Genomic DNA, 95,827 nt, shown 5'->3' with positions numbered 1-95,827 from the left:
CGGCACGGCCGGTGGCGGCACGGCCGGTGGCGGCACGGCCGGTGGCGGCACGGCCGGTGGCGGCACGGCCGGTGGCGGCACGGCCGGTGGCGGCACGGCCGGTGGCGGCACGGCCGGTGGCGGCACGACGGCCGGGCGGCTCCGCGTGCGCGGCAGGCCCGGCGGGTGGCGGCGCGGCCGGCGGCGGGGCCGGTGGCGGCAGTCGGTGGCGCGGCGGGTGGGACGGTTGGCGGGGATGGGTCAGCGGAAGTCTCGCGAGCGGGTGGGGAGTTTCAGGTCCAGGCGCGTCAGGCGGTGGGCCCTGATGCTGATGACGCCCTCCGCCTTCTCCAGCACCCCGCGCACGAGCAGGGCCGGGCTCGATCTCGCGACCTTGCGGTAGCGGGTCCACAGGCCCGTGGTGCAGACGACGTTGACCATGCCCGTCTCGTCCTCGATGTTCAGGAACGTCACCCCGCCGGCCGTCGCGGGACGTTGGCGATGCGTCACAGCACCGCCGATGAGGACGACCGTTCGATCCGGAACCCCCGACAGCGCCGAAACCGTCAAAGCGCCGAGGGTGTCCAGGTGCTCGCGCACGAACTCGGTGGGAAAACTGGTCGGGGACAGGCTCATCGCCCACACGTCCGCCGACGCCAACTCGACGTCGTCCATGCCGGGCAACACAGGCGCCTCGGTGCCGACCGTGGTGTTCGGCAGGCGATCAGGGCGGATGCCGGCCACTGCCCCCGCCGCCCACAACGCTCGACGGCGGTCCAAGCCGAACGAGGTGAAAGTACCTGCGGTGGCGAGGGATTCCGCCTGAATCGCGGTCAGGCGGACCCTCGTGCCCAGGTCGGTCATGTCCCGGTACGTACCCGAAGCGCGTTGGGCCACAATGGTTTCGGCCAGGCGTTGGCCGATGTTGCGGATGCCCGCCAAACCCAACCGCACAGCGAGCTTGCCGTCGAAGCGTTCCACGGTGGCGTGCGGGAGGCTGGCGTTGACGTCCGGGCCCAGGACCTGGACGCCGTGGCGGCGGGCGTCGGCGACCAGGGACTGGGGTGAGTAGAAGCCCATCGGCTGCGCGCGCAGGAGTGCCGCGCAGAACGCCGCCGGGTGGTAGAGCTTGAACCACGCGCTCACGAACACCAGGTGCGCGAAGCTCAACGCGTGGCTCTCGGGGAAGCCGAAGTTCGAGAACGCCAGCAGCTTCGCGTAGATCTGCTCCGCCAACTCCTCCTCGACCCCGTTCGCCAAAGCGCCCTGGTAGAACCGGTCGCGCAAGCGTTCCATCCTCAACGTGGAACGCTTGGCGCCCATCGCCCGCCGCAGTTCGTCGGCCTCGGCGGGGGTGAAGTCGGCCACGTCCACGGCGATCTGCATCAACTGCTCCTGGAACAGCGGCACGCCAAGGGTTTTCTGCAGCGCACCGGCCAGCAGCGGGTGGTCGTGCTCCCACTTCTCCTGGCCGTTGCGCCGCCGGATGTACGGGTGCACCGACCCGCCCTGGATCGGGCCCGGCCGGATCAGGGCGACCTCGACGACCAGGTCGTAGAACTCGCGCGGCTTCAGCCGGGGCAGGGTCGCCATCTGGGCGCGGCTCTCCACCTGGAAAACCCCTACGGAATCGGCCTTTTGCAGCATCTCGTACACGCGTTCGTCGGCCAGGTCGATCCGCCCCATGTCGACCTCGACGCCCTCGTGCTCGCGGACGAGGTCGATCGCGTAGTGCAGGGCCGACAACATGCCCAGCCCAGGAGGTCGAACTTGACCAGGCCGATGGACGCACAGTCGTCCTTGTCCCACTGCAGCACGGTCCGGTTCGCCATCCGCCCGTTCTCCACCGGGCACACCTCGCTCACCGGCCGGTCGCAGATCACCATCCCGCCGGAGTGGATGCCCAGGTGGCGCGGGAAGTTCTCCAGTTGCGCGGCCAGTTCCAGGACCGGCCGCGGGATCTCCACGGCGTCCACAGTGGACCGCAGCGGTCCCCACCGGTCGATCTGCTTGCTCCACGCGTCCTGTTGGCCGACCGAGTGCCCCAAAGCCCTGGCCACGTCCCGGATCGCCGACCGCGCCCGGTAGCTGATGACGTTCGCCACCTGCGCCGCGTGCCGCCGCCCGTACTTGCGGTAGACGTACTGGATGGCCTCCTCGCGCCGGTCCGACTCGATGTCCAGGTCGATGTCCGGCGGCCCGTCCCGGACGGGCGCGAGGAAGCGCTCGAACAGCAGGTCGAACCGGACCGCGTCGACGTTGGTGATGCCCAGCGCGAAGCACACCGCGGAGTTCGCCGCCGACCCCCGCCCCTGGCACAGGATGTCGTTGCGGCGGCAGAAGTCCACGATGTCGTGCACCACCAGGAAGTAGCCCGGGAACCCGAGGTCCTCGATGATCCGCAGCTCGTGCTCGATCTGCCGGTACGCCTTGGGGTTCTCCTCGGGCGTGCCGTAACGCCGCCGCGCGCCCGCATAGGTCAGCGCGCGCAGGTGGCTGTCCTCGTCCTCGCCCTCGGGCACGTCGAACGGCGGCAGCTCGGGCGCGATGAGCTTCAGGTCGAACTGGCACTGCATCCCGAGCACGGCAGCGCGGTGCACGGCGCCGGGGAACCGGGCGAACCGCCGCGCCATCTCCTCCCCCGACCGCAGGCACGCGGTGCGCCCCGGCGGGAGCCACCCGGTCATCTCGTCCAGGCTGCGCCGCGCCCGCACGGCCGCCATCGCCGCCGCCAGCCGACCCCGTGACGGCACCGCGTAGTGCACGTTGTTCGTCGCCACGGTCGGCAGCCCCAGCTCCGCGGCCATGCCCCACAGCAGGTCGTTGCGCGGACCGTCCTCCGGGTAGCCGTGGTCGGTCAGCTCGACGTACACGCGGTCCTCGCCGTACAGCGCGACCAACTGCCGCAACGCCGCGAACGCCGCCTCCGGACCACCCGCCGCCAACGCCCGCCGCACCGCGCCCTTGCGGCACCCGGTGAGCACGACGCACTCGTCCCGCGTGTCCGCGACGACCTGCTCCAGCGAGTAGATCGGACGGCCCTTCTCGCTGCCCTCAGCGAGCTGGCCGGTGGTGATGGTGCGGCACAGCGCGTGGTAGCCGTTCGGGTTCGTGGCCAGCAGCAACAGGTGTTCGCCCTCCGGGTCGGAGGCGCCGTTCTGCGGTGTGGTGAGCCCCAGGCTCAGTTCCGTGCCGAACACCGTGCGCACGCCGAGTTCCTTCGCGGCCTCGGCGAACCGGACCACGCCGTACATGCCGTCGTGGTCGGTGATCGCGAGCCCGTCCAGCCCGAGCTGCTGCGCCGCCTCGACCAGCTCCTCCGGGTGGCTCGCCCCGTCGAGGAAGCTGAAGTTCGAGTGGCAGTGCAGTTCCACGTACGGGACGCGGGTCCGGGTCGCGCCCAGCTCGTCGACCTTGACCGCGAAGTCCGGCGGCGCCTCGTACCGGTCGCGGTGCCGGGTCCAGGCCGGGCTGTCGCCGCCGTCGGGCAGCGGCGGCTTGCCGGACAGCGCGCGTTCCAGCTCCGACCAGCGGACCGGCGGGTTGTTCCAGCCCACGTCAGAACAGCTCGTCCGGGGCCCGGCGGGGCAGGGGGACCAGCGGCGGCGCCCACCCGAAGCGCGCCGGGTAGGCCGGTTCGGGATCGTTGCCGTTGAAGGCCGCGCCCAGGCCGGTGCCCGGTTCGTAGCCGTCCAGCCAGTCGGACAGGCCCTCGGCCTCGAAGAAATCGGCAGACATCAGTCGTACACCCCTTCCACCGCCCACTTCCCACCCGCGCGGATCAGCAGGTAGGCCAGTTCTTCCCCGTCCGGCGCGGCGCCCAGGACCTGCAGGCGCGCCGCCCGCACCGCGCTCTCCTCGTCCCACCACCGCTCGTCCACCGGCCACGGCCCGGACCACGCCACCACCCGCCGCGACTGTCCACTGTGGACCAGCCGGGCGGGCCGGCCGACCAGTTCCGCGTACCCGGTGACGACGACGTCGCCGCCCGCCTCGTCCACCAGCACCACCGGTTCGGGGGACGCGAACACCGTCGCCGGCGACGGCGCGGGCAGCCGGCCCGGCCACGGCGGGTCCGGGTCGGTCGCCGGCGTGCGCTCGTCCCCCCACGGCACCAGCCGCACCCGCTCGACCGGTCCCCGACCGCCCTGCAACACCGGCGTGACCACCGCGTCCGGCCCGAGCAGGCCTTGGACGTGCACCATCGCGCGGGCGGCGCGCTCGGCGGCCTCCCCCTGGTCCTGGCCCGCGCCCGGCCACAGGCCGAGTTGGAGGGCGGCGGCGTCGACGACCTCCTCCGGGTCGAGCTGGAGCAGGTGCAGGCCGGAGGTGAGGCGTTCGCGGGTCAGCCAGCCGTCGAGCTGCCAGCGCACCCGGTCCGCGATGCCCTGCGGCGTCAGCGGATCGGCGCACCGCCACACCCGGCGCAGCTGCTCACCGTGCTCGGTGGTCGCCCGGATGCCCAGCCGCGTGCACGCCAGGCCGCGGTCGGCGAGCACCTGGTGCAGGCGCTCGGCCAGTGCCTTCGCGGCGAACGCGGCGGCGTCGACCCGGTTCACGGGCGGGTCGAGGGTCTGCGTGACGGACAGCTCGGGCGGCGGCCGGCGGCGGACCCGCGGCCGTTCCTCCAACCCGCCCGCGAGGCGGTGGGCCAGCACGGCGTCCCGGCCGAAGCGGCTGGCCACGTCCCGCTCCGGGACCTCGGCGAACGCGCCGAGGGTGCGCAAACCCAAGCGCCGCAACAGGTCCACCAGGTCGGCGCGGTCCGGGCGGTGCTCGGCGGGCGGGTTCAGCTCGTGCACGCCCAGCGGGGCGAGGAACTCCCGCGCCCCGCCGGCCGGGACGACCAGACCACGCTGCGCGGCGAGGGTCGCGGCGAACAACCCGTCCGCGAACCCCACCTGCGCCTCGACGCCGGCGTGCACGGCGACGTGGTCCACGATCCGCTCCGCCGCCCGTTCGGGTGATCCCCAGTACCCGACCGGGCCGCGCGCGGCGACCGCGACGAGCCCGGGGCGGACCACCTCGATGCCCGGAGCCAGTTCCTCGACGGCGGCGGCGACCGGTTCGAACAGGCGGGCGTCGCGGACCTCGTCGTGGTCGAAGACCACCAGTTCGGGGCACTGGCTCTGCGCGGTGCGCTTGCGCATGGCCCGCCGGACGCCTTCCGCGCGGGCGACGGCCGAGCAGGCGATGACCTCGTTGTTGCGGACGACGGCGGCGGGGACGTGCGGGAGGAGGGCGGCTTCGGCGGAGGCGGCGACGACCGGCCAGTCCGGGCACCAGACGGCGAGCGTGTAGCCGGTCATCGGGGCACACCTCCGAATCGCGTCCAGCCCCCGAGCCGCCAAGGCGCGACACCGGGCGCGGAGTCGAGCGCGGCGGACGCGAGCGCGGAGTCGAGCGCGGCGGGCGCGCGGTCAGGCATGGGCGCGGCGGACGCCGGGCGAAGTCGCGGAAGCGCGGCGAGGAAGCGGCACAGCACGATGATCACCCCGCCTCCGCCGGAACCGGGACCGGGTGCAGCACGCGCTCGCGGCTCCCGACGGGTCGCCAGGACCGTTCCCGCGCGAGGTCGGAGGCGGGCAGGGACGCCTCTCCCCGCGCGGGAACGCCTGGCAGGGACAGCACCGCGGTCCGTTCCCGCGCGGCGGCCCCCCGGCCGGTCGCGCGGACGGTCACGGTGCGGCCGGTGAGCAGGCCGTGGCCCTCGCCCAGGCCCGTCCACCGGCTGAAGGCGGCGCGCAGCTCCACGTCGGCACCGGGCCAGCCGATCCCGAACGGCAGCAGGACGGCTTTGCGGTGCCGTGCCCGCGCGGAGAGCTTGCGTGCGGTCGCGGGCGTCACCGGGGTGGCCACCGACACGAGGTCGAAGCCGTCCAGCAACGCCGCCACGGTGCGCTCGACCTCGTCCCGGTCCCGACCGGGACGGGGCACGAGCGCGAGGCGGTGGACGGCCACCCCCAACTCGGCCGCCGCGAGCGCCCCGCACCGCGGCAGACCGACCACCGCCGCCCAGCACCCTTCCGATGTCGCCTCGGCCACCAGCGTGAGCAGCAACGATGTCGACCCGCGCACCGACACCGTGCTGCCCCGCCGCAGGCCGCCCCACGGGAGGATCTCCGCCAGTTCCCCGCGAACCGGCAGAGCCCGAGCCGATGCCGTGGCCGACTCGCCGGCCGCGCCTACCCCGAGCGCGACCAACGTCGCCGTTGCCGACCTGGACGACACCAACCCTCCTCCCACGAATCCGCGCGCACCCCTGTGCGCGGATCGCCGTGGGAAGCCGGCGACCTGTCCGTCGAACACCTGTTCGAACGACGACACGATCTTATCCCCTCCGGACCACCCGGCGTCAAGAGCCACGGACGGGTGACTGGCAGACTGCGGCCCGACGCTTCCGCGACACACGGGGGGAACCGTGAACGCTCCTCAGAACTGGCCCCAGCAGCCACAACAGCCCCAGCCACCACCCCAGCCGGGTTACGGCCCACCGCAAGCCGGCCACCCTCAGCCCGGCCCGATGCCCGGCCGGCCCCAGGCCGCATTCCCCCAGGGCGCACCCGGCCCAGGCGGACCCGGCTACGGCGCACCAGGCCCCGGCGGCCCCGGCCCTGGCTACGGCGCACCGGGTCCCGGCTACGGCGGCCCCGGCGGCTACGGCCCCCAGCCGCCCAAGAAGAAGCGCACCGGCCTGGTCGTCGGCATCCTCGTCGGCGCGATCGTCCTCGTCGTCGGCGGCGTCTTCGGCGTGATGTACATGGAGTACACCGAGGAGGTCGGCGGCGGCCCCGGCGAGCAGCCCACCGAGGCGTGCGCCATCAGCGACAGCCTCAAGCAGCAGGCGAAGACCAGCAGCTTCCGCCTGGCCATCAAGCCCGACGACGGCAAGACCGGCCTCAAGCACAGCCTCTGCATGTGGGAGCAGGCCAAGGGCAAGGACGGCACGAACCCCCGGAAGCTGAGCATCCACGTCTACGACTACCGGGTGTTCAACAAGGACAAGGCCAAGAACGAGGACCAGGCGAAGAGCACGTTCGGCAGCCAGACCCAGCTGTCCGGCGACCAGTCCAAGCCCACCGAGGGCCTGGGCGACGAGGCGATGTTCATCAAACCCGGCGCGACCTCCGACAAGACCCACGTCGGCCTGGTCGTGCGCAAGGGCGAGATCGTTTACTCGATTGAATATTTTGGTCGGCAGAAGGGAATGTTTCAGGACACTGAATTCCCTGTCGCCGACGCCGAGGCCGTGGTGCGCAAGGCGGCCGAGGAGATGGTGGCCAAGTAACGCGAAAGCCGCGCGGCCCCAAGCGGAGACCGCGCGGCTTCACACCCGGATCAGTGCGCGAAGTGGCGGGTCCCGGTCAGGTAGACCGTCGCGCCCGCCGCCTCCGCCGCCGCGATGACCTCGGCGTCCCGGACCGAACCGCCCGGCTGGACCACCGCCCGAACACCGGCCTCCAGCAGCACCTCCAACCCGTCCGGGAACGGGAAGAACGCGTCGGACGCCGCGACCGAACCCCGCGACCGGTCGCCGGCGCGGGCCACCGCGAGCCGAGCCGCGTCGACGCGGTTGACCTGGCCCATGCCCGCGCCGACGGTCGCGCCACCCGAAGCCAGCAGGATGGCGTTCGACTTCACCGCGCGGCACGCGCGCCACGCGAAGGCCAGGTCTGCCAAGCCCGCGGCGTCCAGGGGCTCGCCGCACGCCAGGGTCCACTTGGCCGGGTCGTCGCCCTCGGCCTCGATGGTGTCCACGGTCTGCAGCAGCAGGCCGCCGGACACCGCGCGCATCTCGACGCCACCGCGGGAAGGCTCCGCGGCGACCAGGATGCGGACGTTCTTCTTGCGCGCCAACACGTCCACCGCGCCATCGGCGTACGACGGCGCGATGATCACCTCGGTGAAGATCTCCGCGACCTGCTCGGCCAGCTCGACCGTCACCTCGCGGTTGGCCGCGATGACGCCGCCGAACGCCGACACCGGGTCGCACGCGTGCGCCTTGCGGTGCGCGTCCGCGATCGCGCCGGGACCATCCACAGAGGACACCGCGATGCCGCAAGGGTTGGCGTGCTTGATGATCGCCACGCACGGCAGGGTGTGGTCCCACGCCGCGCGCCACGCCGCGTCCGCGTCGACGAAGTTGTTGTACGACATCTCCTTGCCGTGCAACTGCTGCGCGGTCGCCAGGCCGGTCCGGCCGTCGCCCTGCGTGTACAGGGCCGCCTTCTGGTGCGGGTTCTCGCCGTAGCGCAGCACCTGCTTGCGGTCCCAGGTCGCGCCGACCCAGCCCGGGAAGCCGGAGCCCTCGTCGTCGGGGCTGAGCACGCTGCCCATCCACGACGCCACGGCCACGTCGTAGGACGCGGTGTGCCGGAACGCCGCCGCCGCCAGGCCCTGCCGGTCGGCCAGGGTGAACCCGCCCTCGGCGACCTGCGACAGCACCCACGAGTACCGCGCCGGGTCAACGACCACGGCCACGCTGGCGTGGTTCTTCGCCGCCGCGCGCACCATCGCCGGGCCGCCGATGTCGATCTGCTCGACGCACTCCTCCGGCGACGCGCCGGACGCCACGGTCTGCGTGAACGGGTACAGGTTCACCACCAGCAGGTCGAACGGCGCGATGTCCAGCTCGCGCAGCTTCTCGACGTGCTCGGGCTTGCGGGTGTCGGCGAGCAGGCCGGCGTGCACGCGCGGGTGCAGCGTCTTCACCCGGCCGTCGAGCACCTCGGGGAACCCGGTCACGCTCTCCACCGGGGTGACCGGCACCCCCGCGTCGGCCAGGGTCTTGGCCGTGCCGCCGGTGGAGACGATCTCGACTCCGGCCGCGTGCAGGCCGGTGGCCAGTTCCAGCAGCCCCGACTTGTCGGACACCCCGATCAGGGCCCGACGAACCGGTCGCCTCTCGGCAGGAGTGGTCACGGGATGCTCACCTTTCGTCCGTTCACGGTGCAGCCCTCGCGGGCCAGGCGGGCGACGACGTCGACGAGCAGCCGCCGCTCCACCACCTTGATGCGCTCGTGCAGGCTGTCGACGTCGTCACCGTCACCGACGACGACGGCTTCCTGGGCCAGGATCGGCCCGGTGTCCACGCCGCCGTCCACCAGGTGCACGGTCGCGCCGGTGACCTTGACGCCGTAGTCCAGGGCGTCGCGGACGCCGTGCGCACCGGGGAAGGCGGGCAGCAGCGCGGGGTGGGTGTTGACCATCCGGCCGCCGAAGCGGGCCAGGAAGGCCGGTCCGAGGATCTTCATGAACCCGGCGGAGACCACGAGGTCGGGCTTGTGCGCGTCGACGGCGTCGGCGAGGGCGGTGTCCCACTCGTCGCGCGTCGGGTGGTCCTTGAGTCGCACGGTGAACGTGGGCACGCCGGCGCGTTCGGCGCGGGCGAGTCCTTCGATGCGGCCCCGGTCGGCGCCGACGGCCACCACCTCGACGGGGTAGCCCGGGTCGGCGGCGGCGTCCAGCAGCGCCTGCATCAGGGTGCCGGAGCCGGAGACGAGGACGACGACCCGCGCGGGGTTGGGAAGCCGGAGTGTGGTCTCGGCGCTCAGCGTGCTCTCCTTGCTGGGGACTGTCACAGCAGCTCAGGAGCAGCCTAAGCGGTGGCTAGTCGCGCTTGTCGGCCAGGTCCTCCGGCTCCGCCTCTTCCTCGCCGTCCTCGCCTTCGTCGTCATCGTCGTGGACGTCGTCGTCGACCTCGTCTTCGTCCTCGGCCTCGGCGACGGGCTCGTCCTCGTCTTCGTAGTCCTCTTCGTCTTCGGCCTCGTCTTCGAGTTCGTCAAGGTCGTCCTCGTACTCGAGTTCGTCCTCTTCGTCCTCGAAGTCGTCCTCGTCCTCGAAGTCCTCGTCGCCCTCGTAGTCGTCTTCGGGCTCGTCCTCGACCACGGGTTCTTCCTCGACCACGCGCGGCGGGCGGGGTCCGGCGAACCACGCGACCACCCCACCGGGCAAGACGATCCACCCGATCGTGAGCACCGCCAGCAACCCGGCCGGGATGGTCACCGGGTTGAACGCCCCACCGCCCAGGGCGCCGCCGGCGACCGCGGCCAGCACGAGCGTCCCGACGCCCGCCGTCACCGCCGCGACCAGCACGGCCCGCAGCCGGGCCTGGGGCGTCCCGGCCGCGGTGCGCAGCGCGTACCCGACCAGCACACCGGTCGCCCCCGGCAGGATCAGCACGAGCGCCGGCAGCGGCGACTGCTGCTCGGGCAGCGCCGCCAGCAGCGGCACCGCGGGCACCGGGCCGCCGGCGAACACCAGCGGGCTCACGGTGACCGCGCCGAGCGAGAACCCCGCGCCCACCACGTACGACAGCGCCCCGACTATGGCGTTGGGCAGGTACCCCAGGCACATCAGCCAGATCCCCAGGCCGGTGCCGACCGTGCCGCCCGCCTGGTCGAACAGCGAACTGGTCAGCGGCCACGAGACGACCAGCCCGAACGCGAGCAGCAGCGCCCCGCACGCGGTCAGCGCGAACAACGCCATGGCCCCGGCGCGCAGCCCGTGCCGGGCCACCGGGTCGATCCGCTCGAACACCACCTCGACCAGCCCGCACCGCTGCGCCACACCGGCCACCGCCGCGACCCCGGACACCGCCGCGCACCCGAAGAACGCCACGGCCGGCGTCGCCCGCACCACGCCGTCGTCGCCCATCAGGAACGCGATCATCCCGCCGGTCACGGCGTGCGCGGACGCGATGGAGAGCACCACGCCCCGCGCCTGCAACGGCTCGAACAGCCCCAGCCGGTCCGCCGCACCGGCCGCCGCGCGCGAGGCCAGCAGCATCAGCAGCACGGTCGGCAGCAGCGGCAGGACCCCGAGCTGCCCGCCGTCGAACCGCAGCGGCACGTGGTGCGCCACCAGCCAACCCGGCGCGGACGCCGCCAGCACCCCGGTGGTGGAGAACTTGGCGTGCGCGGCCGTGGACGACACGAGCGCGAGCAAGGCGGCGACCGCGGCATAACTGACCACCACCGAACCGGCGGCCGTCATGGCCAGCACCCGCGCCCGCTCACCCCGGGAGAACTCGGGCGGGCGCACGGACTCGGTCACGGCTGCGTGCGAAGGCGGCGTTTGCACCGGCATGTCCCCAGGCTCTCAGTCCGATTGATCCGTTCAGGTGAGGCACGCTGTATTGGATTGCCGCGACTTCGTCGCGGCGGCGGGGCCGCCTGGTAGTCGGCTCATCGCATTGCCCCGCACACGACAACAGGGGTGGCACCGCACCATGCGGCACCACCCCTGTTCGCGAAGATCAGGCCTGCGGCTGCTGGCCGAAACCGCCGGGCGGCGTGCCCGGCTGCTGACCGGGCTGGCCGGGCTGGCCGGGCTGGCCGAACTGCCCCGGCTGCGGCATGTACGAGGTCGGCTGCGGCGCGCCCGGCTGCTGCTGGGGCTGCACCGGCGACCCGAACTGGCCCGACGGCGGGTTGAACTGCCCCGGCTGCTGCTGGTGCGGCTGCTGACCCGGCTGCGGGAAGCCACCGGACTGCGGGTTCCAGCCACCGGGCTGGCCGTAGGGGTTGGCGGGCTTGGGCTCGAGCTTCAGCACGCCCGCGTCGAGCAGCAGGCTCGCCACGACCGCCGCCGTCTGGAGCAGGGCGACCAGCAGGAGCACGATCTGCATGCCCTTGGTGTCGGCCTCGCTCTTGATCATGCCCTGGAGGAACAGCAACGTCGGCACGGCGGTGAGCACCGCGGCGGCGGGCAGCAGGCGCGGCATCTTCGGCAGCACCGACAGGCCCGACAGGACACCGGCCGCGAGCAGCAGGTCGATGCTGGCGGTGGACACGTCGTCGGCGAACGCGAGCAGGTAGGCGATCAGGCCCAGACCCGCGCCGACCAGCGGGAGGATGAGGTTCAGGTTCACGCCCACCGGTTGCTGCGCCGGACCCGGCTGCTGCTGAGGGGCGCCGTACGGCACGGACATGGTGAGGTCTCCTCCTCCACCCGACGGACCAAACACAACGACAGAACGCTAGCCGATGCACACTCTCCGACGACGACCGGACCTCCCCGGTTCCCCCGAACGCGTGGATTGACCCACGCCACAACACGGTGAAGGCCACCTCCCCACGGGAGATGGCCTTCACGGACGGGTGAGCGATCAGCCGATCGACTGCATGATCTCCCGCATGAGGGCGGCGGTCTCGGACGGCGTCTTGCCGACCTTCACGCCCGCGGCCTCCAGGGCCTCCTTCTTCGCCTGCGCGGTGCCGGCGGAGCCGGACACGATCGCGCCGGCGTGGCCCATCGTCTTGCCCTCGGGAGCGGTGAAGCCCGCGACGTAGCCGACGACCGGCTTGGTGACGTTCTCCTTGATGTAGGCCGCGGCCCGCTCCTCGGCGTCGCCGCCGATCTCGCCGATCATCACGATCGCCGCGGTCTCCGGGTCGGCCTCGAAGGCCGCCAGCGCGTCGATGTGGGTGGTGCCGATGATCGGGTCGCCGCCGATGCCGATGGCGGTGGAGAAGCCGAAGTCGCGCAGCTCGTACATCATCTGGTAGGTCAGCGTGCCCGACTTGGACACCAGACCGATCTTGCCCGCGCCGGAGATGTTGGCCGGGATGATGCCCGCGTTGGACTGGCCGGGGCTGATCAGACCCGGGCAGTTCGGGCCGATGATCCGGGTCTTGTTGCCGGTGGCCACGGCGTGCGCCCAGAAGGCGGCGGTGTCGTGCACCGGGATGCCCTCGGTGATCACGACGGCCAGGCCGACGCCCGCGTCCACGGCCTCGATCACGGCGGCCTTGGCGAACGCCGGCGGCACGAAGATCACGGTCACGTCGGCGCCGGTGGCCTCCATGGCCTCGGCCACGGAACCGAACACCGGGAGCACGTTGCCGTCGAAGTCGACCTTCTCGCCCGCCTTGCGCGGGTTCACGCCACCGACGATGTTGGTGCCCGAGGCCAGCATCCGCTTGGTGTGCTTGGTGCCCTCGGCGCCGGTCATGCCCTGGACGATGACCTTGCTGTCATTGGTGATGAAGATAGCCATCGTCAGACCCCCGCAGCCGCGAGTTCGGCGGCCTTGTCGGCCGCGTTGTCCATGGTGTCGACAACGGTCACCAGCGGGTGGTTGGCCTCGGCGAGAATCCGGCGGCCCTCCTCCACGTTGTTGCCGTCCAGGCGGACCACCAGCGGCTTGGTGGCCTCGTCGCCCAGGATGCCCAGCGCCGCGACGATGCCGTTGGCCACCGCGTCGCAGGCGGTGATGCCGCCGAAGACGTTCACGAAGACGCTGCGCACGTCCGGGTCGTGCAGGATGATGTCCAGCCCGTTGGCCATCACCTCGGCGGACGCGCCGCCACCGATGTCCAGGAAGTTCGCGGGCTTCACGCCGTTGTGCTTCTCACCCGCGTAGGCGACGACGTCCAGCGTGGACATGACCAGACCGGCGCCGTTGCCGATGATGCCGACCTGGCCGTCGAGCTTGACGTAGTTCAGGCCCTTGGCCTTGGCCTTGGCCTCCAGCGGGTCCTCGGCCTGCTTGTCGACCAGCGCCTCGTGGGCCGGGTGCCGGAACGCCGCGTTCTCGTCCAGGGTGACCTTGCCGTCGAGGGCGACGATCTTGCCCTCGGGGTCGCGGACCAGCGGGTTGACCTCGACCAGCGTCGCGTCCTCGGCGACGAAGGTCTCCCACAGCTTCACGATCACGTCGGCGACCTGGTCGGCCACCTCGGCGGGGAACTTCGCGGCGGCGACGATCTCGTCGGCCTTGGCGCGGTCCACGCCCTTGATCGCGTCCACCGGCACCTTGGCCAGGGCCTCGGGCTTGGTGGCGGCCACCTCTTCGATGTCCATGCCGCCCTCGACGGAGGCCATCGCGAGGAAGGTCCGGTTCGCCCGGTCGAGCAGGAAGGAGAAGTAGTACTCCTCGGCGATGTCGGACGCGGGGGTCACCAGCACGCGGTGAACGACGTGCCCCTTGATGTCCAGGCCCAGGATGGCCTCGGCCTTGGCCTCGGTCTCCTCCGGGGTCTCGGCGAGCTTGACGCCGCCCGCCTTGCCCCGGCCACCCGTCTTGACCTGGGCCTTGACGACGACGGTCTGGCCGAAGCGCTCGGCGATCGCCTTGGCCTCGGCGGGGGTGCTCGCCACGTCGCCCGGCAGCACCGGGACATCGTGGGCGGCGAAGAGGTCCTTCGCCTGGTACTCGTACAGGTCCACTCGGGTCTCCTGCGACGTCGGTGTCGGACACCGCGTCCTTGGTGCGGTCCTCGTGGTCCGGCGCTCCAGGCTGGGGCCTGGTGCCCACACGTACCAGGCATCACCTGGAACGCCGGCATAGCCGTGGGGGGACCGGCTCGACGCGGCTGCGAGGAACACTATCGACCTGCGCGGACCACCTCGCACCCCACACCCGTGAGGTCCGTCTCAAACGCGGTGAGGTCGATCACTGGATCGAAACCCGGACACGAGCCAGGCTCAGGAACGGGCTGTTCGGACCGCCGCGGCGATCACCAGGGCCACCGTCGCGGCCACCGCCAACCACAGCCCCGGCCCCGGCGCGGTGTCGGCCGCCCGCGAAGCCGTCAACGGGTACTCCAAGGCACGCGTGGCGGTCACACCGGCCGCACCAAGCAGCAGAGCCGCACCCTTGACCGGCCGTGATGCGAGAGCCAGGCCGATCGCGCCCAGTACGCCTGCCAGGGCGAGCAGCAAGCCCCACGACCCGACCCGCAGGCCCAGCGCCGTGATCGGGGTGAGGTCGGGTGCGCGGACCACCGGCATCGCGAACGCGCCGACGGCCACCAGGCCCGCGATCATCGCCACCGCGATCAGGGGCAGCGACGGCGAGGTCGTGGTGACGTCCTCCTCGTCGCGCTCCGCCGCACCGGCGACCACGGCCGTGATCACGGCGGCGATCGCCAGGATCACGCCCACCGTCGTGAACCACACGCCCGGTCCGGGCAGGACGGTCGCCACCTGGGTCGCCGCGAACACCGCGTCCAGCGACAGGCCCGCCGCGAGCGGGACGGCGGCGGTCGCCGCGATGAACGCCGGGCGGGCCTTCGGGGCCAGGGCGAGCAGGGTGAACGCGGCGGCCGGCCACAGCAGGCGGGCCGCGTAGTCGGTCGGCGCGGTCAGGCCCTCCGGCACGCTCAGGTGCGGGGTCAGGGCGCCGACCAGGAAGAACGCCCCGGCCGCGAGCCCGAGGACGGCCACGATCGTGTTCAGCCGGCGCAGACCCGGCAGCGTCCCCTCGTGCTCCTTGAGGACGCCGGCGGGCAGCAACGCGGCGAAGACCAGGCCCACGGCGCCGATCATCACCGCCACCGGACCCGCGGCGAGCAACACCTTGTCCACCGCGACCACGGCACCGAGGCCCGGCGCGACCAGCGCGGGCAGGGTGAGGCCGACGCCGAGCAGGCCGCCGGTCCGGACGTCGTCGTCGGCCGAACTCGCGGCCAGCAGGGTCGCCACCGGCACGACCACGAGCAGCAGCAGGCCGCCGACCAGCGCCGACCCCGGCGCGTCGAGCACGCTCCCGTTGCGCAGGAACGGGTCGAGCGACACGTACGGGGGAGACAGCAGACCGCCCACCGCGACCACGGCGGCGGCGGTGGCCAGCGCGAACCGGCCGCCCCGACCGCCCTCGGTCTCCAGCCCGGTCACCGCGACCGCGGCCGCGGCGGCGGTGAGGACGTGACCGGCGAGCAGCACCCACAGGCCCGCGGCGGGCTCGGGCGCGGCCAGCGTGGTGACCCGCAGCAGTTCCGGCCGGGACACGCCGACCGGGTCCAGCGCGATCTCCAGGTCGATCAGGAACCGGCACACCGCCAGCGCGCCCAGCGGCACCAGCACCGCCGCGCCGGTCGTCGCGCGCCCGCGCGCGTAGTAGTAGGAGGCCACCGCCACGGGCAGCACGGCGAGCAGGGCCAGCAGCGGCCACGCGGTGAAGGCGGGCGGCGCGGTGTCGTCCACGACGGACAGCACGGGGCCGATCGCGCCGCACGCGGCACCCGCTGCCGCGAGGCCGAGCGCCGCGCGGAGGCCGGCGGACGCGGGCGTGACCGGTTCAGCGGTGCGGATCATCGGCTCGAAACTAGCAGGGCCGTCCGGGGCGGACCGGAATGCCAAGAACGTGCGCCGGGTACTCCCGGTTTTGTGGAAATCTCACCTACCTTCAGCCCCATGGGTGATGTTCAGCGGTGGGCCAGGTCACTGGTCGACCGGGTGGGCACCGGGCTGAACGGCGCGGTGGGGACCGGCGCCGCCGCCGGCCGGGACCTGCTCGACGGTGCGCTGGGCGTGGCACGCGCGGCCCTTTCCCCTGGTGGCGTGCGCGGTGCCGTGGTCGAGGCGGCCTGGCTGGCGTCCCGCGCGGCCCTGTACCCGTGGGGTGTCGTCGAGGAGCAGCTGCGCCCCGAAGGACATCTGCGGCATTACCGAACCGATCAGTTGTCCCCCCGCACGCGAGGGCTGGTGGTTTCGGCGATGGACGCGGCGGGCACCCCGATCGTGCTGGTGCACGGGATCGGGGACAACCGCTCCGCCTTCGCGGTGCTGTCGGGGGCACTGCGGAGGCGGGGCTTCGGGGTGGTGCACGCGGTCAACTACAGCGTGCTGACGGCGTTGACGGGGGATGTCCGCCGGTCGGCGGCGTTGTTGGGCGAGCACCTCGAACGGATCTGCGAGCAGACGGGGTCGGAGCGGGTCCACGTGGTCGGGCACTCGCTCGGCGGGCTGATCGCCCGGTACTACGTGCAGCGCCTGCACGGCGACGCACGCGTCCGGACGCTGGTCACCCTCGGCACCCCGCACGGCGGGACGCTCTCGGCCTACCTCTTCCCCACCGCGTTGACCAGGCAACTCCGTCCCGGTTCGGACCTTTTGTCCGAGTTGGCCGAGCCCTGCCGACCCTGTCGGACGCGGTTCGTCGTGGTGTGGAGCGAGATGGACCAGGTCGTGATCCCGCAGCGGAACGCCCGGTTGGAGCACCCCTCGTTGCTCGTCGAAGAGCACCGGATACGTGATTCAGGTCACCTCTCCCTGCCCGTTGACAGGCGCGCTTTGCAGGCAGTGGTGACCGCCATCACTCGATCGGATGATGGCGTGTCGCACGGCATCGTGCCTGCACGTGAAGGGTTTGGCGGTAGTGGGGTGACCTAGCGTCACAGCGCACACTTCCGGCGTTCACGTTAACCGCTATTCGGTAGACATCGTGAGCGGGGATTGCCTCCGGGGCTCTCGCCCCGTTACTGTCCCCCGGTCCGTTGTCACGGTCTGGTCACAGAAGGACACCGAGCCGGTACCCCGACCGGCTCACCGGGATCCCCCGCCCGGCGTCCCGACCGGACTCCCCGAAGACGGAAGGCCTGGTTTTGTCACGTCACCGCTCCCCCGGCGGCCATAGCAGTTCCGCAGTGCTCGAAGAGGCGACCGAACGCCTCGCCGTGCGCGCGGTCGCATCACACCGGCTCCCGCCGCCCCCGTCGGCGCTGCGCGGCCGGATCGTGGTCGCCGCCGTCGCGGTCGGCGCGTTCGCCGCCGCGGGCGCCGGGCAGACGCTGCACGCCCTGGGTTCCTCGGACGCGCCGTCCGACGAGGTCGCGCCGCTCGCGAGCGCCTCCGACGGCGCCGCCGCGTTCGGTGTCGGTGGCCAGGGCCACGCCGGTGCGCCGCACATCCTCCCGGTCGCGAAGACGACCGACCCGGCCGCCGAGGCGCAGAAGCTCGCCAAGAGCGCGCAGATCGCGGCCGACCGGGAAGCCGCCGAGGCCGAGGCCCGGCGCCCCAAGTTCGCCCGTCCCGCCAACGGTGACTTCACGTCCGGCTTCGGCGGGCGCTGGGGCGGCATGCACTACGGCATCGACATCGCGGGCCCGATCGGCACCCCGATCCTGGCCGCCGCCGACGGCGTCGTCATCGAGGCGGGCCCGGCCAGCGGCTTCGGCCTGTGGGTCAAGGTCGAGCACGCCGACGGCACGGTCACCGTCTACGGCCACGTCGACACCTACTCGGTCCGCAAGGGCCAGCGCGTCCAGGCCGGCGAGCAGATCGCCCGCATGGGCAACCGGGGCTTCTCCACCGGTCCGCACCTGCACTTCGAGGTGTGGAACCCGGACGGCATGAAGATCAACCCGCTGAGCTGGTTGAACTCCAAGGGCATCAGCGTCTGATCGCCGGGCCTGATCGACTCGCGGTCCGCTGCGAGCGGATCCCGACCGCGCCCTTGGCCCGGTGATCGCCTGCACGCGCGCCTTGGCGGCCTTCGCCGCGCGCGGTGGATCTTGGCACGTGGAACGCGCCCCGCGCAGCGCATTTTCGCCGCTTGGCGCGCGTGGCTCGGCGTGCGCGCGGGTGGCTCGGCGTGCCGGGCATGGCGATCGACGGCGTAAGTGCCCAAGTGATCGACGGCGTGCCCGCTCAAGTGAAAGGCCTCAAGTGAAAGGCCGGGCCGCTGTGCGACCCGGCCGATCCCCCTGAACCGCCCCCGCGGTTATCCCCTCGGTCGCGACTCCCGCCCCCGACGCGGTCGTCGCCCCCTTGTCGTCAAGCGGCTCCCTCTGCCCGGTTCACCCCGAATGCCCCGGGCCGTCCCGCTTGTGACAACCCTTAAGACGCCCGACCTGTTCCCGGGTTGCGCACGAATCCAGAAGATTCTCGATCGAGTGGCATCCCGCCTTGCATGCACCTGCATGCGCCGCCGCCGCGCACAAAAGACCACACGGAAGGGTGATCCTGTGCACTCGATGGTGTGAAGCGCTCAGCGGAGTGCTGAGCGGCCGGCAGCTACAGCTTCACGAGCGGGACGCCGCCGATGAGCATCAGCCGGACCTTGCCGGCGCTGCCGAAGTCGATCGTGGCGGTCGCGCGCGGGCCCGAGCCGTCGACCGCGATCACGCTGCCGAGCCCGTACTTGTCGTGGCTCACCCGGTCGCCCACGTCCAGCTTCAGCGCCGGGGTGTCCTTCCACGCCGTGTTGGTCGGCGCGGGCCGCGACGGGCCGTCCGACCGCCTGCCCCACGTGGTCGCCGTGGACGGCGCCGAGCGCTTCGGCTCCACCCGCTTCCACTCGACGAGGTCCGCCGGGATCTCGTCCAGGAACCGCGACGCCGGGTTCGCCGACGGCTGCCCCCACGCCGAGCGCACCAGCGCCCGCGACAGGTACAGCCGCTGCCGCGCCCGCGTGATGCCGACGTACGCCAGCCGGCGCTCCTCGGCCAGCTCGACCGGGTCGGCCAGCGCCCGCATGTGCGGGAACACGCCGTCCTCCCAGCCGGTGCAGAACACGACCGGGTACTCCAGGCCCTTGGCGGTGTGCAGGGTCATCAGCGTGACCACGCCGTCGGACTCCGCGTCCGGCACCGAGTCCGCGTCCGCCACCAGCGACACCCGCTCCAGGAACGCGGCGAGCGACCCCTCCGCGGGCAGCCCCTCGTCCTCGGCGGGCACCTGGGTGGCCGACCCCAGCTCGGTGAACTCCCGGGCCACGGTCACCAACTCGTTCAGGTTCTCCACGCGGGTGTGGTCCTGCGGGTCGTCGCCGGCCTCCAGCTCGGCCCGGTAGGCGGTGCGGTCCAGCACTGCCTCCAGGACGTCGGCCACGTCGTCGCCGCGGTCGACCATCACGGCCAGCTCGTCCAGCAGCTCCACGAACCCGGCGATCGCGTTGCGCGACCGGGGGTTCAGCATCGGCACCCGGCCCTCGACGGCGGCCCGCAGCGCCTGCGCGAAGCTGATCCGCTCCTGCTCCGCGTACAGGGCCACGCACGCCTCGGCCCGGTCGCCGATGCCCCGCTTGGGCACGTTCAAGATCCGCCGCAACGACACCGTGTCGTCCGGGTTGGCCAGCGTCCGCAGGTACGCCAACGCGTCCCGCACCTCGCGCCGCTCGTAGAACCGCACCCCGCCGACCACCCGGTAGGGCAGGCCCAGCCGGATGAAGATCTCCTCGAACACGCGGGACTGGTTGTTGGTCCGGTAGAACACGGCGATCTCGCCGTTGTTCGCCTCGCCGGAGTCCACCAGCCGGTCGATCTCGCGGGCCACGAACGCGGCCTCGTCGTGCTCGTTGTCGGCGACGTAGCCGACGATCTTCTCGCCCTCGCCCAGGTCGCTCCACAGCCGCTTGTCGCGGCGGTTCGGGTTGCGCGAGATGACCGCGTTGGCGGCGGTCAGGATGTTCTGCGTGGACCGGTAGTTCTGCTCCAGCAGGATCGTGGTGGCCTGCGGGTAGTCGCGCTCGAACTCCACGATGTTGCGGATCGTCGCGCCCCGGAAGGCGTAGATCGACTGGTCGGCGTCGCCCACCACGCACAGCTCGCCGGGCTCGATGCCGTCCTCGCCGGTGCCGACCAGCTCGCGGACCAGGGTGTACTGGGCGTGGTTGGTGTCCTGGTACTCGTCGACCAGCACGTGCCGGAAGCGGCGGCGGTAGTGCTCGGCCACGTCCGGGTGGTTCTGCAGCAGCTCGACCGTGCGCATGATCAAGTCGTCGAAGTCCAGCGAGTTCGACGTGGACAGCCGCCGCTGGTAGCTCTCGTAGACCTCGGCGACCCGGCGCTCCAGGTCGTTGGACGCCTGCTCCTTGGCCTCGGCGACGCCGATCAGCTCGTTCTTCAGGTTCGAGATGTGGACGGCCAGCGTGCGGGCCGGGTAGCGCTTGGGGTCCAGGTCGAGGTCGCGGGCCACCAGGGTGATGAGGCGGCGGGTGTCGTCGGCGTCGTAGATCGAGAAGTTCGACGACAGGCCCAGCGTCTTGGCGTCGCGGCGCATCACCCGCACGCACATCGAGTGGAACGTGGACACCCACATCGACCGGGCGCGGACGCCGACCAGGTCGGCGACGCGCTCCTTCATCTCCGCGGCGGCCTTGTTGGTGAACGTGATGGCCATGACCTGGCCGGGGTGCACGTTCCGCTCGGCCAGCAGGTAGGCGATCCGGCGGGTGAGCACGCGGGTCTTGCCCGACCCCGCACCCGCGACGACCAGCAGCGGCGACCCGGCGTGCTCGACCGCGCGGCGCTGCGCCGGGTTGAGGTCGTCCAGCAGGCGGGAGGGCCGGGATGCGGGGGGACTTGGGGGCAAGTCGAACAAGGCGCTCATCGTGGCTTCACGTTACCGGGTACCCCCGACAGAGCGGCTCCTGTGGCATGATGTCGGCGTGCGCATGGCCCACTTCGAGTTTTTTTACGGGATCCGGACTCCGGCTCCCGTGGACCGCTAGCGCGCGAAAGCCACCACGAAGCCCCGGAGTCCTCGGACCCCGGGGCTTCGCTGCTTCCGAGGTTCGGGACCCCACCAGCGAGAGGCCACCCCGATGAACACCACGGACACCGCTCCCACCGAGACCCAGGACATCGACGCCCTCCGCCAGGAGATCGACCACCTGGACGCGGAACTCCTGCGCCTGGTCAAGCGCCGGGTGGAGGTCTCGCGGACGATCGGCGCCGCCCGCATGGCCGCCGGCGGCACCCGGATCGTGCACAACCGCGAGATCGACGTCCTGAACCGCTACAAGGAACTGGGACCCGAGGGCCGCGACCTGGCCATGATCCTGCTCAAGCTGGGCCGGGGCCCGCTGGGCCGGTAGCGCGCTTTCCCACGGCCTCGGTCGCCCGGGTCTCGATCGGGCGGGCGTCGACCGCGCGGGTCAGGTCGCGGTCGACCAGCTGGGTGTCGTCGGGCAGGTAGGCCAGGGGGTCGTCGAGCAGCGGGCCGACCCCCACCAGGCCCTCGACCAGGGCGTGCAGGCACAGGGCGGCGTACCCGCGCAGGTAGCCGCCCTCCTGCGTGACCACGGTCGGCAGGTCCAGCCCCGCCGCGCGGCGGCCGATGTCCCGGTACCCGGCCGCGGTGAGGTTGTGCCGGCCGTTCGGGTCGAAGGCCGAGCCGTCGAAGCCGGACGCGCAGACCAGGAAGTCCGCGCCGAAGTCCGCGATCGCGGGCAGGGCCACCTCGTCCAGCGCCCGGCGGTAGGCCGTGTCGCCCGCGCCCAGGGACAGCTCCACGTTGAGGTTGGCCGGTCCGCTCTCCTCCGGCCCACCGGTCTGGACGTGGTTCGCACCCCACGGGCCGTGGCGCATGTGGATGGAGACGGTCAGGACGTCCGCCGCGTCCTTGAAGACGTCCTGGGTGCCGTTGCCGTGGTGGACGTCCCAGTCCAGCACGGCGACCCGGCGGCCGGCGCGGCGGGCGGTCTCGGCGACCAGGGCGGCGTTGTTGACCATGCAGTAGCCGTCGGCCAGCGACCGCTGCGCGTGGTGGCCGGGCGGGCGGACGAGGGCGTAGGCGAGGCGGGTCCGGCCCGACGCGACCGACTCGTAGGCGGCCAGCGCGGTGCCGGCGGCGGCGCGGATGGCGTCCCACGAACCGGGGCCGACGACGGTGTTGGTCTCCAGCAGCACCCGTTCGCGGGTGCCGCACGCCTTGTACAGGGAGGCGATGTACTCGGACGTGTGAACCCGGGTCAGTTCCTCCTCGGTGGCGAACCGACCTTCGTGCCAGGTGAGGTGCGGCGCGACCGGGCCGTGGGCGAGGGCGTGCCGGAACGTGCGCAGCCGGGCGGCGTTCTCCGGGTGCGGTTCGGGCGCGTCGAGCCAGGACCAGTCGCCGGGCAGTTCCCACAGACCGGTGCCGGGGTCGTGCTCCAGGCAGGCGTCGTGCCAGTACAACTCCACACCAGGGGGATATCAGGGCGATCACCGATGTTCCAACCGGAAAAACCGAGGGCACACTGGGGTCATGGGCACGGTCATCGGTCTCATCACGGGTCTCATCGCAATCCTCGGTGTGCTGGCGACGCTGGCCCACGACGGCTACCTCGCCATGCTGGGTTCGGCCGCCAAGTCCAAGCGCGCGGCGGGCGCGCCGATCGCGCAGTACGTGCGCAGCCGCTGGACGGTCGCGGGCGTGACCACCGTCATCGCCCTGGTCGGCCTGCTGATCACGACGGGCGAGGGCGTGTCGGGCGACATCATCGGCGCGCTGATCGCCGGTGGTGCGGGTGTCGCCGCCACGAACGCGTTGCAGAGCAGTCGCAAACGGTTGAACAGCGGGGGCTGAAACTCACTCGTCCGGGTGTCACCCGGGTTCACAAGGCTGATCTGTCGAGCTACCCGCGGACCCTGCACCTACGCTGCTGCGTGGGCGCAGGGTCTCGTACGTCCCACCCCCGATCTCCCTGCCCCTGAACAGGTGAACAGCGGCCCGAAGGGCGTCAGGACCGGGGTTGGGAGGGGTCTGCACAGGCATGGACATCGGGGAACCGGAACGGTCGGGTCGGCATCGGCTGGAGGACGGCGCGGCACCGTGGCTGCCGCTGGGCGGCGAGTTGGACCACACCGCCGCCCCATCGGGCACCTCGACCCCGCACGCACGACCCACCGAACGCCCGCCCGGCACCACCGGCCCACTCGCCACCGCCCCCCAGCCCGGCCGCGCACAGCCCCGCACCGCGCCGCCACCCAGCACCACCTCGGCCGACCGCGCACAACCTCGCACCGCTCCGCCACCCAGCACCACCTCGGCCGGCACCGCTCGGAGCGGCGCCGCACCCGCGTCGGCCGCGCCGATCCCCGCCCAGCGCGCCCAGTTCGGCCCAAAGCCGCAGCCCGTCACGCTTCAGCCCGACCACGCCGCGGACCGCGACACCTTCGACCCGGAGCCCTCCGGGCTGGGGAACTTCAACATCGGCCTGGTGCCCGCCTCCGTCACCCCGCCCCGGACCTGGAAGCGCGCCGCCTGGTTCGCCGTGCTGTCCTCCGCCGGCGTGCTGGCCGGCCTGGTCGTCGCCGCGGTCAAGCTGGTCGGCGCCAGCACCCCCACCGACCGCCTCGGCATCCCCGGCTACCCCACCCCCGCGCCGATCGTGACCAAGTTCGGCACCAGCACGCCGTCACCCACCCCGCCCCCACCGGACCGCGGCGTGCGGCCCGAGGGGCTGGTGGCCCCCGAGCGGACCCCCGAGGCCCCGGCGACGGCCGTGAGCGGCACCTCCGCGACCCCGCCGTCGTCCGCGCCCGACACCACGCCGACGGTCACCACGGTGCCCAGCATCGGCACGCCGGTGGTCGACCCGATCGACGTCGCGACGCGCACCGAGCGGTTCTACGAGCAGGCCGTGGCCAACGCCGCGACCGCCCTCGAAATGGTCACCGACACGTTCGAGGCGGACGCGAAAGCGCTGCTCAAGGGGCACTTCGGCGAGGTGTCGCGGATCGAGGTGACGGAGATCAGCGTCGACCCGGCGCGCGGTGTCACGGTCAGCACGCTGCACGTCAAGAACAAGGACGGGTCCACGACGACCGAGAAGCGGCAGCTCGGTTTCACGACGAACGGCGACCCGCTGATCAACGCCGAGCGGCTGTTCGACGGCGTTTAGCGGTCGTTCGCGAACGTACAGCGTTAAGCGCGCACGACATCGATCGCCCGGTGAAGCGACTCGGCCGGACCGCTGGCCGCCACGAACGGGTGAACCCTCGTGTTGCGTCTGGATTCCGATGTTGTGCGCGCGGTACGTGTTCTGCCTGACGACACAGGGTTAGGGAGTCGCCAGTGCAGCGCCCTACGACGAGCGGTCGCAGGCACAACCGCACCGGCTCGGTCTCGGTGGCCGAGCTGATCAGGAAGCAGCGAACCCCGTTGCGCATCCACCCCCCGGAGCAGGCCGCCGAACTCGGCCCGGTCACGGAACTGCTGGGCGAACCGGTCCACCGGTCCGCGCCGCCGCCGACCCGGCGGGGCGCGCGGATCGCCGGGCTGGTCACCGGCGCGCTCGTGCTGATCACGTCCGTGGCAGCGGTGGCGATCCTCGCCGGGCACCGCGCTCCCGGGCCGGACCGCCCGCGGGTGGCCCCGCCGCGGGAGATCAGCGGGTCGTCGGCGTTGCGCCCGGACGTCCTGTCGGCCCAACTGGGCGGTGCGCCCGCCGAGGCGGAGGTGCCCCGGGCGGAGGTCGTGCCCGCGCCGATGGCCGCCGACGAGCCGCCGCAGGTCGAGGAGCCGGTCGCGCCGTCCGTGGTGCCGCCGCCGAGCGTGGCGACCGGGCCGCACCCGCAGGTGGACGTGGTGCGGCGGTTCTACGAGCTGCTGCCCGCCAAGCCCGCCGAGGCGGCGCGGCTGCTGACGGCCGAGCTGGTCGGCGGGAGCGGGCGGGACTTCGTGGCTTCGTGGGACCGGATCCAGTCGATCACGATCGAGTCGACGTCGGCGCGGCCGGACGGGTCGGTGCTCGCGGTGGTGTCGATGCAGGAGCGGACCGGTCGGTGGATGCGGGTCGAGCAGGTGTTCTGGCTCACAGAGACGAGCCAGCCGAGGATCGTCGGAACGCGCGTCCTTTCGGCCCAGCGCAGTTGACGGTATGTATTGATCTTGAACAACGACTTGACGCAAAGTGACCTTGCGCGGTTGTTGTCGAGGAAAGTTCGCCCGAAGGGGTTACGAACTCGGTCACGATTCGGTATCCATGTTCCCGGCCGGTAGCGCAACGCACTCTCCGGGAAAGGTGACCTTCGGTGTCGAACGACGACAAACGCCGGCGACGGGACGGGTCGACCACGACCCAGCTCTCCGTCGCCGAGCTGCTCGCCAGGCGCGAAGCCGAAACCCAGCCGATCCCGCGGATCACCGACGAGGAGACCGTCCGGTTCAAGCCGGCACCGAACCTGTCCGGGCGCGAGCTGCACATCACCGAGCTGCTCAAGCGCGAGGGACGTGCGGGCGAGGAGGAGCGCGGCGGCGGGTTCTCCGTGCCGAAGCTGGTGGCGATGGCGAGCGGCGGCGTGGTGCTGGCCGGCACCGTCGCGTTCACCGCGAGCAACCTCCTGTCGTCGCCCGACGAGCGCCCCCTGGCGGAGGTCCGCTACGACACCCGCCCGGCCGCGCGGGCCACCAACACGGTCGGCAAGGACCTGGCCCCGGCCGCCGCCGCCCAGCAGCAGGCGCCGCAGACGGCCGAGTCCACGACGGACACCACGACCCCGTCGCAGACCGCCACCAAGAAGCCGCGCGCCACCCAGCAGCCGGCCCCCACGACCACCACGACGACGGAACAGGCCCCGGCCACCGAACAGCCCGCGTCGACCACGACCACCACCCCGACGACCACGACGACGACCCCGAGCAGCGAAACCCCGCCGCCGACCAGCAGCAGCTCGTCGACCCCGTCGTCCCCGGACTCGTCCACCCCGCCGACCTCGACCAGCCCGTCCACCCCGGGCCTGGGCTTGGGCCTGGACCTCGGCGGCATCCTGAACCCGATCGGCGGCTTCGACTTCTTCGCCCCGGCCGAGTAGGCCCGGATCGGGCAAGCCCCGATCGGGTGTGGCAGGACCGGGCAGGCCGGGACCGGCGAGCCGCGACCGCGCAAGCCGGGACGCGGACCACTTCCGCCACCTGCCACGCCCGAGAGTGTCGTACCCCCGTGCGATGATCGGACCGGGGGCCGGAGGCCACGCCCGAAACGCGGAGGACCTGCCAAGGCGGGCGCACAGGGGCATGCCCGACCACCCGAGCCGGCGGCATGCTCACGAGACCGCCGAACCGCTCGCCCGCTGCCGCCCGCACTGCCTGCCGCACTGCCTGCCGCACGCCTGGCCGCCACGCCCGCACCTGCCCCGCCGCCCGCGCCCGCCACGCTCGCCACCTGCCACGCCCGCCCGCCCCGCCGCAGCTGCCGCACCCGCCACGCCCCGCCGCCACCTGCCCGCGCCCGCCCACCTGCCCGCCCGCCCACCTGCCCGCGCCCGCCCACCTGCCACGCCCGCCCACCTGCCACGCCCGCCCACCTGCCACGCCCGCCCACCTGCCACCGGTCGACCGCACACGACCGATCGCACAGGCCGCACCGAACCCCGTCGCCGCCGACCCCGTGTCCCGGCACAACCCCTCCACCCCGCCATGGTTGGATGTGGTCGGGGGCCCGGTCGGTCCGGCCCGCGCTGGGCCGTTCGGAGTCAAAAGACGCGATCTTCACCCGAACAGGTGGCCTCCCGGACTGGTTTCGGGTATCCCTTCCCGGTCCGGATAAAGCTCGCGTGACCTGCGCAACGGTCCGAAAGCCGTCGTCACGGCCGGGGTAGGCTGTCCGCGCACCGATCCGCACGACGAGGAGCACGAGCGTGAGACCTGCTGCCCTTGCCGCGGTCCCGCAGCGCCCCTGCGAGGTGGTCCGGTGAGCACCGCCGAAGGCCGGCTGATCGCCGAGCGCTACCGGTTCCTGGACAAGATCGGCAGCGGCGCCATGGGCGTCGTCTGGCGTGCCCAGGACGAGCGGCTCGGTCGGATCGTCGCGGTCAAGCAACTGCTCCTCGCCCCGGGGCTCGACGCGACCGAGCAGGACGAGGCCATCCAGCGCGCCATGCGCGAGGGCCGCATCGCCGCGAAGCTGCACCACCCGAACGCGATCGCCGTCTACGACGTGGTCGAGGAGAACGGCGCTCCGTGCCTGGTCATGGAGTACCTCCAGTCCTACAGCCTCGCCGACACGATGGCCGAGCACGGCCCCCTCGACGCCGAGGAGGTCGCCCGCATCGGCGCGCAGGCCGCGGCGGCGCTGGCGGCGGCGCACGCGGCGGGCATCGTGCACCGGGACGTCAAGCCGGGCAACGTGCTGCTGTCCGACAACGGCCTGGTCAAGATCACCGACTTCGGGATCTCCCGGGCCAGCGACGACGTCACGGTCACCAAGACCGGCCTGATCGCGGGCACCCCCGCCTACCTGGCCCCGGAGATCGCCCGCGGCCAGGACCCGACGCCCGCCTCGGACGTCTTCTCCCTGGGCTCGACGCTGTACGCGGCGGCCGAGGGCGAGCCGCCGTTCGGGTTGAGCGAGAACACGCTGGGCGTCCTGCACGCGGTGGCCGCCGGCCGGATCAACCCGCCGACGCTGGACCACCCGCTCACCGACGTCCTGCTCACCCTGCTCAACTACGACCCCGCGCAGCGCCCGACGATGGCCCAGGCCCGCGACCTGCTCAACGCGGTCGCCCAGGGCCGGGAGCCGAGCCTGTCCGGGCTGAACGCGGTGCCGCTCGCGGTCCCGGCCGGCGCGACGTCCGTGCTCGACCCCGAGCGCACCCGCGTGGTCCGCCCGAACCCGCGCACCACCGGCGCCACGGCCCCGGTCGCGCCGCCGCCGTCGTCCAGGAACAACACCCGCCCGCTGGTCATCGCGGCGGCGTTGCTGGGCGCGCTGCTGCTGATCGGTTTCATCCTGGTCGCGCTGAACGTGTTCGACCGCAAGGACCCCGTGGTCCCGCCGGTGAGCGAGACGACCAGCTCCAGCACGCCCGCGCCGACCACCTCGTCCTCCGCTGTGACCACCACCACAGTGCCGCCGCGCACGACGTTCGAAGAGCCGACGACGACCCAGCCGACCACGACGGAGCAGCCGACCACCACGACCACGACGACCACCACGAAGCCGTCCTCGGCGGCCCCGACGACCACCACCACGCCGCCGGCACCGACCTCGTCGACCACGGCGTCTCCGGTCCAAGGTCAACAATCGACCTCGTAAGGTGGAGCTGAACCCGATCGGGTGATGCAACGTCCTTTGTCCGAGTGGCGATGGCACCGGTGCACGCCACTGATGTGTAGGCCCGAGCAGCTTTGGAGCACCCGTGACCGACGATGGCCGCCTGGTGGCCGGCCGCTACCGACTGGGCCGGCGGATCGGCAGCGGCGCGATGGGCATCGTCTGGCAGGCCCACGACGAGCGCCTGCACCGCACCGTCGCGGTGAAGCAGCTGCTGCTCCAGCCGGGTCTCGCCGAGTCGGACACGGACGAGGCCAAGCGCCGGGCCATGCGGGAGGGTCGGATCGCGGCCCGCCTCCAGCACCCGCACGCGATCGCGGTGTACGACGTGGCCGAGGACGACGGCCAGCCGTGGCTGGTCATGGAGTACCTGGCGTCGCGCAGCCTGTCGACGGTGCTGGCCGAGCGCGGCACGCTGCCGCCCCGCGAGGTGGCCGCGATCGGTTCCCAGGTGGCGAGCGCGCTGGCCGCCGCGCACAACGCGGGCATCGTGCACCGGGACATCAAGCCGGGCAACGTGCTGCTCGGCGACGACGGCACGGTCAAGATCACCGACTTCGGCATCTCCCGCGCGACCGGCGACGTCACGGTCACCGCCACCGGCATGCTCGCGGGCACCCCCGCCTACCTGGCGCCCGAGGTCGCGAAGGGCTACGACCCGGGTCCGCCGTCGGACGTGTTCTCGCTGGGTTCGACGCTGTACGCGGCGGTCGAGGGCATGCCGCCGTTCGGCCTGAACGAGAACACCATCGCGCTGCTGCACCAGGTGGCCTCGGGCAAGGTCACCCCGCCGAAGCAGGCCGGTCCGCTGACCGCGCTGCTGATGCGCCTGCTGCGCGCCGAGCCGGAGGACCGGCCGACGATGGCCGAGGCGAAGGAGGCGCTGGCCGCCGTCGCCGCGGGCCGCGCCGCGCCGGAGTTCCCGGTGCCGCTGCCGCAGTCGCACCCGCCGTCGTGGCAGGGCGCGCCGGTCCAGGTCCCGGCCCCGGCCACCCGCGCGCTGACCCCCGCGCCGCCCCAGAACCCGGCACCCCAGCCACCTCAGGCCCCGCAGGCCACCCGCGTGGCGCCCCCGGTGCAGGCCCCGCACACCCCGCCGCGCCCGGTCAACGCGATGCCGCAGGCCGCACGCCCGGCCGCCGCACCGCCGCGGCCCCGCCCGGCGGGTCGTGGGCCGATCAAGAGCAAGCGGTCCACCGTGGTGACGGCGCTGGCGATCGTCGGTGCCGCCGTGGTGGGCATCCTGCTGGCCAGCATGCTGTCCGGCGGTGGCGGCACCGAGGGCCAGGCCGGCCAGACCACGTCGACCACGCCGGTCGCGAGCGGCGGCGAGCCGTCGACGTCCACGTCGAAGAAGCCGGTGGCCCCGCCGACCAAGTACACGACGGACCCGACCAGCCAGCAGATGGAACAGACGATCCGGGACTACTACGCGCTGCTGCCCGGCCACGTCGACGAGGGCTTCGGCCGGCTCACCCCGGAGATGCAGGGCGCCCAGGGCGGGCCCGGCGGGTACAAGAGCTACTGGAACAGCGTGAAGCAGGTCGAGCTGACCAACATCCGGGAGAACTCGGCGTACGCGTACGAGGTCGAGCTGACCATCACCAAGAAGGACAACTCGGTCACCCAGGAGCGGAAGCTGATCGTCCTCCAGTGGGTCAACGAGGGCCTCTACCTCTCCAAGGAACAGAGCCTCGCCTAGGCGACCGCAGCCTTCAGGGCGTCCACCAGGGTGCGCACGGCGGGTGAACTCAAAGAGTCCTCGCGGATGGCGGCGTGGATCATCCGCACGGGCTCCGGGTGGCGGAGTTTGCGGACCACTACGCCGGGGTGCACCACGCCCAGCCCGAGCTTCGGGATGATCGTCACGCCCAACCCGGCCGCGACAAACCCCTGCGCGGTCGGGTAATCGTCGGACTCCAGCACGAAGTTCGGCGCGAACCCCGCCCCCGCGCAAGCGTTCAGCACGATGTCCCGGCAGGGCCCCGGCGGGTTCACCGCGTCCACCCACGGAGAATCGGCCAGGTCCGCCAGGTCCAGCACCCGTTTGCGCGACAACTCGTGCCCGCGCGGCAGCACGGCCAGGTAAGGGTCGTCCAGCAGGTGCACGAACCGCACCCCGCGCGGCGCTTCGACCACCCGGGGGAACACCGTCAGGGCCACGTCCGCCCGCCCGGCCGCGATCTCCAGCATCGGGTCGTCCGGCTCGGTCAGCTTGAGGTCCAGCTGCACGTCGGCGTGCCGCTCCTTGAACGCCGCCACCGCGGGCGGCACGAGCGCGGCACCGGCGGTGGCGAAGTACCGGACCCGCAACCGACCGGTCCGGCCCTCACGCAAATCCGCCAGAGCGGCCTCGGCCTCGACCAACCGGTCGGTGATGTGGGCCGCGTGCTCGGTGAGCATCCGGCCGGCCGCCGTGGGGCGGACGCCCCGGCCGACGCGGTCCAGCAGCGGCAGGCCGGCCTGTTTCTCCAGGGCCGCGACCTGCTGGCTGATCGCGGAGGGGGTGTAGCCGAGGTTGACCGCGGCGGCCGTGATGGAGCCCGTGGTCACCACGGCGCGGAGCACCTGCATGCGTCGCACGTCCAGCATGGCTCCAGCGTATAGCCATGCTTAAAGGTCGTGCAGTTCTATTCACTTGTCCTGGAAGCTTCGCATGGCGCACGATGTGCCGGTGAACAAGCCCGGCACGCTGGTCAGGATGGGTGTCCTCGCTCTCTTCTGGGGTTCCAGCTTCCTCTGGATCAAGATCGCGCTCACCGGGCTGTCCCCGGTCCAGATCGCCCTCGGCCGCACCGTGCTGGGCGCCGCCATCGTGGCCGGGCTCCTGTTCGCCGGTGGGCAGCGACTGCCGCGCGGCCGGGCGGTGTGGGGGCACCTCGCCATCGCGGCCGTGTTCGGCAACGTGATCCCGTTCGTCCTGTTCGCGGTGGGCGAGGAGACCGTGGACTCGGGTGTGGCGGGCGTGCTCAACGCCACCACCCCGCTGTGGGCGCTGGCCATCGGCCTGGCGCTCGGCTTCGAGAAGCAGCGCAACGCGGCCCGCCTGATCGGGCTCGTGCTGGGCTTCGCGGGCACCCTGCTGATCTTCGCGCCGTGGCAGAAGGCGGGGCTGGCGAGCTGGGGCGCGCTGGCGTGCCTCGCCGCCGCGGCCTCCTACGCGGTCGCCTACACCTACGTGGGCCGCACGGTGTCCGGGCGCGGCCTGTCGTCCATGCAGATCTCCGCCACGCAACTGGTGCTGGCCAGCGGTCTGACCGTGTTCGTGCTGCCCGCCGGCGGCCTCCAGGAGCCGCACCTGTCGTGGCAGCCGCTGGTCGCGGTCGCGATCCTGGGCGTCTTCGGCACCGGCCTGGCGTTCATCATCAACTACCGGATCGTCGAGGACGAGGGCCCGACGAACGCCACGACGGTCGGCTACCTGCTGCCCGTGGTGTCGGTCCTGCTCGGGGCCGCGTTCCTGGGCGAGGACCTCAACCTCCGGGTCGTGCTGGGCATGGTCGTGGTCCTCGTGGGCGTCGGGCTTACCCGCAAGCAGCCCGCGACGGCGATCGTCCCGCCCCAGAAGGAGCCCGTGACTACGCTCAAGTGACCTGCGATAACACTGTGTTACTCGCCGGTACGGCCAGTTGAGACGGGCGGTGTGGGCAAACGGGTGGACCTGCGACGCAGGTCTCCCCCGATCGCGTGGTGTTCAGGCGAACCACGTCCCGATTCACCTTTCCGGACGTCTCCTCTCCTGAGAGGGTCGAACCGAGAAGGGAATCCCACAGCCATGAGCGCCGAGAGCATCACCACCACGACGACGTTCCACCTCCTGGTCCCCGGCGTCCCGCCGGCCCCGGTGGAAGCCGAGCTGCACTACGAACCGGAGGACCCGTACGCGGTCGCCGTCCTGTTCCACACCGGGCAGGGCAAGGTCGAGTGGATCTTCGCCCGCGACCTGCTGGCCGACGGCCTGCTGACCGCGTCCGGAGAGGGCGACATCCTGGTCCGCCCGGCCGCCGACGACCCGGAGCGGGTCCTGCTGGAGCTGAACGCGCCGACCGGGTTCGCGATCCTGTCCGCCCAGGCCGAGGACATCGCCGAGTTCCTGGACCTCACCTACGACGTGGTCCAGCCCGGCGAGGAGGACCTGTGGATCGACTTCGACCGCGAGTTGGCCAAGCTCGTCTCGACCAACTGAGCCCGGTCGCTACCCTCCTCCCGTGCACGAGTCGGGGGCTGCGGTCGGCGGTCGGTACGCGCTGGTCGAGCGGGTCGGCAGCGGCGCCATGGGCGTCGTCTGGCGGGCGCTCGACGCGCTGCTGGACCGCGAGGTGGCCGTCAAGCAGCTCCGCTGGCCCGACCTGACGCCCGACGAGGCCCGGGTGGCCGGGGCCCGGGCGCTGCGCGAGGCGCGCAACGCGGCCCGGCTGCACCACCCGAACGCCGTCGCGGTGTTCGACGTGGTGGTCGAGGACGACCGGCCCTGGTTGGTCATGGAGTACGTGCCCGCACGCAGCCTGGCCGAGCTGCTGGTGGAGCGCGGCGCGCTGGACCACGCGGAGGCGGCCCGCATCGGCGGCCACGTGGCGGCGGCGCTGGCCGCGGCGCACGCGGCGGGCATCGTCCACCGCGACGTGAAGCCGTCCAACGTCCTCATCGGCCACGACGGCGCGGTGAAGCTGACCGATTTCGGCATCTCCCGCTCGGTGAACGACGGCACCCTCACCGACACCGGCATGATCACCGGCACCCCCGCGTACCTGGCTCCCGAGGTGGCGCGCGGCGAACAGCCGGGGACCGCCGCCGACGTCTTCTCGCTGGGCGCGACCCTGTACGCGGCCACCGAGGGCCGACCGCCCTACGGGGCGACCGAGAACAGCCTGGCGCTGCTGTACAAGGCGGCCAAAGGCGACATCGACCCGCCCGCACCGGGTCCGCTGTCCGGTGTGATCTCCCGGCTGCTGGCCGGCGACCCCGCCGAACGCCCGTCCGCCGCCGACGCCGCGGACCTGCTGGCGAACCCCCCGGTCGACCGCCCCCGGCCGGGCTGGATGGCGCCCGCCATCGCCACGGCGATCCTGGTGGTGGCCGCCGGCGCGATCGCCGCCGCCTCCCTGACCGCCGAACCTTCGGTGACCGGCCCGCCGCCGGCGCAGAGCGACGTCCAGGTCGCCCCGCCGCTGTTCGACGACCAGGCGGTGGTCGACTTCATCCGCGCCCACTACGCGCAGGTGACCAACGACCCGTCGCTGGCCTGGGAGAACCTCTCCCCCGACTTCCGGCCGGACCTGCCCGACTACACCCGGTTCTGGGTGGCCTACGACAACGTCCACGTGACGAGCGTCGGTGTCCTGCGCGAGGACGACGTGTTCACCGCGGACGTGGAGTTGGCCTTCGTGCAGGGGTCCGCGCAGTCCGTGGAGACCTACCGGCTGCGGGTGCGGCCGGTGGACGACCACCTCCAGATCATCTCTTCGGAACGGGTCGCTTGATCAGAGGGTGATGCCGGTCAGGACCATGGTGCGTTCCTCGGTGAAGTCCTCCATCGCCGAACGCACCCCCTCCCGCCCGGTCCCCGACCCCTTCACGCCGCCGTAAGGCATCTGGTCCGCCCGGTACGACGGCACGTCGCCGATGATCACGCCGCCGACTTCCAGCTCGGCCGCCGCCTCGAACGCCACCGTCACGTCACGGGTGAACACACCCGCCTGCAAGCCGTACTCGGTGGCGTTGGCCTGCGCGAACGCCTCCCCGACCGACTCCACCACGGACACCGCCAGCACCGGCCCGAAGACCTCCTGGTGCCACAACCGGGCCTCCGCCGGCACGTCCTGCAGCACGGCGGGCTCGATCGAGGTGCCCTTCCGGCCGCCGCCGACGTGCAGGACCGCGCCACCGGACACGGCTTCGGAGATCCACTCCTCGACCCGGCGGGCGTTGTCCTCGTCGATGAGCGGGCCGACCTCGACCTCCGGGTCGTGCGGGTCGCCGGTCTTCAACGCCCGCACCGCCGCCACCAGCTTCGGCACGAACTCGTCCGCCACCTCCCGATGCACCAGCACCCGCTGGACCGCGATGCACGACTGGCCGGCCTGGTAGTTGCCGAAGGTCGCGATCCGGGACGCCGCCCACCCCAGGTCGGGCCAGTCCGGGCACACGATGGCGGCGCTGTTGGACCCCAGCTCCATCAGCACGTGCTTGCGCGGCGCGCTGTCGGTCAGCGACCAGCCCACCGAGGTCGAGCCGGTGAACGAGATGACCGGCAGCCGCTCGTCGGTGACCAGCGACTTCATGTCCGAGCCGCGCACCGGCAGCACCGAGAAGGCGCCCTCGGGCAGGTCGGCCTCGGCCAGCACCTCGCCGAGCAGCAACGCCGACAGCGGGGTCGCCGAGGCGGGTTTCACGATGACCGGGGCGCCCACGGCCAGCGCCGGGGCCACCTTGTGCGCCACCAGGTTGAGCGGGAAGTTGAACGGGGCGACCGCGAGCACCGGGCCGCGCGGGACCCGGCGGACCACCGCCATGCGGCCCTCGCCGTTGGCGTCGGTGTCCAGGCGCTGGAGGTCGCCGGTGAACCGGCGGGCCTCCTCGGCGGCGAACCGGAACGTGTTCACCGCGCGCTGGACCTCGATGTTCGCCCACTTGAGCGGCTTGCCGTTCTCGGCGGTGATGGTCTCGGCGATCTCCTCGGCGCGTTCGGCGAGGGTCTGGGACACGTGCAGGAGGGCCTTCGCGCGGACGTGCGCGGGGGTGCGGCGGAATGCCTTGGCCACCGCCGCCGCGCCGGCGACGGCCCGTTCCACCTGGTCGGGGCCGGGTACGGCGACCGACGCCACCTCCGTGCCGTCGTAGGGGTGGGTGACGGTGATGGCCCCCGTGCCCTGCTCCGGACGTCCGGCGATCCAGCAGGGCCGTGGCTGCGGGGTGAACGCGTCCATGGGGCACAACCTAGGCCGTTCTGAGCACCCGGTGCAGGTCTGAGACGATGTCAGCCGTGTCTGAGAGCAGCAGCCGCCCCGTTCTGGTCGTCGACTTCGGTGCGCAGTACGCGCAGCTGATCGCCCGTCGCGTGCGCGAAGCGCAGGTGTACTCCGAGGTCGTGCCGCACACCGCGAGCGTGGCCGAGCTGCTGGAGAAGGACCCGGCGGCCATCGTGCTCTCCGGCGGTCCGTCCAGCGTCTACGAGCCGGGCGCCCCGCAGGTGGACCCGAAGCTGTTCGAGGTGGGCGTGCCGGTGTTCGGCATCTGCTACGGCTTCCAGGCCATGGCGGGCGCCCTCGGCGGCACCGTCGAGCACACCGGCACCCGCGAGTACGGCCGCACCGAGGTGAACGTGCGGGCCGACGGCGGTCTGCTGCACGAGGAGCTGCCCGGCAGCCACCCGGTGTGGATGAGCCACGGCGACTGCGTCACCGCGGCCCCGCAGGGCTTCACCGTGACCGCGTCCAGCGACGGCGCGCCGGTGGCCGCGTTCGAGGACCGGGAGCGCCGGTTCGCGGGCGTGCAGTACCACCCGGAGGTCGGCCACTCGCCGCACGGCCAGGAGGTGCTGCGGCGGTTCCTGCACGAGATCGCGGGCATCCGGCCGCAGTGGACGACGTCGTCGATCGTGGACGAGCAGGTCGCGCGCATCCGCGAGCAGATCGGGGACGGCAAGGCGATCTGCGGCCTGTCCGGCGGCGTGGACTCCGCGGTCGCGGCGGCGCTGGTGCAGCGCGCCATCGGCGACCGGCTGACCTGCGTGTTCGTCGACCACGGGCTGCTGCGGGCGGGTGAGCGGGCGCAGGTCGAGCGCGACTACGTGGCCGCGACCGGCGTGAACCTGGTCACCGTGGACGCGCGCGAGCGGTTCCTGGGGGCGTTGAAGGGCGTCACGGACCCGGAGGAGAAGCGCAAGATCATCGGCCGCGAGTTCATCCGCGTGTTCGAGCAGGCCGAGCGGGACCTGAAGGCCGAGGGCGACTACCGGTTCCTCGTGCAGGGGACGCTGTACCCGGACGTGGTCGAGTCCGGCGGCGGCGCGGGCACCGCGAACATCAAGAGCCACCACAACGTCGGCGGGCTGCCCGAGGACCTCCAGTTCACCCTGGTCGAGCCGCTGCGGGCGCTGTTCAAGGACGAGGTGCGCCGGGTCGGCACGGAGCTGGGCCTGCCGGAGACGATCGTGCAGCGGCAGCCGTTCCCGGGGCCGGGGCTGGGCATCCGGATCATCGGCGAGGTGACCGCGGAGCGGCTGGACGTGCTGCGCAAGGCCGACGCGATCGCCCGCGAGGAGCTGACCTCGGCCGGCCTGGACCGCACGATCTGGCAGTGCCCGGTGGTCCTGCTGGCGGACGTGCGCAGCGTGGGCGTGCAGGGCGACGGGCGGACCTACGGTCACCCGGTCGTGCTGCGGCCGGTGTCCTCGGAGGACGCGATGACCGCCGACTGGACCCGCCTGCCGTACGACGTGCTGGAGCGCATCTCGACCCGGATCACCAACGAGGTGGCGGAGGTCAACCGGGTGGTGCTGGACGTGACGAGCAAGCCGCCGGGCACCATCGAGTGGGAGTGATCCCGCCGCGCCCGCCGAGCACGACGCGGTCGTGAAGAAGGGCCGCTCCTCGTGGTGAGGAGCGGCCCTTCGGATTGTGAGCGTTGTCGGGCGTGAGCGTTGTCGGGCCTCAGTGGCGGCGGGTGTCAGCGGCGGCGGGCGGAGCCGGCCAGGAGGCCCAGGCCGATCACCATCGCGCCGCCCGCGAGGACCCAGCGCAGGTCCAGGAAGTCCGGCCACGCCGCGCCGTCGGACAGCATGTAGGCGGCGGCGACCAGGGCCGCGACCCCGAACACCAGTCCCACCACGTCGACGCCACGCTTCTCTTGCACTTCACGGTCAGCCACGGCTCACCACCACCTCTCCCATGCCGGCCTTCACGTCCAGCTCGATCTTCAGCCCGCCCTCGCCGTCGGCGCCGTTGTCGGTCACCCGCTCGGTGGGGCCCTTCCCGTCCGCCTGCTTGTCCAGGCACTTCACCACGCCGAGGTCGGCGTGGCAGACCGCGACCACGTCCGCGCCCTTCGGCACGATCACCCGGGCCTCGCCCAGGCCGATCTCGACCGCCGTCTTCACCGTGCCGGACGCGGGCAGACCGGTCAGGTCGACGTCCACGGTGCCGATGTTCGAGTCGTACTTGGGCAGCACGTCCACGACGGCCGTCGGCCGCGCGGACAGGTCGCCGTACCGGTCGGAGTCGTTCCACTCCGGGAAGTCCACCGTGGTCATCACGACCCCCGCCACGCTCAGCGGCACGACCAGGCCGATCAGGCCCTTGCCGCCGCCCCCGCGCAGCGCGCCGACCAGCATCCCCAGGCCGAGCGTCGCGACAACCAGGCCGATGACGTGCGGCGCGGTGAACCAGTCGCTGTACTCGGCGGCCACCATCGAGCCGGCCAGCACGACCAGCGCCAGGCCGAACGTCATCCCGCCCACGCGGGACTTGCGGCGCCGCGGGCGGGCCGGGGCGACCGGCACCGGCGGGGTGGTCGGGGTCGGCTCGGGCAGGTCCCACGCGAACGGCGCGGCGCCCAGCGGGTCCCAGGCGGGCGGCGTGACGCGGGTCGTCGGGGCGTCTGCGGGGTCCACGGGGCTCACCTCGGGGCTCGGGGCGGGTCGGTTCAACTGCCCGCGGCCGCGGTGCAGCGCGTAGATGGCGCCGACGGACAGCAGGAGCCCGCCGACCATGGTGAAGCCGCCGTCCACGAACAGCCCCGACGCCGGCAGCACCGCCAGCCCCAGCAGCACGGTCAGCGGCGCGGGCGTGGAACTGCGGCCGCGGCCGACCAGCGCCTCCGCGGCGGACGCCTCGTCACCCTCCTGGGCGAGGAACAACCACCCCAACAGGTAGATCAAAATGCCCGCGCCGTTGCACAGCGCCATGGCCACGAACGCCACCCGGACGATCACCGGGTCGATCTGGTACCGCTCCGCGATACCGGCGGCGACACCGGCGACCTTGCGCCCCTCGTGCGGCCGCCTGGGCCTGCTGGCCCAGAAGTCCTTCAGCGTCTGCTCGACGCCGGCTGTGCTCAGGTTCCCGCTCACGGTGACGAGCATCGCCGTTGCCGGGCACGATGCGCATCGGGGACCCACCCTGAACCCGGCATCGGGTGGAACCCTGATGAATCGGAAAACCGCTCGTGTGACGATCGGACCGTGACAGCGCAGGTGGTGGAGACCGTGGACAGGCAACCGACCGCGGCCAGGCAGTCCCGCTACCCCGAGCCGGTGCGCAGGCGGCGCGGCGGCCGGGTCGTCGCGGGCGTGGCCGGGGGCGTGGCCGACCACCTCGGCGTGGACGTGTTCTGGGTGCGCGCGGTGTTCGCGGCCCTGACCGCGCTCAACGGCGTCGGCGTCGTCGCGTACGGCCTGCTGTGGCTGTTCGTGCCGCAGCGGGAGGTCGACGCGCCGGAGCGGCCGTCCGGGTCCAAGGAGCGCCAGCAGGCGCTGGGCCTGGTCGCGCTGGGCATCGGCGCGGCGGTGATCAGCGGGCTGATGTCCGGCCCGGTCAGCGGCTGGATCGTCGGGCCGCTCGCGGTGGCCCTGGTCGGCGCGGCCGTGGTGTGGCGCGAGGCGGACGAGGCGCAGCGGCGGCGCTGGCGGGACGGGGCGCGGTCCGGGCTGCTGGGCAGCGGCCGGTCGGCCGTGGTCCGGGTGCTCGCGGGCGTGGCGCTGGTCGCCATCGGCATCGGCGTGCTGCTGGTCAACAGCTACGGCATCGACCAGCTGCGGTTCGCGCTGCTCGCCGTGGTCGCGACCCTGGGCGGCGTGGCGGTGCTCACCGTGCCGCTGTGGATCAAGCTGATCAACGACCTGGGCGAGGAGCGCCGGGTCCGCATCCGGACCGAGGAACGCGCCGAGATCGCCGCCCACCTGCACGACTCCGTCCTGCAAACGCTTGCGCTGATCCAGAAGCAGTCCGAGAACCCGCGCGAGGTCAAGCGGTTGGCCCGGGGGCAGGAGCGCCAGCTGCGCGAGTGGCTGTACGGGCGCAACGTCGAGGACAACACCCAGCCGACCACGCTGTCCGCCGCGATCGCCAAGGCCTCCGGCGAGGTCGAGGACCACTTCGCGCTGACCGTCCAGCAGGTCGTCGTCGGCGACTGCGAGCTGGACCCGAACCTGCTGGCCCTGATCCAGGCGGCCCGCGAGGCCATGGTCAACGCGGCCAAGCACGCCGGGGTGGGCGAGATCAGCGTCTACGGTGAGGTGGAACCCGAACGGGTGACCGTGTTCGTGCGCGACCGCGGCAAGGGCTTCGACCCGGACACCGTTCCCGAGGACCGGCATGGCCTCGCGGACTCGATCCGGGGGAGGATGGACCGGCACGGCGGCGAGGTCCGGCTGCGCACCACCCCCGGCGAGGGGACGGAAGTGCAGCTGTGCATGCCGAGGTCCGGGAACTAGGAGGGGTGCGGACGTGACAGGCCGGGAGACGCCGGTGCGGGTGTTCCTCGTGGACGACCACGCGCTGTTCCGCGCCGGGGTGCGCGCCGAACTGGACTCGATCACCGACGAGATCGACGTGGTCGGCGAGGCGGGCTCGGTCGGCGAGGCGGTCGTCGGCATCAACCACGTGCGGCCGGACGTGGTCCTGCTGGACGTGCACATGCCCGACGGCGGTGGGGCGGAGGTCCTGCGCCAAGTTCGCACGAGCCTGCCCGAGGTGGTCTTCCTGGCGCTGTCGGTGTCCGACGCGGCCGAGGACGTGATCGCGGTGATCCGGGCCGGTGCGCGCGGGTACGTGACGAAGACGATCTCCAGTCAGGAGCTGGTGCGCGCGGTGGTGCGCGTGGCGGAGGGCGACGCGGTGTTCAGCCCCCGGTTGGCCGGGTTCGTGCTGGACGCGTTCGCGGACCGGCCGGGCGCGGCGCCGATCAGCGACCCAGAGCTGGACCTGTTGACGCCCCGGGAGCGGGACGTGCTGCGGCTGCTGGCGCGCGGGTACGCGTACAAGGAGATCGCGTCGGAGCTGTTCATCTCGGTGAAGACGGTGGAGACGCACGTGTCGAGCGTGCTGCGCAAGACCCAGCTCTCGAACCGCTACGAACTCTCCCGCTGGGCTTCGGACCGCCGTCTGGTCTAGGGGTTGCGGGGTCCTTCGCTGCCCGCTGCCGCGCCCTTGACCAGCATCAACAGTCCGTCCACCAGGTCGTCGGTGGTGCCCGATCCGGTGGCGAGGGCGCGCAGCTTCATGCCCATGATCAGGCCCACCACCACGCCCGCGACCTTGTCCGCGTCCGGCACGCCCAGGGCCGTCAGCACCGTCGCCGCCAGCTTGTCGTAGGCGGTGAAGCAGTCGGAGGCCGCGTCCTGGAGTTCCGGGTCCCGGCCGGCGTGGAGGTACAGCTCGTACGGGGCGATCCGTTCGCTGTCCTGGGGCACGGTGTTGGCCACTTCGCGGACCAGTTCGACGACCTTCTCCAGGTCCGCGCTGCCGGTCTGGGACTGCTTGGCCAGTTCGCCGAAGTGCCTGGTCTCGCAGTCCACGAAGTGCAGCATGCTGGCCCGGAGCAGGTCCTGCTGGGTGGCGAAGTGGTAGGTCACCGAACCCAGCGAGACGCCGGCCACCTGGGCGATGCGGCGGTTGGTGACGCCCGCGACGCCGTCGTCGCCGATGATCCGCAGCACCGCGCTGATGATCCGCTGCCGGGTCTCGGCCGGTCTGGTCATGACTCACATCTTCCCGCATCGGTCGTGCCGGCCGGTCGTCGTGGCGTGCGATTTCCGATACTGTTCGTTCGAACGAACAGTATCCACCGGGGAGGACCGCGATGCACGTCAGGGGAAGCACCGTCCTGTTGACCGGCGCGACCGGCGGGCTGGGGCACGCCATCGCGCGTGCGCTCGCCACGCAGGGGGCGAAGCTCGTGCTCACGGGGCGGAAGGAGGCCGAGCTGAAGGCCCTGGCCGAGGAGACCGGTGGGCGTGCGCTGGTCGCTGATCTCGCTGACGCGGACGGGGTTCGCGCGCTGGTCAAGCAGGCGGGTCAGGTCGACGTGCTGATCGCGAACGCCGCGTTGCCGGCCAACGGGAAGCTCACCGACTTCACGGCGGAGGAGGTCCGGCGGGCGCTGGGCGTGAACCTCGACGCCCCGATCGCCCTCACCCACGCCCTCCTGCCGGGCATGGTCGAGCGTCGGCGGGGGCACGTGGTGCTCATCGGGTCTTTGGCGGGCAAGGTGACTTCGCCGTACGCGTCGCTCTACAACGCCACCAAGTTCGGTCTGCGCGGCTTCGGGTTGGGGGTTCGGCAGGACCTGGCGGGGACCGGGGTCGGGGTGTCGGTGGTGCAGCCGGGGTTCGTGCGGGACGCGGGGATGTTCGCCGACACCGGGGCCAAGCCGCCGGCCGGGATGCGGACGGTGTCGCCGGAGCAGGTCGCGGCGGGTGTGGTGGAGGCCATCGAGAAGAACCGGGCCGAGGTCAACGTGGCGCCGGTGGAGCTGCGGGTGGCGAGCACGGTCGGTGGGGCGTTCCCGGGGTTCGCGGAGGCGTTGCAGCGGCGGATCGGCGGGGACGACGTGATGGCGCAGATGTCGTTGTCGAACAAGGCGAAGCGCTGATGGCCGCCCCGGTGATGGACACGTCGGCCATCCCCCGCCCACGCTGGCGGGTGCCGTTGCTGGGCGATGTGATCGGCACGTCCCTGCGCACGCCCGTGCAGGACACCATGCGCCAGGGCAGGGACCTCGGCCCGATCTTCACCCGGCGGTTCCTGGACCGGGAGATCGTCTTCATCGGCGGTGCCGGGTTGACGGCAGAACTGGCCGACGAGAAGCGGTTCGCCAAGCACCTGGCGCTGGGCGTGGAGGAACTGCGGGTCATCGGCGGGGACGGGTTGTTCACCGCGTACAACGAGGAACCGAACTGGAAGACCGCGCACGACGTCCTGATGCCGGCGTTCACGCAGAGCGCCATGCGGGCTTACCACCCGGCGATGGTGGACGTCGTGCAGGAGTTGGTCGGGAAGTGGGACCGGGGCGGCGTGGTCGACGTGTCGGCGGACATGACGAACCTGACGCTGGAGACCATCGGGCGGGTGGGGTTCGGCTACCCGTTCGACTCGTTCCGGCGGTCGGAGGCGCACCCGTTCGTGCGGGCGATGATCGGGTCGTTGCGGCACGCGCAGCGGAAGGGCTTCCAGTTCCCGTTGGTGGCCAGGCTGTTCGGGCGGGGTGCGGAGGAGCGGTACCGGGCGGACGTGGCGTACCTGGCGGAGGTCGTGGACGAGGTGATCCGCGCGCGGGTGGCGTCCGGTCCCTCGGCGGACCGGATCGACCTGCTGGACCTGATGCTGGCGTCGGGGGCGTTGGACGAGGTGAACGTCCGGAACCAGGTGATCACGTTCTTGATCGCTGGTCATGAGACGACCTCGGGGGCGTTGTCGTTCGCGCTGTATTACCTGTCCCGCAACCCTTCCGTGGTGGAGAAGGCGCGGGAGGAGATCGACGCGGTGTGGGGCGGGGCGGAGGTGCCGGCGTTCGAGCAGGTGACCAAGCTGCGGTACGTGCGGCGGATCTTGGACGAGGCTCTTCGGTTGTGGCCGACTGCGCCGGGTTATGCGCGCGAGGCGAAGGCGGACACCGTGCTGGGTGAGCGGTACCCGATGAAGGCGGGCCAGTGGGCGCTGGTCTTGCTGCCGCTGGTGCACCGGGACCCGAGCGTGTGGCCGGACCCGGAGCGGTTTGACCCGGACCGTTTCGCGCCGGACCAGGTGAGGGCGCGGCCGGGGCACGTGTACAAGCCGTTCGGGACGGGGGAGCGGGCGTGCATCGGGCGGCAGTTCGCCCTGCACGAGGCAACCCTGGCCCTGGCCACCGTCCTCCGCCGCTACAACCTGACCCCCGACCCGGGCTACCGCTTGCAAATAACCGAAATGCTCACCCTGAAACCAGCCGGCTTCACCCTGACCATCCACCGCCGCTGACCTCCTCCCACAAGGGTCAGCGGCCGGCAGGCTGCCTGGCTGGACCGGGGCACGTCGGGTCGGGCCGCGCTGGGTCGAGCCACGCCAGGCCGCGCCGAGTTGGGCCGCGCGGGGTCGCGTCGAGTTGGGTCGGGCCGAGTTGGGCCGCGCCGGGTCGCGCCGCGCCGCGCCGGGTCGCGCAGGGTCGGGCCGCGCCGCGCCGGGTCGGGTCGCGCCAGCCAGGCTGCGCCGCCCGACCACATCAGGCCGCCAAGCCGCCGGGCCAGGCAACCCTGATCACGCCGGGCAGCCAGGCAGCCGGAGCGGCCGAGCAGCCGGGCAGCGGCAGGCGGCGCTGACTCACTCGCCGACCGGCGGCTATCGCGCTGCCGGACTGGCGTGCTGCCAGGCTGGCGGGCCTGCCGGGCTGGCGGGCCTGCCGGGCTGGCGGGCCTGCCGGGCTGGCGGGCTGGCGGGCTACCAGGGCTGGCAGCCTGCCGGGCTGCGGCTGCGGCTGTGGGCTGGTGGGCTGGTGGGCTGGTGGGCTGGTGGGCTGGTGGGTAAACCTGCCGTATCGCCTGGTCAGGCGCTAGGCCGGGATCGTTTCCGGGTTCAGCCACCACCAGAGAAAATTTTAGTTCACTGAAGTAAAACCTTTAGCGCGGTGAAGGGCGACCGCTGGGTCGGTAGGGGCGAAGGAGGCGTAGTGGCCGTCCGGGCGGATCAGGTTGCCGTTTTCGACGGTGAAGGTGGGGCCGAAGCGGCTGCTGTCGGGGGCCAAGGTGCCGTCGCAACCCGGGCTGGTGAGCGGGGAGTCTTGGTACGCGAAGGGTTCGAAGAGTTTTCCTGAGTCGATCTTGGCTTTGTCGGCGCGTTCCAGCACGTCCAAGCGGTACCGGCGGTCGGCTTCTGTTCGTGGGACCAGGAAGCGCATGGTGTTGCCGGTGACCCGGAGGTTCTCGTCGGCCGCCGCCGCGCGTTCGATCTCGTACGACGGGAGGAGGTTGGGACCGGCCTCGCCCGCGCGGTCCAGGGCGATCTTCCACGTGGCGTTGTCGGCGTCGCAGATCCCCGAGTTCAGACCCCGTGCGCCGAACGGGCTCATCACGTGTGCGGCATCGCCCACCAGGAGCACCCGGCCCACCCGGAAACGGTCGGCCCTGCGCTGGTGGAAGCGGTACGTGGACTGCCACAGGACCTCGTACGGGCGGTCGCCGGTGATGCGCCTGATGTGCTCGTCGGTCAGGTGGAAACCCTCGGGGACCTGCCAGTCGATGCGGTACACCCCACCGGGTTGCGGGTGCAGCAAGACCTGACGGCCCGGGTTCCACGGCGGGTCGAAGTGGAACAGGCGCTCGGGTGCGGCATGGCCCAGGTCGACGCGGATGTCGGCGATCACGAACAGGTCGTCGAAGGAGTGCCCCTCGAAGGTGATGCCCAGCAGGTCGCGGATGGTGGACTTCACGCCGTCGGCGGCGATGCAGTGGGTGCCCTCAACCACACTGTCTGCTGTGGACACTTGAACGCCATCGACATCCTGCGAGACGCCTACAACCCGTTGTCCGTAGCGGAGATCGATCGAAGGCTCGGCGCGCACCCGGGCTTCCAGGATGCGTTCCACCTCGGTTTGGGGCGTGTTGACGAAAGGGGGAAATCCGGGGCGCCTGGGCAACTCCAGAGTCAGCACCTCGCGGCCGCGGAAGAAAGTCCTGCCCCGGTACCAGGTGACACCCGCCTCGACCACGGACTTGCCCACGCCGACCCGTTCCAACACGTGCAGAACGTCGTGCTGCACGCAGATCGACCGACTGCCCACGGCTGTCCGGGCTTCCGCCGCCTCCAACACGACAGTCGGCACGCCCGCGCGGGCCAGCAGGAGGGCCGCGGTCATGCCCACCGGACCGCCACCGACCACCACGACCGGCTTCACCGCAACGCCGCCCACACCTCTTGGTCGCGCGCGGCCGTCCAGATCCTCGGCCAGTCGACGCCGTCGCACTCGTCCCAGTACCGCTGCACGTTGAACGGCATGCAGTGCTCGAAGATCGGCCACCGGCCGTAGCGCGGGGCGAGGGCGTCATGGGCGGCCCGGAACGCCTCCTTGACCGTGCCGCCGGAGCGGTGGACGGTGCCGACGGTGCGGCGCAGTTCGTCCAGGAAGTGCCGGGACTGGGCGATCGCCGCCTCCACCTCGCCCCGGTCCCGGGCCACCGCGCCCCGTCCGCCGACCAACTGCTCCGCGCCGAGGGCGGCGACGGTGTCGAGGGTGGTGGTCGCCCACTCGTCGTGGAAGGCGTCGCCGGTGTAGAGCGCGGCACGGCTCTCGACCAGGTCGCCGGCGAACAGGACGCGCTGGTGCGGCAGCCAGGCCACGATGTCGCCCGCCGTGTGGCCGCGTCCGCAGAAGCGCAGTTCCAGGTCACCGCGGTCGCCGCCGAGCGGGATGGTGAGGCGGTCGGAGAACGTCATGGTCGGCCAGGTCAGGCCGGGGATCGAAGCCGGGTCCTCGAACAGGCGGGGCATGCGGGCGTACTCGCTCTCCCAGTCCTGCCGGCCGCGTTCGGCGATCAACGTCCTGGTGTTCTCGTGGGCGATGATCTCCTCGGCCCCGAACGCGCTCGCGCCCAGCGTGCGGACCGCGTGGTAGTGGCTGAGGACCAGGTAGCGGACGGGTTTGTCGGTGTGCTCGCGGAGTCGGTCGAGCCAGCGGCGGGCGGCCACCGGGGTCGCCCTCGCCTCGACGCAGACCAGGAAGTCCTCGCCCTCGATCGCCCCGACGTTCGGGTCGCCTTCGGCGGTGAGGGCGTAGACGCCGTCGGCGAGCCGGACGAACTCCTCGTCCTTGGGTGCGAGGTCGGCACTGGACGCAAACGGCTTCACTGCCACGCCTCCCACCATAGGGCGATCGGGAAGCGCCGCACGCAGAGCTACGGTCGGCGTCGTGGACGGGACAGGTCTGACCGCCGAGGAACTGGTCGCGCGGCACCGGGAGTTGCCGCGCGTCGGCCACGACCGCATGAGGCGTGAAGCCGAGGAGTTCTTCGCCCCCGACGACGACCCGTGCGAGCGCAGCCGCGGCTGACCGTCACACCTTGGTGCGGACCTCCACGATCGGCAGCCTCAACGCGCCCGGAGCGTCGGACGGAACAGCCGGCTTCACCGGGGCGACCGCGGGCACCCGCCGGTAGCCCTCGCCCTGGGCCGGGCGCTGGTCGGCCTCGCCCTTGTTCGGCCACAGGGAGAACGCGCGCTCCGCCTGGGCGGTGATGGTCAGGGACGGGTTCACGCCCAGGTTGGCCGAGATCGCCGCCCCGTCCACCACCGACAGCCCCGGGTACCCGTACACCCGGTGGTACGGGTCGATCACGCCCGACCGCTCGTCCGAGCCGATCGGGCAGCCACCGATGAAGTGGGCGGTCAGGGGGATGTTGAACAGTTCGCCCCACGTGCCGCCGGCCACGCCGTCGATGGTCTCCGCGGCCAGCAGGTTCGCCCGGTGACCGGCCGGGATGAAGGCCGGGTTGGGTTCGCCGTGGCCCTGCTTCGAGGTCAGCTTCCGACCGAAGACGCCCTTCTTGGTGTACGTCGTGATCGAGTTGTCCAGGCTCTGCATGACCAGCAGGATCACGGTCCGCTCGCTCCACCGGTGCACGGACAGCAGCCGTGCCAGCCGCACGGGGTGCCGCACCGCCTGCCACAGGAACTGCAACAGCCTCGGCGTGGACTTCGCGCCGTCGGTGGCCAGGGTCTGGAGCAGGCCCATGGCGTTGCTGCCCTTGCCGTACCGCACGGGTTCGATGTGGGTCTGCTCGTCGGGGTGGATGGACGACGTGATGGCCACGCCCTGGCTGAAGTTGCGCTCCTCGTCCACGGTGAAGCGGCCCGCGCCGACGATGGCCTCGGAGTTCGTCCGGGTCAGCTCGCCCAGCTTGGGCGACAGCTTGGGCAGGGCACCTTCGTCGCGCATCCGGTGCAAGAGCTGCTGGGTGCCCCACGTCCCGGCCGCCAACACCACCTGACCAGCGGTGATGGTGCGCCGGCCACGCCGCAGCTTGGCACCGGTGCGGCGGGTGTCGACGGACCACGTGCCGTCGGACGCCTGGCGCAGGCCGGTGACGGTGGTCAGCGGCAGCACCTCGGCGCCGTTGCGCTCGGCCAGGTACAGGTAGTTCTTGACCAGGGTGTTCTTCGCGCCGACCCGGCACCCCGTCATGCACTCGCCGCACTCGGTGCACCCGGTGCGTTGCGGCCCCGCGCCGCCGAAGTACGGGTCCTCGGCGGGCTTGCCCGGCTCGCCGAAGAACACGCCTACCGGGGTCGCGTGGTAGGACTCGGCCACGCCCATGCGCTCGGCGACGGTCTTCATGACCTCGTCGGACGGCGTGGTGGTCGGGTTCTCCACGACCCCCAGCATCCGGCTGGCCTGGTCGTAGAACGGCGCCAGCTCGGACTCCCAGTCCGTGATGTGCGCCCACTGCCGGTCGCTGTAGAACGGCTTCAGCGGCCGGTACAGGGTGTTCGCGTACACCAACGACCCGCCGCCGACGCCGGAGCCGGCCAGGATCATCACGTTGCGCAGCGCGTGGATGCGCTGGATGCCGTAGCAGCCCAGCGCGGGCGCCCACAGGTACCGCTTGAGGTCCCACGACGTCTTGGCGAACTCGTCGTCGGCGAACCGGCGACCGGCCTCCAGCACGGCGACCCGGTAACCCTTCTCGGTCAGCCGGAGGGCGGCGACGCTGCCGCCGAAGCCCGAGCCGATGACGACGACGTCGTAGTCCGTGCGGATGTTACCGGCGAGTTCACCCATGAGGGGCAGATTAGGCGTTACCCGAAGTAACAGCTAGTCCCAATCGGTTCAGTCTCTCGAACGCACGAAACCCCCCGCACGAAGGCGAGGGGTCCGCACGGAAGAGGTCAGCCGCGGACGGTCAGACCGACCTTCTGGAACTCCTTGATGTCCGAGTAGCCGGTCTTGGCCATCGCGCGCTTGAGCGAACCGAACAGGTTCGTCACGCCCCGCGGGTCCACCGACGGCCCGAACAGCAGGCTGCGCAGGTCCACCACCTGGTCCACGCCCGTGGACACGTGGCTGCGCGGCACCGACGGGTGCGCCGACGCCGCCGTCCAGTACAGGCCCTGCCCCGGCGCCTCGGCCGCCGCCGCGAGCGGCTCGCCGAGCATCACCGCGTCCGCGCCGCACGCGATCGACTTGGCGACGTCACCGCTGGTCAGCACGCCGCCGTCGGCGATGACGTGCACGTACCGGCCACCGGTCTCGTCCAGGTAGTCCCGGCGCGCCGCCGCCGCGTCCGCGATGGCCGTGGCCATCGGCACGCCGATGCCCAGCACCGAGTCCGTCGTGGTGACGCCCGGCGTGTAGCCGTAGCCGACGATCACGCCCGCCGCGCCGGTGCGCATCAGGTGCATGGCCGTCCGGTAGTCGCCGACACCGCCGGCGATGACCGGGATGTCCAGGTCCGCGATGAACGACTTGAGGTTCAGCGGCTCGCCGTCGCGCGACACGTGCTCGGCGGAGATGATCGTGCCCTGCACGACCAGGATCTCCACGCCCGCCGCGAGCAGGTCCGGGGTCAGCTCGGCGGCCCGCTGCGGGCTCACCCGCACCGCGACCGTCACGCCCGACTCGCGCACCTGCTTGATCGCCTCGGCGATCAGGTCCATCCGCACCGGGGCCTGGTGCAGCTCCTGGAGCACCTTGACCGGCGCGGCCGGGTCGTCGGTGTCCTCCACCGACTGCACCAGCCGGAACAGCGCCTCTTCCACGTCGCCGTGCCGCGCCCACAAACCCTCGGCGTTGAGGACGCCCAGACCGCCCAGCTCGCCCACCGCCACCGCCGTGCCCGGCGAGACGATCGCGTCCGTCGGGTGGGTGATCAGCGGGATCTCGAAGCGGTAGGCGTCGATCTGCCACGCCGTCGAGACGTCCTTCGACGAACGGGTCCTGCGGGACGGGATGATCTCGATGTCGTCCAGCTCGTAGGCCCGCCTCGCGGTCCGGCCCATGCCGATCTCGACCAGATCGCGCACCTTGTGTCGTCCTCTCCTCTGAGCCTGCGGAACCCGTGGACTCTAGCTCAGCGGGTGGTGTAGTTCGGCGCTTCCACGGTCATCGTGATGTCGTGCGGGTGGCTTTCCTTCAGGCCGGCCGCCGTGATCCGCACGAGCTGCTTGTCCTGCAGCTCGGCGATCGTGCGCGACCCGGTGTAGCCCATCGCCGCCCGCAGACCGCCCGCGAGCTGGTGCACGACCTGGGACAACGGGCCGCGGAACGGCGTGCGGCCCTCGATGCCCTCGGGGACCAGCTTGTCCTCGGACAGCACGTCGTCCTGGAAGTAGCGGTCCTTGGAGTAGGACTTCCGGTCGCCCCGGCCCTGCATGGCGGCCAGCGAGCCCATGCCCCGGTAGGTCTTGAACTGCTTGCCGTTGACGAGGATCAGGTCGCCCGGCGACTCGGCGGTGCCCGCCAGCAGGCTGCCCAGCATGACCGCGCTGGCGCCCGCGGCGATCGCCTTCGCGATGTCGCCCGAGTACTGGATGCCGCCGTCGCCGATCACCGGCACGCCCGCCGGGCGGCAGGCCAGCGACGCCTCGTAGATCGCGGAGATCTGCGGCACACCCACCCCCGCGACCACGCGCGTGGTGCAGATCGAGCCCGGTCCGACGCCGACCTTCACGCCGTCCGCGCCCGCGTCCACCAGCGCCTGCGCGCCGGCCCGGGTGGCGACGTTGCCCCCGACCACGTCCACCTCGTCGCCCAGCTCCTTCTTCACCCGGGCGACCATCTCCAGCACGTTGCGCTGGTGGCCGTGCGCGGTGTCGACCATGATCACGTCGATGCCCGCCTCGGCCAGGGTCATGGCGCGGGTGAAGCTGTCCTCGCCGACGCCGATCGCGGCGGCGCACAGCAGGCGGCCGTCCGGGTCCTTCGAGGCGTTCGGGTACTGCTCGGTCTTGACGAAGTCCTTGACCGTGATCAGGCCGCGCAGCTTGCCGTCGCCGTCGACGATCGGCAGCTTCTCCACCTTGTGCCGGCGCAGCAGGCCCAACGCGGCCTCCGCGGACACGCCCACCTGGGCGGTGACCAGCGGCCCCTTGGTCATGACCTCGCTGACCTTGCGCGAGTGGTCGACCTCGAACCGCATGTCGCGGTTGGTGATGATGCCCACCAGCTTGCCCTGCGCGTCGGTCACCGGGACGCCGGAGATCCGGTAGCGGGCGCACAGCTCGTCGACGTGGCGGATGGTGTCGTCCGGCGAGCACGTCACGGGGTCGGTCACCATGCCGGCCTCGGACCGCTTCACGGTCTCCGCCTGGCGCGCCTGCTCGTCGACGGACAGGTTGCGGTGCAGCACGCCGATGCCACCCTGGCGGGCCATCGAGATCGCCATCCGGCTCTCGGTGACGGTGTCCATCGCGGCGGAGGCGAGCGGCACGCGGAGGGTGATGTTGCGGGAGATGCGGGTGCTGGTGTCCACGCCGCTCGGCACGACCTCGGACTCGGCCGGCAGCAGCAGCACGTCGTCGAAGGTCAGTCCCAGCATGGCGAACTTGCTCGGGACTCCGTCAGCGTTCAACTCGCTGGTCATGGCGGCCGGTGAGCCTTTCCGTCGTGCGGCGATCCCGCCGACCGCGAATTGGGGTTTTCCGCAGGCGGCGATGGGTTCAGCCCATGGTATCTGGACGTGGTCGGGGGTCTCTTCGGTACCGTGCGGGGTCGTGCCGCACGACGCGTTGCCACCAGACCCGTTCGCGGGCGACCCCGAGGACCCGGCGTTGTCCCTCGGTTCGCCCGACGAGGACCACGACCACCCGCCGATGGACGACGTCGAGCGGGCCGAGCTGATCGGCGACCTGAGCGACCTCGCCGTCTACCAGGCGCTGCTGGAACACCGTGGTGTCCGGGGGATCGTGGTGGACTGCGGCGAGTGCCAGGAGCCGCACTACCACGACTGGGCGCTGCTGCGGTCGTCGCTGGAACAGCTCCTGTCCGACGGCCGCATGCGCCCCCACGAACCCGCCTACGACCCGGACCCGACGGCGTACGTCAGCTGGGAGTACTGCCGCGGCTACGCGGACGGGGTCACCGCCACCGAGGGCGCGCGCTGAGTTGGATTGCGCCGCCTGTAGTCGGCTCGTCACGCCGCGTTTCCCGCCGGTCGAAAAGCGTGATCGTCGGGAAAGGCGACATGACAAGCCGACGCGGCCTCGCGGTGTGAGCAAGGACTCGGCTCGGATGTGACGAAGCCCGCCCCCGGCTGGCTGGGGCGGGCTTCGTTTTGCGTCTCAATTGCCGGGCAGGCTCGTCTCAATTGCCGGTCGGGTCCACGTTCGGCGTGTCGGAGCCCGGCGCTTTGCGGGTCTCGCCGCCCGATGGCGGCTCGTTGCTCGGCGGCGGCGCGGCGGTGCCGTTGGTGGTGGTGGTCGTCGTCGTGGTCGGCGCCGTGGTCGTGGTCGACTCCGGGGTCGTCGTGGTCGGCGACGTGGAGGACGGCTCGCTCGGCGAGGTCGGCGTCGTGGGCGTCGTCGACGGCGAGTGGCTCGCCGGTGGGTTCGTCGGCGCCGGGTTCGTGCTGGTCAGCTCGCGGACCAGGGACTCGTGCTTCTGCGCCAGGTCGGCCTTGCCGTCGTCGGCGGAGATGGACGGCAGGACCGTGCTCGCCTTGTCCAGCAGCTCGCGGGCCTCGGTGTAGCGGCCCTCGCGCAGCGCGGCGCGGGCGGTCTCCAGGTCGGTGCGGACCGTCACGGCAGCTTCCACGGACCGGGCGTGGTCGGAGTACAGGACCCGGGTCAGGCCCCACAGCGCGTCACCCGGCTGGGCGTCGCGGGCCACCAGGCTCACCCCGGTGAACGCGATCGCCAGCACGGCGGCGGCGCTCGCGAGCGGGATCAGGAACCGGTGCCGGCCCCGCTGCTGGGGCTGGGCCGCGGCGATCGTGGCCACCGCGGTGTCGGTGTCGACAAGTTCGCCCACCGGGCGGCTGTCGACCTCCCGCCGCCACGCGAGCAGCAGTGCGTTCAGCTCGTCCTCGACGAGCCCTTCAGCGTGGCCGCGCCCGCCCAGCGCGTCCAGCAAAGCGTCATCCGCCCGGATGCCCGCGAGGTCGTCGCCGGGCTCCACCAAGGAGTCATCCGAGGTGAGCGGGGTTCTCTCATCTCGTCCGCGCACGACTTCTCCATCGCCCTTCTCGTGCTGGTCGGCCACTCAGACCACCTCCTCCGCTGCCAACGACTTGCGGAGGCGGGCCAAGGCGCGGTGCTGCGCCACTCGAACCGCACCCGGCGTGGAGCCGACGGCGTCGGCGGTCTCCTCGGCCGACAGGCCGACGACCACGCGAAGCAGGAGGATCTCCCGCTGCTTCTCCGGAAGGATCTTCAGGAGCTGGGCCATCCGGCCGGACAGCTCGCCCTGCATGGCGCGCTGCTCGGGACCGGCTTCCGTCTCGGGGGCGTCGGGCACCTCCGGCACCGGTTCGGACCGGTTCCGGGCAGCTGAGCGATGCGCGTCGGCCACCTTGTGCGCTGCGATCCCGTAGACGAACGCCAAGAACGGCCGACCCTGGTCGCGATAGCTGGGCAGGGCCGTCAGCACCGCGAGACACACCTCCTGGGCCACGTCGTCCGCCGAAGCGAAAGACCTCTCCTGCCTTCCGACTCGGGCGCGGCAGTACCGCACCACCAGGGGACGAATGGATGCCAGCAGCCGCTCGATCGCGTGGCGGTCGCCATCGACGGCCGCGCCCACTTCGGCGTCCAGTCCGTCCCCCAAGTTGGTCATCGCAGACAACAGCCCTGGTGTTACGTGTAGGCGTACCGACAACGAACAGCACGGCGCGACGGACGTCGCCCGTACCGGTGACACTCACCGTACCGGTCGCGGGACCGGATGCACGCAAATGGGGTCTTTGGACCCCATCTGACCTGCCGACACGCCCTGACAACGACACGGCCCGGCGACGGTGACGTCACCGGGCCGAATCAGTCGAATCGGCGAAAGGATGGAGTCCCGCGTGCGCTAGGACACCAGGCCGCGGCGGAAGCCGTGCGCGACGGCCTGGGCGCGGTCGCGGACGCCGAGCTTGCGGAACAGCCGGCGCGCGTGGGTCTTGACGGTGTCCTCGGACAGGTACAGCTCGCGGCCGATCTGCCCGTTGGACTTGCCCTGGCTCATCCCGCGCAGCACCTGGAGCTCCCGCTCGGTGAGCTGCACGCCCGGGTCGGACGGCTGGCGCGGCGCGGGCACGGACGTGCTCGCGAGGGTGTGGGCGAGCGCGGCCACCAGCTCGGGGCGCGAGGCGTCCCAGCGGAGGTAGCCGCGGGCGCCGCCGGCGATGGCCGCGGCGATGCTGCCCGCGTCGTCGGGCGCCCCGAAGACGATGACGTTTGCCTGCGGGTTGGCCGAGACGAGCCGCCGGGTCGCTTCGACCCCGGTCGGGACGGCGCGCTGGGTTCCCACCAGCACCACGTCGACCGGCTGCCGGGAGAAGCGCGCCAACAACTCGTCACCGTGCGCTACGCAGTCGATGCGGCTAACCCCGGGGACAGCCGACATCACGCGGGTGAGACCCTCCCGCACACTGCGCCGGTCGTCGCAAATAAGGACCGTGGTCACGGGGACTCCTTCCTGCAGCCGAGTGACGTTCCATATCCCCTATCGGACGCTAGGGGCGGAACCTTGACACGATCCGGTGCTTAATCCGTCAAGAAGTTCGTCTCAGCGTCTGCGTTCGGGGGTTCCCCGGAACGGAGCAGCGCTCCCGGGATCCACGGCGAACGGGCGGCGATTCGTCGGCTGATCGGATCAGCTCTCCGTAACACGCAGCTCAGAGCGTTGGCGGCGGTCTCCCGGAGCTTGGCGGTCTCCGCACTATTGCGGACTGCCGGGCCGCCCAGGAGCACGAGCGCCGTTGGCCAGATCAACGAGGAGAGGCCGTGGTGGTTGGTGTGATTTAGGTCACACTGTAGCAGGCGGACGCCCCGATCGACGCTTTCGGGTGTCCCCCACACCACTAACGCGGTCCCCAGGACGAGCTGGGACTTGAGGACGTGTCGCGTTGCGCCGGCCGCCTCGGCGTGCTGGAGGGCGGTCTCGGCGGGTGCCACCGCTCGCCCCGCGTGGCCGTCGGCCAGCTCGATCTCGGCGGCGACCCAGCCGCTGCGGACGTGGGTGCGCCAGGTGTGGGGGGTGACGCGGGCGTGGAGGCGGCGGGCTTCGGGGATGCGACCCGCGCCCAGGGCGTCGGCGGCGAGGCCGAGGAGGGCGTCGGCGCGGGCACCGGCGGGGTCGACGCCGTCCGGGTCGACCGAGCCGGCGGTCTCTGTGGGGACGGCTGGGGCAGTGCCGGCCGGGCCGGCAGCGGCCGGGCCGGCGGTGGCGGCGCGGGCGGCGGACAGGGCCAGGGCGTCGAGTTTGCGGGCGGCGGTGTGGCCACCCAGTTGGCGGCGGTGGGAGGCGAGGGTCGAGGCGGCCAGGGAGACGATCAAGTGATCACCGGACCGGAGGAGTGCCCCGAGCGCCGTGGCCGCCGCCGCGTAGTGCCCCTGCCCGCCCAGCGCCACCGCCGCCAGCCACCGCTCGCGCGGCGTCCCGGTCAGCGCCCACCACACCTCCGCGCCCGGCCGGTCGCCGAACGCCGCCGCGCGCAGCAGTGCCGCCCGGTCACCCATGTCCTCCACGTCGGCCACTGTATGCAGTCTTCAGACGACCTGACGGCTCGGCGAGGCGTTCAGCACACTGCCCGTTCGACGGCGTCCGCCGCCTCGGCCAGGCCGTTGATCCGCTCCGCGGGCGACGGCACGACACCGCGCTCCCAGCCCGGTCCGCCGACGAACACCCGCACCTGCTGCCGGGTCCGCGGCAGCGCCGTCACCGCACCCGGATCGGCGTAACGCGGCAGTTGCGCCCACAGCACCACGGCGGCGGGCGCGGTCCGGCGCACCGCCGACGCCAGGGCGTCCAGCGGCAGCGCGGCGCCGAGTTGCCGGATGCCGATCCCCCGCTCGGCCAGCACCGCGGCCAACGGGTACAGCGGCAGGTTGTGCCGCTCCTCCGGCATGCACGCCAGCAGCACCGGCCGGTGGTTGCGCGGCTCGGCGACGATCGGGGTCGCGCGGACCATCGCGGCCAGCACGCACTCGTCCAGCAGGTGCGAGACCTCGACCCCGGCGCCGGAGTGCTCCCAGCGCGCGGCGATCGCGGCGAGCACCGGGCGGACGACGTCGTCCCACGTGGCGATCACGCCGTCCTGGGCGATCGAGTCGGCGAGCAGCACCTGGACGGCGGCCGAGTCCATCGCGAGCGCCGCCCGCCCGACCCCGCGCGCCAACCGGCTCGCCCCGGGCAGCTTCAGGCCCCGGCCGCCGGCGGGCGGTGAGCCGGTGTCGAACTCGCCCCCGGTCAGCACGGGCGGCGGGGCCACGGTCTTGCGCACCACGCGGGGCTGCGGGACGGGCGTGGCAAGGGCGTACTTGGCCGCCTCGGCGCTGGACGCGCCCCGCAGCAGGGCCCGCTGCATCAGCTCCAGGCGGGCCACGTCGTGCGGTGCGTACTTGCGGTGTCGCCCGGTGGTGTGATCACTGGGTCCGAGGCCGTACCGCCGGTCCCACGTGCGCAAAGTAGCCGGCGCGACCCCCAGCCGGCGCGCGACCGCGGCCACCGACAGGGTCACCGAATGCGCAGGATCGTCTTCTGCCGCAACGGTTTCCTGGGCACCGTCGGGCGGCGCGGCGGTGGGCTCGGGGGGCGTCATCACGCTGACATCGTCCGTTCACCTGACGTCACGGGCAACTCCGGGGGTGGCCTCGACTGATCACCCATCGAATGAATTCCGCATTTATGCCACCCACCCCCTTGAACAAGTTTTGGCGCGGTTCTACGGTGGATCATCGTTAAGCCGAATGGAGCAGTTCTCGTCAGTGGGCCAAGGAGGCGGTCTCGATGGCGGACACCCGAAGGCTTCCCGGTCCCAACGCCGACCTGTGGGACTGGCAGATGCGCGGCTCGTGCCGCGGGATGGACAGCGCGTTCTTCTTCCACCCGGACGGTGAACGCGGTCCGGCGCGGGCGCGGCGGGAGGCACGGGCCAAGGCCGTGTGCCTGACGTGCCCGGTGCTGGAGATGTGCCGGCGCCACGCGCTGGCGGTACAGGAGCCGTACGGGATCTGGGGTGGTCTCTCGGAGTCCGAACGGGACAGCATCATCAAGGCCCGCAAGCGCCAGCCCGCGATGGCCTGACGCGAGCCGGGAGACCACCTCCGGCCGGAGGGACGGCGATCCGCACGCCGCCCCTCCCCATGTCCGGGGCTGGGGTGGGGTGGGCCGGTGCGGCGTGGGCCGTGCGGGACGCGGTCGGCCGGTGCCGGGCGGGCCGAGGCGAGGCGGGCCGGTGCGCGGGGCTGGCTGGTGCGGGGCGGGCCGGTGCCCAGAGCAAGGCGGTGCCCAGAGCGGGGCGGTGCCCAGAGCGGGGCGGTGCCCAGAGCGGGGCGCAGGGCCGGGCGATGCGGGGTGGGCAGGTGCGCAGGGCGGCCGGTGCCGGGGCTGGCGTGAGGCCGGTGCCGGGCCGACATGAGGCCGGTGCCGGGCTGGCGTGAGGCCGGTGCCAGTGCGGGGGTTTGCGCGGGTGGGAAGGCTCGTGCGGGCGTACCCCCGCTCGGAGCGCCCCTACGAAACAGCCAACCACGGGGGTACGACAGTTCCAGGCGTGCGCGCCCCCGAGCACGTTCGGGTGTGGCCCCGGCACGCCGAAGGGGGCGGCACCCGCGGGTGGGTGCCGCCCCCTTCGAGTTCGAGCGGCGTGGAGCCGGTCGGGCTCAGTGGCCGTGACCGTGCCCGTGGCCGTGACCGGCCGCCGCGGCGGGCTCCTCTTCCTTCTTCTCCACGACGGCGCTCTCCGTGGTGAGCACCATGCGCGCGATCGACGCGGCGTTCGCCACGGCCGACCGGGTGACCTTGACCGGGTCGATGATCCCGGCCTCGAGCAGGTCGCCGTAGGTCAGCGTGGCCGCGTTGAGGCCGTAGCCCCAGTCCTGCTCGCGGACCTTGTTGACCACCACGGCGCCCTCCAGGCCCGCGTTGGCCGCGATCCAGAACAGGGCCGAGCCCAGCGCCTCGCGGACCACCGCGACGCCGGTCGCCTCGTCGCCCTCCAGGCCCAGACCGTTGTCCAGGACCTTCGAGGCGTGCACGAGCGCCGAGCCGCCGCCGGGGACGATGCCCTCCTCGACCGCTGCCTTGGTCGCCGCCACCGCGTCCTCGATGCGGTGCTTGCGCTCCTTCAGCTCGGTCTCGGTGGCCGCGCCGACCTTGATCACCGCGATGCCGCCGGACAGCTTCGCCAGCCGCTCCTGGAGCTTCTCGCGGTCCCAGTCGGAGTCGGTCGCCTCGATCTCGCGGCGCAGCTGCTCCGCGCGGGCGGCGACGTCGGCCTTGGTGCCGGCGCCGTCGACGATGGTCGTGTCGTCCTTCGACACCACGACCCGTCGCGCGGAACCCAGCACGTCCAGCCCGGCCTCGGCCAGCTTCAGGCCGACCTCGGCGGAGATCACCGTGGCGCCCGTGACGACCGCGAGGTCGTCCAGGAACGCCTTGCGGCGGTCGCCGAAGTACGGGGCCTTGACCGCGACCACGCGCAGCGTCTTGCGCAGGGCGTTGACCACCAGGGTGGACAGCGCCTCGCCCTCGACGTCCTCGGCCACGATCACCAGCGGCTTGCCGGCCTCCGCCACCTTCTCCAGCAGCGGGAGCAGGTCGGCCAGGGCGCTGATCTTCTCGCGGTGCAGCAGGATGCGCGCGTCCTCGAACACGGCCTCCTGGGCCTCGAGGTCGGTCGCGAAGTGCGCCGAGATGTAGCCCTTGTCGAACTGGACACCCTCGGTGATCTGCAGCTCGGTGGCCAGCGTCGAGGACTCCTCGACGGTGATCACACCGTCCTCGCCGACCTTCTCGATGGCCTCGCCGAGCAGGTTGCCGATCGACGCGTCGCGCGAGGAGACGGTGCCGACCTGCGCGATGTTGTCGCGGCCCTTGACCGGGGTGGCCTTGGCCTTGAGCGCGTCCACGACGGCGTCGGCGGCGGCCTGGATGCCGCGGCCCAGCGACGTCGGGTTGGCGCCCGCGGCGACGTTGCGCAGACCGACCCGCACCATGGCCTGGGCCAGGACGGTCGCGGTCGTGGTGCCGTCGCCGGCCACGTCGTTGGTCTTCGTGGCCACGCTCTTGGCCAGCTGCGCGCCCAGGTTCTCGAAGGCGTCTTCCAGCTCGACCTCGCGGGCGATGGTCACACCGTCGTTGGTGACCATCGGCCCGCCGAACTTCTTGTCGAGCACGACGTGCCGGCCGCGCGGACCCAGGGTCACCTTGACCGTGTCCGCGAGCTTGTTCACGCCGCGCTCAAGCGCCCGACGAGCGTCCTCGTCGAAGCTGATCTGCTTGGCCATACCTAGCCTCTCTCAGATGCGCGGAACGCCCCGGGTGCCCCCGGTGAACCGAGGCCGCCGGGGCGTTCTCCACGTGTCCGGCCGGAACGTCAGTTGATGACGGCCAGCACGTCGCGGGCGGAGAGGATCAGGTACTCCTCGCCGTTGTACTTGACCTCGGTGCCGCCGTACTTGGAGTAGATGACGACGTCGCCGACAGCCACGTCCACGGGGATGCGGTTGCCCTTGTCGTCGATCCGGCCGGGACCGACCGCGAGGACCTTGCCCTCCTGGGGCTTCTCCTTCGCGGTGTCCGGGATCACGAGGCCGGAAGCGGTCGTGGTCTCGGCCTCGCTGGCCTGGACGACGATCTTGTCCTCGAGCGGCTTGATGTTCACGCTCACCGGGCTGACCTCCACGGTCGTCGAAAGCGTTGGCAGGTTGCGTTTACGGCTCCTGCCACCCCGCCGTCGCGGGGGTCGGGGCGGTTGCTGGTGCCGTGCATCTAGCACTCTACCCACGCGAGTGCCAACGCTTCAACGACCCCCGTCACTCGTCCCGGCGACCACCCGGAACCCACGCCGCGGTGACCCTGCTTGCCCTCGGGTGGAGGAGGCGGGTGGAGGTGGGGTGGGTGGAGGGGGATGGGGACGGTGGGGGTGGAGGGTGGCGCTCATGGGAGTGTCGTTTGGGCGAGTGTTGATGTTCACCTGATCGCCAACACCGTGGCGGACGGTCAGCCGCATGAACACCGTGACGCGACGGACCCTGCTCATCGGCGGTGTCGCTCTGGCCACGGCCGGGGCGGGCTTCCCCACGCTCGACGACCCGTTCACCCTCGGCGTGGCCAGCGGCGACCCGCGGCCGGACGGGGTCGTCCTCTGGACGCGCCTCGCCCCGAAGCCGCTCAACGAGGACGGCCTCGGCGGCATGCCCAACCGGATGGTCCCCGTGCACTGGGAGATCGCCGAGGACGAGCGGTTCCGGCGGGTCGTGCGGCGCGGTACGGAGGTCGCGCGGCCGGACAGCGCGCACAGCGTGCACGTCGAACCCTTCGGGTTGCGGCCCGGCGCGGAGTACTTCTACCGGTTCCGGGCCGGTGACCACGTCTCGCCGGTCGGTCGCACCCGCACCGCGCCCGCGCCGTGGGAGGTGCAGGACCTGACCATGTGCTTCGCCTCCTGCGCGCACTACGGCGAGGGCTACTTCACCGCCTACCGCCGCCTCGCCGAGGACGACCCGGACCTGGTCCTGCACCTGGGCGACTACCAGTACGAGTACGCGGCCAAGGCGGCCGACGTGCGCACCGTGGTCGGCCCGGAGACCCGCACCCTCGCCGACTACCGGCTCCGCCACGCCCAGTACAAGACCGACGCGGACCTCCAGTTCGCGCACGCCGCCGCCCCGTGGCTGGTCGTCTGGGACGATCACGAACTCGAGAACAACTGGGCGGACGAGGTGCCCGAGCAGCCGGACCCGAGCTTCCTCGACCGGCGCGCGGCGGCGTTCCAGGCGTACTACGAGAACATGCCGCTGCGCCGGTCCGCCCGCCCGAACGGCGTCGACATGCAGCTCTACCGCCGGGTCCAGTGGGGCGCGCTGGCCAACTTCCACATGCTCGACACCCGCCAGTACCGCGACGACCAGGCGTGCGGCGACGGCTGGAAGACGTGCACCGAGGCGGGCAACCCGACCCGCAGCATCACCGGCGCGGAGCAGGAGGCGTGGCTGCTGGACGGGTTCCGCCGGTCCCGCGCCCGCTGGGACGTCCTGGGCCAGCAGGTCTTCTTCGCCGAGCGCGACCGCAAGGACGGCCCGGTGAAGGAGGTCTCGATGGACGGGTGGGACGGCTACCTGGCCTCGCGCGACCGGATCACCCGCGGCTGGGTCGACGCGGGCGTGCGCAACACCGTCGTGCTGACCGGTGACGTGCACGCCCACTACGCCGCCGACATCAAGGCCGACTGGAACGACCCGGCGTCGTCGCGGACCGTCGGGACGGAGCTGGTCTGCACGTCCGTCACCTCCGGCGGCGACGGCAACGACACCGTGGACCAGACCCAGCTCCGGCTCAACCCGCACATCAAGCTGCACAGCCGGCGGCGCGGGTACGTGCGGACCCGGTTCACCGCGCGGGAAATGCGCGCGGACTTCCGCACGTTGCCCGCGGTGCGCACTCCCGGGGCCGCGGCCACCACCCTGAAGTCCTTTGTGGTGGAGGACCGCAACCCCGGCCTTAACAGCGTTTAATTCCGCTTGCCGTTGATCACTTCGTAGAGGGCGGTCCAGCTGCTGCGACCGAGCCCGGCCTCGATGCCGCGCCGGTAGAGCGACTGGACCGCCCTCGGCAGTTCGGCGTCCAGTCCGGTCGCGTCGCTGGCCCCGACGATGTGGTCGGCGGTCGCGCCCATCATGAGGATGTTCGCCTCGTCGCCCGGATGTTCGCCCGAGTCGACCGCCTGCACGGTCTCGTCCAGGTACATCGCGATCGAGTCCAGGTTGTCCCGCAGGTACGGGGCGAACGCGGCGGCCGGGACGCCGGCGGTCTTCACCAGGGCCACGCTGTGCAGGACACCGGCCAGCGCGGTCAGGAAGTAGTCGAGCTGCGCCTGGTAGAACAGCTGCGCCAGGGAGTGGTCCTCCCCGAGGTAGTCCGGCCGGCCGATGACCGCCAGCACGTCCTTGTGCGCCTCGAACACGTCCTTCGGGCCGCTGTAGAAGATGTACGCGCCCTCCTCGCCGACCATCGGCGCGGGCGCCATCACCCCGCCCACCAGCAGTTCCGCGCCCCGCTCGGCGAGCCAGGCGGCGGCCTTCAGGGTCTTGTCCGGGGTGTCGGAGCTGAGGTTGACGACGGTCTTCCCGGCCAGGTCGACCTCGCCCAGGATCTCGTGCATCGCGGCGTAGTCGGTCAGGCTGAGCAGGACCAGCTTGGCCGCGTCGACGGCGGCCTGCGGGGTGCCGGCGCGGGTGGCGCCCTGCTCGACCAGGGCGTCGGCGCGGCTCGCGGTGCGGTTCCAGACGGTGACCGGGTGGCCGGCGGCGAGGAACTTGCGGACCATGGCCTGCCCCATGGGGCCGAGGCCGATCAAGGTCAGCGGCGTGCTCATGTTGCTCCTTCGTTCGGTGTCGGGACCAGGTTGTCGGCGGGCGCTGCGGGTTCACTGCGGGTCCGCTGCTGGTTGACTTCAGGTCGTGCGATTCGGCGTGCTGGGTCCCCTGGCGGTGTGGACGGCGGACGGGACCCCGGTGCGGGTGCCGGAGGCGAAGGTGCGGGCGCTGCTCGCGCGGCTGCTGGTCGCCGAGGGCCGGCCGGTGCCGGTGGACGCGCTGGGCGCGGCGCTGTGGGGCGCGCACCCGCCGGACAGGAACACGTTGCAGACCAAGGTGTCCGCTTTGCGGAAGGTGTTGGGGCGGGACGCGGTGGTGTGGGAGCCGCCGGGGTACGCGGTGCGGTACTCGTGGCTGGACGTGGTGGCGTTCCGGGAGTTGGCTGCGGCGGGTTCGTTCGACGAGGCGCTGGCGCTGTGGCGGGGTGAGCCGCTGGCGGAGTTCGGGGCGGAACCGTTCGCGGTGGGGTTCGCGGAACGGGCGGCTTTGGAGCGGCTGGCGGTCGTGGAGGACCGGGCTGAGGCGTTGTTGGCTGCCGGGCGGCCGGTGTCGCTGGCGGAGGAGGTGGCGCGGCACCCGGTGCGGGAACGGTTGCGGGGCCTGCACATGCGGTCGCTGTACCTGGGTGGGCAGCAGGTGGCGGCGCTGGAGAGCTTCGCGGCTTACCGGCGGGTGCTGGCGGAGGAGCAGGGGCTGGCGCCGGGGCCTGAGTTGGTGGAGTTGCAGCGGGCTCTGCTGCGGCACGAGGTGGAGCGGCCGCGGACGAACCTGCCCGCGCCGGTGACGTCGTTGGTGGGGCGGGCGGGGGCGGTGGCGTCGGTGTCGGCGCTGCTGGGGTCGTCGCGGCTGGTGACGTTGACGGGGCCGGGCGGGGTGGGGAAGACCAGCCTCGCGGTGGAGGTGGCGCGGTCGCTGGTTCCCGGCGTGGCGGACGGGGTGTGGCTGGTCGAGCTGGCCGGACTGGACCGCGTCGACGGTGACGGGGTCGAGGGTGACCGGGTGGCCGGGGCGGTGGCGGCTGTGGTGGGGGTGCGGGAGGAGGTTGCGCCCGGTTTGGCCGCTGGGCTGGTGGATCGGGTCGCGGAGGCGTTTCGGGGGCGGGACGTCTTGCTGGTGCTGGACAACTGCGAGCGGCTGGTGGGGGCGGTTGCCGGGGTGGTGGCGCGGCTGTTGCGGGCGGTGCCGGGGTTGCGGGTGTTGGCGACCAGTCAGGAGCCGTTGGGGATCGCCGGCGAGAGCGTCTGGGTGGTGCCGCCGCTGGAACCTGCGGATGCGGTGCGGTTGTTCGCGGAACGGGTTTCGGCGGCGGTGCCGGGGTTCTCGGTGACGGCCGGGAACCGAGCCGTCGTCGAGCGGATCTGCGGGCGGCTGGACGGGTTGCCGTTGGCGTTGGAGTTGGCGGCGACCCGGGTGCGGGCGCTGGGGGTCGAAGGGCTGCTTGAGCGGTTGGACGACCGGTTTCGGGTGTTGTCCGGCGGGCCTCGGGACGCGCCGGCCCGGCAGCGGGCCTTGCGGGCGATGATCGACTGGAGTTGGGACCTGCTCGGGCCGGCTGAGCGGGCGGTGTTGCGGCGGCTGGCGGTGGTGGTCGAGGGGTGTGATCTGGAGGCGGCCGAGGCGATCTGCGCGGGGGACGGCGTGGATGACGTGCTGGAGAGCCTGAGCAAGCTGGTCGACCGGTCGCTGGTGGTGGTGTCGCCCGGCGATCGGGTGCGGTACCGGTTGTTGGAGTCGGTGGCCGATTACGGGCGTGAGCGGCTGGTCGAGGCGGGTGAGTGGGACGCGGTGCGGGCGCGGCACGCGGACCACTACCGGGCGTTGGCCGAGCGGGCCGGGCCTGAGCTGCGCGGTCCAGACCAGCTGCGGTGGTTGGCGCGGTTGGACGCCGACGCGGCGAACCTGCGGGCGGCCGTGGCGGGTGACGCGGGCGCGGCTCGGGCGTTGGCCTGGTACTGGTTCCTGCGCGGGCGGGTCCGGGAGGCGCGGGACGCGTTGGACGGTCCGTGGCGGCTGGGGTTCTCGGTGCTGGCCGGTGGGCCGGTGCAGGACCCCGGGGTCGTGGCGGACCCGCGGGCGCGGTGGTTCCTCGGGTACGTGTTCTCGACCGTCGGGGACATGGTCGCCGGGGAGAAGCTGACGGACTCGGCGCTGGAGGAGTTCGTCGCGGAGGGGGACGAGTGGGGTGTGGCGGCGGCGCTGTCGGACCGGTTCAGCCAGGCGATGGCGCGAGGGGACTTCGACACCGCTCGGGACGCTGCCGAGAGGGCTGAGCGGACGTTCGTCAGGCTGGGCGATCGGTGGGGGCGGCTCCAGGCTTCGTTCGCGCTCGGGACGCTCGCCCAGTTGCGCGGCGACTACGACACGGCGGCGCGGGTCCACCGGCAGGGGCTGGAGCTGGCGCGTGAACTGCGCTCGTGGCCGGAGGTGTCCTACACGCTGTCCTGGTTGGGCCGGGTCGCACTCCTGACCGGCGACTTCGCCGAGGCCCGCGCGCTGCACGAGCAGGCCCGGCGGATCGCGGCCGACCAGGGCTTCTCCCCCGGCGAGATGTACGCGGAGACCGGGTTGGCGCTGGTCGCGCGGCGGGTCGGGGACCTCGACGAAGCGGACCGGCTGCTGGCGCGGCTGCACGACTGGCACCGGCAGGTCGGGTTCGAGGCCGGGGCGACGCTGGTGCTGGCCGAGCAGGGGTTCGTGGCCGAACAACGGGGAGATGTCGACAAAGCGCTTCGGCTGCAAAGGGCCGGGCTGGAGTTGGCGCGTCGGGTCGGGGACCCGCGGGCGGTGGCGCTGGCGTGCGAGGGGTTGGCGGGCGCCGAGGCGTTGGCCGGTCGGCACGAGGAGGCGGCGCGGCTGCTCGGGGTCGCCACCGGGCACCGGCGGTCGGTCGGGGTGCCGCTGCCGGACGGTGAGCGCCACGACGTGGACCGGATCACCGCCGCCGCCCGGGAGGTCCTGGGCGACGAGCGGTTCCGGCTCGCCTGTGAAGAAGGGCTAGAAGACCTGGACGGTGCCGACGGGTAGCCCCGGGACGGTGGACAGGTCGAGCGGGGACGGCTTCGCGCCGGCCGCCACCAGGTGCGCGCCCAGGGCGGCGATCATCGCACCGTTGTCGGTGCACAGCCGGGGACGGGGCACGCGCAGTTCGATGCCCGCCTCGGCACAACGCTCGGCGGCCAGGCCGGACAGCCGCGAGTTCGCCGCGACCCCGCCGGAGATCACCAGGGTGTCCACGCCGAAGTCCTGGCACGCCCGGATGGCCTTGGCGGTCAGCACGTCCGCCACCGCCTCCTGGAACGACGCGGCCACGTCGGCGAGCGGGATCTCCTCGCCGGCCTTCTCCCGCTTCTCCACCCACCGCGCGACGGACGTCTTCAGGCCGGAGAACGAGAAGTCGTACTTCGCGTCACGCGGACCGGTCAGGCCGCGCGGGAACGCGATGGCGCACCCGTTGCCCTGCTTGGCCAGCTTGTCGATCGGCGGACCGCCCGGGTAGGGCAGGTCGAGCAGGCGGGCGACCTTGTCGTAGGCCTCGCCGGCCGCGTCGTCCACGGTCGAGCCGATCTCGGTGATCTTCTCCGCCAGGCCCTCGACCAGCAGCAACTGGGAGTGGCCACCGGACACCAGCAGCGCCACGCACCGCTTGGGCAGCGGGCCGTGCTGGAGGGTGTCGGCGGCGACGTGGCCCGCGAGGTGGTTGACGCCGAAGAGCGGCTTGTCGAGCGCGGCGGCGTACGCCTTGGCCGCCGAAGTGCCGACCAGGAGGGCGCCGGCGAGGCCGGGACCCGCGGTGACGGCGATCGAGTGGATGTCGGACAGTTCGATCCCGGCCTTCTCCACCGCGCGGCGCATGGTGGGCACCATCGCCTCCAGGTGGGCGCGCGACGCCACCTCCGGGACCACGCCGCCGAAGCGCGCGTGCTCCTCGACGCTGGAGGCGACCTCGTCGGCGAGCAGTTCCAGCGCGCCGTCCGGGCCGAGGCGGACGATGCCGACGCCCGTCTCGTCGCAGGAGCTCTCGATGCCGAGGATGAGCCGGTCAGTCACGGTTCGCGGGCCTTCCCATCGTGTACGCGTCGGCACCCGACGGCTGGTAGTAGCGGCGGCGCAGGCCCAGGTGCTCGAAGCCGTGCGCCAGGTAGAGCGAGATCGCGGGGACGTTGTCCGTGCGGACCTCCAGGAACACCGGCAGGCCCAGCTCGTCGGCCTTGGCCAGCAGGGTGCGCAGGAGGGTCTTGCCGACGCCGCTGCCCTGGTGGGCGCGGTCGACGGCGATGGTGTGGACGCTCGACTCGAAGTCGGTGAGGGCCAGGCCCGCGTAGCCGATGAGGGCGTCGTCGTCCGTGTAGGCGCCGACGTAGAAGTTGCCGTGGTCGAGTTCGCTGTGGAACGCGTTCTCGCTCCACGGGTCGTCGCCCGGGAACAGGTCCCGCTCGATCTCGGCGCAGCGGGCCGCGTCCTCGTGGCGCAGCGGCGCGATGGTGACCGTGCGCGGGGTCACCTGGTCACCCTCTTGCGGCCCACCGGCTCGACGGCGTCGGGTCGGCGCAGGTAGAGCGGGGTGAGGGCGGCGGGGCGGGCGCCGGCCAGGAGTTCCTCGGCGGCGGCCGCGACCAGCGAGGTCGGGGACGGGTACCGGGCGTCCACCACGGGGAGGTCCAGGACGTCGGCGTAGATGCGGGCACCTTCGCCGGCCGCCGCGGTGACGGCTGTGTCGAGCTTGTCGAGGACGTCGGCGGGCTTGTCGACGTGCGGGCCGTCGGTGCGGCGGCCGGCGGCGTCGTAGGCGGCCCAGTAGACCTCCTTGCGGCGCGCGTCGGTCGCCACGAGGAGCGGGTGGCCGGTGTTCGCGTCCAGCGCGATGGCGTCGGGGGTGGGGACCGGGTAGACCGGGCGGTTGAGCGCCTGGCCCAGCGCGGCGGCGGTGACCAGGCCCACGCGGAGCCCGGTGAACGGGCCGGGGCCCGAGCCGCAGACGATGGCGTCCAGGTCCTGGAGCGTGTGGCCGGCCTCGGCCAGGGCTTCCTGGAGGTGGGGTGTGAGCAGCTCGCCGTGCGCCTTCGCGTTCACCGTCACCCGCTGCGCGAGCAGGCGGGGCGGCGCGTCGGGCGTCAACTCGACCACTCCGGCGGTGACGGCGGGGGTCGCGGTGTCCAAGGCGAGCACTAGCACGGTAGTCAAGGGTACGGGTGCCGCGTCCGTGGGCTGAAGCACACTGGACTTGACGTCGGCGTCAAGGGCGAGGATCGGTGCCGTGCGCATCGGAGAACTGGCGCGGCTGGGCGGGACCACCACCCGGGCGCTGCGGTATTACGAGTCGCTGGGCCTGTTGACGGCGCGGCGCGGGGCCAACGGGCAGCGCGAGTACGACGAGGCCGACCTGCGGCTGGTGGCCGAGATCAGGTCGTTGACCGGGATCGGGTTCGCGTTGGAGGACACCCGGCCGTTCGTCGAGTGCCTGCGGGACGGCCACCCGAGCGGGGACGCCTGTCCGGCGTCGGTCGCGGTGTACCGGCGCAAGCTCGCCGAGCTGGACGAGTGCATCGAGCGGCTGGAGGCCGCGCGGAGCCGGGTGCGCACGCAGTTGGCGGAGGCGGAGAAGAGGAGTCGGCCGTGCGCGCGTTGACGGACGAGACGTTCGCGGAGGCGATCACCGGGGACGCGGTGCTCGTGGAGTTCACGGCGGCCTGGTGCCCGCCTTGCCGGATGATCGAGCCGGTGCTGGCGGAGCTGGACGCCGAGCTGGAGTCGGTGTCGTTCGCGAAGATCGACACGGACGCGCATCCCCGGACGGCCCGCGACCTGGGGATCATGGGGATGCCGACGTTGCAGCTGTACCGGCGCGGGGAACTGGTGGCCCAGCTGGTGGGGGCGCGGCCCAAGGCCCAGCTGATGAAGTGGCTGGAGCCCCACTTGTAGGGGGGTGGCTCGGAGCACAGTTGTGATGCGGTTCGGCGGGTTCTTGGTCAAGGTGGGTGGATGTTGCTGCCTGCCTTGGCTTCCCCCACCGCCAAAGTGGCCATCCGGTTCCCCGGCCACGAGTTGACCTACGCCGAACTGGCCGCTCGGGCGCGGCAGGTGGCGTACGGGCTGGTGGGGAAGCGGCGGATCGCGGTGTGGGCGCGGTCGGACGTGCGGACCTGCGTTGCGGTGGTCGGTGCGTTGTTGGCCGGGGTGCCCGTCGTGCCGCTCAACCCCAAGTTGGGTGAGCGGGAGTTGGCGCACATCCTGTCGGACAGCGAGCCGGATCTGGTGGTGGACGACGAACTGCCGTCCGGGGTCGAGGTGCCGTTGCCGGAGCCCGACGGGGAAGCGCCGGCGCTGATCATCTACACCTCCGGGACCACCGGGCCGCCCAAGGGGGTGGTGCTGCCCCGGCGGGCGTTGGCTTCGAACCTGGACGCCCTCGCGCAAGCCTGGGAGTGGACCGCCGATGACGTGGTCGTGCACGGGTTGCCGCTGTTCCACGTGCACGGGTTGGGCATCGGGGTGCTCGGGCCGTTGCGGCGGGGTGGGACGGTGCACCACCTGGGGACCTTCAGCGTGGCGAGCGCGGCCGAGGCGATGGCGTCGGTCGGGACGATGATGTTCGGGGTTCCGACCATGTACCACCGGATCGTCCAGGCGCCCGAGCACGCGGCGGCGTTCGCGAAGGCCCGGTTGTTGGTGTCGGGGTCGGCGGCGTTGCCGGCCACCGTCCACGAGCAGCTCGAACGGCTCACCGGGCAGCGGGTGGTCGAGCGGTACGGGATGACCGAGACGTTGATGAACACCAGCGTGCGGGCGTCCGGCGACCGGCGGCCGGGGACCGTGGGGTTGCCGCTCGACGGGGTCGAGGTGCGGGTGGTCGGGGACGAGCCCGGGGAGATCGCGGTGCGGGGGCCGAACCTGTTCCTGGAGTACCTGAACCGGCCGGACGCCACGCGTGAGGCGTTCGTGGACGGGTGGTTCCGGACGGGGGACCTCGCGGTGGTCGAGCCGGACGGGTACCTGCGGATCGTGGGGCGGCGCGCCACGGACCTGATCAAGAGCGGCGGGTACAAGATCGGGGCCGGCGAGATCGAGAACGCCCTGTTGGAGCACCCTGGGGTGGCCGAGGTGGCCGTGACCGGCGAGCCCGACGAGGACCTGGGTGAGCGGGTGGTGGCCTGGGTCGTGTCGACGGGAGTGCCCACGACAGGCGAGGAGTTGGCCGATCACGTGGCCCGACTCTTGACGCCGCACAAGAGGCCCCGGGTGGTGCGGTTCGTGGAGTCCTTGCCGCGCAACGACATGGGCAAGGTGTTGAAGCGGGAGTTGCGGTGAACCCGCTGGGCTGGCCGGGGTACGGCGACCAGTTGCGGCGGGCGCGGGAGCGGACCGGGGGCGCGGAATCGGTGTCGTGGCGGCGGAACGCGGACGCCGTCGTGATCACGTTCGACTTCCGGTTCCTGGGCGGGTCGGTCGGCACGGCCACCGGGGAGGTGATCGAGGAGGCGTTCGGCGAGGCGTTGGCATGGGGCCTGCCGGTGGTGTCGTCGATCGCGACCGGTGGCAGTCGGATGCAGGAGGGGATGCTGTCGTTGCGGCAGCTCCAGCGGGTGGCTCGGCTGTGCGCGGTGCACCGGGAGGCCGGGTTGCCCCACGTGTCCGTGCTCAGGGATCCGACCACCGGTGGGCTGTGGGCGTCGCTGGGTGCGGGTGCGGACGTGGTGGTGGGAGTGGCGGGCGCGCAGGTCGGGTTCGCGGGTAGTCGGGTTCGGCCCGCGAACGATCCTGCTTACACCGCCGAAGGGCAGTTCGCGGCGGGCACCGTGGACATGGTGGTGGGTGAGGACGAGGTCGACCCTGTTGTCGGGCGGCTGTTGGGGTTGTTGGTCGGTGGTGGGGCGGTGCCGGCCGAGGTGCCTCGGGCGTTGGGGGCGACCGATCTGCCGGTGGACGGGTGGAGCGCGGTCGAGCGGGCGCGGGCGGTGGAGCGGCCACGGGCTTCGGCCTATCTGGACGACTACTTCGACCACCGGGTGGCCTTGAGCGGGGACCGGGCCGGTGGGGTCGATCCCGGGCTGCTGTGCGGGATCGGGTCGCGGCACGGGCGGTCCATCGCCTACGTCGCCCAGACCGGCACGGCCACCACACCCGCCGGGTTCCGGACCGCGAGCCGGGTCATCCGGTTGGCCGGGCGGCTCGCGCTGCCGGTGTTGACCCTGGTGGACACGCCCGGCGCGGCCAACGACGCCGCCGCCGAGCGGGCCGGGGTCGGCGCGGCCATCGCCGAGCTGTTCGCGGTGGTCGCCGAGACGCGGGTGCCGATCACGACGCTGGTGGTCGGCGAGGGCGGGTCCGGTGGAGCGTTGGCGCTGTCCTCGCCCGACCACACGTGGATCGCGCCGGACGCCTACTTCTCGGTGATCGCGCCCGAACTCGCCGCCGCGATCCTCAAGCGCGACGACGTGCGGGAACTGGCCGACGACCTGATGCTGCGGCCCCAGGACCTGGTCCGACTGGGGATCGTGCGCGGGATCGCCGAGGCCTAGGGCAGTTCACGGGTCGTCCACGACCCGTGCGGGACCAGGTGGGCCGTGCGGACGTCGTCCTCATGGCGTTCCAGCCGGATCAGCAGGTGGTCCTCGGACAGGCGTTCGGCCATGCCCTCGCCCCACTCGACGGCCACCACCGCGTCCACCAGGTCGGTGTCCAGGTCCAGGTCGTCCAGCTCGTCCAGGTGACCGCCCAGCCGGTAGGCGTCGACGTGCACCAGCGGCACGCCCCGGCCCTCGGGCGCGGGTTCGTGCACGCGCGCGATGACGAACGTCGGCGAGCTGACCCGGCCGGTCACACCCAGGCCGTCCGCCAGGCCGCGCACCAGGGCCGTCTTGCCCGCGCCCAAGGGGCCAGCCAGCAGCAGCAGGTCGCCGCCGCGCACCAGGCCGCCGAGCCTGCGCCCGAATTCCTCCGTGTCCTCCACCCTGGGGAGGGTCACGCTCGTCGCCACCACCGCCGCCTGCTTTCCACCCGTTCGACCGCGCTGCGCCGGACCAGGCCCACCAGGTGTCCCGTCACCAGGTCGGGCTGCTCCATCATCACCATGTGGCCCGCACCCGGGACGCGGACCAGTTCGCCGTGCGGCATCTCCTCGGCCATCCGCTCGGCGTGCGAGAACGGCGTCAGCTTGTCCGCGTCACCGCTGATCACGAGGACCTCGCAGTGCCGCAGGCCGGCCAGCGCCTTGTACCTGTTGTGCGTGCCCAAGGTTTCCAGGAACTCGGTGAGCACCTGCACGGTGGTCCCGCCGATCATCTGCTCCATCAGGTCGACCAGGGACGCGCTGGTCCCCCGGTCGCCGAAGGCCAGCGCCCGGATGCCGCTCCACGTGAGCGTGTTCGCCCGGCGGCGGACCCACTCCACGAGACCGGGCTGGAGGCCGGCCAGCCGGCCCACGCCGAGGGTCACCGGGTTGTAGCGGGACAACACGCTCTTGGGCAGGCCCGCGCCGCCGACCGCGCCGGCCGCCGTGCCGACCAGGGCCACGCCCCGGACGCGGTCGGCGAACAGCTCGGGCTGCCGCTCGGCGAGGGCCATGATCGTCATGCCGCCCATGGAGTGGCCGACCAGGACGACCGGGCCTTCAGGGGCGACCGCGCGCAGCACCTCGTCCAGGTCGCGGGCGCACTGGTCGATGGTGCTCGACTCGGCCTTCCCCCGGCCGGACCGGCCGTGGCCGCGCTGGTCGTAGAGGACCTGGCGGACCCTGGGTTCGGTGAGTTTGGCCAGGTCACGGCGTTGGAAGTGCCAGCAGCGGCGGTCCAGCGCGAAGCCGTGCACCAGGACCACGGTCAGCTCGGGGGCACCGCCGTCCGCCGGGTCGACCTCCTCGACCGACAGGGGCACGCCGTCGTCGGCGGCCACCGTGGACTCGCGGTTCGGGGTCAGCTTGCCCAGGGGTTCGTCGGCCAGCGGGTCGTCCTGGCTGCGGTCCTTGGCGACCTTCTTGTGGTTGGCCGCGACGCCGACCGCGACACCCGTCGCCGCCGCGCCCAGCACGCCGCCGGCCCACCCGACGGCCTTCCACAGCGCGTTCACCGGTACGTCCTGGCCACGCGCGGCCGGTACATGCCGGTGACGATCTCGTAGTCGATGGTCCCGGTGGTGTCCGCCCACTCGCGGGCGGTCGGCTCGCCGTGCTCGCCGGTGCCGAACAGCACGACCTCGTCCCCCTCCGCCACGCGGTCGTCACCGCAGTCCACCACGACCTGGTCCATGCACACCCGGCCCACGACCGGGCGCCGTTTGCCGGCCAGCAGGACGTGCATGCGGTTGGACAGGCTGCGCGGCACGCCGTCCGCGTAGCCGACCGGCACCAGGGCCAGCGTGGTGTCGTCCTTGGCGGTCCAGCTCAGGCCGTAGGAGACCGACTCGCCGGCCGCGATGCGCTTGGTCAGGGCGACCGTGGAGCGGAACGTCATGACCGGGCGCAGGTCGAACGGCTCCGGCACGGGGTTGAGCCCGTAGATCGCGATGCCCGGCCGGACCAGGTCGAAGTGCAGGTCCGGGCGGGTGAGCAGGGCGGCCGAGTTGGCCAGGTGGCGCATCGGGTCGAGGCCGGCGGCGACGGCGGTGCGGTAGGCGTCGTCGAACCGCTCGGCCTGGGCGTCGGTGGCCGGGTGGCCGATCTCGTCGGCGCACGCCAGGTGCGACCAGACCGCGACGACCCGGACCTCGGGCGTGGCCACGGCCTTCTCGACCAGGGCGGACCACTCGTCGGGCGGGCAGCCGTTGCGGGACAGGCCCGTGTCGATCTTGAGGTGGACCCGGGCGGTCCGGCCCGCGCGCCGGGCGGCGTCCGCGATCTCGCACAGCTGCCGGATGCTCGCCGCCGAGAGGTCGACGTCCTGCTCGATGCCGGGCGCGTAGTCGGTGCCGACCGGGTCCAGCCAGGCGAGGGTGGGCGCGGTGATGCCGGCGCTGCGCAGCGCCAGGGCCTCGGCCAGGGAGCACGAGCCGAGCCAGGTCGCGCCCGCCTCCAGGGCCGCTCTCGCCACCTCGACCGCGCCGTGCCCGTACCCGTCCGCCTTGACGACGGCCATGGTCGCGGCGGCGGGCGCGAGGCCGGCCAGGAGCGCGACGTTGTGCCGGAGGTTGTCGAGGTCGATCACGACCTCAGCGCGAGGAGCAGCCATAACACCGTTCATGGTGACACAGGGGCCGGTCGGGGCCGGTCGGGGTCAGGTGGTCGGCGGGCGGACGGCCCGGATCGCGTCGGGGACGGCGGCCAGCAGGGAGGTGGCCGGGATGGGCGCCCCGTCGGCGGCCAGTTCCGCCGCCAGGACGTGCACGCGGGCCGCGCAGCCCGCCGCCAGGAGCGGGTCCAGGCCGGCCGCGAGGAGGGCGCCGATCAAGCCCGACAGGACGTCTCCGGAGCCCGCCGTGGCGGCCCAGGAGGTGCGGGCGCGGTTGACCAGGACGCGGCCGTCCGGCGAGGCGATGACAGTGGTGTGGCCCTTGAGGAGGACCACGGCGTCGAACTTGTCCGCTGCCCGCTTCGCCGCCGTCACCCGGTCGGTGCCGACCTCGCCGGCCAGCCGTTCGTACTCGCGGTCGTGCGGGGTGAGCACGAGCGGGGTGTCCGGGTCGCGCGCGTCCCACAGGTCGGGGTTGTTGGCCAGCATGGTGATCGCGTCCGCGTCCGCGCACACCGGCACGCCCGCCTCCAGCACGGTCCGCAGCACCGACTCCGCGCCCAGCCCGGTGCCCAGGCCCGGGCCGACCACCCACGACTGCACGCGGCCCGCGTCGGTGATCGTCCCCGTGCAGATCGCCTCCGGCCACCGCGCCCGCACGCCCTCCGCCGCCGCGCCCGCGTACCGGACCAGCCCGGAGGTCGCCAGCAGTGCCGCGCCGGTGGCCAGCACGGCCGCGCCGGGGTAGGTCGCCGACCCGGCCGCGATCCCGGTCACGCCCTGGGTGTACTTGTCGTCGGTCGGCCCCGGCACCGGCCACGCCGCGCCGACGTCCTCGACCTCCAGCGCCAGCAGGTCCGGCCCGGCCAGCTCGGGGCCAAGGCCGATGTCCACCAGCCGCACATCGCCGCAGTCGGCCAGCGCGTGCACGGGCTTGAGGCACCCGAACGTGACCGTGATCGCCGGCCGGACGTGCGGACCGTCCACCGCCCCGGTGTCCGGGTCGACGCCGCTGGGCAGGTCCACCGACAGCACCGGCGCGTCGAGGTGCGCCACGTGCTCGGCCGCGTCGGGCCGCAGCGGACCGCGGGCGGACAGGCCCACGATGCCGTCGATCACGAGGTCGACATCACCCAGCCGGTCGACGACCCGACCGCCGACCCGGCGGAACGCGGCCAGCCCGGCGGCGTGCGCCTTGGCCGGGTTGAGCAGCACGGCGGAGACGGCGACCCCGCGCCGGCGCAGGAAGTAGCCCGCCCACAGCGCGTCGCCGCCGTTGTTGCCCGCCCCGACCAGCAGGCCGACCCGCCGCCGCCCGGCCAGGTGCTCCAGCGCCACCGTCGCCACCCCGAACGCGGCCCGCCGCATGAGCGCCCCCTCGGGCACCCGCGCCATGACCCGTTCCTCGGCCGCCTTCACCCGCTCCGTGGTCCACAGTCCCCGCATAGCGGGAAGCCTAGGCGCGCGGGCGGATGCCTACTCGACGGTGACGGACTTGGCCAGGTTGCGCGGCTTGTCCACGTCGTAGCCCCGGCTGCGCGCGATCTCGGCGGCCAGGACCTGCAACGGGACGGTCGACACCAGCGGCTGGAGCAGCGTGGACACCGCGGGCACCTCGATCAGGTGGTCGGCGAACGGCCGGACCGTCTCGTCGCCCTCCTCGGCGATCACGATGGTCCGCGCGCCCCGCGCCTGGATCTCGCTGATGTTGGACACCAGCTTCGAGTGCAGCACCGCCCGCCCCTTCGGCGACGGCATGACGACGACGACCGGCAGGCCCTCCTCGATCAGGGCGATCGGGCCGTGCTTCAGCTCGCCCGCGGCGAAGCCCTCGGCGTGCATGTACGCCAGTTCCTTGAGCTTCAACGCGCCTTCCAGCGCCACCGGGTAGCCGACGTGGCGGCCCAGGAACAGCACGGCCTTCGAGTCGGCCAGCTCGCGGCCGAGCGCGCGGACCCGGTCGACGGTGCCCAGCACCTGCTGCACGGCCTTCGGCATGGCCTCCAGCTCGTGGAACTCGCGGGCCACCTCGTCGGGGTACTTGGTGCCGCGCGCCTGCGCCAGCGCCAGGCCGACCAGGTAGTTCGCCGCGATCTGGGCCAGGAACGCCTTGGTGGACGCGACCCCGATCTCCGGACCGGCGTGCGTGTAGAGGACGGCGTCGGACTCGCGCGGGATCTGCGCGCCGTTGGTGTTGCACACCGCCAGCACGCGGGCCTTCTGGGACCGGGCGTGCCGCACGGCCTCCAGCGTGTCGGCCGTCTCACCGGACTGGGACACCGCGACGACCAGGGTGTCGCGGTCCAGCACCGGGTCGCGGTAGCGGAACTCGGAGGCCAGCTCGACCTCGACGGGCAGCCGGGTCCAGTGCTCGATCGCGTACTTGGCGACCAGGCCGGAGTGGTAGGCCGAACCGCAGGCCACGACGAAGACCTTGTCCACGTCCCGGAGGTCCTGGTCGGACAGCCGCTGCTCGTCCAGGACGATCCGGCCGCCGACGAAGTGGCCGCGCAGGGTGTTGGCCAGCGCGTCCGGCTGCTCCTCGATCTCCTTGAGCATGAAGTACTCGTGGCCGCCCTTCTCGGCGGCGGACAGGTCCCAGTTCACCGTGAACGGCTTGGCCTGCGCGGGCCCGCCTTCGAAGTCGGTGACCTCGTAGCCGTCGCGGGTGATCACGACGACCTGGTCCTGGCCCAGCTCGACGGCCTCGCGGGTGTGCTCGATGAACGCGGACACGTCCGATGCGACGAACGTCTCCCCCTCGCCCACGCCCACCACCAGCGGCGAGGAGCGGCGGGCGGCGACGACGGTGTCCGGCTGGTCGGCGTGCGTGACGACGAGGGTGAACGCGCCCTCCAGCCGGCGGACCACGGCGCGGACGCTGGCCGCGAGGTCGCCCGCGGTGTCGCCCTCGGTGTAGGCGATCGCGATCAGGTGGGCGGTGGTCTCGGTGTCGGTGTCGCTGGCCATCTCGACGCCGCGCGCTTCCAGCTCGGCGCGCAGGGCGGCGAAGTTCTCGATGATCCCGTTGTGCACCACGGCGACCCGGCCGGTCACGTCGCGGTGCGGGTGGGAGTTGCGGTCGACCGGCGCGCCGTGCGTGGCCCAGCGCGTGTGGCCCATGCCGGCGGTGCCGGTGAACGCCTCGCGACCGACCTCGTCGAGCCGTTCCTCCAGGTTGCTCAGCCGCCCGGCCTTGCGCTCGACGGCCAGGCCGCCGTCACCGTCCAGCACGGCGACACCGGCCGAGTCGTAGCCCCGGTACTCCAGCCGCCGCAGCCCGTCGAGGACGACGTCCAGCGCCGGCCGGTGGCCCACGTATCCCACGATTCCGCACACGCCGCACAGCGTAACCAGACCAGCGGCGTCACCCGAACGGGCCACTTCGTCGCGTTTGCGCTGGTCGAGGGCTTTATTGGTGTAGACCAATCGGGGCGTGCGCGGGTTCACCGCGATCGACTACCGTTCACGCGGTGAGCGGCTACTCGGCGAAGCAGGTGCTCGACCAGCTCAGCAGGCCCGGTGAACACCCCGTGCTGCGCGGCGACCTCGCCCTGGTGGGCCTCCCCGGCCTCGTCTACACCCCCGCGTCGGGTCTGGGACTGCCCGCTGTCGCGTTCGGCCACGGCTGGCTGCAACCGGTGACCCGGTACCGGGCGCTGCTGCGGCACCTGGCGTCGTGGGGCATCGTCGCGGCGGCTCCGGGGACGCAACGCGGGCCGTTGATGTCGTCGAGGCTGCTGGCCGGCAACCTGCGGACGGCGCTGGACGTGTGCACCGGGGTGCGGTTGGGCGAGGGTGCCATCAGCGTTGACCCGGAACGGCTGGCGGTGGCCGGGCACTCGATGGGTGGCGGGGCGGCGGTGCTGGCGGCTGCTGATGACTCGCGGGTGCGCGCGGTGGTGACTTTGGCGGCGTCGGAAGTACGTCCGTCTGCTTTGGACGCGGCTCGCCGGGTGACTGTGCCGGGTTTGCACTTGGCCGGGGGCGAAGACCGGATCGCGCCGCCGGTCGGTCACGCGGAGGCGATCGCGCAGGCGTGGACGGGGCCGGTGCAGTACCGGGTGCTGCCGAAGACCAGCCATTTGGGGTTCGCCGAGGGACGGCATTGGAGTGAGCTGGTGCTGGACGGGAAGGGCGAGCGGGCGGCGCAGCGGTTGGCGCGGGCGATGCTGACGGCGTTCTTGTTGCGGGTGCTGAAGGGCGAGAAGAAGTGGAACGCCTTGCTGGAGGAGGACGTCAAGGGCGCGCCTCTGGCTTATCAGCGAGCTGCCTTGACACTGCGCTGACAGATCTTCCGCGACCCGCACGCCGAAGATTGTCGGACCCCTCTGGGACAATGGATACCGGGGGCCGGCGGTCGCCAAGCGCGCTTCGCGCGCAGACCCGAGCGCTGCGCGCTCGGGTCGCACGGACCGGCGGAGCCGGGCCGTGCCGCCACCGCAGGCGGCCGCACGCAGGCGGGTGCTTTTCGGGCTTTTGCGAGGTGGCCTGGGAGGAGGTGGGTGGGTGGACACCTACCGGCAGCAAAGCCCAGCCCACAGCCCGGCACCCGCCCACCAACGCCGCCCCGGTCAAACCTCCGCCAGATCAACGCGGCCAAGAAAGAACGGCCCCCACCTCATTCAGGCGGGGGCCGTTCCCCGTCACGTCAGCCAGCTCTGGCCGCCGAAATCGTCATCGTCATCCACCGGTGCGGGCCTCCGAGCCGCGGGCCGAGCCGGAGGTGGCGGCGGCGTCGGGGCCGGCGGAGGTGTGACCGGAGGCGGCACGGGCGCGGCAACAGGAGCCGGCTGGGCCGAGGACCACCCATACCCCGGTTGCTGCTGCGCCTCGTACGTCGGCTCGTCGTCCTCGGTCCCGAACTGGAACTCGCCGCCCTTCTTCTGGGTCGCCGCGGTCGTGCCCCAGCCGCCGGCGGCCTTCTGGGCCTTGCCCGCCTCCTGGATGCGCTCGATCGTCTTCTCCGCGATCTGCGCCTGCTTGGAGAAGGCGTCACCCGCCTTGTCCCGCGCCTCCCGGGAGTGCCGTTCCCGCAGCTCGCGCAGGTCGGCGGCCTCCCGGTCGATCTGGTCCATGCGGTTCATCGCCGCGGCGAGGCGCTCGGCAGAAGCGCTCATCGACCCTCCTCACCCAGCACGCCCTGGACGCGGCTGAGGTTCACGTCGTCGTCGAACAGCGAGCCGGTGGTGCGCCACTGGCCGGGGCTGCGCTCGGTGTCGCCACCGCCCTGCTGGCCGCCGCCCGCCATGCCGCCACCCATCGGCATACCGCCGCCCATCATGCCGCCACCCATCGGCGACCCGGACGACTGCCCGTGCGACTCGGTCATGGACGGCAGCGTCGCCGCGCCCGGCTGGCCCGCCTCGGACGTGTTCATGTTGGACGCCAGACCCTGGTCCGCACTGCCGGACGGGCTGCTCCACGTGTTGTCCGACGTCGGCGCGCCCCACACGGAGTCCGCACCGCCGAACCCGGCCGACCCGCCGCCACCGAACACCGAGGCACCGGACGTCGTGGTCGTGCCGCTGGTGTCGGGCGCGGTGAACGTCTGCTCGTGGTGGGCGAACTGCGGACCCCCACCACCGAAACCGCCACCGCCGCCACCTTGGCCGACGTCCCCGGCGAAGCCACCGCCACCGCCGCCGGCGAAGCCACCACCGCCGCCATGGCCGAAGCCACCGCCCGGCGCACCACCCTGACCGGGCGCAAAACCGGGGTCGGCCGCCGGCATGGTCGTGAAGCCACCCTGACCCGGCGCACCCGGCGCGAAACCGGGATCAGCCGCCGGCATGGTCGTGAAGCCGCCACCCGGCGTGCCCGGCGCGGAGAGCCCGGGGTCGGGCGCGACGCCGGCCGGGTCCACGAACCCGATCGCCGGCTCCGGCTGCCCGATCAACGGCTCCGCACCGCCACCCGGCCCGAACCCGCCACCAAAGCCCGGGTCGGGGGCCGTCCCGCCACCACCGAACCCACCACCAAAACCAGGGTCAGGCGCGGTCGGGCCACCGCTGAAACCGCCACCGCCGAACCCGGTGTCGGGCGACGCGATCAACGGCTCGCCGACCGCACCACCCACCGCGACACCCACCCCGGACTCCTGCCCGATGAGCGTCTCCGCGCCGCCCTCGAACGGCATCGCGCGCACGTCCGGCTGGCCCGGCGGCACCTCGGCGGGCATGGGGACCGCGTCGTCGATGGTCGGGATGCCCGCCTTGCCGTCGTCGGCCTTGTCCTCGCCGAACTCGACGCCGTACTCCTCGGGCGTGCCGTCGCCGTTGTCCACGGTCAGGTTGATCTCACCGGTCAGCGGGTCGACCTCGGCGGTGATCGCCAGGCCGTCCACCTCGATGAGGGCCTTGCCGTCCGCACCGGCCTCGATCGGGATCGCGCCTCCCTCGGCGCCACCCGCCGTAGCCCCGACCGCCGGACCACCGGCCGGACCGCCAGGAGCACCGGGCGTGCCACCGGGAGCACCGCCGGACACCGGGGTCGCGCCGGCCAGCGCACCCGCGAGCGCCGCTGCGCCGTTCTGGCCGGTCAACGCCTTCAACGCATCCGGGTTGTTGCTGAAGTCGACGTCGTAGGTCTTCGGCTCGCTGGTCGGCGTGTCGACGGTGATCTGCACGTGGCCGCGCTCGTCCGGCTCCGTGATCTTGATCTCGTTGTCGCCGCTCTTGATGGTGACGGTCTCGGGCTCCTCCTCGCCCTTGAGCCCGTCGGGCTTGCCGTCGCCGTCGAGGTCGTCCTTCTTGCCGTCCCCGTCCAGGTCGTCGATCTTGCCGTCGCCGTCGGTGTCGCCGGGGATCTTGACGTCGTCGGGCTTGCCGTCGCCGTCCTTGTCCAGCGGGTTCTCCGGCTTCGGGACCTCCGGCATGCCGCCGCCACCGCCGGGCGTGCCGCCACCACCGCCACCGGGCGTGCCGCCACCACCGCCGGGCGGGGTGCCGCTCCCGTTGCCGTTGCCGTTGCCGTCGTTGCCGCCCTTGTCGTCACCGCCGGACGCGGCCGGGAACGGGTTCTCGAAGCCGGACATGTAGGAGGCCAGCGCCTCCCACTTCTGGTCCACAGAGGACTTCGTCGTCTCGCACAGGTTCTTGAACTGCGTGTACAGGCCCCAGAACTCGGTGTTGAACGACTGCTGGATCCACCGCTTGCACTGGTTGATCGCGTATTCTTTGTTCTCGTCGTTGAGGTAGCAGTCATCGCTGTTGATGCGGTCCGCGATGTTGCTGCCCATCTTCGAGTCGACCCAGCCGGCGATCTCCAGCACGCGGTCCTTGGAGTAGTCGCCCTCGCCGCGGGCGAACGACACGACCTTCTCGGCCATGTACGTGTCCGCCTGCGCGATCTGCTCCCGGTACATCTCCAGGACCTCGTCGGCCTTGCTCTTGCAGAGCTGGTAGACGCCGGTCACCGCGGTCCGGGTGAGCTTGGCCGCGCCGTCCAGGCCCTCGCCCAGCTCGTTGATCTTGGGGACGATCTGGTCGTTGTAGTGCTCGTGCGACTTGTCGGCCGCCTGGCCCTTCCACTCGCCGTACAGGCCCTTGAGCTGCGCGTCGACGTCCCCGCGCATCTCGTCGATCTTGGTCTTGGCCGTGCTGAACTCGTCGGCCTCCATGAGCAGCTTGTGGAAGTTGATGTTCCGCTGCTCGTTGTACGGCTTCTCGATGTGGTTCGCGTAGTCCAGGTTGGTCGTGTTGCCGAGGCAGTCGCCGGGCCGGTTGTTCCAGATCGGCATGAACTTCTCGAAGACCTTCAGGCCCGCCTTGCCGGCGTCGAACAGCTCGTTCGAGTTCTTCGTGCCCGCGCCGGACGCCGACGGCGGCTGCTTGCCGTCCAACGACTTCTGGCCCTCGTTGACGGCCTTGGTCTGCTCGCGGCTGTTGTAGCTCTTGGTGTCGGACTCGGCCTTGGCCTCGTTGTAGACGCCTTCGAGGTCGCTGGTGGCGCGGTTGTAGAGGCTGACGTCCCAGCTGTCGTAGTCGTAGCGGTCCTGGTAGGTCTCGGCCTCGTCGGGGATGTTCCAGGGCGCGGTGGAGTTGGTGTACTCGCGCAGCAGCGCCTTCTTCTTCTCCTCGGAGACGTTCGGGTCGTCGAGGAGGGCCTTGACCTCGTTCCAGCCTGGCTCGGCCATCAGTACTTGCTCCCCACGTTGCCGGCGTTCTGGGACTCGACGTCACCGTAGGTCGAGGCGCCGGCGGCGATCTTGCCCGCGAAGGAACCGAGCGTCGTCGACATGTTCGTGATGCCCTTGCCGAAGTTCTCGACGCCCGACTTGTACTTCGCGAAGTGCTGCTTGTGCGCTTCGCCGAAATCGGCGTCGACCGTTTCGGTCTGGCCCACCTTCTGGAGTTCTTCCGCCGTGTCCTTAGCGGTGTCGGAAATAGCCTTGGAGGCCTTTTGCATGGCCTCGGTACTGGTGCCGTAACCGGCCACGGCGCTTCACTCCCCTCCGTGGCGCGACGGCCACGACCCTCTACCGAACTCGTCCGTTACGACGCGACGCTTCGGCGCCCGGTTCCCATCGTGGCAGCCTGCGGGGCCGTCCGACGGCTGTTCGGACGCGTTCCTTGCAGGTGTAAACGCCACCGCGGGTGCTCATCCCCGATGCGGCGGCTGACCCGGTCCGGGCGGCGGGAACTGGCCGGGCGGCGGACCCTGCGGCGGCTGGCCGTACGGGCCGGGCTGACCCGGTTGGCCGAACGGCTGCTGCCCCGGCGGGACCTGACCGGGCGGGACCGGCCCCGGCTGGCCGTAGGGCGGCTGCTGCCCGGGCGGGCCGAACTGGCCGGGCGGGCCGTACGGCTGCTGCTGACCCGGGTGCCCGTAAGGCGGCTGCTGCTGCCCGTAGGGCGGCTGCGGGCCGTGACCGTAGGGGTTGTTCTGCCGGTTCTTCTTGGTCGACTTGACGATCAGGACGATCCCGACCACCACCCCGATCAGGACGAGGAGGATCAGCAGGTCGATCACCATGGGTGCCCCCGGAGGTCGAGAATCAGCCCACCGAGGAAACCACACCCGCCAGGCGCTGCGCCGCCGACTCCGCCAGTTCGTGGGTGGGGGCCTCGACCATCACCCGGACGAGCTGCTCCGTCCCGGACGGGCGCAGCAGGACGCGGCCGGTGTCGCCCAGCTCCGCCTCGACCGCCGCCACGGCCTCGCTGACCGCCGTGTCCTTCGCCACCCGCGCCTTGTCCGCGACCACGACGTTGACCAGCACCTGCGGCAGCCGCCGCATCACGCCCGCCAGCTCGGCCAGCGACTTGCCGGTCTCCGCCATGCGGGACATCAGGCGCAACGCGGTCAGCAGGCCGTCGCCGGTGGTGGCGTGCGCGGGCAGGACCACGTGGCCGGACTGCTCGCCGCCCAGCGCGTACCCGCCGGCCCGCAGCTCCTCCAGCACGTACCGGTCGCCCACGGCGGCGGTGCGCAGCGTGATGCCGTGCTCCCGCATCGCCAGGTGCAGGCCGAGGTTGCTCATCACGGTGGCGACCAGGGTGTCGTCGGTCAGCTCACCGGACTCCTTCATGCCGATCGCCAGGACCGCCATGATCTGGTCGCCGTCGACCTCGTTGCCGTCCGCATCCACGGCAAGGCAGCGGTCGGCGTCGCCGTCGTGCGCGATGCCCAGGTCGGCGCCGTGCTCTCGGACGGCCCTGCGGATCTCGTCCAGGTGGGTGGAGCCGCAGCCGTCGTTGATGTTCAGGCCGTCCGGCGAGGTGTGGATCTCGACGACCTCTGCGCCCGCGCGGCGGTAGGCGTCCGGCGCGGCCACGGACGCGGCGCCGTTCGCGCAGTCCACGACGACCTTGATGCCGTCCAGGCGGTGCGGCGTCACCTTCAGCAGGTGCTGCACGTACTGGCCCTCGGCGTCCTCGACGTCCCGGACGCGGCCGATGCCCGCGCCGGTCGGGCGGTGGTCCTGCACGCCCAGCTTCTGCTCGATCTCGTCCTCGACGGAGTCCGGCAGCTTGTGCCCGCCCGCCGCGAACAGCTTGATGCCGTTGTCCGGCATCGGGTTGTGCGAGGCGGAGATCATCACACCGACGTCCGCGCCCAGCGCCGCGACCAGGTAGGCGACCGCCGGGGTCGGCAGCACGCCCGCCCGCAGCACGTCCGCGCCCGCCGCCGTGAGCCCCGCCACCACGGCGGCCTCCAGCATCTCACCGCTGGCCCGCGGGTCGCGCCCGACGACGGCGACCGGCCGGTGCGACCGGTCGTGCTCGGCCAGCACGCGAGCGGCGGCGGCGGCCAGCGACAGCGCCAGCTCCGGGGTCAGGTCCGCATTCGCCAGACCACGCACACCGTCAGTGCCGAACAGCCGACCCATGATCGCCATGACCTTTCGTGATCAACCACACAACATCGGGTGGAAAGCACTGCGGGAGCAGCAGTTCGACGAAGAACTGACTGCTCCCGCAGGTAGTGCTGTGGTGCCGACCGCGAGGTCAGCGCTTGCTGTACTGAGGCGCCTTGCGGGCCTTCTTGAGACCGTACTTCTTCCGCTCCTTGACCCGCGGGTCACGGGTGAGGAAGCCGGCCTTCTTCAGCACCGGGCGATCCTCGGAGTCCACGGCGACGAGCGCGCGGGCGATCGCGAGGCGCAGCGCGCCGGCCTGGCCGGTGATGCCGCCGCCGCTGAGGTTGGCGATGACGTCGAACGTCTCCGGCTTCTCCGTGGTCACCAGGGGCTCGCGGATGAGCTGCTGGTGCACCTTGTTCGGGAAGTACGTCTCGAGGGACTTCCCGTTCAGGGTGAACTTGCCGGTGCCGGGCAGCAGGCGCACGCGGACGATGGCCTCCTTGCGGCGGCCGACGGTCTGCGCGAGGTGGTGGGCGCCGGCGCTGAGCACGGGGCGCACGACGGGCGCGGGGGCGGGCTCGGCGGCCTCGTCCTGGGCACCGTCGACATCGGACTCGACGGCGGTCTCCGCCTCGACGGCTTCGACGGCCTCGGTCTCGACCTCAGGGGTGGTCACGTCGTTTTCCTCGGAGTACGGCTCGGTCACTGGGCGACCTTCTTGATCTCGAACGGCTGCGGCTGCTGCGCCGCGTGCGGGTGGGTCGGGCCCGTGTAGACCTTGAGCTTGCCGGCGATCACACGGCCCAGGCGGTTCTTGGGCAGCATGCCCTTGATGGCCTTCTCGACCAGCCGGTCGGCCCGGGTGTCGAGCACCTCGCCGAACGACTTCTGGCGAAGACCGCCCGGGTGGCCGGAGTGCCGGTACACGAACTCCTGGTCACGCTTGTTGCCGGTCAGCGCCACCTTGTCCGCGTTGATGATGATGACGAAGTCACCGGTGTCAACGTGGGGGGCGTAAGTCGGCTTGTGCTTGCCGCGCAGCAGCGTCGCGGCCTGGGTGGCGAGCCGGCCGAGCACCACGTCCTGGGCGTCGATCACGTGCCAGGCTCGGGTCACCTCGCCGGGCTTCGGGCTGTACGTGCGCACGGGTCTACCTCGTCGTCACTTGCGTCTGGGGTCATTGCGGCGGCTGCTCAGGCTCCAGACACCCCAGTCGGGCAGGTGGACCAGAACACGAGGCACGCGGAAGCGCACCGGGTACCGCACAACAACGTAGGAAGATACCGGTAGGCCCATGTCCAGGTCAAAACGACCCCCGCCCACCGGCCTGGAACACCCGTTCACACCGCGCGGAGCGGCCCGAACAGGACGAGACCCCGGGCCTTCGAAGAGCCCGGGGTCTCGCGAGAGTCACACGGTGATGGCGCAGTTCACCAACGGCCGCGGTTCGTGTTCTCGGCGGCCTCGTAGGCCTCGGTGGCCTGCTGCACGGCGACACCGATGGAGGCGAGCACCGACTGGAGGTCGGCGGCGGAGGTGTCCCACTTCCGCTGCGCCTCCTGGTACGCCTCGGACGCGCCACCCTGCCACTGGGCGATGACCGGGCTGAGGCGCTGCTTCAAGTCGTCCAGCTGCTGCTGGACCTGGCTGGCCTGGCTCGAGATGTTGCTCGCGGCGTTGGCGAGCTCGCCGAAGTTGACTTCAATACGGCCGTCGTTCATTTCTCCCCTACCTAAAAGTCAATGGTGCCGAGCGCGTGCGGAAACAGAAAGCGAAGAGCTGCCGAAGCAGTCGGAGCAGATCAGAACCCACCGGCGAGGCGGCTGGTCAGGCTGCTCATGGACTGGTTCTGCTCCTCTTCCTGGCGGGCGTAGATGTCGGCGCTGCCGGACATCTGCTCGGCGATCGCGCGCAGCGCCTCCTGGAGCTTGCGGGCGTCCTCGTCGAAGCGCGTCATCAGCGTGTTGAACGCCGTGGCCGCCGCGCCCTTCCAGCTGCCGCTGACGGTGTCGACGGTGCTGCGGACCTGGTTCAGGATGCCCTGAACGGACTCGTCCACGCTCACGATGTCCTTCGCAGCCTGGACCAGCTCGTCAGTCCCGGTACCGTAACCAGACATTGGGAGAAACCCCCTTCATCAGAGATCAGGTCGTACCCGTTCTTGCTTGGTACGCCTCTTCCGACGCAGACCCTGCCACGGTCGGTTCCGCCCTGTCGCGAGTTCTTCGGAAGTAGTTGCGGTAGTAAACGCAAGCCGGTGGAACCGGGCAGTCAGTAGAGGATTCGCGCTTGCGAAAAGTCCTCGTCATCGCCCCTTTCCGGGGGCAGCTGGCCACTCGGGCCGGCGACGGCGCGCGATCCGGACACAGGCGGTGGCGGCGCGGGATTTGCATTCGCGTCCGTTCGCTTCTGCGATTCTTCGGCCGGCGCGAGGAGTTCGGCGCCCGAAGGCAGGCGGTCGATCGGCAGACCGCGGTCCTCGCGGAACCCGGTGGCCACCCGACGGACGTCCTCGGAGGTGGGCCGCTGGGTGTCCGGCCCGACCTGCTTGGCCCGGGCTTGGTCGGCCAGCTCCCGGTTCCGGTTGCGCTGAGCGGCGTTCGCCGCCGAGGCCGCGGACGCCGCCCGACGCCCTCTCGTCACCGCCGCCTCGACATCGGAGCGGAACTTGGCGAACGCCTCCGGGATGCCGGTCATCACACTTCCCTCTAACTGGTCACGGTCAGCGTGCGGACCACCTGCTCGCACGCCGGGCGGACCCGCTCCTCACCGGAAGCCGGGAACTGGCACCCGACGCTCACCTGGGCGTCACCCTGGAGCACCACGTACCAGTCGACCGTGAAGGTCTCCGCCTCTTCCCGGTAGTAAACGACACTCTTGCCCCCGAAGTCGGCGGAAGCGTCGAAACCGGACACGTTCTGCCGCTTGTCGTACCCGTCCCGCAGCTCCCGCTCGGCCCGCGCACGGTCCTCGGTCGCGTTGTATGTGAGCTTCTGCTCGTTGACCGCGATCACGGCCAGCGGGGACTCCGGCGCCTCCGGCTTGAGCAGCACTTCGCGCTTCTTGGGATCGCCACCGGTCTGGGTCCAGTCGACGGGCGCGGTGAAGGTGTAGTCGTACTGCGCGATCAACTTGCCCTGCGCCGCGCTGGACGGCGTCGTCGTGGGTGTGCCCGTGTTCTCCTTGCGGGTCAGTGCATAGGCCACAGACGCCCCGATCACGGCCAGCAGCAGCACCGCTCCGACAACGACCAGCGGCACCCGACTCTTCTTCCGCACAGGTGGCGGGGTCTGCGGGAAGTACGCGGGCTGGGAAAAACCACCAGGCGGGGACGCCGTGATCCGCCGAGTGATCTTGCGGGTCGAGTCGTCCGTCGTGATCTTCTGCGTGACATCACCCTGGCTGGGCAGCGCACCGGTCCGCAGCGGATCGGTGCTGACCGCACGCAACGCGCCCCGGGCGACCACCGTCTCCGGCTGGTCGATGCTGGTCGGCACCACCCCGGACTGCTCCAACACGAGCCGCGCGACCAGCGGAATCCGGCTGGATCCACCCACCAGGAACACCCCGGCCAGCGCACGCGGATCAAGCCCCGCGTCTCGAACCACCGACGTCACCAGTGCGGCGGCCCGGTGCAACGGCGCGTCGATCAACCGTTCCAAGTCGGCCCGTGTCACATGGGCATCGGGAAATGGCGGCGGCATCGGCACATCGGTGTAGGAATGCCTCGAAAGCGTTTCCTTGGCACCCCGAACGTCCTGCCGCAATACCCGCCTCTTGCGCCGGTCGGCCATCTCCCGACCTTCGACGAGCTGCCGCCAAGCGTCCGGATCACCGGGCCCGACCAACGTCCCGATGTGCTCCAACAACGCCTGATCGATGTCCGCGCCACCAAAACTCGGATCGCCCTTCGTGGCCAGCACCCGGAACGTCCCACCGGACCGCGCCACGACACTGGCGTCCACCGTCCCGCCACCCAGGTCGAGCACGGCCAACGCCGCCCCTTCGGCGATCGCATGCGTGGCCGAGTGGAACACCGCCGCCGCGACCGGCTCCGGCACCAGCCGGACCTCCTGGCCCAGCCGATGCGCGGCCTGCAACAACACCCGAGTCCGGATCGCTCCCCAGTCCGCCGGGTGGGTCAGCACCAGCAAGTCGACCTGGGCACCACCCGCGACATGCCGAGCCTCACCCACCGCCCGCGACAACACGGCCCGGACCACGTCGACCACCGGCAACACCGACGTGCCGAGCAGCAGCTCACCTTCATCGACCCGGCGCTTGGGGTGGGGCTCGTACCGGGCGGGGTCCACGGCCGCCTGCCGCTCCGCCTCCTGCCCGACGAACAGCGTCCCGTCGGCGGCGGCGAACACGGCGGAGGGCACGATGGGCTGGCCGTCCACCACCACGACCTGCGGTTCCCGGTTGTCGACCGAGATCGCCACGCAGGTGCTGGACGTGCCGAAGTCCACCGCCACGCGCAGGCTCATCGGTCATCCCCTCGTCCGCCGGGGTCGGCGTGCACGCACATGCATATCAGGATCGAGCGCCGTCATCGCTCATCTCCGCGCCTCGTGCGCCGATCGCGATCGGATGGGCACCGTGCGTGGCGACCAGGCTCACTGACTGGTGCCTACTGGTGACCACGACAACACACGAAGGTGTGCCGGGCAGCAGAGGACGCACGTGATCGGCGTCCCGAGCGGCGTCCAGCACCAGAAGCACCCTGCGGTCGGCCAGCACGCTGCGGTACAGCGAGAAGCGCTCCTCCGGGTCGTGCGGCACCCGTTCCACCGGCAGCCCGCATGCGACCAGCACCGATCGAGCCGCGTCCACCGCGTCGACCGGGTTTCGGGTGATGACCGCGAAAGTCCAGGAAGAACGTGCCGTCGGGATAGCGCCCGCGCACGGTTCGGGCCCAGTGCACCGCGAGGGTGGTCTTCCCCGCGCCCGGCGGCCCCACAACGGCCAGGAGTGGGAACCCTTCGGCCACTGCGGTGGACAGTTCGTCGACGAGCGCCGGCAGGTGGGTGGAAGCCGGCCCTGTCTCCGACACCCATGCTGACGACGCCGACCAGGCTCAGGACGATCGCGCGCTTCTCGCTGTCACCGAGTTCCGTGTAGAGCGCGAGTGATCGGCGGGCCCGGTACAAAGCCTTGCCTTGATCACCGGCCTCGCAAAACGTGGCGCCAAGTCCCCAACGAGTGAAGGCTTCGCCGGAGCGGTCGCCCGTGGACACCACGAGGGTCAGCGCCTCCTCCAACTCGCGGATGGCCTCCGGGAACTCCCGCATGGCCAGGTGGTGGCTGCCGAGTGATCGGCGCAAACGCACTTGGCCCTCGACGTCACCGATCGCCTGCGCGGCGCGGATGCGCGGAACGAGGGTGGTCGACTCGCTGTGGTCCTCCTGCAACACCATTTCCTGGGCGGCGCGCAATTCCGGTCCTGGTGTCGCGTCCAGTTCACGGGCCGGCAGGTTCGCGGCTTCCCGGTAGGCGGCGAGGGCGTCGGCACGTCGACCGGTCCGGTGCAGGACGCGGACGAGAAGTGCCCAGAACGGCTCGTGCAGGGCGTGTGCCCGGGTCAACGCCTGAAGTTCAGCCACCAGCGCCGGATCAGCGCCATGAGCGAGGTCGGGCCGCCACGACCTCACCGGACCGCAGCAGCAAGGACGCAAGCACCACCCGCACCCGTCCGGCGGGCACCGGCACGCGGACGCCGTCGTGCCACACCTCCAGCGGTCCCAGGACCTTGAACCCGGTGGTCACCCGACCTCCCCCAGCTTCGCCCGCACGGCATCGGCCCGGACAGCGTCCAACCCGGTCGTACCGGACCAGAGCCTGCTCCCAGTGCCGCCGCGCCGCCGCGGATCACCCTGTCGTTCGGTCACGTCGCCCATCCCGACCAGCGCCGCCCCGTGGACCCACGGGACCGTGGTCTCGTCCACCAGGTCGAGCGCGCGCTCCAGGCTGGTCGACGCCTCGACGACGCGGTCGAGCTTGAGGTGGATCTCGCCGAGCACCACCAGCGCCTCGGCCAGCGCCACCGCGTCACCCTGGTCCTCCAGCGTCCGACAGCTCTCCCGCGCGGCTTCCGTCGCCTCGGCGTCCCGGTCGATCGCGATCAGGGACCAGCGAGTTCCATGAGGCAGGTGGCTTCGGCGTGGCTGTCGGCCAACTCCCTGCTGATCGCCAACGCCTTCTCGAACCGCTCGACGGCCTCCTCGTACCGGCCCAGCAGGTGCAGCACCGAAGCGCTGCTGCGCAGGGGTACTGGAGGCCGGCGCGCCGGCCGTGTTCGCGTGCACCACGTTCGCGGGTCCCAACGCCTGCCGGAGCCGGGTCACAACCCTCTGGAGCGAGGCGCGCGCCCGCGCCGGGTTCGGCGGGGCGCCGTCCCAGACGTGCTCGACCAGGGTGTCCGCCGACACCTGCCGGTTGCCGACAGCAACAACGACGCCAGGACAACGCGCGACCGCCCGGCGGGCACCGGCACGAGGACGCCGTCGTGCCACACCTCCAGCGGGCCGAGGACCTTGAACGCGGTGCCTCACCCGACCACCTCGAGTTCGGCGCGCAACAACGACGCCAACAGCACCCGCACTCGCCCGGCGGGCACGGGGACTTGCGCACCGAGGTGCCGCACCCGCAGCGGCCGCCAGGACTTCGAACCTCGTGTCCACCTGATCCTCCGCCAAATTGTCACGGTCGCGACTGGTCGCGCACGGCCTTCGCCCGACGCAGGGACTCCTCCATGCGTTCGAGCGCCTCGGTCGCACCCACGCCCTCGTGCGCCGGGATCGCCTCCGTCAGGAACCGCACCGCATCGACGGCGGGACCGGCCGCCAGGTAGCTCTCGCCCAGGTTCGCGGCGGCGTTCGCCGAGCCCAATCCCTCGGACAGCTCCTGGAAGATCAGGTAGGCGCGTTCGGCCAGGGCGATGGCTTCGGTGTGGTTGCCCAGGGCCGACGCCACGCGTGACGCGTGACTGATGACATGTGCCTTGCCGCGCAGGTCGTCCGATCGCTCCATCAGGTCCAGCATCCGCCGGGACGCCGTCGCGGCGCGGTCGAGGTCGCCGTGGCGCAGAGCGTACGAGGAGATGCGGAAGTGGACAGCCGCTTCCGCGACCGGTGCCCCCACGTTCCTGCCGTGCGCGAGGACCTCTTCGAACAGCGGCATGGCGTCTTCCAAGCGGCCGTCCCAAGCGATCATCGAGGCGTGCTCCCGCAGCGCCGAGTAGTAGACCTGTTGGTCACCCGCCTCCCGCGCGATGGTCACGGCGCGCTCGGCCAGTTCCATGGCCGGCTTCCCGTCGTAGATCGACTGGTAGTAGGACCACGCAGCCAGGTGGCCGGCGAGCCAGGCCCGGTCGTCCACCGCCGCCAGCCCTTCCGCGCAGGCCCGGAACTGCTCCGACACGTCGACGTCGATCTCGGTGAGCGGCGGCATGTCGTGGTAGCCCGGGACCTGGCTGTTCGCGGCGTCTGCCAGCTGCAGGAGCGCGTCCACGAAGCGACGCAGGTGGACGCGGTTGTCCTCCACGCCGTCGTCGACCACCAGTTCCGCCGCGTAGACCGCCAGCAGGTCGTGCAGGCGGTAGCGGGGTTCGCCGGTCGCGTCCACACCCAGCTCTTCAAGCAGGTTGGCCTCCAGCAGCCGCTCGACCAGGCGGTCTCCGTCGGCGCCGGTCAGCACGGACACCACCCACGGCGCGAAGTCCAACGTGCCCAGCAAGCCGAGGCGGCGGAACGCGACGGCAACCTCGTCGGCCAGGGCCGCGTAGCTGAGGTCGAAGCTCGCCCGCACCTCCATGTGCGCGGTGGACAGTTCGTCCAGCCTGCGGTGTTCGTCGGACAGTCGGGTGGCGAGCACGTCCAGCGGCAGGCTCGGGCGGGTGGCCAGGCGGGCTCCCACGATGCGCAGCGCCAAGGGCAGGCCGCCGGTCGCGGCGACGATCCGCCGTGCCGCACCGGGTTCGCGGGTCACGCGGTCGTTGCCGATCATCCGCGACAGGAGTCCGAGGCCTTCGTCGTCGTCCAGTGGGCGAAGCCGCATCAACCTGGCGCCCTCCAGCCCGGTCATCAGGTGCCGGCTGCTGATCAGGACCGCGCAGGACGCGCTGCCCGGCAGCAGGTGGCGCACTTGTTCGGCGTCCACGGCGCCGTCGAGGACGAGCAGCACCGCGCGGTCGACCACGCGGGACCGGAAGGCTGCCGAGCGGGCTCGGACGTCCTCGGGGATGGATGTGATCGGCACGCCGACAGCGGTGAGCAGTTCGGCGAGCACCTCACCCGGATCGCGGGGCTCCGGGGTGCCGTCGCCGAGGTTGACGAAGAGTTGGCCGTCGGGGAAACGGTCACTCAGGCGGTGCGCGATGCGGACGGTCAGCGCGCTCTTGCCCGAACCGGGCGGTCCGGTGACCACCGCGATCGGGACGGCGCTCGCGGGTGTGGCGGTGACCAGGGCCTGCTCAGCCTCGCGGTGGAGGTCTTCTCGGCCCACGAAGTCGGCGGTGGTCGGGGGGAGTTGGCGGGGTGTGGGCCAGGCCGCGGAGCCGGAAACGGCCACCGGTTCGCCGGAGAGCACCGCTTGGTGGATGTCGTGCAATTCCCTGCCCGGCACGACGCCCAGCTCGTCGTCCAAGAGCTTCGCGACGGTGCGGTACGTGGCAAGGGCGTCCGCTTGGCGGCCCGAGCGGTAGAGGGCGAGCATCAACTGGCCCCAGAAGCGTTCGCGCAGCGGGTATCGGGCGGTGAGGGTGCGCAGTTCGGGCACCAGTTCCGCGGACCCGCCCCGCTCCAGGTCGGCGTCGACTCGCCGTTCCAAGGCGGCCAGGCGCTCCTCCTCAAGGGCTTCGACCTCAACCTGGAGCGCGTCGGACCGGACGTCGGCCAGCGGTTCGCCGCGCCACAGGTCCAGCGCCTCGGCGAACCGGCCGGTGGACACCAGGACGCGGAAGCGGTGCAGGTCGAGCGTCCCCTCGGGGACGACCGCCCGGTAGCCGCCGGAGGTGGTGCGCACGACGTTCGCCGGGCCCAGCGCCTGGCGCAGGCGGGTCACGACCATGTGGAGGGTCGCGCGGGCGCGGGCGGGGTTGGCGGGTGCGCCGTCCCAGACGCGGTCGACCAGGGTGTCCGCGGACACGACTTCGTTGGCGCGCAACAGCAACGTTGCCAGCAGCACCTTGGCGCGGCCGGCGGGCACCGACACGCGGTTGCCGTGGTGCCAGACCTCCAACGAGCCCAGCACTTTGAATTCGGTGGCCATCAACTTCCCCCCTGGTGTTGATGATGGCGGTCAGGGTCCGTCCAGGGCTTGACGCGCCCTAACCAAGGCCTCCGCCATGCGTTCCAACGCCTCCGCGGCGCCGACGCCCTCGTGGGCGGGTAGGGCCTGTTCGAGGAAGGCGACTGCTTCGGACGGGCGGTCGGCGGCGAGGTAGCTCTCGGCGAGGTTGGCGGCGGCGGTGGCGGAGCCGATGCCCTCGGCCAGGCCGGTGAACATCTCGTAGGCGCGTTGGGCTCGTTCGACGGCGCTGTCGTGGTTGCCCAGGGCGGCGTCCACTCTGGACGCGTGGGTGAGGACGTAGGCGGTGGCGCGGAGGTCGTGGGTGTCGGCGAGGAGTTCCAGGGTCCTGCGGGAGGACTCGGCGGCCAGGGGCAGGTCGTCGTTGCGGAGGGCGTACATGGAGATCCGGTGGCGGACTTGGGCTTCGGACAGTTTGTCCGGTTGGGTGCGGCTGAGCGCGATGGCTTTCTCGAACAGTGGGAGGGCGTCGGCCATCCGGCCGCTCCAGGCCACCATCGACGCGTGCTCGCGCAGGGCGGAGAGGTAGACGGACTCGTCGCCCGCGCCCTCTGCGAGGGTGGCGGCGCGTTTGGCCAGGTCGATGGCGGGTTTGCCGTCGAAGACGGATTGGTAGTACGCCCATGTGGCCAGGTGGCAGGCCAGGGTGAGGGTGTCGCCGATCGTTTCCAGGCCCTCGGCGCAGGTGCGGAAGTCCTCGATGAGGGCGGCGTCCACGACGTCTTTTGCGGCCTCGCTCAGGCGGTGGTGTTCCATGCGCAGCGCCAGGTTGGTGTCGCCGGCGGCGCGGGCGGCGGCGTTGGACAGTGCGTGCAGGCGGGCCAGGCCGGCGCTGCCGATGAACACGTCGAGGTCCAGGTGGCTGGCGCGGTCGGCCAGGTCGGCGGCGATGTCCGGCCAGCCCTCGGCCGCGGCCACCTCCACGGCGCGGACGATCTGGCGCTGTTCGGAGACCAGCCACGCGGCGCCGTTGCGGGTCAGGCGGGCGAAGTCGTTGGTGAGGGCGGGTTCGTCGACGTGGATGGGGCGCATCGGGAGCATGTCGACGTAGACGCGGGTGTCGTGTTGGGCCTTGTCGGAGAGGCGGAGCAGGGCTTCGGCGTGGCGGCGGAGCGGGTGCGGGTCTCCGTTGGGTCGTCCTTCGCGACCAGTTCGGCCGCGTAGACGGCCGGCAGGTCGTGCAGGCGGTAGCGGGGTTCGCCGGTGGCGTCCACGCCTGCTTCCTGGAGGAGGTTGGCGTTGACCAGGTGTTCCACCAGGCGCTCGCCGTCGCCGTCGGTCAGGACGGAGACCGACCAGGCCGCGAAGTCCAAGGGGCCCAGGAGTCCCAGTCTGCGGAACGCGACGGCCACGTGGTCGTCCAGCGCGGCGTAGCTCAGCTCGAAGCCGGCGCGGACCTCCATGTCCGCCGTGGACAGTTCGTCCAGGCGGCGGCGTTCGTCGGACAGGCGGATCGCGAGGACGCTCAGCGGCAGGCTCGGGCGGGTGCCAGGCGGGCGCCGACGATGCGCATAGCGAGTGGCAGGCCGCCGGTGGCCTCGACGATCGACTTGGCGGCTTTGGTTTCCCGTGGACGCCGAGTTCCTCGTTCAGCAGCCTGGTCACCGAGCGGTAGGTGGCCAGGGCGTCGGCCTGGCGGCCGGAGCGGGACAGGGCGAGCATGAGCTGTCCCAGAGCCGCTCCCGGAGGGGGTGGCGGGTGGTCAGCGCGCGCAGTTCGGCGGACCGGCCCGCGTCCAGGTCGGCGTCGATGCGGCGTTCGAGGACGGTGAGGCGCTCCTCCAGCAGCGGCTCGACCTCCTCGGCGCGCAGGACGTCGGAGCGCACGTCGGACAGCGGCTCGCCCCGGTAGAGCGCCAGGGCGTCGGCGTATCGGCCCTGCTCGGTGAGGGTGCGGAAGACGTGCAGGTCCAGTTCGCCCGGTCCGACGTCGGCGACGTAGCCGTTGGGCGTGGTGCGGACCACGTTCACGTCGCCGAGGGCTTGGCGGAGGCGGGTCATCACCATCTGGAGGGTGGCGCGGGCGCGGTGGGGGCTGGGCGGGGCGCCGTCCCAGAGGCGTTCGACGAGGGTGTCGACGGAAACCGGTTCGTTGGCGTGCAGGAGCAGCGACGCCAGCAGGACCCGGGCCCTGCCCGCCGGGACCTGCACCGGCTCGCCGTCGCGCCAGACCTCGAGGGGACCGAGCACCTTGAACGCAGTCCTCATATCCCCCTCCGAGCGGGGCACAGTTTACGACCGGCCGCCGCAGCGCGTGAGGTGCGCGTGACAGAGGTGTGAGGGCTCGTCGACAGGATGGTTCGTGAGACGGCGAACCGTCCCGCTTCGGAGGAGGTGGTCCGTCGCCCGGTTTCACCCCGTGGACTGATCACTGGTCCGCCAGGTGGGACCTGGACCCCCCGGCCCCGGGTCCCACCTCCCAACCGCACTCCCGGCCACCCCGCGGACCCCAGCCGCCGGCGTGAGTCGAGTGTGAGCGGGACCGGGCACAGTGGACAGCGTTCACCGCGGGGCGGTTCCGGGTCAGGACGGCGGTCGGCGACACGGGGGGTGCCGCAGTCCTGGGACGGTGGGTCGGAGCAGGGTGCGTCGTCATTCAGGGGGGTGGCGTACCGGGCTCCGGCAGACCCGCCGGGTGACCACCAACGACCCGTGGACGTCCGTGCGCTCCCCCGTGCGGATGTCCGCGGGTCGTTCATGTTCCGGGGCCCGGGAGGGGCTGCCTCACGCGCTGGGCGGCCCCTCCCGGTTTTGCGGTTCGGGCGCTGGTCGGATCGGGGTTCGACTCGCGTTCGGGGTCGGCCGGCTCGGGGTCGGCCGGCTCAGGGGTGGCCGGCTCAGGGGTGGCCGGCTCAGGGGTGGCCGGCTGGGGTGGCGGACTGGGGCGGCGGGCTCGGGGGTTGGCCGGCTCGGAGGTTGGCCGGCTCGGCGGTTCGGCTCGGCTTTGCGGGGACGGCCTGTTCATCTCGCGTTGGGCGTTCCGCCCACCCACCCCCTCCCAGGCCCCCTGGCACAAGCCAGGCGCGCGGCGCGCGCCAAGCGCGCTCCGCGCGCAGACCCGAGCGCTGCGCACTCGGCTCGCACAGCCCGGCTCTGCCGGGCTGTGC

General features: G+C 72.1%; 84 protein-coding genes and 3 pseudogenes. 28 read left to right on the top strand and 59 right to left on the bottom strand.

Annotation, left to right across the window (positions count from 1 at the left end; genetic code table 11):
- Positions 1 to 240: 240 nt before the first annotated feature.
- The 4 genes and pseudogenes from RIN75_RS28970 to RIN75_RS28955 form a co-directional block, all read right to left on the bottom strand.
- Positions 241 to 3,536 (bottom strand): annotated as a pseudogene (locus tag RIN75_RS28970) (error-prone DNA polymerase).
- 1 nt (position 3,537) lies between these two features.
- Positions 3,538 to 3,717 carry a hypothetical protein gene (locus tag RIN75_RS28965; RefSeq protein ID WP_309115199.1) on the bottom strand — a complete coding sequence of 60 codons (180 nt, stop codon included), beginning with the start codon at positions 3,715 to 3,717 and terminating at the stop codon, positions 3,538 to 3,540.
- A complete protein-coding gene (locus RIN75_RS28960) occupies positions 3,717 to 5,288 on the bottom strand; it encodes a DNA polymerase Y family protein (protein ID WP_309115198.1) in 1,572 nt (523 codons plus the stop codon). The genes RIN75_RS28965 and RIN75_RS28960 overlap by 1 nt, the downstream gene beginning before the upstream one ends.
- 181 nt (positions 5,289 to 5,469) lie before the next feature.
- Positions 5,470 to 6,210: a hypothetical protein gene (locus RIN75_RS28955; protein ID WP_309115197.1), complete on the bottom strand. Its 741-nt coding sequence runs from the start codon at positions 6,208 to 6,210 to the stop codon at positions 5,470 to 5,472.
- 292 nt (positions 6,211 to 6,502) lie between these two features.
- Here RIN75_RS28955 and RIN75_RS28950 point away from each other — a divergent pair, with 292 nt between their 5' ends.
- Positions 6,503 to 7,267 carry a hypothetical protein gene (locus RIN75_RS28950; RefSeq protein ID WP_309115196.1) on the top strand — a complete coding sequence of 255 codons (765 nt, stop codon included), beginning with the start codon at positions 6,503 to 6,505 and terminating at the stop codon, positions 7,265 to 7,267.
- Between the two features lie 50 nt (positions 7,268 to 7,317).
- Here the strand turns inward: RIN75_RS28950 and purH are convergent, their stop codons facing one another.
- The 7 genes from purH to RIN75_RS28915 form a co-directional block, all read right to left on the bottom strand.
- The gene (purH, locus tag RIN75_RS28945) at positions 7,318 to 8,901 is read right to left on the bottom strand and encodes a bifunctional phosphoribosylaminoimidazolecarboxamide formyltransferase/IMP cyclohydrolase (protein ID WP_309115195.1); all 1,584 of its coding nucleotides are present in this window, start codon (positions 8,899 to 8,901) and stop codon (positions 7,318 to 7,320) included.
- Positions 8,898 to 9,560 (bottom strand): phosphoribosylglycinamide formyltransferase, encoded by a 663-nt coding sequence (purN, locus tag RIN75_RS28940; protein WP_309115194.1) that lies wholly within the window; start codon positions 9,558 to 9,560, stop codon positions 8,898 to 8,900. Before purN ends, purH begins: the two co-directional genes overlap by 4 nt.
- Positions 9,561 to 9,588: 28 nt before the next feature.
- Complete coding sequence (locus tag RIN75_RS28935; RefSeq protein ID WP_309115193.1) at positions 9,589 to 11,034, bottom strand: DUF6350 family protein; 1,446 nt, start codon at positions 11,032 to 11,034, stop codon at positions 9,589 to 9,591.
- A 202-nt stretch (positions 11,035 to 11,236) separates the two neighbouring features.
- Positions 11,237 to 11,911: a DUF5336 domain-containing protein gene (locus tag RIN75_RS28930; RefSeq protein ID WP_309115192.1), complete on the bottom strand. Its 675-nt coding sequence runs from the start codon at positions 11,909 to 11,911 to the stop codon at positions 11,237 to 11,239.
- A gap of 177 nt (positions 11,912 to 12,088) precedes the next feature.
- Entirely contained in the window at positions 12,089 to 12,979 is an 891-nt protein-coding gene (gene sucD, locus RIN75_RS28925) for a succinate--CoA ligase subunit alpha (RefSeq protein WP_309115191.1), read from the bottom strand.
- A gap of 2 nt (positions 12,980 to 12,981) precedes the next feature.
- The gene (gene sucC, locus RIN75_RS28920) at positions 12,982 to 14,151 is read right to left on the bottom strand and encodes an ADP-forming succinate--CoA ligase subunit beta (RefSeq protein WP_309115190.1); all 1,170 of its coding nucleotides are present in this window, start codon (positions 14,149 to 14,151) and stop codon (positions 12,982 to 12,984) included.
- Between the two features lie 258 nt (positions 14,152 to 14,409).
- Complete coding sequence (locus tag RIN75_RS28915; RefSeq protein WP_309115189.1) at positions 14,410 to 16,020, bottom strand: hypothetical protein; 1,611 nt, start codon at positions 16,018 to 16,020, stop codon at positions 14,410 to 14,412.
- A 99-nt stretch (positions 16,021 to 16,119) separates the two neighbouring features.
- On the opposite strand from RIN75_RS28915, the gene RIN75_RS28910 reads away from it, so the two are divergent.
- A complete protein-coding gene (locus RIN75_RS28910; protein ID WP_309115188.1) occupies positions 16,120 to 17,097 on the top strand; it encodes an alpha/beta fold hydrolase in 978 nt (325 codons plus the stop codon).
- Positions 17,098 to 17,351: 254 nt separating this feature from the next.
- A complete protein-coding gene (locus RIN75_RS28905; protein ID WP_309115187.1) occupies positions 17,352 to 18,107 on the top strand; it encodes a M23 family metallopeptidase in 756 nt (251 codons plus the stop codon).
- 613 nt (positions 18,108 to 18,720) lie between these two features.
- Here the strand turns inward: RIN75_RS28905 and pcrA are convergent.
- Positions 18,721 to 21,036: a DNA helicase PcrA gene (pcrA, locus tag RIN75_RS28900; RefSeq protein WP_309115186.1), complete on the bottom strand. Its 2,316-nt coding sequence runs from the start codon at positions 21,034 to 21,036 to the stop codon at positions 18,721 to 18,723.
- 214 nt (positions 21,037 to 21,250) lie between these two features.
- Between pcrA and RIN75_RS28895 the strand changes: the two genes are divergently transcribed.
- Complete coding sequence (locus RIN75_RS28895; RefSeq protein WP_309115185.1) at positions 21,251 to 21,523, top strand: chorismate mutase; 273 nt, start codon at positions 21,251 to 21,253, stop codon at positions 21,521 to 21,523.
- Here the strand turns inward: RIN75_RS28895 and RIN75_RS28890 are convergent.
- The gene (locus RIN75_RS28890; RefSeq protein WP_309115184.1) at positions 21,492 to 22,610 is read right to left on the bottom strand and encodes a histone deacetylase; all 1,119 of its coding nucleotides are present in this window, start codon (positions 22,608 to 22,610) and stop codon (positions 21,492 to 21,494) included. The genes RIN75_RS28895 and RIN75_RS28890 overlap by 32 nt on opposite strands.
- Before the next feature lie 64 nt (positions 22,611 to 22,674).
- Here RIN75_RS28890 and RIN75_RS28885 point away from each other — a divergent pair, with 64 nt between their 5' ends.
- The 6 genes from RIN75_RS28885 (at position 22,675) to RIN75_RS28860 (ending at position 30,170) form a co-directional block, all read left to right on the top strand.
- Entirely contained in the window at positions 22,675 to 22,995 is a 321-nt protein-coding gene (locus RIN75_RS28885) for a hypothetical protein (protein ID WP_309115183.1), read from the top strand.
- Between the two features lie 187 nt (positions 22,996 to 23,182).
- Positions 23,183 to 24,313: a hypothetical protein gene (locus RIN75_RS28880; RefSeq protein WP_309115182.1), complete on the top strand. Its 1,131-nt coding sequence runs from the start codon at positions 23,183 to 23,185 to the stop codon at positions 24,311 to 24,313.
- A gap of 173 nt (positions 24,314 to 24,486) precedes the next feature.
- Positions 24,487 to 25,287, top strand: coding sequence for a hypothetical protein (locus RIN75_RS28875; protein WP_309115181.1), 801 nt, complete (start codon positions 24,487 to 24,489; stop codon positions 25,285 to 25,287).
- 158 nt (positions 25,288 to 25,445) lie between these two features.
- Positions 25,446 to 26,225, top strand: a complete 780-nt coding sequence (locus tag RIN75_RS28870; protein WP_309115180.1) for a hypothetical protein — start codon at positions 25,446 to 25,448, stop codon at positions 26,223 to 26,225.
- 878 nt (positions 26,226 to 27,103) lie between these two features.
- A complete protein-coding gene (locus RIN75_RS28865; RefSeq protein ID WP_309115179.1) occupies positions 27,104 to 28,450 on the top strand; it encodes a serine/threonine-protein kinase in 1,347 nt (448 codons plus the stop codon).
- A 103-nt stretch (positions 28,451 to 28,553) separates the two neighbouring features.
- Complete coding sequence (locus RIN75_RS28860) at positions 28,554 to 30,170, top strand: serine/threonine-protein kinase (RefSeq protein ID WP_309115178.1); 1,617 nt, start codon at positions 28,554 to 28,556, stop codon at positions 30,168 to 30,170.
- On the opposite strand, the gene RIN75_RS28855 is transcribed toward RIN75_RS28860, so the two are convergent.
- Positions 30,167 to 31,060: a LysR family transcriptional regulator gene (locus tag RIN75_RS28855; protein WP_309115177.1), complete on the bottom strand. Its 894-nt coding sequence runs from the start codon at positions 31,058 to 31,060 to the stop codon at positions 30,167 to 30,169. The two genes, RIN75_RS28860 and RIN75_RS28855, sit on opposite strands and share 4 nt — an antisense overlap.
- 64 nt (positions 31,061 to 31,124) lie before the next feature.
- On the opposite strand from RIN75_RS28855, the gene RIN75_RS28850 reads away from it, so the two are divergent.
- The 3 genes from RIN75_RS28850 to RIN75_RS28840 all read left to right on the top strand — a co-directional run bounded on the left by RIN75_RS28850 (position 31,125) and on the right by RIN75_RS28840 (position 33,948).
- Complete coding sequence (locus RIN75_RS28850) at positions 31,125 to 32,060, top strand: DMT family transporter (RefSeq protein WP_309115176.1); 936 nt, start codon at positions 31,125 to 31,127, stop codon at positions 32,058 to 32,060.
- Positions 32,061 to 32,243: 183 nt separating this feature from the next.
- Positions 32,244 to 32,654: an SsgA family sporulation/cell division regulator gene (locus RIN75_RS28845; protein WP_309115175.1), complete on the top strand. Its 411-nt coding sequence runs from the start codon at positions 32,244 to 32,246 to the stop codon at positions 32,652 to 32,654.
- 22 nt (positions 32,655 to 32,676) lie between these two features.
- The gene (locus tag RIN75_RS28840) at positions 32,677 to 33,948 is read left to right on the top strand and encodes a serine/threonine-protein kinase (RefSeq protein WP_309115174.1); all 1,272 of its coding nucleotides are present in this window, start codon (positions 32,677 to 32,679) and stop codon (positions 33,946 to 33,948) included.
- On the opposite strand, the gene RIN75_RS28835 is transcribed toward RIN75_RS28840, so the two are convergent.
- Entirely contained in the window at positions 33,949 to 35,394 is a 1,446-nt protein-coding gene (locus RIN75_RS28835; RefSeq protein WP_309115173.1) for an aldehyde dehydrogenase family protein, read from the bottom strand. It lies immediately after the preceding gene.
- A gap of 47 nt (positions 35,395 to 35,441) precedes the next feature.
- Here RIN75_RS28835 and guaA point away from each other — a divergent pair, with 47 nt between their 5' ends.
- Positions 35,442 to 37,010, top strand: coding sequence for a glutamine-hydrolyzing GMP synthase (gene guaA, locus RIN75_RS28830; RefSeq protein WP_309115172.1), 1,569 nt, complete (start codon positions 35,442 to 35,444; stop codon positions 37,008 to 37,010).
- 125 nt (positions 37,011 to 37,135) lie between these two features.
- Here guaA and RIN75_RS28825 read toward each other — a convergent pair whose 3' ends face one another.
- Both RIN75_RS28825 and RIN75_RS28820 read right to left on the bottom strand, forming a co-directional pair.
- A complete protein-coding gene (locus tag RIN75_RS28825; RefSeq protein WP_309115171.1) occupies positions 37,136 to 37,336 on the bottom strand; it encodes a hypothetical protein in 201 nt (66 codons plus the stop codon).
- Entirely contained in the window at positions 37,329 to 38,537 is a 1,209-nt protein-coding gene (locus RIN75_RS28820; protein WP_309115170.1) for a PspC domain-containing protein, read from the bottom strand. Before RIN75_RS28820 ends, RIN75_RS28825 begins: the two co-directional genes overlap by 8 nt.
- Before the next feature lie 111 nt (positions 38,538 to 38,648).
- Here RIN75_RS28820 and RIN75_RS28815 point away from each other — a divergent pair, with 111 nt between their 5' ends.
- Both RIN75_RS28815 and RIN75_RS28810 read left to right on the top strand, forming a co-directional pair.
- Complete coding sequence (locus tag RIN75_RS28815; protein WP_375296040.1) at positions 38,649 to 39,899, top strand: PspC domain-containing protein; 1,251 nt, start codon at positions 38,649 to 38,651, stop codon at positions 39,897 to 39,899.
- Between the two features lie 13 nt (positions 39,900 to 39,912).
- Positions 39,913 to 40,578: a response regulator transcription factor gene (locus RIN75_RS28810; protein WP_309115169.1), complete on the top strand. Its 666-nt coding sequence runs from the start codon at positions 39,913 to 39,915 to the stop codon at positions 40,576 to 40,578.
- Here RIN75_RS28810 and RIN75_RS28805 read toward each other — a convergent pair.
- Positions 40,575 to 41,165, bottom strand: a complete 591-nt coding sequence (locus RIN75_RS28805) for a TetR family transcriptional regulator (RefSeq protein WP_309115168.1) — start codon at positions 41,163 to 41,165, stop codon at positions 40,575 to 40,577. The two genes, RIN75_RS28810 and RIN75_RS28805, sit on opposite strands and share 4 nt — an antisense overlap.
- A 101-nt stretch (positions 41,166 to 41,266) precedes the next feature.
- Here RIN75_RS28805 and RIN75_RS28800 point away from each other — a divergent pair, with 101 nt between their 5' ends.
- Both RIN75_RS28800 and RIN75_RS28795 read left to right on the top strand, forming a co-directional pair.
- Positions 41,267 to 42,058 (top strand): SDR family NAD(P)-dependent oxidoreductase, encoded by a 792-nt coding sequence (locus RIN75_RS28800; protein WP_309115167.1) that lies wholly within the window; start codon positions 41,267 to 41,269, stop codon positions 42,056 to 42,058.
- Positions 42,058 to 43,422: a cytochrome P450 gene (locus RIN75_RS28795; protein ID WP_309115166.1), complete on the top strand. Its 1,365-nt coding sequence runs from the start codon at positions 42,058 to 42,060 to the stop codon at positions 43,420 to 43,422. The genes RIN75_RS28800 and RIN75_RS28795 overlap by 1 nt, the downstream gene beginning before the upstream one ends.
- 613 nt (positions 43,423 to 44,035) lie before the next feature.
- Here RIN75_RS28795 and RIN75_RS28790 read toward each other — a convergent pair.
- Positions 44,036 to 45,331, bottom strand: a complete 1,296-nt coding sequence (locus tag RIN75_RS28790) for an FAD-dependent monooxygenase (protein ID WP_309115165.1) — start codon at positions 45,329 to 45,331, stop codon at positions 44,036 to 44,038.
- Positions 45,328 to 46,287: an MBL fold metallo-hydrolase gene (locus RIN75_RS28785; protein WP_309115164.1), complete on the bottom strand. Its 960-nt coding sequence runs from the start codon at positions 46,285 to 46,287 to the stop codon at positions 45,328 to 45,330. Before RIN75_RS28785 ends, RIN75_RS28790 begins: the two co-directional genes overlap by 4 nt.
- 55 nt (positions 46,288 to 46,342) lie before the next feature.
- On the opposite strand from RIN75_RS28785, the gene RIN75_RS28780 reads away from it, so the two are divergent.
- A complete protein-coding gene (locus RIN75_RS28780; protein WP_309115163.1) occupies positions 46,343 to 46,483 on the top strand; it encodes a hypothetical protein in 141 nt (46 codons plus the stop codon).
- A 3-nt stretch (positions 46,484 to 46,486) separates the two neighbouring features.
- Here the strand turns inward: RIN75_RS28780 and RIN75_RS28775 are convergent, their stop codons facing one another.
- The 3 genes from RIN75_RS28775 to guaB all read right to left on the bottom strand — a co-directional run bounded on the left by RIN75_RS28775 (position 46,487) and on the right by guaB (position 51,011).
- Positions 46,487 to 48,211: a GMC family oxidoreductase gene (locus tag RIN75_RS28775; protein WP_309115162.1), complete on the bottom strand. Its 1,725-nt coding sequence runs from the start codon at positions 48,209 to 48,211 to the stop codon at positions 46,487 to 46,489.
- 107 nt (positions 48,212 to 48,318) lie between these two features.
- A complete protein-coding gene (locus tag RIN75_RS28770) occupies positions 48,319 to 49,452 on the bottom strand; it encodes a GuaB3 family IMP dehydrogenase-related protein (protein WP_309115161.1) in 1,134 nt (377 codons plus the stop codon).
- 47 nt (positions 49,453 to 49,499) lie between these two features.
- Positions 49,500 to 51,011 carry an IMP dehydrogenase gene (guaB, locus tag RIN75_RS28765; protein WP_309115160.1) on the bottom strand — a complete coding sequence of 504 codons (1,512 nt, stop codon included), beginning with the start codon at positions 51,009 to 51,011 and terminating at the stop codon, positions 49,500 to 49,502.
- A 70-nt stretch (positions 51,012 to 51,081) separates the two neighbouring features.
- Between guaB and RIN75_RS28760 the strand changes: the two genes are divergently transcribed.
- Complete coding sequence (locus RIN75_RS28760; protein ID WP_309115159.1) at positions 51,082 to 51,531, top strand: DUF5319 domain-containing protein; 450 nt, start codon at positions 51,082 to 51,084, stop codon at positions 51,529 to 51,531.
- A 199-nt stretch (positions 51,532 to 51,730) separates the two neighbouring features.
- Here RIN75_RS28760 and RIN75_RS28755 read toward each other — a convergent pair whose 3' ends face one another.
- From RIN75_RS28755 to RIN75_RS28735, 5 genes are all read right to left on the bottom strand, one after another.
- Positions 51,731 to 52,627, bottom strand: a complete 897-nt coding sequence (locus RIN75_RS28755) for an anti-sigma-D factor RsdA (protein WP_309115158.1) — start codon at positions 52,625 to 52,627, stop codon at positions 51,731 to 51,733.
- Positions 52,628 to 53,200 carry a sigma-70 family RNA polymerase sigma factor gene (locus RIN75_RS28750; protein WP_121225037.1) on the bottom strand — a complete coding sequence of 191 codons (573 nt, stop codon included), beginning with the start codon at positions 53,198 to 53,200 and terminating at the stop codon, positions 52,628 to 52,630. It abuts the gene before it with no gap.
- A 237-nt stretch (positions 53,201 to 53,437) separates the two neighbouring features.
- Positions 53,438 to 54,034 (bottom strand): response regulator transcription factor, encoded by a 597-nt coding sequence (locus RIN75_RS28745; protein WP_015805222.1) that lies wholly within the window; start codon positions 54,032 to 54,034, stop codon positions 53,438 to 53,440.
- Between the two features lie 80 nt (positions 54,035 to 54,114).
- A complete protein-coding gene (locus RIN75_RS28740; RefSeq protein WP_309115201.1) occupies positions 54,115 to 55,089 on the bottom strand; it encodes a hypothetical protein in 975 nt (324 codons plus the stop codon).
- Positions 55,090 to 55,148: 59 nt separating this feature from the next.
- Positions 55,149 to 56,171 carry a MerR family transcriptional regulator gene (locus RIN75_RS28735; protein WP_375296041.1) on the bottom strand — a complete coding sequence of 341 codons (1,023 nt, stop codon included), beginning with the start codon at positions 56,169 to 56,171 and terminating at the stop codon, positions 55,149 to 55,151.
- A 188-nt stretch (positions 56,172 to 56,359) separates the two neighbouring features.
- On the opposite strand from RIN75_RS28735, the gene RIN75_RS28730 reads away from it, so the two are divergent.
- Complete coding sequence (locus RIN75_RS28730) at positions 56,360 to 56,656, top strand: WhiB family transcriptional regulator (RefSeq protein ID WP_121225031.1); 297 nt, start codon at positions 56,360 to 56,362, stop codon at positions 56,654 to 56,656.
- Positions 56,657 to 57,231: 575 nt separating this feature from the next.
- On the opposite strand, the gene groL is transcribed toward RIN75_RS28730, so the two are convergent.
- Both groL and groES read right to left on the bottom strand, forming a co-directional pair.
- Positions 57,232 to 58,857 (bottom strand): chaperonin GroEL, encoded by a 1,626-nt coding sequence (gene groL / locus RIN75_RS28725; protein WP_309115156.1) that lies wholly within the window; start codon positions 58,855 to 58,857, stop codon positions 57,232 to 57,234.
- Between the two features lie 89 nt (positions 58,858 to 58,946).
- Positions 58,947 to 59,240, bottom strand: a complete 294-nt coding sequence (groES, locus tag RIN75_RS28720) for a co-chaperone GroES (RefSeq protein ID WP_158844728.1) — start codon at positions 59,238 to 59,240, stop codon at positions 58,947 to 58,949.
- A 340-nt stretch (positions 59,241 to 59,580) separates the two neighbouring features.
- On the opposite strand from groES, the gene RIN75_RS28715 reads away from it, so the two are divergent.
- On the top strand, positions 59,581 to 61,086 hold the full coding sequence (locus tag RIN75_RS28715) for an alkaline phosphatase D family protein (RefSeq protein WP_309115155.1): 1,506 nt from the start codon (positions 59,581 to 59,583) through the stop codon (positions 61,084 to 61,086).
- On the opposite strand, the gene RIN75_RS28710 is transcribed toward RIN75_RS28715, so the two are convergent.
- Complete coding sequence (locus tag RIN75_RS28710) at positions 61,083 to 61,946, bottom strand: NAD(P)-binding domain-containing protein (RefSeq protein ID WP_309115154.1); 864 nt, start codon at positions 61,944 to 61,946, stop codon at positions 61,083 to 61,085. The genes RIN75_RS28715 and RIN75_RS28710 overlap by 4 nt on opposite strands.
- Before the next feature lie 85 nt (positions 61,947 to 62,031).
- On the opposite strand from RIN75_RS28710, the gene RIN75_RS28705 reads away from it, so the two are divergent.
- The gene (locus tag RIN75_RS28705) at positions 62,032 to 64,971 is read left to right on the top strand and encodes a BTAD domain-containing putative transcriptional regulator (protein WP_309115153.1); all 2,940 of its coding nucleotides are present in this window, start codon (positions 62,032 to 62,034) and stop codon (positions 64,969 to 64,971) included.
- On the opposite strand, the gene tsaD is transcribed toward RIN75_RS28705, so the two are convergent.
- From tsaD to tsaB, 3 genes are read right to left on the bottom strand one after another with little or no spacing between them, the layout of a single operon-like run.
- Positions 64,942 to 65,994, bottom strand: a complete 1,053-nt coding sequence (gene tsaD, locus RIN75_RS28700; RefSeq protein WP_309115152.1) for a tRNA (adenosine(37)-N6)-threonylcarbamoyltransferase complex transferase subunit TsaD — start codon at positions 65,992 to 65,994, stop codon at positions 64,942 to 64,944. The genes RIN75_RS28705 and tsaD overlap by 30 nt on opposite strands.
- Positions 65,987 to 66,448: a ribosomal protein S18-alanine N-acetyltransferase gene (gene rimI, locus RIN75_RS28695; RefSeq protein WP_309115151.1), complete on the bottom strand. Its 462-nt coding sequence runs from the start codon at positions 66,446 to 66,448 to the stop codon at positions 65,987 to 65,989. The genes tsaD and rimI overlap by 8 nt, the downstream gene beginning before the upstream one ends.
- Complete coding sequence (gene tsaB, locus RIN75_RS28690) at positions 66,445 to 67,119, bottom strand: tRNA (adenosine(37)-N6)-threonylcarbamoyltransferase complex dimerization subunit type 1 TsaB (RefSeq protein ID WP_309115150.1); 675 nt, start codon at positions 67,117 to 67,119, stop codon at positions 66,445 to 66,447. Before tsaB ends, rimI begins: the two co-directional genes overlap by 4 nt.
- A gap of 82 nt (positions 67,120 to 67,201) precedes the next feature.
- Here tsaB and RIN75_RS28685 point away from each other — a divergent pair, with 82 nt between their 5' ends.
- From RIN75_RS28685 to RIN75_RS28670, 4 genes are read left to right on the top strand one after another with little or no spacing between them, the layout of a single operon-like run.
- On the top strand, positions 67,202 to 67,573 hold the full coding sequence (locus RIN75_RS28685) for a MerR family transcriptional regulator (protein ID WP_309115149.1): 372 nt from the start codon (positions 67,202 to 67,204) through the stop codon (positions 67,571 to 67,573).
- Positions 67,561 to 67,866 carry a thioredoxin family protein gene (locus RIN75_RS28680; RefSeq protein ID WP_309115148.1) on the top strand — a complete coding sequence of 102 codons (306 nt, stop codon included), beginning with the start codon at positions 67,561 to 67,563 and terminating at the stop codon, positions 67,864 to 67,866. The genes RIN75_RS28685 and RIN75_RS28680 overlap by 13 nt, the downstream gene beginning before the upstream one ends.
- 60 nt (positions 67,867 to 67,926) lie before the next feature.
- Positions 67,927 to 69,252: an acyl-CoA synthetase gene (locus RIN75_RS28675; protein WP_309115147.1), complete on the top strand. Its 1,326-nt coding sequence runs from the start codon at positions 67,927 to 67,929 to the stop codon at positions 69,250 to 69,252.
- The gene (locus RIN75_RS28670; protein WP_309115146.1) at positions 69,249 to 70,463 is read left to right on the top strand and encodes a carboxyl transferase domain-containing protein; all 1,215 of its coding nucleotides are present in this window, start codon (positions 69,249 to 69,251) and stop codon (positions 70,461 to 70,463) included. The genes RIN75_RS28675 and RIN75_RS28670 overlap by 4 nt, the downstream gene beginning before the upstream one ends.
- Here the strand turns inward: RIN75_RS28670 and tsaE are convergent.
- From tsaE to glmS, 5 genes are read right to left on the bottom strand one after another with little or no spacing between them, the layout of a single operon-like run.
- Positions 70,460 to 70,924: a tRNA (adenosine(37)-N6)-threonylcarbamoyltransferase complex ATPase subunit type 1 TsaE gene (gene tsaE / locus RIN75_RS28665; protein ID WP_309115145.1), complete on the bottom strand. Its 465-nt coding sequence runs from the start codon at positions 70,922 to 70,924 to the stop codon at positions 70,460 to 70,462. The two genes, RIN75_RS28670 and tsaE, sit on opposite strands and share 4 nt — an antisense overlap.
- On the bottom strand, positions 70,906 to 72,009 hold the full coding sequence (locus RIN75_RS28660) for an alpha/beta hydrolase (protein WP_309115144.1): 1,104 nt from the start codon (positions 72,007 to 72,009) through the stop codon (positions 70,906 to 70,908). The genes tsaE and RIN75_RS28660 overlap by 19 nt, the downstream gene beginning before the upstream one ends.
- Complete coding sequence (gene alr / locus RIN75_RS28655; RefSeq protein WP_309115143.1) at positions 72,006 to 73,106, bottom strand: alanine racemase; 1,101 nt, start codon at positions 73,104 to 73,106, stop codon at positions 72,006 to 72,008. Before alr ends, RIN75_RS28660 begins: the two co-directional genes overlap by 4 nt.
- Positions 73,107 to 73,151: 45 nt before the next feature.
- Positions 73,152 to 74,552: an NAD(P)H-hydrate dehydratase gene (locus RIN75_RS28650; protein ID WP_309115142.1), complete on the bottom strand. Its 1,401-nt coding sequence runs from the start codon at positions 74,550 to 74,552 to the stop codon at positions 73,152 to 73,154.
- A gap of 30 nt (positions 74,553 to 74,582) precedes the next feature.
- Positions 74,583 to 76,445, bottom strand: coding sequence for a glutamine--fructose-6-phosphate transaminase (isomerizing) (gene glmS / locus RIN75_RS28645; RefSeq protein ID WP_309115141.1), 1,863 nt, complete (start codon positions 76,443 to 76,445; stop codon positions 74,583 to 74,585).
- A gap of 134 nt (positions 76,446 to 76,579) precedes the next feature.
- Here glmS and RIN75_RS28640 point away from each other — a divergent pair, with 134 nt between their 5' ends.
- Entirely contained in the window at positions 76,580 to 77,395 is an 816-nt protein-coding gene (locus RIN75_RS28640) for a dienelactone hydrolase family protein (protein WP_309115140.1), read from the top strand.
- Positions 77,396 to 77,752: 357 nt separating this feature from the next.
- Here RIN75_RS28640 and RIN75_RS28635 read toward each other — a convergent pair whose 3' ends face one another.
- From RIN75_RS28635 to RIN75_RS28540, 20 genes and pseudogenes are all read right to left on the bottom strand, one after another.
- Positions 77,753 to 78,226 carry a hypothetical protein gene (locus RIN75_RS28635; protein ID WP_309115139.1) on the bottom strand — a complete coding sequence of 158 codons (474 nt, stop codon included), beginning with the start codon at positions 78,224 to 78,226 and terminating at the stop codon, positions 77,753 to 77,755.
- Entirely contained in the window at positions 78,223 to 81,243 is a 3,021-nt protein-coding gene (locus tag RIN75_RS28630; protein WP_309115138.1) for a WXG100 family type VII secretion target, read from the bottom strand. The genes RIN75_RS28635 and RIN75_RS28630 overlap by 4 nt, the downstream gene beginning before the upstream one ends.
- Complete coding sequence (locus RIN75_RS28625; RefSeq protein ID WP_309115137.1) at positions 81,243 to 81,545, bottom strand: hypothetical protein; 303 nt, start codon at positions 81,543 to 81,545, stop codon at positions 81,243 to 81,245. The genes RIN75_RS28630 and RIN75_RS28625 overlap by 1 nt, the downstream gene beginning before the upstream one ends.
- 162 nt (positions 81,546 to 81,707) lie before the next feature.
- Positions 81,708 to 82,082, bottom strand: coding sequence for a hypothetical protein (locus RIN75_RS28620; RefSeq protein ID WP_309115136.1), 375 nt, complete (start codon positions 82,080 to 82,082; stop codon positions 81,708 to 81,710).
- A 22-nt stretch (positions 82,083 to 82,104) separates the two neighbouring features.
- Positions 82,105 to 83,439, bottom strand: a complete 1,335-nt coding sequence (glmM, locus tag RIN75_RS28615; protein ID WP_309115200.1) for a phosphoglucosamine mutase — start codon at positions 83,437 to 83,439, stop codon at positions 82,105 to 82,107.
- 118 nt (positions 83,440 to 83,557) lie between these two features.
- Entirely contained in the window at positions 83,558 to 84,088 is a 531-nt protein-coding gene (rpsI, locus tag RIN75_RS28610) for a 30S ribosomal protein S9 (RefSeq protein WP_309115135.1), read from the bottom strand.
- Positions 84,089 to 84,114: 26 nt separating this feature from the next.
- Positions 84,115 to 84,558, bottom strand: a complete 444-nt coding sequence (gene rplM, locus RIN75_RS28605; protein ID WP_121224984.1) for a 50S ribosomal protein L13 — start codon at positions 84,556 to 84,558, stop codon at positions 84,115 to 84,117.
- A 284-nt stretch (positions 84,559 to 84,842) separates the two neighbouring features.
- Entirely contained in the window at positions 84,843 to 85,133 is a 291-nt protein-coding gene (locus RIN75_RS28600; protein ID WP_309115134.1) for a WXG100 family type VII secretion target, read from the bottom strand.
- Between the two features lie 80 nt (positions 85,134 to 85,213).
- Entirely contained in the window at positions 85,214 to 85,531 is a 318-nt protein-coding gene (locus RIN75_RS28595) for a WXG100 family type VII secretion target (protein ID WP_309115133.1), read from the bottom strand.
- Positions 85,532 to 85,683: 152 nt separating this feature from the next.
- The gene (locus tag RIN75_RS28590) at positions 85,684 to 86,109 is read right to left on the bottom strand and encodes a hypothetical protein (RefSeq protein WP_309115132.1); all 426 of its coding nucleotides are present in this window, start codon (positions 86,107 to 86,109) and stop codon (positions 85,684 to 85,686) included.
- A gap of 11 nt (positions 86,110 to 86,120) precedes the next feature.
- Complete coding sequence (locus tag RIN75_RS28585) at positions 86,121 to 87,902, bottom strand: type VII secretion-associated protein (RefSeq protein WP_309115131.1); 1,782 nt, start codon at positions 87,900 to 87,902, stop codon at positions 86,121 to 86,123.
- Positions 87,903 to 87,948: 46 nt separating this feature from the next.
- Entirely contained in the window at positions 87,949 to 88,248 is a 300-nt protein-coding gene (locus RIN75_RS28580; protein WP_309115203.1) for a hypothetical protein, read from the bottom strand.
- Between the two features lie 290 nt (positions 88,249 to 88,538).
- Positions 88,539 to 89,018: pseudogene (locus RIN75_RS44250) on the bottom strand (BTAD domain-containing putative transcriptional regulator); the annotation flags it as partial.
- A gap of 10 nt (positions 89,019 to 89,028) precedes the next feature.
- Positions 89,029 to 89,181, bottom strand: coding sequence for a hypothetical protein (locus RIN75_RS28570; RefSeq protein WP_309115130.1), 153 nt, complete (start codon positions 89,179 to 89,181; stop codon positions 89,029 to 89,031).
- Positions 89,178 to 89,459 carry a tetratricopeptide repeat protein gene (locus RIN75_RS28565; protein ID WP_309115129.1) on the bottom strand — a complete coding sequence of 94 codons (282 nt, stop codon included), beginning with the start codon at positions 89,457 to 89,459 and terminating at the stop codon, positions 89,178 to 89,180. The genes RIN75_RS28570 and RIN75_RS28565 overlap by 4 nt, the downstream gene beginning before the upstream one ends.
- Positions 89,460 to 89,536: 77 nt before the next feature.
- Positions 89,537 to 89,662, bottom strand: coding sequence for a tetratricopeptide repeat protein (locus RIN75_RS28560; RefSeq protein WP_309115128.1), 126 nt, complete (start codon positions 89,660 to 89,662; stop codon positions 89,537 to 89,539).
- Positions 89,663 to 90,114: 452 nt separating this feature from the next.
- Positions 90,115 to 92,682, bottom strand: a complete 2,568-nt coding sequence (locus RIN75_RS28555; protein WP_309115127.1) for a BTAD domain-containing putative transcriptional regulator — start codon at positions 92,680 to 92,682, stop codon at positions 90,115 to 90,117.
- 30 nt (positions 92,683 to 92,712) lie between these two features.
- Positions 92,713 to 93,753: a tetratricopeptide repeat protein gene (locus tag RIN75_RS28550; protein WP_309115126.1), complete on the bottom strand. Its 1,041-nt coding sequence runs from the start codon at positions 93,751 to 93,753 to the stop codon at positions 92,713 to 92,715.
- A complete protein-coding gene (locus RIN75_RS28545) occupies positions 93,699 to 94,124 on the bottom strand; it encodes a hypothetical protein (protein WP_309115125.1) in 426 nt (141 codons plus the stop codon). Before RIN75_RS28545 ends, RIN75_RS28550 begins: the two co-directional genes overlap by 55 nt.
- Before the next feature lie 217 nt (positions 94,125 to 94,341).
- Positions 94,342 to 94,928, bottom strand: a pseudogene (locus tag RIN75_RS28540) (BTAD domain-containing putative transcriptional regulator); the annotation flags it as partial.
- Between the last annotated feature and the right edge of the window lie 899 nt (positions 94,929 to 95,827).

This window comes from Saccharothrix sp. (genome assembly GCF_031180885.1).
Lineage (GTDB): Bacteria > Actinomycetota > Actinomycetes > Mycobacteriales > Pseudonocardiaceae > Actinosynnema.
This window is presented reverse-complemented; position numbering and strand designations above follow the sequence as displayed.

Bases quoted from the DNA above. Each gene is read 5' to 3' on its own strand.
- groL (WP_309115156.1), bottom strand. From the start codon at position 58,857: ATGGCCAAGCAGATCAGCTTCGACGAGGACGCTCGTCGGGCGCTTGAG.
- RIN75_RS28760 (WP_309115159.1), top strand. From the start codon at position 51,082: ATGGGTTCAGCCCATGGTATCTGGACGTGGTCGGGGGTCTCTTCGGTA.
- glmM (WP_309115200.1), bottom strand. From the start codon at position 83,439: ATGGGTCGGCTGTTCGGCACTGACGGTGTGCGTGGTCTGGCGAATGCG.
- RIN75_RS28850 (WP_309115176.1), top strand. From the start codon at position 31,125: ATGGCGCACGATGTGCCGGTGAACAAGCCCGGCACGCTGGTCAGGATG.
- RIN75_RS28960 (WP_309115198.1), bottom strand. From the start codon at position 5,288: ATGACCGGCTACACGCTCGCCGTCTGGTGCCCGGACTGGCCGGTCGTC.
- guaA (WP_309115172.1), top strand. From the start codon at position 35,442: ATGTCAGCCGTGTCTGAGAGCAGCAGCCGCCCCGTTCTGGTCGTCGAC.
- RIN75_RS28910 (WP_309115188.1), top strand. From the start codon at position 16,120: ATGGGTGATGTTCAGCGGTGGGCCAGGTCACTGGTCGACCGGGTGGGC.
- RIN75_RS28950 (WP_309115196.1), top strand. From the start codon at position 6,503: ATGCCCGGCCGGCCCCAGGCCGCATTCCCCCAGGGCGCACCCGGCCCA.
- RIN75_RS28805 (WP_309115168.1), bottom strand. From the start codon at position 41,165: ATGACCAGACCGGCCGAGACCCGGCAGCGGATCATCAGCGCGGTGCTG.
- RIN75_RS28835 (WP_309115173.1), bottom strand. From the start codon at position 35,394: ATGGACGCGTTCACCCCGCAGCCACGGCCCTGCTGGATCGCCGGACGT.
- RIN75_RS28795 (WP_309115166.1), top strand. From the start codon at position 42,058: ATGGCCGCCCCGGTGATGGACACGTCGGCCATCCCCCGCCCACGCTGG.
- RIN75_RS28740 (WP_309115201.1), bottom strand. From the start codon at position 55,089: ATGGGTGACCGGGCGGCACTGCTGCGCGCGGCGGCGTTCGGCGACCGG.
- RIN75_RS28930 (WP_309115192.1), bottom strand. From the start codon at position 11,911: ATGTCCGTGCCGTACGGCGCCCCTCAGCAGCAGCCGGGTCCGGCGCAG.
- RIN75_RS28630 (WP_309115138.1), bottom strand. From the start codon at position 81,243: ATGGCCGAGCCAGGCTGGAACGAGGTCAAGGCCCTCCTCGACGACCCG.
- RIN75_RS28550 (WP_309115126.1), bottom strand. From the start codon at position 93,753: ATGCGCCCCATCCACGTCGACGAACCCGCCCTCACCAACGACTTCGCC.
- RIN75_RS28710 (WP_309115154.1), bottom strand. From the start codon at position 61,946: ATGAGCACGCCGCTGACCTTGATCGGCCTCGGCCCCATGGGGCAGGCC.
- RIN75_RS28965 (WP_309115199.1), bottom strand. From the start codon at position 3,717: ATGTCTGCCGATTTCTTCGAGGCCGAGGGCCTGTCCGACTGGCTGGAC.
- RIN75_RS28845 (WP_309115175.1), top strand. From the start codon at position 32,244: ATGAGCGCCGAGAGCATCACCACCACGACGACGTTCCACCTCCTGGTC.
- alr (WP_309115143.1), bottom strand. From the start codon at position 73,106: ATGGCTGCTCCTCGCGCTGAGGTCGTGATCGACCTCGACAACCTCCGG.
- RIN75_RS28545 (WP_309115125.1), bottom strand. From the start codon at position 94,124: ATGGAGGTCCGCGCCGGCTTCGAGCTGAGCTACGCCGCGCTGGACGAC.
- RIN75_RS28555 (WP_309115127.1), bottom strand. From the start codon at position 92,682: ATGGCCACCGAATTCAAAGTGCTGGGCTCGTTGGAGGTCTGGCACCAC.
- RIN75_RS28650 (WP_309115142.1), bottom strand. From the start codon at position 74,552: ATGCGGGGACTGTGGACCACGGAGCGGGTGAAGGCGGCCGAGGAACGG.
- RIN75_RS28880 (WP_309115182.1), top strand. From the start codon at position 23,183: ATGGACATCGGGGAACCGGAACGGTCGGGTCGGCATCGGCTGGAGGAC.
- RIN75_RS28750 (WP_121225037.1), bottom strand. From the start codon at position 53,200: ATGACCAACTTGGGGGACGGACTGGACGCCGAAGTGGGCGCGGCCGTC.
- RIN75_RS28620 (WP_309115136.1), bottom strand. From the start codon at position 82,082: ATGGTGATCGACCTGCTGATCCTCCTCGTCCTGATCGGGGTGGTGGTC.
- RIN75_RS28915 (WP_309115189.1), bottom strand. From the start codon at position 16,020: ATGATCCGCACCGCTGAACCGGTCACGCCCGCGTCCGCCGGCCTCCGC.
- RIN75_RS28600 (WP_309115134.1), bottom strand. From the start codon at position 85,133: ATGAACGACGGCCGTATTGAAGTCAACTTCGGCGAGCTCGCCAACGCC.
- RIN75_RS28635 (WP_309115139.1), bottom strand. From the start codon at position 78,226: ATGAGCGCTTCTGCCGAGCGCCTCGCCGCGGCGATGAACCGCATGGAC.
- pcrA (WP_309115186.1), bottom strand. From the start codon at position 21,036: ATGAGCGCCTTGTTCGACTTGCCCCCAAGTCCCCCCGCATCCCGGCCC.
- RIN75_RS28855 (WP_309115177.1), bottom strand. From the start codon at position 31,060: ATGCTGGACGTGCGACGCATGCAGGTGCTCCGCGCCGTGGTGACCACG.
- sucD (WP_309115191.1), bottom strand. From the start codon at position 12,979: ATGGCTATCTTCATCACCAATGACAGCAAGGTCATCGTCCAGGGCATG.
- RIN75_RS28595 (WP_309115133.1), bottom strand. From the start codon at position 85,531: ATGTCTGGTTACGGTACCGGGACTGACGAGCTGGTCCAGGCTGCGAAG.
- RIN75_RS28730 (WP_121225031.1), top strand. From the start codon at position 56,360: ATGGCGGACACCCGAAGGCTTCCCGGTCCCAACGCCGACCTGTGGGAC.
- RIN75_RS28895 (WP_309115185.1), top strand. From the start codon at position 21,251: ATGAACACCACGGACACCGCTCCCACCGAGACCCAGGACATCGACGCC.
- RIN75_RS28800 (WP_309115167.1), top strand. From the start codon at position 41,267: ATGCACGTCAGGGGAAGCACCGTCCTGTTGACCGGCGCGACCGGCGGG.
- RIN75_RS28675 (WP_309115147.1), top strand. From the start codon at position 67,927: ATGTTGCTGCCTGCCTTGGCTTCCCCCACCGCCAAAGTGGCCATCCGG.
- RIN75_RS28885 (WP_309115183.1), top strand. From the start codon at position 22,675: ATGGGCACGGTCATCGGTCTCATCACGGGTCTCATCGCAATCCTCGGT.
- guaB (WP_309115160.1), bottom strand. From the start codon at position 51,011: ATGACCAGCGAGTTGAACGCTGACGGAGTCCCGAGCAAGTTCGCCATG.
- RIN75_RS28585 (WP_309115131.1), bottom strand. From the start codon at position 87,902: ATGAGCCTGCGCGTGGCGGTGGACTTCGGCACGTCCAGCACCTGCGTG.
- RIN75_RS28735 (WP_375296041.1), bottom strand. From the start codon at position 56,171: ATGACGCCCCCCGAGCCCACCGCCGCGCCGCCCGACGGTGCCCAGGAA.
- RIN75_RS28590 (WP_309115132.1), bottom strand. From the start codon at position 86,109: ATGACCGGCATCCCGGAGGCGTTCGCCAAGTTCCGCTCCGATGTCGAG.
- RIN75_RS28775 (WP_309115162.1), bottom strand. From the start codon at position 48,211: ATGGGTGAACTCGCCGGTAACATCCGCACGGACTACGACGTCGTCGTC.
- RIN75_RS28715 (WP_309115155.1), top strand. From the start codon at position 59,581: ATGAACACCGTGACGCGACGGACCCTGCTCATCGGCGGTGTCGCTCTG.